The organism is Frigoribacterium sp. CFBP 8751 (assembly GCF_014841545.1).
In the GTDB taxonomy this organism is placed as follows: Bacteria; Actinomycetota; Actinomycetes; order Actinomycetales; family Microbacteriaceae; genus Frigoribacterium.
The window spans coordinates 1-114,329 of sequence record NZ_JACYUB010000008.1 but is presented as its reverse complement, the minus strand read 5'-3'; the positions used below and the strand labels follow the sequence as shown (position 1 = coordinate 114,329).

Genomic DNA, 114,329 nt, shown 5'->3' with positions numbered 1-114,329 from the left:
CTCGTTGCGGTCGAACGAGGCATGACGTTGTGTGGAGGGGTAGTGGTAGTCGAGGTGCTCGTCAGTCAGGTCGTCGGCGTAGGACGTGCCGGTGTGCTGCAGGGTGAGAGCGACGCGGCCGGGGGAGCCTTTGGTCCAGTCGCCGGTGCCGTCGAAGAAGATGCCGGCTTGGCCTTTGTAGAGGCCGAGGACGCGGATGGCGGCCGGGGTGAGGCCGTCGGCGTTGCCGGCTTGGGCGAGCTCGCTCCAGAGCGTGAGGCGTCGCTCGTACTCGCCACGCGTCCAGTCCGATATCCCCACGAAAGAGATCATGGCTCATGTATGCGGAATCCTGGGCGATCGTCACGTACCCAGTGCGAGGGGCCGGCTGCGGGTGGACTTTGGAGGCCGCTGGATCGGCTATGCTTATTGGGTTGCCTCGGTCGGGGCAACACCAAGAAGGCAGTTGCTCAGCAACCGTTTTCTCGGGCTGTGGCGCAGCTTGGTAGCGCACTTGACTGGGGGTCAAGGGGTCGCAGGTTCAAATCCTGTCAGCCCGACCAGAAAAGCCCTGTTCAGAATCCGGTTCTGGCAGGGCTTTACTTATGCCCACCGCAGATAACCCCACCAAAACCCCTCATCAAGCCATACTCGGTGCATGAAGACAAGGGGGCTTGCGCTGTGGTTAGTCGTGGTGTCTATCGGGCTCATCGTCGTGTCCGCTTGGTGGCTGTTCGCGCCGAACGACTATCGCATTGTCAGCGTGGAAGCTAATCCGTGGGAGGCTCTGAGCGGTGTCGGCACCGTTAGCGCCACCGCCGTTGCTGTTTGGCTAGCTGCCCGTTCCTTGCGGCAGGAACGCGGAGGCGTTGCTCGGCTCGTGTCTGCGTGGGTCACGGTCGTGTTCCAAGTGAACGAGGATCGGCGAACATACAGGCGCGTGACCACCCTGTACGTGGGCAACGAGAGCGACGAACCCGTGTTCGAGGCCTTGGTCAACGTCGTTCTCGGTTCAAAGCGTATTTCGATTGGAAACTTGAGCGCTCCCAGTCCAATAGCCGTCTTACCCGCGCGTTCCGTGAGGGAATTTGATGTCTCTAGTGCCATGGCTGCTCAGTCAGACCTTGATGATCCACGAGCGGAGTTGTCCTTCACTGCGCCCAACGGCACCAAGTGGCTGCGGACAGCGGACGGCAAGCTTCGCGATACTTCCCGCCAGAAGACGCAGTGGAAGCCCATGCCCGCAGCTAATGCGCTTCAGGTGGGCCGCAACGATCCGACTAACCCTCTCATCGTGGCCATCGCCTTCCTCAACGCCGTTTGGCAAGCAGCAGGCGCAGATGGGCAAGAACGCCCCGACCTAGACGATGGCGAGCCCGTGCAGGACCCTGGTGCCGTCGCATCCACCGTGGTGTCGAGTTTCGCCCCGGGATGGGTGGGGGCCGACTGGGCACAAATAGGTAGGCAATTGCACTCGCTCGCGCCCACCAACTATGTCGACTACCGGGCAGAGCACGTCGCATATGTCAAGTTAGTGGGAGACCAGTCCCTTCAGGGTTTCAGCGTCCAAGGGCCTGACCCTATCTGGATAAGGGACGTCTCATATGTGACCCTGGTCCTGGAATCGCCTGGCGGATGGCGAGTATTCGGAGTCGGAACTCGGGTAGAGCCAGAGACCATCCTTTTCCCGGAGGGCATGCTCGATTCGTCGGTCATATCCAGAGGCGGCTTCACCAGCTGAGGACACGTTGTCCCGTCTGAGGTTGCCACTTGCGTACGACCTTGCGTGCCTCCTGGCGAGTTAGGCAGTTAGACCAGTGCGCACGTCCGTGTCCTTTCCCGGGCCGTACAAGTGCTAGCCGACCCCAGACACGAATGCAGAGAACATGGCGCGCTGCGGCGAGTAGTCCTTCTTCCGCAGGTGTGCATAGACCTTGTCGGTGATCGAGACGGAAGCGTGACCCATGAGCCGGCTGAACTGGAACATGTCGAAGGCACCCGACTCCAGCACGAGCGTGGCGAACGTGTGTCGCAGCTCGTGCAGCTTCAGGTCGGGCATGCCTATCGCTCGTGCAGCAGGGTTGACGGTGCAGGCGGCGATGAACTCGTCGAGCTGGGACTGGCTGAAGAGAGTCCGTTTTCTTGAACGGGTGCAGCCGATCTTTTCTTTCGGGCTAGGCGATGAAGAGCGCGGACGCTGATGCCGAGGTAGATCGATCCGGACTCATAGTCGAGCCAGTTATGGCTGGCAGGCTACGTTGGGGCGGGGGTGTTGTACGGAATGGGATCGCCTTTCGCGATGACTCGAGCGTGGCACGGGCACAAAAAACCTCGTACAGCTCACAACGGTTAGTTGTGTGCCACACGAGGTAAGTGGACCTTGACGCGTCGGTGGGCCGGGCTGGATGCTCGACAGCTTTCGTTCGTTGTCAATGGCTTTGAGCCTCAGCCCTGGCGACCTCTTATGCCCTACTGGGCGCACGTCCGACACGTGATTAGGGTCTCCCAAATATCCCAAGGACATGTGCTAATTAATATTAGACCTAAAACGGGTCGTCTATCCCCGTTGAGATGGCGGGAGGCTGCTTCGAGATCGTCGCGTCCTGACCGGCCCATTCGCTCTTGACCGCGAGTATCACCTGACGATCTTTCCCGAGAGTCTTGAACACTTTCTTGAATGAAATGCTCTTCGACGAAGTGGTCCCTAACAGGCCTCGAGCCACGAGGTGGGTGAAAGCACCACGACCGATGTATTTTGCGTTGTCGTAGGTGAGCCGGAAGCCGCCCCGAGGCCCAGACCTCAGTTCGTCCCCTTCGATCGCGAGGCGGAGCCAGTCGGCAGGGACGTACATGCCCTTCAACACGCGGCTATCGGACTTCGCAGCGGCGTCCCCCCGCACAAACTTAAACCAGAACGGCGAATCGGTCATCCGCCAATCCCTACTGGTCGTGTCATCTTTGCTGGTTCTAGGCATTAGGCGTAGTTGCTTAATCAGCTCTGCTTTTCGTTTGTAGACCCATTCATACCGCCCGCCAATAGATGAGTTGGCCTGTTCGAGCCTTTTGTACTGTACGAATGTAAAAACATCATTAACTTTGTCCCAGTAGAAGAGGTCAACACCCATTTCTTCTTCTAGAGGCTTCTTGTTGACGCAAACGACGCTGAGGACGCGTTCCTTTGCGCGATCGGTAAAGACCGTCATGCTTGCAGCAACCTGTTCTACGCCAAGTTTGCGATTGAACCGACGCAAATCGAGCGGTAGCAATTCCTCCTCTAGATCCACCTTGTAAGCACTATTCATCACAGATTGAAGAAGATCTTCGTCGGTGTTGCCGACAGTGTCCGACGCAAGCGCATCGGCGGGAAGTTCGATGTCTGCGATTTGTGCAGCCAAAGTCACTGCATCCTTAGTTTCGATTCGTGCTTGCTCCACTCCCGGGCCGAACGAACGTGGGGGTGCAGTTAGGTTGCTGAACCAGAGACCAAATCCTGGGTCTATTTGTGTCAGCCGTTCCGAAAGAGCAACGGCGGCTTCCGTAGAAAGTGACTGTGGGAAGTAGGCCGCAGGAACGTCCAGATCGCCAGGGGCGGTCTCAATGCTCGCAGTGATTTTCGATAGGGGAATTGGCTCAGTTATTCGATATATGGGACGGAAAGATGCCCGAACGGTCCTACTGGCTATGCCGCTTATGCTGTAGACCAAAGCCGCACCGACCACTGTCGGTTCGTCGTGTTCGGTCTCGCCCGTTTGCAGAGCGATCCCGACGTCGCCAACTGACGGTGCCAACGTTTTTTCGAACGCTTCAGATAGGCGATCGACTGCTAAGTACTCAATTCGATTCGCGCCGAGGGCGTTCCAGATGAAGAGCTTTGGTGCCGTCGTAGTTTGGGGGACCGTCGTCACTGAGTCGCTTTCGTTTGAGAATCGCATGAATCGTGCGACGACAAGCGCCTCATTCGAAGTCGGCCATGAACGACTCGCTTGACATTGTCAATGGCTCCTGGGTCGCAGTGCGGTAGGGGGCGAAGTGTGGGGCTTACGGACGTGGCTGGTCACAGGTGCAAGTAGGACCCATCAAGTCTGGATAGCAGCGATAGCGGCCGAGCCCCCAATGGCAATGACCAAACACTCCGTCCAAGAAGCTTGAAAAGGGGACTTCGGTGGCGGTGTGCGCGAATGAGGTGCTTTGGCGTAGGTCGCCACCTTCCGTCTTGGCCGACAGTTCGCCTAAAGACCCAGAAGGTGAGCCCTCATATGACCGTAACCGAAACGGAAATTTCTTGACCTTTTGCCGCTTGCGGAAGCGAGGCGCGACGTACGGCCGGAACCGTACTAAATCATACCGATCTGGTGAGTACTACAGTCAAGGTGCTGCATTCCCTTAAGCAGCTTGAACCGCTCGAAGACCCCATGGCGGCGGAAGAAGACGCGACGTTCCCTGCGAGAATCGGGAAATGGAGTACGTCATCGGTCTGCTGAGCGTGATTGCTACGGTCGCCATACCTCTTTTCGTGCGACGGAGAGATCGACCCCGTCGTGAGGTGCGTTATGGCGTTGTCCAGGTCGTCCCCGGTATTCCGAGCCAAGGAGGTGTCCCCGTTACTCTTGGCTTGCAAATTTGGTCGAGTAGCCGGGCAGACATTCCGTCCGCAACCTTCGACCGCGGGCGGCCTATCGCTTTCCGGTTTTCAGCCCCGGTAGAACTCCTCCATGACGGTCTTGGCGATTGGGAACGCTCCGACCGAACTCCGCGCCTAGTCTCCCCAAGCGAGCTTCACATCGAGCCTCAAGTGATGCATCAAGACTTCTTCATCTCCCTTACTTTGAGAGCTTCGGAGCCGTTCTTTTTGCGGGTCGACAATCCCCTAATCGACGTGCGGGTAGTCCGAGACGTCAAGGTCGAGCGGCTAGCGCCTTCCCGTCAAGATCGGGGAATCCAGCAGTCTCGAGCTCGTGCGCGCGTCTCGGTCCTGGCAGTCGGAGTTTGGGCAGTCGCTGCATGTCTTCTCCTGATGGTGACCGGCTTCTTTTGGTTCCTGGCAGACCAAGAAGTCGGCGCCGGCATCACTACCGTTGGCGTCCTGCTCTTTCCTTTTGCAATCGTTCTACTGGTGAGTGCGGCTGTTCAGAAAATTGTCTCAAATCGCGAGACTTCTCGTCGTAACGAGCAGTCTCGCCTGCCAATCATGTGAGTAAGTAAGAGAGACTGCGTGCTTGCTCATCATGATTAGGTCCAGCACCGTCTCGCGCGGGTCTCAGCCGAGTCGCTCCTCATTCCTGTTGACGCTCGCGAGCGTCGTCGATGCCACGTTCTTTGGGAGTTCATGGATGGTCCACGCGAAGGGCTACATCTAGTTTGAGAGGGCCTTAGAGGCGGGCGCACGCCAGGCCTCCTCTGTTGGCCGTAGATGACTCAGCCCAGCGGGAAGACACCCTCGAACCTGCCCCAAGGGCATGGTCTCTACTTGGTCACACGCCGGCACCGCGCCGGCTTTTCCGAGAGGAGCCTCCTGTGGCCTGGAGCACACGCTAGCTGGGCGAGCTGGCCGGCACCACCGTCAAGTCGGTGCGGTATTACCACCAGCTCGGGCTGCTCGACGAGCCCGCACGGCTGGCCAACGGGTACAAGCAGTACAAGGTGCGGCACCTGGTGCGCCTCCTGCAGATCACCCGCCTGACCGACCTAGGCGTCCCGCTCGCTCAGATCGAATCCTTCCGCTCGTCCGTCGACGATCCCGCCGTCGCCCTCCGCACGATCGACGCCGAGTTCGCCGCCACCATCGAGCGGCTGCAACGCATTTGCGCCGAGTTGGCGGCGATCCTCGAGAACCGGACCAGCGCCTCCTTGCCTGCCGGGTTCGCCGCAGCGGGACGCGACCTCAGCGAAGCCGACCAGTCGCTGCTGCTGATCTGGTCGAAGGTGTTCGACGAACGTGCGATGGACGACCTGAAGCAGATGCTCATCGACTCGCCCAAGACGGCTGCCGACACCGAACTCGAAGAGCTCGCCGACGCCGACCGCGAGACGCGGCGACGGTTGCGCGAGCAGTACGCTCCCGTGCTGGCGGCGGTGACTCAGCGGTACGAGTGGTTGGTTGCCCCGTGCGAGCGGGCTGCGCGGGGTGCGGCGATCGCGCAGCAGACCGTGGCCGAGGCGGTCGCCGAGCTGTACAACGATGCTCAGCGCGAAGTGCTCTACCGGGCGTCACTGATCGGTGCCGGGAAGCTCGATGAGCTGGCCGCACTCGAGGCGGCACCCGATGGCGCCGACACGCCCGGCGGTGCCGAGGCGACCGGTGGCGAGGTGACCGGTGTCGGAGACGCGGGTTGCGGCTCAAGGCCGAGCCGCGCCTCCTCAGGTTCCGACTCGGAAGGAGGCCGGCGACGAGCGAAACGACACTCGCGCCCACACTGGCCGAGGACCTGCTGCTCGTGCTGTTCGACCGTCGGTCAAGATCGATCCACAGCGAGGGGTCTCCGCTGTTCCACGTCTGGGCCCGGCAGTGCTGACCGAGCTGGCGCGGGCCGGTGCGGTCGACATCGACCGGAAGACCACGCTGCGCGGTAGGCAGGTGCGGGTGACGTCCTCTGCGGCGCCGACCGACGAGCTGCTGCTCGGCACCTGGCAGCGGGTCGAGCGCAAGCCGACGGACGCCTATTCGCTCGTGCTCGAGATCATGCCTGCGTTGCGGGCGCTGACCCTCGACCGGCTGGTAGCGCGCGGTGCGCTGATCCGGGAGAAGACGACCAGCCTCGGCTTCATCCCCGGTACGCGGCTGCGCCTGGCCGAAGGGGCAGGAGGCGCGGGTCGGCGGGGCGAACTCGTCGCGTCGCTGAGGGGCGTCCTCGCAGAGGGTACTGAGCCGTCGGTGCGCACCGCAGCCCTCGCGGCGCTGGTGTCGGCGAGTGGGGCGCTGCCGGCGCTGCACCGAGACATCCCGTGGTCGGGCGACGTCTACACCCGCGGGCGCGAGCTGCAGCAGGGCAAGTGGGGCGCGCAGATCGCGGGGGACGCCATCGCGGTGGCGGCTGGGGTGATGCTCTCGACAGCGTTGTTCGTGACGGTCGGCCTGCCTGAGCTTCGGGACGACTGAGGTCGTTCTTCTTGCGGCGGTGTCGGACCGCGTCGTTGCTCCCTCTTCACCACGCCGGTATTCGGCGTGCCCTCGCATCTCAGAGACATCCATCGAAGGAGACCACCATGTCCATCGCGCTCACCCTCTCGGGCCCGTCGCGCCTGTCGGCCGCGGCCGCGGCGTCGGCGGCTGCGACCGATGCCTCGTCGGGCGACCCATTCGCCTGGCTGCAGGAGCTGGTGGGGCAGGTGCCCGAGCTCGCGCAGCCGCTGATCCTGGCGCTGGCGGGTGCGATCCCGTTTTTCGAAGGAGAGGGCGCCGCCGCGCTTGGCGTGCTGAGCGGGGTCAACCCGGTCGTCGCGGCGCTGGCGGCGATCGCGGGCCATGTGCTGTGCGTGGCCGCGGTGGTGTGGCTAAGGGCGTGGGTGCGGTCGGGGGTCGGGGAGCGACGCAGGAGGCGCGGGGTGGGTGGGGCGCCGGCTGGCGGGTCGGGTGCGGCTGGGTGTGAACCGGGTGCGGGTGAGGTCGTCGACGAGCGCGCGGGTGCGGCGTCCCGCGGTGCGGGTGCTGCTGCTGGTGCCGGCTTGAGTGCTGCCGGAATGCCCGTTGCGACACGGGTCGTGTTGCGTGACGGGGTGTCGGAGTCAAAGCCCGAGAGGAAGGGGCAACAGAGGCTCTAGCGTTGGCTCGTGAAGTTCGGCGTGCCCAGTGCGAGCCTGCTGGCACCGCTCGCACTGCCGACGATGTTCACCGCGGCGACCCTCGTCGGCACCGGGGTGTCAAGGAGCTGGGTGATTCTCTGGCAGGTCATCGCGATCGTGCTGTGGACGACGGTGGTGACGGTGGTTGCCACGGGGGTGTTGAGAGTTGTGGGTGGTTGAAGCCCGATCCAGGGTGACAAAGGGCGACGGATAAATCGCCTGCTCACCATTCCCCGCTTTCTTCCTGCTGGCGAATTGCGGCGCGCCAAGCTGAGACTATTTCTCTTATGCCGAAATCTGAGGTCGTAGCCCGGCTCCTTGGCGGAGACATGCTCGTGTGTACTGTCGCCACCAACAAGGGGCAATCCATCACGCTGACGGAGTCGTCCGACGGGCTCGAGCCGGTTGTCGAAGGGGCCGCAACTCTGGCAAGAAACAAGGCCCTGGTCGACAACGCCTGGGCTCATGCCAAGTTCACACGTCTCAAGGTGCAGCTTCCTTCCGAGGAGCAGCAGAAGGCCGCGGCGAAACGTGCCGAGGCTCATCGGGACATGGCGGAGTGGATCGCTGAGCTCACGGACGACCTGACGAGCGAGACCGAACACGCTTGGTGTTCCGACTGTTTCGCTCTTGCAGAACACGTCAAGACCGATCGACCGTTCAATCAGGTGCCAGCCTATCTCTGCAGCAATTGCGGTTCACCGACACTTCCCTGCGCCGGCCCCACCTGCGACAACATGGCGTCTCGCGGACGCGGACCTTTGACCATGCCGAGGTTCTGTGCCGAGCACCGGCACGAGATCTCTGGTTTCGAAAAGATCGATAACAAGATGGCGTCGCTGGGGGACTACGCAACTTTCCTCGAATACGACAAGGTCAAACTGAGCCGAGTCACGAAGATCATCGGTTTCAGCCTGGCTGGTGTTGCCTTGGCAGTACCTGCGACTCTTGTCGCTGCACCGGCTATCGGGGGTGCCATCGGCGTTCTCATCAGCGGCTACACCGGCGCCGCCGCGACCACTACCGGTCTCGCTTTCCTCGGGGGTGGCGCCATAGCTGCGGGCGGTCTCGGGATGGCGGGTGGGACTGTGGTGCTCACGGCCTTGGGCGGCGCGCTCGGAGGAGCGCTGAGCGCATCCGTCACCAACGCGTACGTCCAGGAGGACAAATCGTTCCATATCGAAATGCTTCAGGGAGGGACGGGCACTCCCGTCATCGTCTGCAACGGGTTCCTCTCCGAGACAGCGCGAGGTTGGGGCGAGTGGAAGAGCATCGTGACTGCCCGATACCCGGACTCCCCGGTCTATCGTGTGCACTGGGGCGCTCGTGAATTAAGGCACCTCGGACTCATGAGCGGGACCGGGGCAGCGAAGGTCATCGGTGGGGCAGCCCTCCAGCAGGCTGCTGCGAAAGCAGCTCGGGCCGCGGCCACGAAGATCGGACCGTTAGGTCCGTTGCTCGCCGTGGCCGACATCGTCAAGAACCCCTGGCACGTAGCGAAGAACCGAGCAGATAAAACTGGTGTCGTTCTTGCCGACTTGCTGGCTCGGACTGAGACCGAATCGTTAGTCCTCGTCGGCCACAGCCTGGGTGCCAGAGCCATGGTGGTCGCGGCGCAGGCGCTGGGGACCAAACCGGGTGGGCCTCGGGTCGAAGCGCTCCACCTGCTGGGCGTGGCGATCGGGGCCAAGGGCGACTGGTCTGGTCTTGCGGACGCGGTGGACAAGGGCGTCTACAACTACCACTCGACCGAGGATGGCATCCTCAAGTACGTTTACGCCGTCGCGCAAGCGGGAAAGACTGCCGCGGGACTCACGGGCTTCCGACCCGCACCTGAAAAAATCAACAACATCGACGTGACCGACACGGTCACTGCGCACTCCGGCTACCACGACAACGTCACGCTTCGATAGATGCGACCGGTCGACCCCCATGTCGCGCTCTTAGCGCAAGGGACAAGGTGGCGGGTGCGGGAGCCGCCCTCGGGCGATAGTTCTCAGGCCTAGAGGGGGCTATTGTCTTGCAGTGATGCGCCCCTGCCGACCGGTGACTCGCGGGCGTTGGTCGTTGTGGGCGTTCAGGCTGACAGTCTCGGTCGTGTAAATGTCGCGTCTTTTGCTGAGTTGTATGTCGTCAACCATCTGTGCCAGAAGCGAATCGTAGGCCTTGCGGTACGCGGCAAACCATTCTTCTGTGATCGCTTCGTCGTCCGACACGGTGAAGAACGAGTTCCAGGAATCTGCCCAGGGTGTCTGACTCTGTCTCTTCCAGGCCTGTCGCCGTCGGAAAGCACTCGTCCTCAGTCGTGCGTCATCGCCCCAATTGCCGTAGGTGGTGAACGTCAAATCCATCATGTTCTTGTACGCAGCGGCTGTTGCGGGGCTGAAGAGCGGAGCCGCTGTGTGGAAGGTCGTGTCGACATGGCGCTTTAAATGAATGACGTCTGCAGGCGAGTCATCACGCCAGGTGCCTATGAAAAGCATGTAGCACATGATGCGGTTCAAGCTGGGGGCCAAGGACTTGTAGTACTCGAGTCTCACTCTCGTCAGTTCTTCGCTACGAGATTGTCTTCTGCCGAGCATGAGCCCGACCAGGAGCACGACGGCCGGAACGATGGCTGCAGATACGGCGGTCAGGACCTCGGCCCAATTCGGTTCATTCATCGTTTGGACCTCGGGCCTGGCACGTGAAGGTCAATCACGCGTACGCCTTGACTGACTCGCGGATGGCCGAGGCATGTTCGTAGATGCCGTCGAGGGACTCGATGGCGTGCTTGGTCTCGATCTTCTCCGCATCGAAGACGCCGAGGTACTTCTGCTTCTTGCCGTTGAAGTGCAAGCGCGCGATCGGTTTGCGGTTGTTGTCGTCGAGCAGGACCGCGAAGTACGACTTCGCGTCGCGGTGCACGATGCGCTCGGGCTTGACCTCGCTGCAGGCGATCGCCTTGACGATCTGGTAGCCCTCGAGTTCTTCGAGGGTCGTCTCCGTCTCGGTGTCCCGATCGAGATCGGCCTCGACGACGGCCTCGCTGCTGACCGCACCCGAGGGCGCTTCGGCCGGCATCGAGGGGAAGTTGGGGGAGCCGAGCGCGGTCTTGAGGCGGTCGTTCACCTGATCGTTGAGGAACTGTTTTGAGGCCTTGACCACCAGCGGCGTGAACTGGTCGCGCACCTTCTGGGTGAACGAACCCTCGTAAACGCGGGTCGTGACGAACTTGATCCAATCGTCCGACGGCTCACGGAACTGGGCGGCGATTGCTCGCTTGAGCTGACCGACGTACTTCAGCTCTTCAGCAGCACTGATGACGGAGTCGAGGTCGAAGACGTCCTTCGTCAGCTTGCTGAGCTCTGGGAGGAGCGTCTCATCGATGTCGGACAGGTCGAGCACGAGGAACGGCTTGTCGTCCATGCGGTTCGGCTTGTCGAGGTCCGTGTAGAAGTGGTAGCTCTCGCCGTTCGTCAGCACGGCGATGCGGGCGTTCGTCACAGCGAAGTACCGGAAGAGCTGCGACGCGTGCTCGATGCGAAGCGGCTCGGTCGACTTCTTGCACTCGATCAGGATCTGGACCTCGCCGTCACGCATGATCGCGTAGTCAATCTTCTCGCCCTTCTTCACGCCGACGTCGGCCGTGAACTCAGGCACCACCTCGAGAGGATTAAAGACGTCATAGCCGAGGATCGTCGAGATAAACGGCATGATGAACGCGTTCTTCGTCGCCTCTTCCGTCTGGATGGCCTCGCGCTGGTTCTTGACCTTCAGTGCAAGTGCGGCAAGCCGCTCGGCAAACTCCATCATTGTCCCCTTTGTGACGGTTTCTCAAGAGACTAGATGACACGAAAAGGCAAGCGGACCACGTTTGTCTGCTGGCTGCCCCCAATTCGGGTACCGAGCGGCGGCGACCCGCGGACGGGAAGATGCGCCGCGCGACTGCTTGGGGGAAGACAACTACCCGGCTTAGGGCGGGTCGCCATATTTCCCTCGACCCGTAGACCACGTAGACCCGTGGACCCGTGGACCCTTAGACCCGTGGACCCGTCCGCGCGCTTACGTCGTAGTGAGCGGCGTCGATAGCTGACGCAAGTAGCGAGCGCTGAAGATAGGAGATACACATGCGATTAATTCGTCAGGTTCACCGCGATGCTGTCACGTGGGAGGACTTCATGCCCAAGAGGGGAAATGGCGGTGTTCCACAACACGAAGAAGTCGATCATTTTCGACGAGCGATCAAGGGAAACGATGAACTTCGTCAGAAGGTCATGGGCGAGTTGCGGGAACTTGCGGAGCTCCGAGCCACATACGAATTTGCTCTCCTCACCGCGACCCTGGCCTTGTATGCCGTCATGGCAAGTCTTGTCATCCGCCCCCTTGATGCCCTCGAGGGAGAATCCTGGTATACGGCATTTGCCACCGTCGTGCTCGGAATGGCTGGGGCAGGGATGGCGGCGTTCCTCTTCCTCTCCATTCGCGCCTCCCTCGTACTCTCAAAGGCCCGACATGCTTCGTCCTACCTCCAGGCCTATAGCGAGGTGCTTAGCCGCCCAAGGACAGCGACGCGACCTCGGTGGCTTCAATCACATGAGTTGCCGTGGTGATCTAGGGGGCTAAACGTCCGATGGGGTCTCCACGCTTGAAAGGTGTCATCGTCGTTAGATTGCGAGGTGCCCGGCGATCATCTCGAACGTGTGCTCTTGATGGGCGACTCGGCGTTGTCGCTCGACCGGGTCGGGGTGGAAGAGTGCCTGCCGCCCCGGGTGAATCGTGGCGTGAACTGACAAACGTTGATCGAGGAGGGGCTCGAACGCAACGGCCCGCCGCCAGGCTTTCTCCGCATCCCGGCCCTGGAGGAGCACGACATCGACGTCGGGTGTGAGCTCCAAGAGCTCGAGCAAGACCAGCGCTCCAGCCTTTGACTGCGCCGCGTTAGGCGCCGCGTTGATGTACCAGGGATATGCGTTCCACGGCAAGACGACCTTTGCAGGGATGCCGAAACGATCGAAGAGACGTGCCATACGCTCGGCAGTCGGGTCGTCGTTCTCGACACTGATGAATCCCGAGCCGACACCGAGCTGAGTAGCCGGGCCGGGGTCCCGCAAGACGCTGATCACTCGAGCATCGACGCCACCGTGGTGTGGCGGAACGTAGGGCGCCCAGCCACGCCCATCACGATCGCGGATGGAGTCCACGAACGCATTGATCGGGGCCACGTGGGGTGCAGTGAAGGCTCGTGCGGTCTGGTCGGCGTGAAACGCGGGATCGGCCATTTGTCGGGGCATGCCGTGAACCTACTAAGCCGCCGTCCGTTAGCGCGGACACCCGCGCCTCCTTGGGTTTGCGCCATTTGGTGAACTGAGTGAACCGAGGCGTCAGGCCCGCGGGTGGTACGCCGTCGCGACGGCGCCAGAGGCGAGGTCGTGGCGGGCGGTCGGGGTGAGGTCGAGGGGGTGGGGGAGGCCGGCGAGCAGGTAGGGGCCATGGCCGGCGACCCAGGGGTAGACGGTGAACTCGTACTCGTCGACCAGGCCCCAGCCGACGACGTCGGTGGCGAAGGTGGAACCTCCGAGGCGGAGCGGGCCCCCGGGACGGCTCTTCAGCTCGCGCACCGCCTCGCGCAGGTCTCCGCCGAGCAGCTCGGCGTTCCAATCGACGCTCTCGAGCGTCGTCGACGCCACGTACTTCGGGATCTCGTGGATGGTCCGCGCGAAGGGCTGCATCCAGTCGGGGAACGCGTCGGAGGCGGGCGGACGCCAGGACTGCTCCATCAGCTCGTAGGTGACCCGGCCCAGCAGCAGACCGTCGGCCTGGGCGAGAGCCTCCGCGGCGAGCTGGTGGATCTCGGCATCCGGCCGGCCCTCACGGTGGTCGATGCAGCCGTCGAGCGTGACGTTGATGGAGTACGTGAGCGTCCTCATGCCGGGGAGGCTAGCTGTGCGACGCAGGCGCCACCAGAGGCGCGGGTGCTACCGCCCGTCAGCCCAGTGCGTCGGCCGGGCGAAGCCCTCGGGCAGGCGCGTCGCCGCATCGCCCCGGGCGCTGTTCACCTGCATCTGCGTCAGGTAGATCGCCCCCGACAGGTCCGCCCCACCGAGGTCGGCGTCGCGCAGATCGACACCGAGCAGGTCGCAGCGGTCGAGGTCGGCCCCGCGCAAGTCCGCCGCGATCGCGATGCTGCCGCGGAGGGTCCGCCCGCTCAGATCCGCCCCGGCCAGGGCCGCACCCATCAGATCGCTCCCCGGCTCGAGCGCCTGCCCCTTGCCCCTCGACCGCCGAGGAGGCGCGGGCACGGACGCCCGGGCCACCTCACTCGCCTGCACCAACAACGCGCGCGCCGCGTCGTACTCGGCGTCGACGTCGAGGGCGGCCAGCTGGTCGGGGGTGCCGTCGGTGAGGTGCCGGACGCGCTCGAAGGCTGCGAGCCACGGGGCCGGGTCGGGGGTGGTTGCTCGGGTACGGCCCTGTTGGGCCGCGGCGGCGTGTGCGCGCTCGCGCTCGATCAGGGTGATCGCCTCGTCGAGGTGCCAGAGCAGCTCGTGCAGCCTCCGCACGAGCGGGAACGTCGAGAACATCGCCTCACGCGTCGCGGGGTCGTCACGCCACGATCGCCCGGCGAACGTCCGCCGGCTGACCTTCTGCCCCGCCCCGAAACAGTCGAACACCGTGCAGCCCTTGAACCCACGCTCACGCAACTGCGGGTGGATGCGGCAGCCGTCGTGCTCGTCGAGGTTCATACAGGGGTCGCCAGCCGGCTTGTCGAACGGGAAGTCCGCGCTCTTCGTGAACGCCAGCGCGACGCAGCACAGGCCGAAGCAGTTCGCACAGTCGGCTCCGAGGTCGGCGCGGCGGCCCAGCTCGATCCGTGTGCGGGTGCTCATCGCGTCAACGCTAACGGGCGCGGCGGGCTGGGGCGATCGAACAGGGGTCGATCACTTGTCCCACACCGGGGCCGCAGAGAGACCCCGAGCCGCTCGCTCATCGGTGACGAGGTCGGTGATGAGTGCGGTCTTGGCGGCTGTGTAGGCGCGTCCGTCGTCGAGGCCGGCCAGCGCCTCCTTCAGGGTCGCGTAGCGCTGTCGCGCGACCGGGTCGCGCAGCAGGCGGTCGCGGAACAGCCGCTGGTGGCAGGCATCCCACTGGTCGGGGCGGAAGACGTGGAGGATGTGCGTGCGTCGTGGTCCGTCCCGCCGGACGTAGACCGCGTGGGTCTTCGGGCCCGCTGCGTGTCGTTCGTAGCCGAGGTCGATCAAGGCGGCGCCCAGGACGAACGGGTCGGTGCCGGGAGACGTCCGGGCGGCGACGTCGATGATCGGCTTCGAGAGGAGGCCGGGGACGGCCGTGCTTCCGATGTGCTCGAGAGCGTCGACCCGGGTGCCGAGGGCGGTCGCCAGGCGCTCGGCCTCTCGGCGGTAGTCGTCGGCCCAGGCGGGGGAGTGCGGCTGCAGATCGACCATCGGGGCGATCGTACGGGGTGTCGCTCTCGGCGGCGCGGGGTCGAGTGGTCCCGGATCGTCGCTCGCGCGGAGGGGAAGGACGATTCGGGACCACTCGATGACCGGTGGGGCGGGCGTGGGCCGACCCGCGCCTCCTAGGGGGTCGTCGGGCGGAGGTCGGCGAGGGGGCGCGACCAGGCGACCTCGCGGGCGAGCTGGCCGGAGGCGCGGAAGAGCCGCACCTGGTGCGTGTCGGGGAGGGCCGCGGCGAGGGCGTCGCGGTCGGCGGGGGTGAAGCCGAGCGTCTGCCAGAACGGTCCGGAGCGGCGGGAGAAGAGCCAGACGTGGCGGGCTCCGTGCGCGGCGGCGTCGGTGAGGGCGTGGCGGGCGAGGCGGGAGCCCGCGCCGCGGGTGCGGACGGTGGGGGCGACGGCGACGCTGCGGATCAGGGCGTGCTCGCCGTCGGCGCTGAGCTCGTAGCCGGTGCTGCCGACGACCGTGCCGGTGGCGTCACGGTCGACCCAGAGCCGGAGGCGCGGCGTGGGGGAGACGAGACCGGCGAGGGTGAGGTCGGCGGCGGCGAGGAAGGCGCGGAGGTCGGCTCGGGCGTCGGCGTCGGCGTCGGCGTCGGTCGGGGCGATGCGGACGAGGGGCATGGGGCCATTCTTCCTGGGGCTCGTCGCGCTCGTCGCGCTCGTCGCGCTCGTCGGGCTCGCCGGGCTCGCCCGGTTCGAGTCTGCCCGGGTGGGCCCGGCAGGCTTGAGTGGGCAGAAAGTGTCCTTCGGGGGCGGCGGAAGGACACTTTCTGCCCACTCGATGCCGCCAGGGCCGACCGCGGCGGATACGAACGGGCCGCGCGGGGGAGTTGCGTCCGGAGGCGCCGACCTAGCCTGGAGGGATGCTCGTCGTCGTTCCGCTCATCGTGTTCGCCGGGTGCGCCGTCGTCTTCTGGACGACGCTCGCCGCCGCACGGGGACGGCTCGGGGTGAACCACCTCGCCGGCATCCGGTTCCGGCACGTGATGGCGTCGCCCGAGGCGTGGCAGGCCGGGCACCGGGCAGCACTCGTGCCGGTGACGGTGGGGTGCGCGCTCGCCGTGGGGTCGATCGTGGTGCCGCTCCTCATGGGCCCGTCGGAGGACGCGATAGCCATCTGGGCGATCGGGAGCATGGTGGCGCTGCTGTTCGGCACGCTCGTCGGGGCGTGGCGGGCGGATGAGGCGGCAACGGACGTGCTCGGTTCGCCGTAGGCGCTCGTGATCCGGTGCCGCTGCTGGTGATCGGGTCGTCGAGTGGTCAGAAAGTGTCCTTCCCGCGAGGCGGAAGGACGTTTTCTGACCACTCGATCGAGCCTGCCGACCCGGGGCGCGAGCTGGCCTCCCAACGGGGGCTCGTCTGCACATCACGTGTCGCCCTACCGTGTGGGCAAGGGGGAAGACATGAGCGAGACCGTGGTGCGCGGAAGCGTGGCGATGACGTTGAAGGCCCGGCGGCCGGCCTACTCGGTGATGCAGGAGTGCCTACGCGTCCAGGCCGAGGCGCCCGCACTGACCCGGCGGCAGCGCCTCTTCGGTCACTCGCCCCTGAGCGCCGGCGCCCAGAGTTGGTACCAGGGCGCCCTCGGTGAGATCGAGGTCGCGCGCGTGCTCGCCGAGCTCGGGCCCGAGTGGACCGTCCTGCACTCCGTCCCGGTCGGCTCGGGCGAGTCCGACATCGACCACGTCGTCATCGGACCGACGGGCGTCTTCACCGTCAACACCAAGCACCACGCCGGCAAGAAGGTCTGGGTCGGCGGCGGCTTGGTGACGGTCGGCGGACACCGGACCGACCACTCTCGCAACTCCCTTCACGAGGCGGCCCGCGCCTCCCGGTTGATGTCGAGGGCGGCCGACTTCGAGATCGTCGTCACGCCCGTCATCGTGCTCGTGGGCGAGGCCTCGCTGTCAGTCGGCAAGAGGGCGCCGACGGTCTCGGTGGTCGTCGCTGCACACCTGCGGAAGTGGCTGATGAACGGGCCGCGGGTGCACTCACCCGAGGCGCTGGCGTACCTGACCATGGTCGCCGAAGAACGCGGCACCTGGCACACGGAGGCGCTGGTGCTGACGGACACGCTCCGTCACGAACACCGCTTCGAACGCCTGCGCCGCGACATCGACGACGCGGCCCGACGTCGACGGCAGTGGCGTGTGGGCACGGCGCTCGGCATTCTCGGGGCGAGCGGGGGAGTCGCCATCGCGGTGGTGGCGACGGTCACGAGCACGGTCGTCTCGACCTTCGGGTAGGTGCCCTGCGCCGTGGGCCCTGAGCCGCGGGCCCTGAGGCCTCGGCCCAGAGACGGCAAGGCCGCTCGTGGTGATCCGGTACGTACCGGATCACCGCACGAGCGACGACACCACGCGGGCGGCCGCCGCGGTCACGGCGGCAAGAGCTGCAGCGATCAGTGCGAACGCCGACCAGACGGCGAGGTCGGCGTGCTGCAGGTGCAGGCCGACGAGGAACGCGGCGAGCGCGACCACGGCGACGGCTGCCCAGACCGCCAGAGCGCGGGCACTCCACCGGCGCGCCCGGGTCGTCGTTCCGCCCGATGCCGACCAGGCCACTGCGAGAGCGGCCACGGTGAGCAATGCCGGGACGAGGGCGACGAGGTTGATCACGGGAATCCGATCAGGAGGCGCGGGTCGGTCGCCTCGCGACGGCCCACCGCACCAGCACGACCAGTGCCAGCACGAGGGCTGTCGCCAGGACGACGAGTCCGAAGGTCCCGAGCACGGCGGCCGCGGTTCGACGGATGGTCAGCCAGTCGACGGGGGGCTCGGTCGAATACCGGACGCTGCCCGTCGGGCCGAACGGCGTCCAGACGAGCAGCACGGCCACGCTGTAGGCCACGGCACCGACGATCGCGGCGACGATGGCCAGACGGCCGAGGCGGGGAGTGGTCGGGGTGGCCATGCGCACAGACTAGGGCGCGGCACGGAGCCGGACGGAGTCCTGCTTCGAGGGTCACCTCGGTCACCCCGGTCGTCCGGCCCGAGCGAGGACCCCGAGTGGGCAGAAGATGCTGCTCGGGGGCTCGGGCCGAGCACCTTCTGCCCACTCGCGCGAGCACCGGGGTGACAGACGCGGGCGAACCGACCCGCGCCTCCTTCTCAGACGTCGATGCCGAAGAGGTGGGCGGCGTTGCCGCAGGCGAAGGCGTCGCGGTCGGCGTCCGTCGCGAACTCGCCGAGGAAAGCCTGCACCTCGTCGCCCGTCGGGTGCTGGAACGGGTAGTCCGTCGAGAAGAGCAGCCGGTCGATCGTCGTCACCTCGAGCGCGTGCCTCAGCAGCGCCGGCTCGAACATGCCCGACGCCGTGATGTGCACGTTCTGCCGCACGTACTCGCTCACCGTGCGATCGAGGCCCGCCAGCCCCGACAGCCCGTCGGCCCGGCTTAACCAGAACAGCAACAGCTCTCCCCAGTGCCCCAACACGATCTGCAGCTCGGGGTGCCGGTCGAACGCCCCGCTCGCGATCAACCGCAACGCCGCCGTCGCCGCCTCGAGGTGCCAGCCCCACGCGAACGTCGACAGGGCCAGCCCCGTCAGGTCGCCGAGGCCTCCGTACTGGGCCGCGCGCACTTCCTTCGTCGGGATCTGCGGGTGGATGAAAAGCGGCCTGCCGAGCCGAGCCGCCGTCGAGAACAGGTCGTCGTACCGCGGATCGTCGAGGGGCACGTCACCGGTCCGGCCGTAGACCATCGCCCCCACGAAACCGGCTGCGGACGCCCTCTCGAACTCTCCCGACACCGCCTGCGGGTCGGCCATCGGCAGGGTCGCCAACGCCAGGAGGCGCGTGGGATGCCGCGACACGGCCTCCGCCGCGAGGTCGTTCAGGTCTCGAGCGAGCCGACGCGCGTCGGCCGCCGGCAACGGCCCGTTCGCCGGGGGAGCCACCGACAACACCTGCACGTCGATGCCCTGCTCGTCCATTGCGGCGATCCGCCCGTCTCCGACGTCCTCGAGCCGGGTCAAGTGGTCACCCCGCTCGTTGAACGCGAGGCTGTCGTCCCGCAGCTCGGGTGGCAGCGACTCAAGCGCGGCCTTCAGCTCGGGGGTGGTCCAGTGCTCTTCGATGCCGATCAGGGACATGGGTGGCTCCGTTCGCGAGGACGGTTCGGTGGGTAGGCCGTCGCGAGCGCCAGTCAACGCCCGGGCGGGCCGGGGTGCCCCGGCGGACCGGTCGAGTGGTCCGAGAACGTCGTTCGTGGGGCGGGGAGGGACGTTTTGGGACCACCCGACCGAGACGGGGGGGCGAACCCGAGGAGGCGCGGGGCGCGTCGGCGGGGCGCGCCCGTGTAACGAGTGGGTGAAGACTGCAGCCCGTGCACGCTGCCGCACGAGCACGCCCGCATCCGCGGCGGGGCGCGGAGAACGGGGGCTGCGGGGGAGCGCGGAGCCGCGCCTCCGGGGCTCCGGCGAGCTGGCCGCCGCCGCGAACCTCCCTTATCGTTCACCCGAACGATAAACGGAAGGCCATCCCCGCATGACACCGATCGTCCCCGAACACCGACACGCGCTCCGCCCGGCGCGAGCCGCCGACGGCAGCGCAGGCCCGAGCCGCGCAGACCGCAGCGCCGACCGCAGCGCGGGCCCGAGCCGCCGCACCGTCCTCGCCGGCGCCGCAGGGCTCGCCGGCCTCGGTCTGCTCACCCTCGCCGGCTGCACCCCCGCCCGCAGCACCCCGACCATCCCCGAGGCCGCCGCCACCGGCACCCCGCGCCGCGGCGGACGCCTGCGCATCGCACGCCCGGCCGCCTCGGCCGCCGAGACCCTCGACTCCGCCAGCTCGCTCTCGGCCTACGAGTACCTCGGCGCCCTCTACAACCGGCTCGTCAAGCTCGACGACGCCGGCGTCACCGTGCCCGACCTCGCCGACGACTGGTCCGCGAACGCCGACGGCACGAGCTGGACCTTCCGCCTGCGCGAGGGCGTCCGCTTCCACGACGGCCGCCGCTTCACCGCCGCCGACGCCATCTACTCGATCGAGCACATCCTCGACCCCGACACCGCCTCGCCCCAGGGCGAGGTGCTCGCCGCCATGATCGGCCCCGGCGGCATGACCGCCGTCGACCCGCTCACCCTGCGCTTCGACCTGCTGACGCCGAACGCCGAGTTCCCCTCGCTGCTCACCGCGTACCAGTGCTACATCGTCCCCGAGGGCAGCGCCGACCCCAGCCAGGGCGGCGGCATCGGACGCACCGGCATCGGCACCGGCCCGTTCCGCCTGTCGAGCTTCGAGCCCGCGGGCACCGGCAGCGTCGAGGCCTTCGAGGACCACTTCGCCGGCCGCCCGGTGCTCGACGGCATCGACTTCTTCTCGATCCAGGACACCACCGCCCGCGTCAACGCCCTGCTCGCCGGCCAGATCGACCTGATCAGCCAGACCAACCTCGACTTCGCCACCGCCCAGGTCGTCAGCGCCTCGTCCGGCGCCACCGTCGCCCGCGCCCCCGACGCCCAGTGGTACACGATCCCGATGCTCGCCACGAGCGCCGAGTTCAGCGACCCGCTCGTCCGCCAGGCCATGAAGCTCGCCTACGACCCGCAGGCCATCGTCGCCACCGCCCTGCAGGGCACCGGTTCGCCCGGCTGGGACAACCCCGTGCCTCCGTCGCAGGCCGTCTGGCTCGACGACCAACGCACCTACGACCCCGACCAGGCCCGGGCCCTGCTCAAACAGGCCGGCCGCGAGGGGCTGAAGACCGAGATCTACACGTCCAGCTACGAGTCGGTCTTCACCCCGATGGCGGTCGCCTACCGCGACGCCGTCCGCGACGCGGGCATCGACCTGACCGTCCGCAACGCCTCGTCCGACTCGTACTACACGCAGATCTGGATGCAGAAGCCGCTCATGGTCAGCTACTGGTTCACCGGTCGCCCGATCGACCAGCTGCTCAACCAGATCTTCCGCACCGGCTCGTCGTACAACGAGAGCGCCTGGTCGAACCCGACCTTCGACGGCCTGCTCGACGACGCCCGCGCCGAGATGGACGACACTCGCCGCATGACGCTCTACCAGGACGCCCAGCGCATAGTCGTCGAGGACTCCGCCGACATGACCCCGATGTTCGGCGACCGCCTCGTCGGCCTGTCACGCGACGTCCTCAACTACCGCGAGTTCGGCTTCGAGTTCGACTACCTGCAGATCGGACTCCGCGCATGAGCCCCACACCGACCGGCGGCGGCACGAACGGCCGCGGCACGAACGACCCCCGCGCGAACGACGGCGGCGTCACCCGGCCCACCCCGCCGAGCGCGACCTCCGCCGAGGCCCGCGGACGGGCGGCCACGCGCGCCCTCGAGAAGGAACTCGGCGACGACGGCGCGACCCGCACCTCCTCATCCGGCGGCCGAGGCGCCAGCGGCCGGGGCGCCGGTGGCCCGCACACCACGTCCCCGGTCGCCGCGACCCTGATCGTCGTCGCCCGCCGCGTCGGCACCGCCCTGCTCACCGTGCTGCTCGCCTCGTTCTTCGTGTTCTTCGCGGTGCAGGCCCTGCCCGGCGACGTCGCGCAGCAACTGCTCGGTCAGGACGCCACCCCCGACGCCGTCGCCGCCCTGCGCGAGACGCTCGGCCTCGACCAGAACGTCTGGGTGCGCTACGGCCAGTGGCTGGCCGGCGCGGCGCACGGCGACTTCGGCGTCTCGCTCGTCAGCGGCCTGCCGGTCGGCCCCGACCTGCTGATCGCGTTCCGCAACAGCATGCTGATCGCGCTGCCCGCCATGATCGTCGGCGTCACCCTGTCGCTGACCCTCGGCGTCATCGCCGGCGTCCGCCGCGGCCGCCCGAGCGACCACGCGATCTCGCTGATCAGCCTGGTCGTCATGAGCGTGCCCGAGTTCATGGTCGCCACCGTGCTCGTGCTGCTGTTCGCCATCGCGCTGCCGATCTTCCCGGCGGTCGTGCTGCGCGGCCAGGACGCGACGGTCGCCGAACTGCTGCCGAGCATCTGGCTGCCCGTCATCGTGCTGACCCTCGCCATGGCCGCGTACATCGTGCGGACGGCGCGCTCGTCGACGATCGACGTGATGGCGAGCGAGTTCGTCACGACGGCCGAGCTCAAGGGCCTGTCGACGCGCCAGGTGGTCTGGCGCCACGCCGTGCCGAGCGCCCTGCTGCCGACGCTCAACGTCGTCGCGCTGAACGTCGCCTGGCTGCTCGGCGGCGTCGTGGTCGTCGAGAACGTCTTCAACTACCCGGGCATGGGCAAGCTCATGCTCGAGTCCGTCTTCAACCGCGACCTGCCGACGATCCAGGCGATCGCCGTCGTCAGCGCCCTCGTCTACGTGGTGTGCAACCTCGCCGCCGACCTCATCGCGCTCGCCCTCGACCCGAGGCTGCGCACCCGACGGAAGGCCCGCTCATGAGCCCCGCACGCGACCGGACCGATCACCGCAGCACCGGCCACGGCAGCACCGAGGAGGCGCGGGTCGCCACGACCGCGGACCCCGCCACCCCGGGCACGCAGGTCGGCGGCCCGGCATCGGCCGGCCCCGAGGCCGCGGGCGGCTGGCCGAGGCGACTGCGCGCGAGCGCGACGTCCCTCACCAGCAGCCTCAGCGCCTCCTCGGCCCTGAGCATCGGGCTCGGCCTGATCGCCCTGCACGTCCTGCTGGCGCTGCTCGCCCCGGTGCTGACCGGCCACGACCCGGTCGCCACCGACTCGGGAGCCGCCCTGACCGGCACCAGCTGGGCCCACTGGCTCGGCACCGACCAGTACGGCCGCGACATCCTGTCGCGCACGCTGAACGGCGGCCGGTACGCGCTCGTCGTCACCTTCCTCGCCACGACGATCGCGGTCGGCATCGGCACCGTGCTCGGTTGCGTCACCGCCTACGCCGACAACTGGTTCGACGAGGTCGTCATGCGCATCGTCGACGCGCTGCTCAGCGTGCCGTCGATCCTGGCGCTGCTCGTCGTCGTGACCGTGTTCGACTCGGGCCTCTGGGTGATCGTGCTCGCCGTCACCGTGATCTACGCGCCGGCCGTGACCCGCGTCGTCCGCGGTGCCGCCCGCACCGTGATCACGCAGGACTACGTGACCGCCGCCCGTGCCCGCGGCGAGAAGCCGCTGAGCATCGTGTTCCGCGATATCGTGCCCAACGTCACCGACGTGGTGCTCGTCGAGTACGCGATGCGCGCCTCCTGGATCGTGTTGCTCATCTCGACCCTGTCGTTCCTCGGGTTCGGCGCCAACCCGCCGACGCCCGACTGGGGGCTCATGGTGCAGGAGAACCGCACCGCCCTCACCGTCGTCCCGTGGGGCACGCTCGCCCCCGTCGTCGCCCTCGCCACGCTCGTCATCGGGCTCAACCTCAGCGCGGACGGACTCAGCAAGTCGCTGGGCGTCGACCGCGCACAGAAGGGGGCGGTCTCGTGAACGAGCCCCTCACCACCACCGGTACCACCACCGGCACCGCCACCACCGCAGTAGGCGCGGGTCGCCCCGTCGACGTCGCCCCCGATCCCGTCGTCCGCGTCGACGACCTCTCGATCTCGTACGCCGCCGGTCGCCGCGAGGTGCCGGTCGTGCGGGGCGTGAGCTTCGACGTCGCGGCCGGACGCGCGCTCGGCCTGGTCGGCGAGAGCGGCAGCGGCAAGTCCACCGTCGCCCGCACCCTGCTCGCGCACCTGCGGCGCGGGTCGCGGGTCGTGTCGGGCAGCGTCCGCGTCGCCGGGGACGACGTCTTCGCCCTCGACGAGCGGGCGCGACGGGCCCTGCGCGGTGGCACGGCGGCCCTGGTCGCCCAGAACGCCGGGCAGGCGCTCACCCCGTCGATGCGCGTCGGACGGCAGCTGCGCGAGGCGCTCGAGAGCCACGGCCTGCCCGGAGGCGACGACCGCGTGCTCGAACTCGTGCGCCACGTCCGCTTGCCCGACCCCGAGACGATCGTGCGGCGCTACCCGCACCAGCTGTCGGGTGGGCAACAGCAGCGCGTCGCCATCGCCATGGCCATCGCGGCCCGGCCGAAGCTGCTCGTGCTCGACGAGCCGACCACCGCCCTGGACGTCGTCACGCAGTCGGCCGTGCTCGAACTGATCCGCGACCTGGCGGTCGAGCTCGGCATGGCGATCGTGCTGGTCAGCCACGACCTCGGCGTCGTCTCGACCATGGCCGACGAGATCGCCGTGATGCACGAGGGCCGGATCGTCGAGCACGCGCCGACCGCGTCGCTCTTCGCGGACCCGCAGCACGAGTACACCCGCGAACTGCTCGCGAGCATCCCGCGCGTGCACGCCGACGCCACCGCACCGCGGTCCGTGGACGGCACCGCGACCGGTCACGGTGTGCAGCACGAGACGCGGCGCGACGAGGCCGACGACCCCGCCGCACCCGCAGGAGGCGCGGCGCCGGACCCGAGGACGGCACCCGCCGCGGGGTCGGTCGTCACGGCGAGCGACCTCGTCGTCCGGTACGGGCGCGGCCTGCCCGCCGCGGTCGACGGCGTCTCGTTCACCATCGGCCGCCGCGAGACCCTCGCCGTCGTGGGGGAGTCCGGCAGCGGCAAGTCCACGCTCGCCACGGCCCTCGCCGGGCTGATCCCCGCCGAGTCGGGTCGGTTCGCCTTCCACGGAGCCGACGGGGTCGAGAGCGACCTGACGCGGCCTGTCGCCGGGCGCACAGCGACGCTGCGCCGGTCGATCCAGCTGATCTTCCAGAACGCCGACACGTCGCTCAACCCCCGCCGCACCGTCGGCGCCGCGATCGCCCGGCCGCTGAAGCTCTTCACGGGCGAGTCGAGCCCCGAGCGCGTGGCCGAGCTGCTCGTCGAGGTCGGCCTGCCGCCCGAGTTCGCCTCACGCCTGCCGGCGCAGCTCTCGGGCGGCCAGCGTCAGCGCGTCGGCATCGCCCGGGCGCTCGCCGCCGGACCCGAGCTGATCATCGCCGACGAGATCACGACGGCGCTCGACGTCCGCGTGCAGGCCGGCGTGCTCGACCTGCTCGCGGGGCTCCGCGACGAGAAGGGGCTCAGCTGCCTCTTCATCAGCCACGACCTCGCGGTCGTCCGCGGCGTCGCCGACCGGGTCGCCGTCATGACCGGTGGCCGCATCGTCGAGGTGGGCCCGACCGAGCGTGTCTTCCAGGGGCCGAACCACCCGTACACGCGCACCCTGCTCGACGCCACCCTCGACCCGGGCACGACCGAGCTGCCCGACGTGGGCGACGCCCGGCCCCGCTGGCGGGACGCCGACGGCTGGGACGACCACGGCGACGGACACCACGTGAAGCGCTGGGAGGCGATGTGAGCACGAGCGGCACGACCGGCACGGCACCCGGGGGAGACGCGCGGGGGGACGGCGAGCGCGACCCGCGCCTCCTCGGCGACCCGCGCCTCCTGCAGGAGCCGGCCCGGGCCGGGGCGGGCCGCACCCTGGGCGCCCCGCGACCCGACCTCGCCGAGACCCGGCGGCCGGCGTCCGACCGGCCGCGGGGCAGCGGCCCGCTCGAGGTGCAGGTACGGGACGAGTGGGTGCCGATGCCCGACGGGACGCGGTTGCACGCCCGCATCTGGGCCCCGGTGGTCGACGAGCCCGTGCCGGTGCTGCTCGAGTACCTGCCCTACCGGCTCGACGACTGGACGGCTCCGCGCGACAGCGAGCGTCACCCCTGGTACGCCGCGCACGGCTACGCGTCGGTGCGGGTCGACATCCGCGGCACGGGGTCGAGCGACGGCCTGTTCGACGACGAGTACTCGGTGCAGGAGCTCGACGACGGCATCGCGCTGATCGAGTGGCTCGCCGCGCAACCCTGGTCGACGGGAGCCGTCGGGGCGTTCGGCATCTCGTGGGGCGGGTTCAACGCGCTGCAACTGGCCGGGCGGGCCCCGTCGGCGCTCAAGGCGATCGTCACCGTCTGCTCGACCGACGACCGGTACGACAACGACGTGCACTACACGGGCGGCGCCGTGCTCGGCATCGACATGGCGTCGTGGGGCGGCACGATGTTCGCCTTCAACTCACGCCCGCCGCGACCCGAGGTCGTCGGGGCCGACTGGGTCGCCCGCTGGCGCGAACGCCTCGAGCACAACCGACCGATGACGACGACCTGGCTCTCGCACCAGGAACGCGACGACTACTGGCGCCACGGCAGCGTCTGCGAGGACTACTCGTCGATCACGGCGGCCGTCCTCGCCGTGGGGGGCTGGGCCGACCCGTACCGCGACGCCGTGCTGCGGCTGGTCGAGAACGTCGACGCGCCGGTCAAGGGCATCATCGGGCCGTGGTCGCACCAGTACCCCGACCGCGGGCTGGCCCCCGGCCCGGGCATCGGGTTCTTGCAGGAGACCCTGCGCTGGTGGGACCGCTGGCTGCTCGACTGCCCCAACGGCGTCGACGCCGAGCCCGCGCTGCGCGCCTGGATCAACGACTCCGAGCCGCCGGCGACGTACTACGCCGAGCGGACCGGGCGGTGGATCGCCGCCTCGACCTGGCCGTCGCCCTCGACCGAGGCGCGCATCGTGCCGCTGGACTCGCTGCGCGGCGGGGCGGACGGCCGAGTCGTGGTGCGCTCGCCGCAGAGCACCGGGCTCGACGCGGGGCGGTTCTTCCCGTTCGGCAACGCGACCGATCTGCCGCCCGACCAGCGCGCCGAGGACGGCCGCTCGGTCTGCTTCGACCTGCCGGTCGACGCCACGCTCGACGTGCTGGGCAGCGTCGTGGCCGACCTCGCCCTGACGAGCGACGTGCCCGACGGCACCGTGATCGTGCGCCTGTGCGACGTCGCCCCCGACGGCTCGTCGACGCTCGTCACCCGCGGCGTGCTCAACCTCAACAAGCGGAACGGACGAGACCGCGCGGACGACCCGATGGAGGCGCGGGTCGAGCAGGTCGTGCGGGTCGCCCTGGTCTCGACCGGGCACTCCTTCCCGGACGGCCACCGCCTCCGGATCGCCGTGTCGAGCGCCTACTGGCCGTGGGTCTGGCCGCACCCGGTCGAGACGACCCTCACGCTCGACCCCACGCGCAGCAGCGTGACGCTGCCGGTGTGGACGCGGGGGCCCGGCGACGGGTCGGCGGAGCACCCGGTCGACGACGGCGTTACGTTCGAGGCTCCCGAGCGGGCCGAGCCCCTCGCCATCCGCGCCCTGCCACCCACCTCGGACCTGCCGCAGCGCAGCGTCTCGCACGACGTCGGCACGGGTGAGTGGGTGCTCGACGTCGACCCCGGCTACGGCGGTGGGCGCGAGTACCCCGACGGCCTGGTCTTCACCGAGGACAGCCGCGAGACCTACCGCATCGTCGACGGCGACCCGCTGTCGGCGTCGGCCGAGTCGCGCTGGGCGATCGGGCTCGAGAAGCCGACCTGGAAGGCCTGGCTCGAGACGACGTCCCGCGTGACGGCGTCGGCGGAGGCGTTCCGCGTCGAGAACACCGTGCGCGCCTGGGCCCGGGACGGCGGGCCCGAGGCCGAGACGGTGCTCGTCGCCGACCGGACCTTCGACGAGCTCGTGCCGCGGACGTCGGCGTGAGCGGCGCGGCCAACGGCGGCGCGGGCGGCGGCGCAGGCGGCCCGGGCACCGGCGGTGCGGCCACCGGCGGTGCGGGCGTGCGACAGAAGCCGGTCGTCCGGCGGGCATCGATCGTCGAGGCCGCCCGCGAGGTGATCGTCCGCGAGGGCATGGGCGCGACCCGTCTGCGCGACATCGCCGCCGCGGCCGGGGTCTCGGTCGGCACCGTGACATACCACTTCGACGGTGTCGCCGAGATCCTCAACGAGGTCGTCGTCCTCGAGACGGCACGGTTCTACTCGTCGATCATCGAGGCGGTCGACGCCGAATCCGACCCGGTCGTCGGGGTGCGGATGCTCGTCGAGCCCCTGTTCGCCGACACCGACGCGACCGACGAGCACTGGCGGCTCTGGTCGGACTACTGGACGGCCGTGGCACGCAAGCCCGCGGTCGCCGCCGAGTACGTCGAGCGCATCCGCGTGTGGGAGGCCTGCCTGACCCGCACCCTGCGGCGCGGGGTCGAGCAGGGGCGCTTCGCGACGGCCGACCCGTCGGCGCTCGCCCTCAAGCTCGCGGCCTACAGCGACGGCCTCGCGACCCAGCTCGCCCAGAAGGCCCCCGGTTTGACGTCCGCCCTCGCGCTCGACTGGATGTGGACGCTGCTGGAGAACGAGACCAGGGCGTCCTTCCGGGGCTGACCCGCGCCTCCTCGTCCGGAAACGGGCGGGTCCGGCGGAGCCGGGCGTCCGGAGATGCCCGCTTCCACCGAACCCGCCCGCTCCGGCGCACGCCTGCACCCTCGGGCCCGCCGCCCGCACCCGCCTCACTCGTAGCGGAGCGACTCCACCGGGTCGGCCTTGGCGGCGCGGGCGGCGGGCAGGGTCCCGGCCAGGAACGCGATCACCATCACCACGACGATGATCAGGGCGATCGAGACGGGGTCGAACGCGATCAGCGTCAGCCCGGGCAGGTTCGACAGCAACGACCCGGCCAGGGCCGCGCTGACCAGGCTGCCGGCGATCATCGCGACGCCGACGCCGATCGCACTGCCGAGGAACCCGATGAACGCCGCCTCGAGGCTGAACAGGCCGAACACCTTGCCGCTGCCCATGCCCATGGCCTTCATCAGGCCGATCTCGCGGGTGCGCTCCTGCACGCTCATCAGCAGCGTGTTGACGATGCCGAAGCTCGCCGCGAGCAGGGCGATGATCGCGAAGGCGTTGAGCACCAGCACGATGCCGTCGATCACCGTCGTGAAGGTGCCCAGCTGGTCGGCGACGGTGGTGCCGGTGTAGCCGGCGGAGGCGAGACGCTCCTTGAGGTCGCTCACCTGCCGGTCGGACGCGTCTGCGGCGAATCGCACCGTGGCCTGCGCGTAGCGGTCGACCTGGTCGGCGGGCAGCCCGACGTTCTGCGCGTCGAAGAGGGCCGTGCCGAGAGCGGCGTTCGGAGTGACCGACGCGCCGGCGGGCGAGGCGATGCTCTCTTCCGCGACGCCGACGACGGTCGCGGTGACCGTGTGCTGCGTGCGCGTGGCGTCGGTCACGGCCAGCGTGACGGGCTGACCGACGGCCGCCTCGTCGTCGCGGTACCCCAGGGGACCGACGTACGACGTCGGGACGACCACCTGCAGGTCGGTCGCGTCGTCGTCGGGCTGGTCACCCGCGGTCAGGGTGAGTTGCTGCCCGGGCACGAGGGCGCTCGCCGACACGACGTACTTCGTGCCGCTCTCGCCCTCGACGTAGTCGGTCGAGAGCGACTGGGTCGGCTGCACGTCCAGCACGCCGTCGATGCCCTGGAGGGTCGTCACGTCGTCCGGGGTCAGGGCCACGACGGTCGACCCGGGGGCACCGAACCCGCCGGCGGCGACGGTGTCGGGGTCGTACTCGGTCGGACCCGAGTCACCCACGCTCAGACCCTGCGCGTCGTCGGAGGCCTTCGTGACCGTCATCGTGTCGGACGAGCCGACGGCCGAGACCGTGTCGTCGATGTAGGCGTTGATGCCGGTGCCCAGTCCACTCGTCAGCGTCAGCGTGAACGCGCCGACGAAGATCGCCAGGATGGTCAGGATCGTCCGCGTCTTCGACCGGAACGTGTTCGAGACGGCGGTCAGCAGCAGGTCGGTGGTCTTCACGCGGCCACCTCGGCCTCGTCGTCGACGATCAGCCCGTCGCGGATCACGATGCGCCGGTCGCAGCGCGCCGCGAGCTCCTCGTCGTGGGTCACCACGATCAGCGTGATGCCGTTCTCGCGGTTCAACGAGAACAGGATGTCCTCGACGACCGCCCCGGTCGCCGTGTCGAGGTTGCCCGTGGGCTCGTCGGCGAAGATGATGCGCGGATCGTTCACCAACGCCCGCGCGATCACCGTGCGCTGCTTCTGACCCCCCGACAGGTTCAGGGCCTTGTTCTTCGCCTTGTCGGCCAGCTCGAGCTGTTCGAGAGCCGCCAGACCCCGGCGACGGCGCTCGCCGCGGGGCACGCCCGCGATCTTCATCGGCAGCACGACGTTCTCGAGCACCGACGAGCTCGACGTCAGGAAGAACTGCTGGAACACGAAGCCGAACGTCTTGTTGCGCGTGCGGTTCAGGCGCCCGCCCTTGAGCGTGCTCGTGTCGACGCCCTCGAGCTCGACGGTGCCGGTCGTCGGGGCGTCGAGCAGCGCGAGCACGTGCATCAGGGTCGACTTGCCCGAGCCGCTCTTGCCGACGATCGCCACGCTCTCGCCCTCGGCGATGTCGAAGCTCACCCCCTTCAGGGCCTCGAACCGGTTCGGGCCGCGCCCGTACGAACGGTGGACGTCTCGGACCGAGATGATCGGCGCCATGGTGCTCCTGTCGCTGACGGCCCGGTGTCTCCGGGGCCGAGACCCACACTCGCGGGCCGCGCCGCCCGGGGCGTCCCCCCACCGCGGACACCTGCCCGAGCGCCCGTACCGCGACCGCGGTACGCGACGTCGGGCCACAGGGGGACTCGGCCGTGGGCGTTCCAGGGCACGATGGGGTCATGACGACGACGGATGGCAGGAGGCGCGAGCCGCCCTACCCGCGACCTCGCGTCCCCTGGTGGCTGGGCGACACGCTCGCCGCGGTGCTCGTCGTCGGTGCGGCCTTCGCCCCCTTCCCCGTCGCGGGGTTCCGGCCGACCGGCGTGCTGGCCGTCGCGGTCGTCCTCGCCCCCGTCGTGCTGCTGCCGTTCCGTCGCCGATGCCCCGTCCCGGTGCTCGCCGCGATCGTCGGCCTGTTCGGCGTCGCCGCCCTGCTCGGCACGCTCGCACCGGGCGTCGTCCTGGCCACCGGCATCGCCGTCTTCGCCGTGGCCGCGCGGACCCCGCGCCGCCGCACCATCGTCGTGACGGTCGCCACGGTCCTGGCCGTCGCGCTGCTCGGCCTGCTGGGCGTGGGGGGACGCGTCGTCGACCTGCCCGTGGTCCAGTTCACGCTCCTGGTCGCCTTCGCCGCCGCGGCGGGCGACGCCAGCCGCTCCCGACGGGAGTACATCGAGGCCGTCACCGAGCGCGCCGAACGAGCCGAACGCACCCGCGAGGCCGAGGCCTCGCGCCGGGTGGCCGAGGAGCGGCTGCGCATCGCCCGCGACCTGCACGACGCCGTCGCCCACCAGATCTCGGTGATCAGCCTCAACGCGGGCGTGGCGTCGTCGGCGATCGAGACGCGACCCGAGAAGGCGGTGACGGCCCTCGCGACCATCCGCCGCGCCTCCCGGACGGTCCTCGGCGAGATCGGCGACCTGCTCGAGGTGCTGCGCGCCGGGGACTCGGACCGAGCCCCGTCGCCGCAACCGGGCCTCGCGCGACTCGACGAACTCGTGGCCGGGTTCGCCGACGCCGGGCTCGTCGTGGGCACCCGGGTCGAGGGGCCGCTCGCCTCGGTGACGGGCGCGGCCGACCTCGTGGCGTACCGGGTCGTGCAGGAGGGGCTGACGAACGCCGGCAAGCACGGTGCCGAACACCGTGCGCACGTGCTCATCGCGGTCGACGAGCACGAGGTGTCGATCGTCGTGACGAACCCGGTGCCGGTGGTGCGGGTCGAGCCCGACCCGGACGACGTGCGGGGTGGGCACGGGTTGCTCGGGCTGCGCGAACGCGTCGCCTCGGTGCGCGGGGTGGTCGAGACCGGGCCCACGCCGGGCGGCTTCCGGCTGGCGGCCGTGCTGCCGGTGACGCGTGCGGCCGACGGGGCCGGCTCGGCCGGCTCGTCCGGTGGGCTCGGGGGAGTCTCGTGACGACCGTGCTCGTCGTCGACGATCAACCGCTGATCCGTCAGGCCGTCACCGACATCCTCGACGGCGAGGACGGGGTCGACGTCGTGGGCGACGCCGTCAACGGTCGTGAGGCGGTGATGCGGGCCTCGTCCCTCAAACCGGACGTGGTCGTCATGGACATCCGCATGCCCGAACTCGACGGCATCGGCGCGACGGCCGAGATCTGCGCCGACCCGCTGCTCGCCGGGACGAAGGTGCTGATCCTCACCACGTTCGAGGAGGACGAGTACCTCGTCGCGGCCCTGCGCGCCGGCGCGAGCGGGTTCATCGGCAAGGGCGCGGAGCCCGACGAGATCGTCCGGTCGGTGCGGGCCGTGCACGCGGGGGAGTCGCTGCTGTCGCCCGTCGCGACGCGCAGCCTGATCGAGAAGTACGTGCTGCCGGGTGGTGGCGGGGCGGGATCGGTCTCGGGAACGCCGTCGTCAGGGGAGTCGTCGTCGGGAAGCACGTCCTCGCCGGCCGTGCCGCCCGAGCTCGCGCACCTGACCGACCGCGAGCGCGAGGTGCTGCTGCTCGTCGCCCGGGGGCGCGCCAACGCCGAGATCGCCACCGACCTGGTCATCTCGCCGCACACCGCCAAGACCCACGTCAACCGCATCATGACCAAGCTCGACGCCCACGACCGGGCGCAGCTCGTGATCCTGGCCTACGAGACGGGCTTCCTCGCACCCGGTGCCTGACCGGGGGCGCACAGCACGTGGCGGAGGTGCTCGGCGGCCTCGTGGCCGACACGGGCCATGGCCTCGCGGGTCTGGCCCCCGACGTGCGGGGTCAGCACGACGTCGGGTCGACCGCGCAGGGGGTGCTCGGCGGGCAACGGCTCGACCGTGGTGACGTCGAGACCGGCCCCCGCGAGGTGACCGGCGTCGAGCGAGGCGACCAGCGCCTCCTCGTCCACGACGCCGCCACGCGAGGTGTTGACGACCACCGAACCCGGGCGCAACAGGGCGAGCTCGCGCGCGCCGATCAGGCCGACGGTGGTGGGCGTCAGGGGCACGTGGACGCTCAGCGCGTCCGACGCCGCGAGCAGGGCGTCGAGGTCGTGGGGCTCGGCTCCGGCCGCCCGGACGGCGTCGTCCGAGAGGTGCGGGTCGTGGGCGACGACGCGCATGCCGAGGCCGTCACGGGCCGCGTCGGCCACGAGCCGCGCGATCCGCCCGAAGCCGAGCAGCCCGAGCGTCGCACCGTGCAGCTCGCGCCCCACGAAGGAGGCGCGGGTCGGCACGGTCGCGGAGCCGTCGGCACCCGGGGCCCCGGCCACCGAACCCCCGACCTGCGGGTGAGCGGCACCCGCGCCTCGGCCGCTCGACCACGCCGCTCCGAGCCCGCGCCTCGTCACCATCAGCAACGCGACCGCCAGCTCGGCGACCGACCGGCTGTTCGCGGCCGGGGTCGTGGTGACGGTGATGCCGAGCTCGGCCGCGGTGTGGACGTCGACCGTGTCGAGGCCGACACCGTGCCGCGCGACGATGCGGAGCCGCGGTGCCTCGCGCATCATCGCGCCGTCGACCCGGGCCGTGCGCAGCAGCACGCCCTCGACCTCGGCCGCGACGTCGGACCAGCCCGCGGCGTCGTCCCCCCAGCCGAGCCGCACGTCGGCCCAGGCGCGCAGAGACGTGACCACGTCGTCGTCGATCGGCCGCGGCACCCAGACGACGGGCGCGCGGTCCGCCGCGCCCGCGTCAGTCACGCGGCACCAGCTTCCGGTTCGCCGCTCGGCGGTCGCCTTCTCCGCGCAGCAGGTCGTGCGTCGCCGCCACGACCTCGTCGACCCGGGCGGCCGGCACGATCGCCACCCCGTCGTCGTCCCCGAGCACCCAGTCGCCCGGCGACACCGGCACGCCGCCGACCGCGATGGTCTCGCCGGTGCGGAACGGCCCGGTCTTCCACGGCCCGGCCGGTGTCACGGACCGCGCGAACACCGGCACACCGACGCGTTCGAGCTCGACCACGTCGCGGGCGGCGGCGTCGAGCACGATGCCACCGACGCCGAGGGCCTTGGCCTTCTCGGCCACCAGCTCGCCGATCAGGGCCCGGGACTCGTCACCGCCACCGTTCACCACGAGGATCTCGCCCCGACGGATGCGCTCGAACGCGGCGTGCAGGCCGGCGTTGTCGCCCGGCCGGGTCCACACGGTGAACGCCGGGCCCGACAGGGCGGCACCACGCCAGAGCGGGCGGACACCGTCTGCGACGCCGAAGCGTTCCATCGCATCCGAGACGGTGGCGACGGGGAGTTCACCGGCCGCGGGCAGCACCGGTCGGAGGGGCCGCGAGGCCGGGGAAGCGGAGGGGGTGCTCATGGTGCTCCTGTCGTTCGGGGTGCGGGGTCTCTCGGTCGGTGGCGGTGGCGGTGGCGGTGGTGCGGGTGCGGGTGCGGTCGGTCAGTCGAGGGCGGGCGGCAGCCCGGTGCGGGCGAGGTCCGAGGAGGCGCGGCGCAGCTCGTCCGCGAATCGCGCCACCGCGTCGTCGGAGAAGCGACTCGTCGGCCCACCCAGGGCGAGGGCGACGGGTCGGCCCGGCGGTCGTCCCGGGACCAGGACGGCGACGCCCGAGTTGCCCGGCTCCCGCGTGCCGTGCGACACCGACCAGCCGTCGTGGCGCGCCTGCTCGACCCGGGCCCGCACGGCGTCGCGGTCGACGGGCAGCACCGGCGCCGGCGAGAACGGCGTGGTCGGTCTCGAGCCACCCGTGCCCGGGAGCGCGGTGGCGTCGACGTCGGCGAGGGTGTCGTCGAGTGCCTCGGCGGGCTCGCCGCTCAGCAGCACGGCGCCCGCGGCGCCGATCCAGAGCGGCAGCTCGTCGCCCACCTGGACGACGTGACGGAGGCTGTGCGGGCTGGGCGACTGTGCCACGACGACCCGGGCCACGCCGCGGCGGACGTAGAGGCTGACGGTCTCGCCCGTCACCGCGGCGAGCGCGGCCATGCGGTCGGTGGTGGCGGCCGGCACGGCCCAGGCGCGGGCGGCGAAGGCCCCCCAGTGGATCATCCGCGTGCCCACGCCGACCCGCCCGTCGGGTCCGTGCTGCAGCATGCCCTCGGCGACGAGGGTGTCGACCAGGCGCAGCACGGTCGTGCGGGGCAGGCCCGAGGTCCGCACGAGTTCGGAGAGGGTCTGCGTGCTGCGTTCGGGCGTGAACGCCTGCAGGACGGCCAGGGCCCGGCTGACGGCCCGGACGCCGCCGGGGTCGGCACGGCCCGGCGTCGCGGGGGACACGGGCGTCGGGGACGGTGTCGCTTCAGCTGGTGTCATCGTGTCGACCTCTCGCCGGGGGAAGCGTGGGGCCCGGGTGGGGCCGCCCTTGCGGGGACTTCCACGGCGAGGCTACCATCAAGCGGACACAGACATCCACCAGGCGGACATCCTTCGAGGACGGGTCCACCGGTGCGAACCGCTGCAACCATCACAAGGGAGTGATCGTGTGGGCAATCTGATCGACAGGAACAGGCGCAGGGTCGTCACGGGGGCCGTCGGCGTCGTCGCGACCGCGGTGCTCGTCGGCTTCGCGGCCGTCGACGCCGGCGACGGCACCGCGGGCGCCGACCCCCGGGCCAAGCTGACGATGATGGCGCCCGCGGCGCCCGGCGGCGGGTGGGACCTCGCGGCTCGTGAGTCGCAGCAGGCCCTGCGCGCGGCGTCGATCGTCAACAACGTGCAGGTGGTCAACGTGCCCGGCGCCGGCGGCACCATCGGCCTGAGCCAGTTCGTCGGCCTGGGTGCCGACCCCACGAACCTCATGATGACCGGCACGGTGATGGAGGGGGCGATCACGGTCAACGGGTCGGACGTCGACCTCTCGGACACGACGCCCATCGCCAAGCTGGCCGAGGACTACGAGGTCTTCATCGTCCCGGCGGACTCGCCCTACGAGACGATCGACGACTTCGTCGCGGCCTGGAGCGAGGCCCCGCACACCCACCCGATCGGCGGCGGCGGACTCGGCGGGACCGACCACCTGCTCGCCGGCCTGTTCGCCCGCGAGGTCGGTGTCGACCCCGGCGAGATCAACTACGTCTCGTACGCGGGCGGTGGTGAGGTGCTGACCGCTCTGCTCTCGGGCACGGTCGAGATCGGCGTCAGCGGCTACAACGAGTTCAGCGACCAGATCGAGGCCGGCAACCTGCGGGCCCTCGCGCTCTCGGCCGAGGAACCCGTCGACGGCATCGACGCCCCGACCTTCATCGAGCAGGGAATCGACGTGCACCTGCCGAACTGGCGCGGTCTCGTGGCCCCGAAGGACATCACCGACGCCGAGCGCGACGAACTCGTCGCGATCGTCGACGAGATGGTCGCCTCCGACGAATGGCAGGACACCCTGAGGCGCAACTCCTGGGCCCCGGCGGTGGTCACCGGAGAGGACTTCGCCGACTTCATCGCCGAGGACCAGGCCCGGGTGAACACGATCATCGAGGAGCTGGGGCTGTGAGCGGCGTCATCCGGACCGTCTCGGTCACCCGTCGGGCCGTGGTCGTCGCGGACGGGTTCTGGCGCCGACGCACGGGCCTGATCGTGCCCGGGCTCATGCTGGTGATCGGGCTGGCCCTCGTGGTCGGCACGGTGACGATGCGCGTGCCCGACACCGCCACCTCGCCCGGACCCCAGGTCTTCCCGGCGATCGTGGCGGCCCTCGTGCTCGTCGTGGCCGTGCTGCTCGCGATCGACGTGCTGCGCAGGCCCGAGGCCGTCACGGTCGAGATCGCCCAGCCCGCCGCCCCCGGCGACGTGGACGACCTCGACCTCGACGGCGAACCCGTCGAGCGCCGCCCGACCAGCAACCACCGGGCCCTGCTCGGCGCCCTCGGCACGGTGGTGGTGTTCATCGCCGCCCTGACGCCGCTCGGCTGGCTGCTGGCCGGCGCCGTCCTGTTCTGGGGCATCGCCCGGGCGCTCGGCAGCCAGCGGCCCGTCTTCGACGTCTTCCTGGCACTGGCGATCTCGTCGATCGTGCAGCTCGCCTTCTCGGCCGGACTCGGCCTCAACCTGCCTCCCGGCATCCTCGAGGGGATCTTCTGATGGAATCGCTCGCCAACCTCGGGGACGGGTTCCTCACCGTCCTGACCCCGATCAACATGCTCTGGGTGCTGATCGGCGCCGTGCTCGGCACGGCCGTCGGCGTGCTGCCCGGCCTCGGCTCGGCCATGGCCGTCGCCCTGCTGCTGCCCGTGACCTTCTCGCTCGACCCGATCGGTGCGTTCATCATGTTCGCCGGCGTGCTCTTCGGCGGCCTGTTCGGTGACTCGATCTCGGGCATCCTGATGAACACGCCGGGCAACAGCACGGCGATCGCCGGCACGATCGAGGGCCACAAGATGGCCACGAGCGGGCGGGCCGCACAGGCCCTCGCGACCTCGGCGATCGGTGCCTTCATCGGCGGCATCATCGCGTCGGTGCTGGTCGTGTTCTTCGCTCCACGGCTCGCGGAGCTCGCGACGCTGTTCGGCCCGGCCGAGTACCTCGCCCTGGCGGTGTTCGCCTTCGTGGCGATCTCGGCCGTCGTCACCGAGTCGGTGCTGCGCGGTCTCGCGGCCCTCGGCATCGGGCTGGCGATCTCGGTCGTCGGCATCGACGGCATCTCGGGAGCCTCGCGCTTCACGGCCGGCGTGCCCGAGCTCTTCGACGGCATCGACATCGTCGTGATCACCGTCGGCCTGCTGGCGCTCGGCGAGGTCTTCAGCGTCGCGGCCAAGCGCGGCACCCCCGACGAGACGCCGCTCGTGCCCTCGCGCGGTCGACTGTGGCTGTCCCGCCGTGAGTTCCGCCTCGCGGCACCGGCCTGGCTGCGCGGCACGGCGATCGGCATCCCGTTCGGCATCATCCCGGTGGGCGGCGCCGAGGTGCCGACCTTCCTCGCCTACGGCACCGAACGCCGACTCGACGCGCGCCGCAAGGACTCGATGTTCGGTCGCGGTGCCATCCAGGGCGTCGCCGGCCCCGAGGCCGCCGGCAACGCCACGGCCGGCACGGCGATGGGCGCGCTGCTCGCGCTCGGCCTGCCGACCTCGGCCACGGCGGCGATCCTGCTCGCCGCGTTCCGCCAGTACGGCCTGCAGCCCGGGCCCCTGCTGTTCGAGCGCGCCCCCGACCTCGTCTGGGCACTGCTCGCCAGCTTCTTCGTGGGCATGGTCGTGCTGCTGATCCTCAACCTGCCGTTCGCGCCGCTCTGGGCCAAGCTGCTCAAGGTGCCGCGCCACTACCTGTACGCGGGCATCTCGGTCTTCGCCATGCTCGGCGTCTACGCGACGAGCGCGAAGATCCTCGACCTCGTGCTCGTCACGGTGATCGGGCTGATCGGGTTCCTCATGCGCCGCTACGGACTGCCGGTCGCACCGATGCTCATCGCGATCATCCTCGGACCGCTCGCCGAGACCGAGTTCCGGCGGGCGATGGCCGTCAGCGAGAGCGACCCCGCCATCCTCGTGTCGAGCCCGATCTCGGTGACCCTCTACGTCGTGCTCCTGCTCGCCGTCGCCGGCGCCGCCTTCCAGAAGATCCGCAGCCGCAGGACCGTCGCCCAGGCGATCGCCGACCGCCAGAGAGAGACCGTGTGACCCAGCCCCACGACCCCGCCCCCGACCGCCCTCGACCGCTCGACGGCGTCCGCGTCCTCGACATGACCAACGTGCTCGCCGGCCCCTACGCGGCGTACCAGCTCGCCCTGCTCGGGGCCGACGTGATCAAGGTCGAGACGCCGCACGGGGGTGACCTCGCCCGCCAACTGGGGGCGTCCGCAGAACTGAACCAGCGCCTCCTCGGCATCTCGTTCCTGGCGCAGAACGCGCAGAAGCGGTCGCTGACGGTCGATCTGAAGAAGCCGGGCGGGTCCGAGGTGCTGCGGCGGGCGGTGGCCGAGGCCGACGTGCTGCTCGAGAACTTCCGACCCGGGGTGCTCGAGCGGCTCGGCTTCGGCTGGGACGTGCTGCGGGGGATCAACCCGCGCCTCGTCTACGCGGCGATCTCGGGGTTCGGGCAGACCGGCCCGCTGCGCGGCAAGCCCGCGTACGACCAGATCATCCAGGGCAGCTCCGGCATGATGAGCGTCACCGGCACGCCCGAGACGGCCCCGCTGCGGGCCGGTTACCCGATCGCCGACACGCTCGGCGGGCTGGCGGCGGCGTTCGCGATCTCGTCGGCGCTGCTCGGTCGGGAGCGGACCGGGGTGGGCTCGGTCATCGACGTGTCCATGCTCGAGACCGCGGCGACCGCGATGGGCTGGGTCGTGTCGAACCACCTCGTCGCCGGCACCGACCCGCGGCCGCTCGGCAACGACAACGGCACGGCGGCCCCCTCGGGCACGTTCGCGACCGGTGACGGAGCGCTCAACATCGCGGCCAACAAGCAGGAGCAGTTCGAGTCGCTCTGCACGCTGATCGGCCGTGCCGACCTCGCCGTCGACGTCCGGTTCGCCGCCCGCGAGGACCGCAAGACCCACCGCGCCGCGCTCACCCGCGAGATCGAGGCGGCGCTGGCCAGCCGCGGTGCCGCCGAGTGGGAGGCGCTGCTCAGCGATGCCGGCGTGCCCGCCGCGGCGGTGCTGACCGTGGCCGAGATGCTCGACAGCCCGCAGGTGCGAGACCGCGAACTCGTGCACGAGCTGCCCTTCCCGGGCGGCGCGGAGGGCGACGACCCGTTGCGGGTGATGGGACACGGCATCCGCGTCGACGGCGTGCCCGGGGCGCCGACCCTGCCGCCACCGCTGCTCGGGCAGCACACCGACGAGATCCTCGCCGAGCTCGGGTTCGACGCCGGCGAGATCCACGACCTCAGGGAAGGAGGCGCGGTGTGAGCGCCGACGACAGAGCCGACCTCGAGGCCCGCCTCGCGGCGGCGCGGGCCGAGACCGCTCGGCTCGAGGCACAGATCGCCTCGACCACCGCCTGGTGGTCGACGGGCATCACCAAGATCGAACCCGGCGTCATCGAGCTGCGCGGTTATCCCGTGCAGCAGCTGATCGGCAACCTCGGCTTCGTCGAGACCGTCTGGTTGATGACGCGCGGCGAACGGCCCGAACCCGCTCAGGCCGCGCTGCTCGAGGCCGCCCTCGTCGCGAGCGTCGACCACGGCCCGCAGGCGCCCTCGATCGCCGGCGCGCGCATGGCGATCACCTGCGGGGTCGGCCTGAACTCGGCCGTCGCCAACGGCGTCAACGTGCTGGGCGACACCCACGGAGGCGCGGGTCAACAATGCGTCCAGCTGCTGAACCGTCTGGTCGCCTCGCACCGCGACACCGGTGCGCCGCTCGACGAGCTGGCCGCCGCCGAGGTCGCGGCCCACAAGGCCAGGGGCGAGTTCGTGCCCGGGTTCGGGCACCGCTTCCACCCGCGCGACCCGCGCCGCGACCCGCTTCTGGCTCTCGTCGAGCGGGCGCGCGACGAGGGCGTGGTCGAGGGGTCTCACCTCGACGCGGCCCTCGCCGTCGAAGGCGTGTTGGAGTCCCGGAACGTGCCGATGAACATCGACGGGGTGTCGGCCGTGGTCTACGGCGAACTCGGCGTCGAACCCGAACTGGCGCGCGGGCTGTTCGTGCTGTCGCGGTCGGTCGGCATCCTCGCCCACGCCTGGGAGGAACGCGGCTCGGGCCAGCGCATCAAGGGTCCACTGCCCAAGGGGTTCCTGGCCGACTACACGGGCCCCGCCACCCGCGACCTCTGAGTCCCGGCCGCGGGTGTGTCCGCCTCACCCCGCTCACCCCGCACGCCGAGTGGGCAGAAGATGTTCTTCGTCCGCGTGCGGAGGGCATCTTCTGCCCACTCGAGCGGAGGGAGGACGGGGCGGACGGTGAGGCGCGGGTCAGCCGAGCGCGGCGGGGTCGAGGCCGTGCTGCTCGACCTCGATCGCCTGGCGGATCGTCAGCGGGTAGATGCGCGACAGCTCGGGGTTCGACGGGTCGCTCGAGATGTAGGCCACGCTCTCGACGTGCTGCTCGAAGGCGTTGACCTTGTCGCGTGGTGCACCCACCACGAGCTGGAAGCCCAGTGAGGTCAGCGCCGCCAGGGCCCGGCCGGTGTACTCGGCGTCGGCCTTCACGAAGCCCTCGTCGAGCACGATCGGCGCGTAGGTCGGCACCCGGTCGGTGCCGTCGCCCAGCCGGAACCGCAGCGCGGCCCCGAGCACGAACGCGATGAGCTCCTGCCCCTCGCCTCCCGACTTGCCGGCGACGCCCTCGTGCACGATCTGCGTGCCGTCGGCCCGGGTCTCGATGGCCCGGAACTGGTAGTGCTCGCGGGCGTCCAGCACCCGGCGGCGCCAGGCGTCACCGACCTTCGACTTCTCCTCGAGGTGGGCGAGGTCGCGGCGGAGCCTCAGGAACCGGCGCTCGACCTCGGACGCGTCCCGCGCCTCCTGGGCTCGTCCGTCCGAGGACGGTGCTGCGGACGTGCCCCCGCCCCCGCCGGTGTGCTCCCGCAGGGTGCGCTTGAACTCGAGCAGGTCGCCGTTCGACACCGGCCGCGGCTCGATGTCGAGCGTCGAGCCCTGGCGGAACTCGATCGACCGCAACGCCTGCGAGATCGGGCGGACGCCGCGACGGATGACGTGACCGTCCTCCTCGATCTGGACCAGCAGCGCCCGGAGGCTGTCGCCCACGTCGCTGCCGGCCTTCTCGAGCCAGCGCTGCTTCGCGTGCGGCAGGTCGTCCTCGACGAGCTGCCGGTGGATCGCGCGGACCGACGGCAGGCTCTCGATCGTGGCGTCGATGCCCGCGGTGCGGTCGAGCTCGAGGTAGCGCTCGAAGACGACGACGAGCGTCGACTCGGCGTTCGCCCGGTCGCGGTCGTGCGCGTCGACCTGGGCCCGCAGCTGCGACGCGGCGTCCCGGTGGAGCCGGGCGACGTCGGTCGCCTCGCGCGGTGCGGCGAACGGCAGCGGGGCGAGCAGGGCCCGTTCGTCGTCGGTCAGGGGCTCGGCGTCGGCGGCGTCGGCGAACTCGTCCTCGATGTCGACGAGCGTCGCGTGTTTCTCGTCGAGCTGCGCGAGCACCTGGTCGATCTCGGCCAGGCGGCGCGTCGCGGCGGACCGCTCGTCGTCGTGCTGCGCCGCCTCGGCCTGCAACGTCGCGAGCTCGGGACGCTCGACCGCGATGCGGTCGAGCTGGGCGCGCAGGTCGTCGAGTCGCGTCTGGGCGGGGCCGGTGTCGAGCTCGTCCCAGGTGAATTCCTTCGCCCGGGCGACGGCGTCGGCGACCCGACGGCGGTCGGCCGCCTCGGCTTCGATCGCGTCGTATTCGCCGCGGACCCGGGCCAGCACGGCCTCGAGGTCGACGATCTCGTCGCCGAGCTCGGCGATGCGCGCGGCGTTGTCCAGGCCGATCCATGAGCGGGTCGTCCGGTCGTCCTTGATCACACGGTCGCGCGACCCGGTGCGGAGGCCCCGTCGCGTGACGGCGCCGCGGGTGCCGGTCGGACGCGGATCGTCGAGGTCGTCGGGACCCTCGACGCAGAGCACGCTGCGATCGGCGACGAGCTCGTCGTGCAGCCAGCCGCGGAACGGACTGGCCGGATCGAGCCGCACCATCGCGGGCACGGTGTGGTCGACGGGGGTGAGCGTCGGCTCGGCCCCGGCGGTCGCCGGCACGAGCGTGACGCGTCCGCGCACGTCGTTCTCGTTCACCCAGCGGCGCACGGCGTCGAAGTGCGAGCGGTCGACGAGGAGGTGCGTGGCGAGATCGCCGAGCACCCGCTCGATCGCGACGGCCCACCCGGTGTGCTCGGGCGCGACCTCGAACAGCTCGCCGGCGTACGGCAGGCTCGACACCGGCACGCCCGCCCCCTCGGCGATGCGGCGACGTCGCTCGATGGCGTCGTCGGGCACGTTGCTGCGGCGCTGCTCGAACGACCGTTTCTGCTTCTCGAGGGCGGCGAGGGCGCGCTTCGTCTCGCCGATGCGGGCGGCGAGGTCGCTGCGGGCGTCGGCGGTCGCGGCCCGGGCCGCGGCGTCGTCGGCCGCGAGGCGGTCGGCGCGCTGTCCGAGGGCGGCGAGCTGCTCGTCGTTCCGGGGGAGGGACTCGCCGGTGGACTCCAGGGCGGCGGCGAGCCGGCCACGGGTGCGCTCGACGGCTGCGAGCTCGGCCTCGGCGGCGGCCACGTGCTCGCGGAGCGACTGCGTGGGGTCGCCCCCGAGCTCGCCGATCCGCGCCAGGGCCTGCTCACGGGACCGGAAGGCGAGCTGCTCGTCCGCCTGGGCGCGCCTCCGGCGTTCGCCCTGCTCGCGTTTCTCGGTCGTGACGCGGTCGACCTCGCCGCTGACCCAGCTGCCGACGCGTTCGGCCAACCAGACGCGCAGGCGGCTGGGCCCGTCGGCGTCCGCGAGCAGGCGGCGCTTGGCCGTTCCGTCGCGGCCGGCCAGCTCGTAGCGATCGGCGAGCGTCGGCACGGACTCGAGCACGTCGAGCTTCTTGCGGGTCGTCTCGAACACGTCGTAGAGCGCCGAGGCCTCACGGTAGGTGGCGAGGGTGGTCTCCCACCGGCTCAGCGCCTGCGGCTGCACGAGCACGAACTGCTTGAACAGGTCGTCGATCGAGAACACGCCCTTCGACGCCTGCGCCCGACGCAGCAGGGTCAGGGCCTTGAGCTGCGACTCGTCGCTGCCGCCGATGCCGAGCTGACCGCAGAGCCGCACCCGCAGCTCGGGCTGCGACGAGGTCGCGAGGTCGCTGGTGGGGTCGAGCAGGCGGGCGAGCGAGCCGCGGGTCAGCGGGTTCTGGCTCGTGCCCTCGCGGGTCACCTCGGACAGGCGGCTGAGGTCGAAGCGGCCCTGCACGAGCAGGTAGACGCTCGCCTGGGTGACGTCGTCCTGGCTCGCGGTGTCCTCGCCGATCCAGGCGACGCGGACGGCCGTGACGGTCTGGCCGAGCTCGGTCGACCAGGTGATCGCCGCACCGCTCGGGAACGCCTGGCCGAGCGGTCGCAGGAACCGCGTCGTGGTGCGGTCGGAGGCGGCGTCGCGGACCTCGTCGGTCTTGCCGCGCGCGTAGCTGTAGACCGTGCGCTCGGACCGCTGGCGGCTGTCGTCGCGGGCGGCCCGGTTGAACTCTTGCGGGTTGGGCATGATGACCGCGGCCATCGCGTCGAGCACGGTCGACTTGCCGCGGCCGGTGGGCCCCAGGATGGCGATGCCGCCGCGCCCCACGGGCATGCGGTGCAGGCCGGCGTAGCTGCCCCAGTTCAGCAGCTGCACCTGCTCGATGCGGTACTGGCCCGAGTGGAACATGCCGAGGTCGGGCGGGGTGTCGGCGATGCTCATGCCTGGGGTGCTTCCGGGTCGGTGTCGGTGTCGGCGTCGTGTGGGGGCTCGAGGTCGAGGTCGAGCGGGACGGCGGTCGGGTCGGGGGCGGGGTCGGGCTCGGGGGCGTCGTCCGCCGGGGCGGCAGGGTCGTCGACGGTGTCGGGTTCGACCTCCGGGTCGGCGACGGTGACGACGTCGACGTCGACGTCGTCATCCGGGTCGGCCTCGGTGCTCGGGTCGCCGGTCGTGTCGACCGCGTCGTCGTCCTCGCCGGTCTCGTCCCCCTCGACCCCGGCGGCCTCGAGGTACACCCGCTCGAGGTGCGCGAGTCGGTCGGCGGTCATCAGCGGCACGATCGCGGGCGAGACGACGAACAGATCGGGGTCGTCGGGCTCGGCCGTCAGCAGGTCGCGGGCGACGAGCGCGGCGATCGCGGCGTCGACCCGGCGACGGGCGCGCACCTCGTCGGAGCCCGAGTCGTCGTGGTACCGACCGAGGAACTCGGCCACGGCGTCCTTCGAGATCACGACCGCCTCGTCGAGGCCGTCGGTGAAGGCGTGCTCGCGGCGCGCGAAGACCATCAGCAGCGAGGCGTCGCGCGACAGCGGTTTCTCGCGGCGCAGCAGCACGGGGACGTCGTCCTCGCCGCCCTGCCGCTTGAACGCGACCTCGTGGTCGTGGTCGACGACCAGCACCAGGAACAGCTCCTCGAGCCGCGCCCGGATCTCGGGTTCGTGGGCGAGCAGGCCGGCCCAGGCCTCCTGCTGTCGGGCGCGAGACACGAACCGGTGGGTCAGCAGCGTGACCAGTGCCTTGCGTCCGGCCAGCGGCAGCGCGTCCGGGACGTCGGTCGCCCCGTCGTCGGCGTCGCCGTCGTCGAAGGCGTCGCGGGAGGCGCGCGCCGACTCGTCGTCTGAAGGGAAGATCGCCTCGGCGAAGGAGGCGCGGGTCGCCTCGTCGGCGCCGGTCTCGTCCGAGGGGGCTGCGGGGCTCATGCGAGGTCCTTCGTGGAGGTCGTGCTGGTCGTGAGGGCGGGCTCGGCGGGGGCGGCGGGTGCGGCGTCGGGCGGGCCCGCGGGGTCGCGCCGGAAGACGAGGCGGGGCAGCGTGACCTGCCGACCCGCGCCTCCTGGACCCGCGTCCGACGACGCGCCGGGGCCGGTGGGATCGCCGACGAGCTCGACGGTCTCGGTGTCGTCGCCGACGACGCCGCGCTCGAGCGCCAGGTCGAGCATGCTGAGGACGAGCGCGAGGCGGCGGAACTCGGGCTCGGTGGCGCGGTAGACGTCGACGCTCGTGACCTCGTCGTGGTCGGCGAGCAGCCGGTCGATCGTCGCCGAGACGGCCGCCGTACTCGTGCCCGAGGTGAGGCGGAGGGCGGCCCGGTCCGCCTCGGGCAGGGTCGCGTCGCCGATCGTCACCTGCACGTCGACCGTCGGCCGTGCGCGATCGGTGTGCAGCTGCACCTGGCTGACGTCGCGGACGTCGAGAGCCCCCAGGCCGAGCCCGTCGCCGTGCTCGACCGGCAGCATGGCGTGGCCCGGCCGACGCTCGGCCCAGACGCCGCCCGCGTGCAGCGCCCGGTCGGCGAGGGTGAGCAGGCGCTGCTGCTGGTCGGAACCCGACCGGCTGAGGAAGCGCCGCAGCGAGGACGTCCAGCGACCGTAGGTCTCTTGCACGCTCTGCTCTTCGGCGAGCAGCGACGAGATGAGCGACTCGAGCTGTGTGCGCTGCCGCTCGGTGAGCTGTGCGGCGGCGTCGGGTTGCGCGAGGACCTTCTCGATGTCGGCCCGCATCACGTCGATGCCGCGCGACGACAACATCTGGGCGAAGCCGCGGTAGGCGCGTCCCTCGGGGGTCTGCTCGAGCAGGTCGTTGTCGCGCAGGTACTGGTCGACGAGCGCGCCCTTGCCGACGTGTTCGGAGGAGGCCCGGCGCGCGACCTCGCGGTGCCGCTGCTCGACCATGGCGCCGAGCTGCCGGAAGTCCTCGGGCAGCGACGCGGTCAGACGGACCACCTCGCGCACCTGTCGGCGCAGCACGTCGGGAGCGGTGGGTTCGGTGCCGTGCCGCTCGATCTCGGCCTTGCGGCGCTCGAGCTCGGCGATCTGCTCGTCGAGGCGCGCGAGTTGCGACTCGCGGCTGGGATCGGCGAGGCCCGCGAGCTGTCCGACGGCGTGGGCGATGCTGCCGAGGCGGGCCTCGCTGACGGCGTTGTCACGCTCGACGAGGTCGCGCACGAGACGCAGCGCCTTGAGCGCGTGCGGCGACAGGCGGTACTCGGCGCGAGCGTCCGGTCCGGAGGCGCGGGTGCGGACGAGCCAGCGGCTCTCGACCCAGCTGCGGCAGTACTCGGCCGGGGTGGTCTTCTGCTCGGTGGGGGCCGGGGAGGCGACGGGCGTCGTGGCCGCGGGCCGCGCCTCCTCGGGGGTCCGCTCGGTCGTCGCCCGCTCGGACGCCGGGTGCTCGGGGGTGGCCCGCTCGGACGCCGCCTGCTCGGCGGCGTTCTGCTCGAGGGCGTCGGCGACCTGCCGGTGGAACCAGTCGGCCGACACCGGACCCTCGGCGTGCTCGAGGTGGCGGGAGAAGAGCGGCAGCATCCACCGGGCGTTGTAGCCGCGGAGCAGGGCCCAGGTGGGGTCGTCTTCGTACGCCGCGCGCACGTCGTCGCGGCTCAGGGCGTCGTCGTGCCCCGACGGGTGGTTCACCAAGCAAGACCTCCGGCAATCGTCGGACGACGATACCAACTGGGGACGCTCCGCTCGGCGACGGTGTCGCTCGTCGTCCGCAGAGGCCAGGATGTGGGGATGGGGATGGGGATGGGGATGGGGATGGGGATGGGCATCAGGTCGAGGCGGGGCGTCGTGGCGACCGTCGTCGTGGCCGTCCTCGCGCTCGCCGCCGGATGTGCCAGCTCGAGTGACCTGCTCCAACGGTTCGAGTCGCTCATGGACGGTGTCGGCGGCGTGGTCGAGATCGAGACGGCCGGGACCGACTCTCCCCTCGGCGTCGCGGAGGCCCAGGCCACGGTCGTGGTCGAGGACGACCTCTCCGACGACGACCTCGAAGCCGTCGCCGAGCGCATCAGGCCGTTCGTGGCCCGCAACGTCGGTGACTCCTCCGGCTGGCGGTTCGTCGACGTCCGGCGAGGCGCCGTCTCGTTCGAGGTGCTCGCCGACGAGGGCGACACGGCGGCCCAGCTCGACCTCGCCCGGCGCGTCGCGGACGACCCGGTCTTCGCCGAGGTGTCCCTCACCACGCACGCGTTCGGCGAGGGCCGGGCGATCGGAACCGACTCGCCTCGGCAGGGGTTCGGGATCACGGTGGTCCCCTCGGACTCGTCGGACGTCGTCTCGGCCTGGCAGCGGGCACGGTCCCTGCGGGATGCCGCGGCTCAGCTGGCCGACGTCGACGTGACGGCCTGGAGCCCCGACTCCCGCCGGTTCGTCACCGAGAACGTCAGCGGGTTCCCCTCGGTCCTCGACGATCCCGCGACGTCCGACGTCGTCCTCGACGCCGCCGACCAGGCTCGGCTGCTCGACGCCGTGGGGGCTGCGGATCTCGGGGCCGGGCGGGTCGAGGTCCTGCCGGAGGGCATCCGGGTCGACCTCGACACACCGACCGTCACGGGGTACCACTCGCCGGACGAGGTGGCGGAGGCGTCCCCGCGAGCTGCCCGGATCGCCGGCGTCCTCGTCGCGATGTCGGAGGTGCCCGGCACGTCGATCGGCTTCGTCGACTCACCGGACGAACGGCGGGAGCTCGACGGCGACCTGTCCGCGGCCGAGTCGTTGGTGGACGTCGTGGCGCCCGGCACGGTCACCTACTCGGCGATCAGTGCCCGGTCGGTCGAGGTACGGACGTCGGGGCTCGAGGGCGCCGTGCCCGCGATGCAGGCCATCGGTGGTTCCGCGGCCGTGTCCGGGATGGACGAGATCCGCGTCTCGTCCGATGCAGCCGTCCGTCGGGGACTCTGGTTCTCGGGACGGCCCGAGGCGCTCCCGGTGCTCGCCACCGTCACGGGCGCCATCGTGGCCGCACCCCGGATCGAGGGCGTGGCCGTGACCGCCACGGAGGGTCGAGTCAGCATCGAGCTCGGTGACGACGACGACGACGCCGCCACCGACGCCGCCCTGGCGGACGTCGTCGGCGCGGTTCGGACGGCACCGGCCGGGACCGTCGTGACGTTCCGGCGAGACGGGCGCGGGGCGGCCGACCTCGCCACCGAGACGGTCGGGCAGGGGGCGACGGGTGACTGCTCGACGCTCGACACCGACGATCGTCGGCTGTGCGAGATCGTCGCCTCCACCTGGGGCGGGTAGTCGCCTGACGGCGAGGCCCCTCACCTCGTCACGCGCTGTCGAGAGGGCCGTCGAGCGCTGATCCTGAGATCGCCCTCACCACGTCCGTCGCGAGACACGGCGTCACGATGCGTCACCGAACGTCACGTCGTTCGTGTGGCCCGAGCGCCCGGGCAGAAGATGACGGGACGCGGGGTCGTCGCTCGCCGACGCTCCGCTCCGATCCGTCGTCGAGCGCAGGGGAGTCGTCGTGACCAGCAGGAACACCCGTCCGTCGGCGGCGTCCCGCCGGGCGCTGAGCGACCTCTGGCGAACGCTGCTGCACACCGCGGGCGCGGCGTCGTGAGCGGCGTCGGCGACACGGCATTCGACCCGGGGGGCTCGAGCGAGGTCGGCCCGACCCCGACCGTCGAGGTGCGCGGCACCGTGGTCGTCCTGCTCGGGGCGGGCGAGCGAGCGGGCGACTTCGCGAGGCTCACCGACCGTCTCGTCTTCGACGGGTACCGGGTCGAGCTGTTCGACGACGTCTCCACCGACGTCCGCGCCGTGCGGGCGGGCGTCGAGCGGCTCGTGCGTGACCGGGCACTGCCGAGACCCCTCGTGCTGCTCGGCTCCGACGTCGGGGCGACCCTCGCGGCATCCGTCGCGGCCGACTCGGTCGCGGCCGTGGACGCGGTCGTGCTGACGGGCGTGCTGACGCCGGCCTCGCGACGGGGACTCGGGCTCGACCGACGGGACGACCGGCACGGGAGAGCTCTGCCGACGGGGTTGTCCCTGCCGGCGGCACGGTCGGTGGTGCAGCCCACCCTGGTCTTCCACGGCGACGGGGACCGGGTCACCGAGGTCGCGGACGCCGTCGCCTGGGCGGCCCAGCTGCCGCGGGGTTCGGTCCGCCTCGTGGGCCAGGGTGGGCACGACGTGCTGCGGGGCTCCGGTCACCGCACGGTGACGGCCTCGATCGTGCTCTTCCTCGAACGTCAGCGCAGTGACGATCCTGTGCTCGTCGACGCGTTCGCGGCGCGCACGCCCCGGCCCGCCTGACGCGACGTGTCCGCGTGTGTCGGTCGGGCTGGCACCCCGGGCCCGAACGGTGCACGATCGAACGATGACCTCGCCGATCGACCACGCCGACCCGACACCCGTCGTGCACGTGCTGCACGACAATGCCGAGTGGCTGCCGCCGCTCGTCGCCGCGCTCGACGCCGCGGGGGTGCCCCACCGCGAGCACCTGCTCGACGGGACGTCCTTCGACCTCGCGGCCGCGCCTCCTGAGGGGGTGTTCTGGTCGCGGCTGAGCGGATCGGCCCATACGCGCGGCCGGGGGACCGCGAAAGAGGTCGCCCGGGCGACCCTGCGCTGGGCCGAACGGCACGGGCGGCGGACGATCAACGGCAGCGGTGTCGTCGAACTCGAGGTGAGCAAGGTGGCGCAGTACCTGGCGCTGGCGTCCGCCGGGTTCGACGTCCCCGCGACGACCGCCGTGTTCGGCACCGCCGACCTCAAGGCTCGGGCACGCGAGCAGACGCTGCCGTTCATCACGAAGCACAACCAGGGCGGCAAGGGCCTCGGGGTGCGCCGCTTCGACGACCTCGACTCGTTCGACGCGTACGTCGACGGGCCCGACTTCGAGGTGCCGGTCGACGGGATCACCCTGCTGCAGGAGTTCCTGCTTGCCGAGGAGCCCTTCAACACGCGCGTCGAGTTCGTCGGCGGGCGCTTCGTCTACGCGGTGCGCGTCGACACCTCGGCCGGCAGCTTCGAGTTGTGCCCCGCCGACGCGTGCGTCGTGCCCGACGGCGCCGACCCGGCCACCTTCGCCCCGTTCGCGGTGCGCCCCTCGGTCACCGCCGAGCACCCGCTCGTGAGGCGGCTCGAAGCCTTCGTCGCCGAACAGGGCATCGAGGTCGCGGGCATCGAGTTCATCGAGACCGTCGACGGTCGCTTCGTGCCCTACGACGTCAACACGAACACCAACTACAACCCCGACGTCGAGCGATCGTCGTCGGTGTCGGCCGCCGCGACGCTCGCCGCGTGGCTGGGCGAGGTGCTGGCGGCGGAGTACGCCGCGACACCGGCCTAGCGCCGGTCGCCTGGACACCGTCGAGTGGACGCCGCGCCACGTCGTGCCGCGGTTCGTCGTCCACTCGACGGCGTCCCGGGACGGGGTGTCTCGGGCGGCGGTTGTCAGGGGCCGGCGATCAGGACGACCAGCGCCCAGGCAGCGGGCAGCAGCGTCACGGCCATGACCACGTTGGCCACCAGGAGCCCGGTCACACGGGCCTCGCGCCTGGCGGGCGGTCGTCGCCACGTCGCGTCGACACCGGGTCCCTTCGATCGTACGGTCGAGCGTTGCAGGCGGACGCCGGGACGGGCTAGCGACGCGGAGGCGCGGGTGGCGCCGGCGAGGTCGCGAACGCCACGGCCGCGAGGCCGGTCAGCACGACCGCACCGATCGTCACGGGTGCGAGCGGCCCGGCGAACGCTGCGGCAAGGCCGACGGGTGTGCCGAGGCCCACGACGAGCTGGCCCACCACCAGCAGCACGAGGCCGAACGCGGAGCCCAGAAGGCTCACCCGGGCCAGGTCGTGCAGTCGCCGGGAGTCGTCGGCGAGGCGGCGCGTGCCCGGTGTTCCCGGCAGGCCGGCGGAGAGTCGGCGTCGCATCCGCACGAAGAGCACCAACGCGACGAACGACAGCAGCAGCGGGATGGCACTGCCGATCGTGAGTGCGGTCTGCACGACGCCGAACAAGGCGTCGGTGCCACCGGGGGAGGGCGGGGTGCTCATCGGACTCCGTTCGAACGAGGTGGTGGGTTCACGGGCGAGTTCGTGGTGGACGGGCGCCTCCGGCGGCCCGGGGACGACGAATTCGCCCGCCCACGACCGTCACGGGCCGAGTCGCCGACGAACCACCCGGACACGACGACGCCGACCAGGCGGGAGGCGAGGTCGGCGTCGTGGGCCGTGCGGCCGGGTGTCTAGTAACGGGGCTTGCGGGCGGGCCGCTCGCCACCCTGTGACCGGTCGGGGCGGTCGTCGCGGCGGGGCGCGCCTCCTCGGCGGTCGGGCTTGATCTCGATGAGCTTGCCGCTGATGCGGGTGTCGCTCAGACGGTCGAGCATGTCGGTCGAGACGTCCGAGGCGAGCTCGACGACCGAGAAGTCGGGGCGGATCTGGATGGCCCCGAAGTCGTCGCGGCTCAGGCCACCCTCGTTCGCCAGGGCGCCCACGATCTGACGCGGCTCGACACGGTGGCGACGACCGACCTCGATGCGGTACGCCGTCATCGGCTTCGACGTGCGCGGTCCGCGCTCGCGGCGCTCGCCCCGGTCGTCGTCACGGCCGCCGCGCGGCGCGCGGTCGTCGCGCTCGCGCAGCGGACGCTCGTCGCGCTGCGGTCGCTCGTCCTTCGGGTCGAGCAGCAGGGGAGTCTCGCCCTGGGCGACCACGGCGAGGGCGGCGGCGACGTCGGCTTCGGGCACGTCGTGGTGCTCGACGTAGTGGCTGATGATGTCGCGGAACGCCGAGATGCGGCTGTCCTGCGACAGGGCCTCGGTGATCGCGTCGTCGAACCGGGTGAGGCGGGTGCTGTTGACGTCCTCGACGGTCGGCAGCTGCATCTGCGTGAGCGGCTGGCGGGTGGCCTTCTCGATCGCACCCAGCAGACGACGCTCACGCGGGGTGACGAAGCTGATCGCGGCACCGCTGCGGCCGGCACGGCCGGTGCGGCCGATGCGGTGCACGTACGACTCGGTGTCGATCGGGATGTCGTAGTTGACGACGTGGCTGATGCGGTCGACGTCGAGACCACGGGCCGCGACGTCGGTCGCCACGAGGATGTCGAGCTTGCCGCTCTTCAACTGGTTGACCGTGCGCTCGCGCTGGGCCTGGGCGACGTCACCGCTGATGGCCGCGGCCGAGTAACCGCGGGCGCGCAGCTTCTCGGCGAGGGTCTCGGTCTCGCTCTTGGTGCGGACGAAGATGATCATGCCCTCGAAGTTCTCGACCTCGAGGATGCGCGTCAGGGCGTCGACCTTCTGCGGGTACGACACCATCAGGTAGCGCTGGGTCGTGTTGACCGAGGTGGTGGTCTTCGCCTTGACCGTGATCTCTTCGGCGTCGTTCAGGTACTGCTTCGAGATGCGACGGATCTGCGGCGGCATCGTGGCCGAGAACAGCGCCACCTGCTTGTCGTCGGGGGTGTCGGCGAGGATCGTCTCGACGTCCTCGGCGAAGCCCATCTTCAGCATCTCGTCGGCCTCGTCGAGCACGAGGTACTTGAGCTCGCTGAGGTCGAGGGTGCCCTTGGCGAGGTGGTCCATGATGCGACCGGGCGTGCCGACGACGACGTGCACGCCGCGGCGCAGGGCGCTCAACTGCACGCCGTAGGCCTGGCCACCGTAGACGGGCAGGACGTGGACGCCACGCATGCCGGAGGCGAACTGCTCGAACGCCTCGCAGACCTGCAGTGCGAGCTCGCGCGTCGGCGACAGCACGAGCGCCTGCGGCTTCTTGGCCGAGACGTCGAGGCGCGACAGGATGGGCAGGGCGAAGGCCGCGGTCTTGCCGGTGCCGGTCTGCGCGAGGCCGACGACGTCGCGGCCGTCGAGCAGGGTGGGGATCGTGGCGGCCTGGATGGCCGAAGGGGTCTCGTAGCCGATCTCACGGATGGCCTTCAGGACCTGGTCGCTCAAGCCCAGATCGGCGAACGTCGGCGTCGTGTCGGCTTGCTCTGTGGCGTCGCTCGGGGCTTGCTCGGTGGTGTCACTCATGGTGCAACGGTAGCTTGTCCGGGGCCTCTGCCGTTGCTCCCGCCCGCGAGGCGGGTCGAGTCATGTCGGTGCGGGGTGCAGCAGCGCCACGGCGAGCGTGGCCCCGACGATCGTCGTGGCCAGGACCGAGGTCGTGACGGCGACCCGGCGCAGGGTCCGCGACCGGCCCGGGCGTCGCCCGACGGTGGCCGACAGCAGGGCCGTCACGGCGAAGGCGGCCGAGGTCAGGCCGACCACGGGCGCCGAGGCCCGTCGCCCTCGAGCGAGGTCGAGCGGGAACTCGGCGGCTCCCTCGTGCAGTTCGGCCCAGCCCCACGCGACGTACCCGGCGGTGGCCACGGCCGACAGGGCGAGCGCGAGGGCCGGCCGGTGCGGGATCGGCTCGCGATGGACGTGGACCGCCGGGGGACCCCGCCGGGGGTGGCGCCTCGGCCGCAGGATCGGGTCGTCGGGGTCGAGCGTGTCGTCGAGCGGGAGCCGACCCTGCCGGCGGAGCACGATCACCTCGTCGACGGGCCGAGGACGCCTCGAGTACGGCATCTGCTTCTTCGCAGGGGGCGACACGGTCGTCAGCATACCGGTCGTCTGCACAACGGGCGGGCCTTGATGTCGGCGGCCCGAAGTAGTCTTCTCGACGACCGATCCCACCTCGCGACACCCCGAAGGACGACGTGCAACCGACGTATCGCACCGCCAGCGGTCGGCTCTTCCAGGCCGATTGCCTCGAGGTCCTCGCCGAGCTCGAGGACGAGTCGGTCGACCTCGTGTTCGCCGATCCGCCGTTCAACCTGGGCAAGGTCTACGGGGCGGGCATCGACGACTCGCTCGACGAGGACGCCTACCTGGCCTGGTGCAGCCGGTGGATCGCCGAGTGCGTCCGGGTGCTGAGGCCGGGCGGCTCCTTCTACCTCTTCAACCTCCCCCGCTGGAACATCGAGCTGGGCCACGTGCTCAACGGCGAGGGCATGACCTTCCGTCACTGGGTCGCCGTCGACATCAAGTACGGTCTGCCGATCCCCAACAAGCTCTACCCGTCGCACTACTCGCTGCTCTACTACAGCAAGGGCAAGCCGTCGCGCTTCGTCCGACCCCGCCTGCCGATCCAGGTCTGCCGTCACTGCGGCCGAGACATCAAGGACTACGGCGGCCACCGCAGCAAGCTGCACCCCGACGGCATCAACCTGACCGACGTCTGGCTCGACATCCCCCCGGTCCGACACCGGGCGACGAAGACCCGAGGGGCGAACGAGCTCAGCGAGAAGCTGCTCGAGCGAGTCCTGACCATCAGCTCCGAGCCCGGCGATCTCGTGCTCGACCCCTTCGGCGGGTCGGGCACGACCTACGCCGTGGCCGAGAAGATGCACCGGCACTGGGTCGGTGCCGAGATCGGCGACGTCCGGCCGATCATCCGTCGTCTCGAGGGCGAGGACGCCCAGGTCGAGCTGCCGGGGCGCGGAGACACGGGGCGCGGAGACACCGGCCGCGGCGACACCGGCCGTGGGGTGACTGCCGGGGCCGAGCGCTAGCCGCCCGAGGTCCCGGCGTCTGCCGGGGGCTCGGCGGACCGGACCGGAGTCGAGAGAGCGACCCCGGGGAGGTGCGGTGCCGTGGGGTCCGCGAAGCGCGGGCGCTCCGGGAAGGGTTTCGGCTCCGAGGCCGTCTCGGGGGCGGACGGGACCAGGGGGATCGGCGCGGTCACGGGCGTGGGCGCGGCGACCGGCGGCTCCGTGACGGGTGGTGCCGTGACGGGCGCCTCCGCGGCGACCGTCGGCACGATGACGCTGATCGGCGTCGTGTCCGTGTGCACCGACTGCACGCGCACGCGCTTGGCCCGGCGCAGCCACCGACGGGCGCCCGGGGTCGCGAGCAGGCTGCCGAGCACGAGTCCGGCGCCGATCGCCAGCGTCGTGAGCATCGAGAACACGAAGTCGACCTCGGCACCGTCGTTGCCGGCCATGAAGTTCAGCAGCGACGACGCCACGGCGAGCGACGGCAGCAACGACCCGCAGAAGGCCGGCACCGCGATGACCGTCGCGGCCGTCCGCAGACGTGCCGCGGCCACGGTCGAGAGCGCACCCAACAGGGTCGCCGCGACGAAGGTCGCCCCCATCAACGGCAGCCCGAGGTGGCGCAGGGTGAAGAGCGAGACGTTGCCGACCAGGGCGACCCCGATCGTGATCGGGATCATGCGGGCGGTCGACCCCTGGGCGATCGAGTTGGCCGACGCCGCGGCGAAGCTCGAGATGAGCGAGAGCCAGAGGGGCAGCGCCTGCAGCGTGATGTTCGTCGGGTCGACCTCGATGTCCGCGAACCGTGCGGTCACGGCGAGTCCGGCCGGGATGCCGCACACGACCCCGGCGACGATCAGCCCGATCACCAGGGCGCGGCCGACCGCCATCGACCGGAAGCCCGAGATCGCGTCCTGGGCCCAGGTGACGATCGTGGGGTGCGGCAGGACGAGGACGACCACGGCCGCGACCAACGCCGCCGCGCCTCCCGGGGTCAGCAGCCCCGCCCAGATGCCGAGCGTTCCGAGTGCGGCGGTGGACGCGGCCTGCAGGCCGATGACGAAGAACTGGGGGATGCCGCGGGCGCTGAGCCCTCGACCGGACGTCATGATGCCGATCATCACCACGAAGGCGCCGACGGCGGCCTGCCACGTGCCGCCGGCCTGCAGCGTCACGGAGACGCCCAGCAGACCCATCGCCAGGTCGGTCAGCCACGACGGCCACCGGGGCGGGGACTTCAACACCTCGACGAGGCCGGCCACCGCCTCGGTCATGTCGCGGTCGTCGTGCAGCAGGTCGTCGACGATCTGGTAGACCCTCGACAGCCGGTGCAGGTTCGAGCCCTCGGCGTAGATGACCCGGGTCTTGACCAACGGGTTGACGCCGGCCGGGGCGTACTGGATGGTGATCGCCGTGCCCGTGATGTCGAGTTCGAGCGGGGCCAGGTTCCATTTGGTGCTGACGGCCACGATCGCGACCTCGGTGCTGCGGACGTCGGCACCCGACGACAGCATGACGTCGCCCAGGTCGAGGCAGAAGTCGACGATCTGGCGGGGCGAGTAGAGGTCGCCGCCGATGCCGTGCTCGGGCGTCGTGCCCTCGTAGATGGTGCCGCGCAGTCGTGCCCGGACGTCGCGCAGTTCGTGCTGGTTGACCAGTCGTGACTGGGCGGGCCCCTTCGGCCTGGCCTTCGGGGCCTTGGGCACCCGAGGAGGCCGAGGCCTCACCGGAGTGGGCCGCTCAGGGCGCCTGGCGTCCGACACGCTGACCTCTTCCTCGCTCATGACCGGTCGGGCCGGGGCACCGCCGAGGCGGTCCCGCGGACCCGTCCGTCGAGTCTAGGAGGCGCGGCGCCGGGCGTCCGGGCCCGTCGCGTCGAGCAGGTCGTCGGCCCTAGGACGCGTGGTCGGCGTCGTCGTCGTCGCCACGTTCGACCCGCGGCTCGCCCGCGTCGCCCCGCTCGCGTCCGGCGTCGGCCATGTCGTGGTGATCGAGGTCGGCTCGCGTGGGCGCATCGTCCCCGTCGCGCTCGGCGGCGTGGGCCCGGGCGTCGCGTTCGGCCTGCGCGACGAGCTCGGGGTCGTCGTCCATCTCGCCCTGTCCGCCGGCGAAGGGCGACTGCGTCTGGGCCACGATGGCCTGCGAGGTCGAGCCGAGGATCACCCCCGGGTCGACTCCCTTCTCGTGGGCGAGGGCGGCGGTGAGGCCGGCCGCGAGGCTGCCTCCGGCGGTGCCGAGGGTCGCCATGACGTCCTCCTGTCGAGGCGTCAGCGGTTCGTCGGTCAGCTCGGCGACGACCTCGCGGAGGTTCTCGTCGCTGGCCTCGACGGCCTCGGGGTCGCCCTGCGTGATGGCCGCGGCCTGGGACACGATGGCGAGCGCGAGAGCGGCCGCCTCGTCCTCGGGCGTTCGACCGGTGGGCTCGTTCGTGTCCTGATCCATGGGCCGACCGTACGCCCGCGCCTCGGGGGTCCTGTCAGACGGGAGGGGCGGGGTACGTCGCGTGGACACGCCGACCGGGAATGCCGGGAGGCGCGAAGGGCTTGGACCACGGATGAGCACCACCGAGACCCCCCAGACCGACAGCACGCAGCCCGCCGCCGGAACCGATCCCGGCACCGCCCTCGTCGTGGGCGCCAGCGGCATCACCGGCACCGCCCTCGTCGAGCAGTTGACGCGCGACGGGTGGGACGTCCTCGCCCTCTCGCGCCGCGCCTCCTCGTCCGCCGGGGTGACGGGCATCGCCGCCGACCTGACGAGCGCCGAGAGCCTGCGCACCGCGCTGGCCGACGCGAAGCCGACGCACGTGTTCTTCGCCGCGTGGCAGAAGCGCGACACCGAGGCCGAGAACATCGCGGTGAACGGCGCGATGGTCCGTGACCTGCTGGCCGCTCTCGACCACGCCCCGGTGCGGCACGTCTCGCTCGTCACGGGGCTGAAGCACTACCTCGGCCCGTTCGAGGCCTACGGCACGGGGAACATGCCCGACACGCCCTTCCACGAGGACGAGGAGCGCCTGCCCTACCCGAACTTCTACTACGCACAAGAGGACGAACTCTTCGCCGCCGCCGAGCGCCAGGGCTTCACGTGGTCGGTGCACCGCTCGCACACCGTGATCGGGTTCGCCGTCGGCAACGCCATGAACATGGGGCTGACCATCGCCGTGCAGGCCGCGCTGAGCAAGCGCCTCGGCCGGCCGTTCGTCTTCCCCGGCAGCGAGACACAGTGGAACTCGCTCGTCGACGTCACCGACGCGGGCGTCCTCGCCGAGCAGATGATCTGGGCCGCGACCGACCCGGCGGGTGCCGACGAGCCGTTCAACGTCGTCAACGGGGACGTCTTCCGGTGGCGTTGGCTGTGGCCCCGTCTCGCCGGCCACCTCGGCATCGACCCGGCCCTCGTCGAGGGCTTCGAGGGCGAGCCCCGACCGCTCGAGCAGCAGATGGTCGGCCTCGAGCAGGAGTGGCGGGACCTCGTCGCCGAGCACGACCTCGCCGAGCCCGAGCTGTCGCGGGTCGCCTCGTGGTGGCACACCGACGGCGACCTCGGCCGTGACATCGAGGTCGTCACCGACATGGGCAAGGCCCGCGACGCCGGCTTCACCCGGTACCGCCGCACCGAGCAGGCGTTCGTCGACCTGTTCGAGCGCTACCGCGCCGCCCGCCTCATCCCGTAGGCCGAGGCGCCGAGGAGGCGCGGTGCCGGTGACGAGACCGGCGTCGCGCCTCCTGCGTCCTCGACCCGCGCCTCCCGCACTCCCCTCGAGGTCGCGGGCCCTCTACGCCCCGGGGTCGGCTCGCTCAGCGTCCGCGATCGCGTCGCTCGGCACCGGCCGGCCCCGACGTGACAGGAACGTCACGAGCCAGAGCACCACCCCGATCGCGAGCAGGCCGCCGGCGATCGTGTACTGCTCGGCGCCGCGTCCGGAGGACACCGGCAGCACGAGCCAGAGGCAGGCCACGATGCCGACGATCGGCAGCACCCTTCCCGCCCGGAAGTGATCGTGCGTCACCGTGTCACGCCGCAACACGAGCACGACGACGTTGACCAGGGCGAACACCGTCAGCAGCAACAGGGACGTCGTGCCGCCGAGCACGGCCACGATCGGGGACTCGGGCGACAGCGAGACGTAGCCGATCAGCACCAGGCTGAGCGCCGTCGTGAAGACGATCGCCGCCCACGGCGTCTGCCGCTTCCGGTGCACCTTGCCGAGGAAGCCCGGCAGCACGCCCTGCTTGCTCATGCCGTAGAGCAGTCGGCTGGCCATCATCATGTTGATCAGGGCGCTGTTCGCGACGGCGAACATCGAGATGAACGGCAGCAGCTTCCCGATCGGGAAGTCAGGTGCGGCGGTGTTCACCACCGTGACCAACGGAGTCTCGTTGTCGGCCAGCTCGCCGATCGGGACGATCGCCACGGCGCAGATCGAGACGAGCACGTAGATCACCGCAGTGATGCCGAGCCCGGTCAGCATCACCTTCGGGAAGATGCGGCTCGGGTCCTTCGTCTCCTCCGCCATGTTGACCGAGTCCTCGAAGCCGACCATGGCGAAGAACGCCAGCGACGTCGCCGTGCTGACGCTCAGGAGCAGCGACTTGTCGCCGGGCGTCTCGAACAGCACGACCTGGCCCCAGTCGGCGTTGCCGCCGGCGATGAACCAGAACCCGATCAGGATCACCATGACGAGGCCCGAGAGCTCGATCAGGGTGAGCACGACGTTCGCCTTGACGCTCTCGCTGACCCCGCGGAAGTTCACGGCCATCACGAGCAGCATGAACGCCATCGCGATCAGCATCACGGCCGAGTTCGACAGCTCGACGCCGATGCCCGCCGCCAGGTTGGCCGCGAACGCCCGGGACGCCGTCGACGCGCTCGTGATGCCCGAACACATCACCACGAAGCAGACGATGAACGTCACGAAGTGGATGCCGAACGCCTTGTGCACGTAGAGGGCCGCGCCCGCGGTCTGCGGGTACTTCGTCACGAGCTCGAGGTACGAGAACGCCGTCACCAGCGCCACGGCGAACGCGATCAGGAACGGCAGCCAGGCCGCACCGCCGACCTCGGCCGCGACCTGCCCGGTCAGGGCGTAGACCCCCGTGCCCAGGATGTCGCCGACGATGAAGAGCAGCAGCAGCTTCGGGCCGATGGCCCGCTTCAGCTCGGTGGGACTCTCACCCGTGTCGGTCGTGGGGGGCTGGGCCTGGTTCGCGGACCGTGGGTTCGGGGGCTGCTGGTTCGTCGTCGACATGCTGACCTCCGGGGCGCATCGGTGTGTCTCGGGCGTTCCGGTCATCCTGCTCCGGTCGTCGTGGCGACGGAAGAGGCGGCCGCACATCGTCACGGCCCCGAAACGTGGGAGGGCGTCCACACGACGGCGAGGAGGCGCGGCCGACAGCCGGGGACGCAGGCCGTTCCCGAGCCACGCGTCGTACCCTGAGCCCATGTCGGTCCGCCTGTCCCCACCCGAGTCGGCGACGCCCGGCCCCGTCCCCTCGCCCGGGCCCGGCGACCCGATGACCCCCCGCGCCGCCGGACTGTGGGCCGCACTCGCCGGAGTCGTGTCGATGGCCGCGTTCCTCGCCGCCGCCGAGGTCGTCGCCCTCGTCACCGGACCCACCGGCAGCCCGCTCTTCGCCGTCGGCTCCGCCGTCATCGACCTCGCCCCCGCCGGCGTCAAGGACACGATGGTGTCGCTGTTCGGCACCGGCGACAAGGTCGCCCTCTTCGTGCTGATGGGCGTGCTGCTCGTCGTCATCACCGGCGCGGCCGGCTACGGCGAGTACCGCCGCCAGCCGATCGGCAAGATCGCCTTCGTGGCGGGCGGGGCGCTCGCCGTGATCGCGGTCCTGACCCGCTCGGATGCCGGCCAGGTGGACGCCATCCCGAGCCTCGTCGGCACCTTCGCGGCCGTGCTGCTCGTCGACAAGCTCGCCTCGCGCCTCCGTCGGTGGGTCCGTTCGACGTCGCCCGGGTGGGCCGAGCAGACGCAGCCCGTCCCGCCGCTGCGCGGGCCCGGACTCGAGCGCCGGTCGTTCCTGACCTACACGGTGGTGGCCGGCGTGGCCGCGGTCGTCGTCGGCACGGGGGCGCGCGTGGTGAACGCGGGCCGCGCGAACGCGGCGGCGCTGCGGCGTGCCCTGACGCTGCCGCGCGCGAGCGTGACCGAGGCCGCGGTGCCGGCCGGCGCCTCCTTGGACGTCGACGGCATCACCCCGTACGTGACGCCCAACGCCGACTTCTACCGCATCGACACGGCCCTGCAGGTGCCCTCGATCGACCCGGCCGACTGGAGCCTGCGCATCCACGGCCTGGTCGACCGCGAGGTGTCGATCACGTTCGACGAGCTGCTCGCCCTGCCGCTCGAGGAGCACATGGCGACCCTCAGCTGCGTCTCGAACGACGTCGGCGGCGACCTCATCGGCAACGCGCTCTGGCTCGGCTACCCGATCCGCTCGCTGCTCGAGCGCGCGGGCCCGAACGGCGGCGCCGACATGGTGCTCTCGCGCAGCATCGACGGCTTCTCGGCGGGCACCCCGCTCGACGTACTGCAGGACGAGGGCACCGACGCGCTGCTCGCGGTCGGCATGAACGGGCAGCCGCTGCCGATCGAGCACGGCTTCCCGGTGCGGATGGTCGTGCCCGGCCTGTTCGGCTACGTGTCGGCGACCAAGTGGGTCGTCGAGATGGAGGTCACCCGTTTCGCGGACGCCGAGGGCTACTGGACGCCCCGCGGTTGGGACGCCCTGGGGCCCGTCAAGCTCGAGTCGCGCATCGACGTGCCCCGCGACGGGGGATCGGTGGACGCGGGGACGGTGTCGATCGCGGGCGTGGCCTGGCAGCCGCACACCGGGGTCGAGGCGGTCCAGGTGCGCGTCGACGGCGGCTCGTGGCTCGACGCGACGCTGGCCGACTCGGTGTCGGCCGACACCTGGCGCCAGTGGGTCTACCGCTGGGACGCCGGGTCGGCCGGATCGGGGTCGCACACCATCGACGTGCGGGCGCAGGGCGCGGACGGCACCTGGCAGCCCGAGGCGTACGTCCAGCCGGCTCCGAACGGGGCCGAGGGGTGGCACCGCGTGACCGTCGACGTCGCCTGACCCGGCGGACGAGGAGGCGCGGGTGCCAGGGTGGGAGGTCGCGGCCCGTCCGCCGCGCGGCCCGCTCCCGGGGTCGCCGCCCGATCGAAGGAACCACCATGCCCACCACCGTCCACCTCGAGATCCATGTCGACCCCGCCCGGCTCGACCTCGCCCACGAGATCGCTCGCGAGACCCTCGTCGCCACGCGCGCCTGGCCCGGCTGCGAAGGCCTCGAGGTGCTGATCGACGACGCCGACCCGTCGGTCATGATCGTCGTCGAGACCTGGGCGTCGTCGGCCGACCACGACGCCTACGTCGCGTGGCGGGCCACTCCCGAGGGGGCCAACCGCCTGCCCGAGGTGCTGCTCGCCCCGCCGACCACCCGCACGTTCGCCGAGACGGTGCCCCTGGCCTGACGCCCGTCCGCCCGCGACGACGGGCGGGTTCGACGGGCGCGGTCGTCCGGGGACGACCGAGGTCGACGAACTCGCCCGTCCCCGTCGGGCGACACGACACCGACCCGCGTCAGGCGTCGAGCAGGCCGCGGATGTCGTCGGCGGTGAGCGCCGCGCTGAACACGGCGTCGTCGTCCATCACGGCGTCGAACAGCTGCGACTTCTGGGCCTGGAGGGCCAGCACCTTCTCTTCGATGGTGTCGTTGGCGATCATCCGGTAGACCATCACGTTGTCGGTCTGGCCGATGCGGTGCGTGCGGTCGACCGCCTGGGCCTCGGTGGCCGGGTTCCACCACGGGTCGAGGATGAACACGTAGTCCGCCTCGGTCAGGTTGAGCCCGAACCCGCCCGCCTTGAGGCTGATGAGGAATGCGGGTGCGGTGCCGGTCTTGAACCGGTCGATCACCTCGGCCCGACGTCGGGTCGACCCGTCGAGGTACTCGAACGCGACTCCACGCTGTTCGAGCCGGGCGGCGACCTTGTGCAAGAACGTCGTGAACTGGCTGAAGATCAAGGCGCGGTGCCCCTCGGCGACCACGTCCTCGAGTTCGTCGAGCAGCTGGTCGAGCTTCGCCGAGGGGATGTCGGCGTAGGCCTCGTCGACGAGCGAGGCGTCGAGCGACAGCAGGCGCAGCAGGGTGAGCGACCGGAAGACGATGAACCGGTTGCGGTCGAGGTCGTCCATCAGGCCGAGCAGCTTCTGCCGCTCACGCTGCAGGAAGGCGTCGTAGAGGTCGCGGTGCGCGGGGTCGAGGTCGACGCGCAACACCTGCTCTTGCTTGGCCGGCAGGTCGGAGGCGACCTGCTCTTTCGTTCGGCGCATCATCAACGGTCGGATGCGCTTGCGGAGCTTCTGCAGGAGCTCGGGTGCCTCACCCGTCGCGATCGGCTTGACGTAGTCGTCGGCGAACCGGACTCCGCTGCCGAGCAGGCCGGGCGCCACCACGTGCAGCAGCGACCACAGGTCGGTGAGGCTGTTCTCGAGCGGCGTGCCGGTGATCGCGAGCTTGAACGGCACGTCGAGGTCGACCGCGCACCGGTGGGCCTGCGACGCACGGTTCTTGACGAACTGCGCCTCGTCGAGGATCAACCCGGCCCAGCCCTCGGCCTGGTACGCGGCGAAGTCGAGGCGGAAGAGCGCGTACGAGGTCACGACGACGTCGGCACCCTGCGCGAAGTCGTGCACCGACCCGCGCCCGCCCTTCGCCTGGGTGGCGGTCACGGCCCGGACGGCCAGCCCCGGGGTGAAACGAGCGGCCTCGGCCACCCAGTTCGACACGACCGACGTCGGGGCGACGACGAGGAAGGGCGCGGGCGGGGTGCTCGGAGCGTCCGGCGTCGCGGCGGCGGCGGCGGCGGCGGCCCTGGCTCGTTCGGTCTCGCGAACGTGCGCGACGAGCGCGAGCGTCTGCAGCGTCTTGCCGAGCCCCATGTCGTCGGCCAGGACGCCGCCGAGCCCCTGGTCGTGGAGGAAGGCGAGCCAGGCGAACCCCTCGTGCTGGTACGGGCGCAGGGTCGCGTCGACCGCGGCCGGCACGGGAATCGCCGTGGCGGCCTCGAGCCCACCGGCGTCGGCGAGGGCCAGCAGCCCGCCGACCGCCTGCTGCCACTCGGCGGCGGGGAGGGTCTCGTCCGCGAGTTCGTCGAGCTCGGACCAGAGGCTCGCCTGGTAACGATTGATGCGCGGAGCCACCTGCCATTCGTCGAGCGCCGACGCCTCGTCGATCAGCCTCTTGAGCTCGTCGAAGGCCGGGTGGTCGAGGGACAGGTACGAGTGGTCGACCAGCAGCAGCTTCTTCCGCCCCTTCGCGAGGGCGGTGATGAGCGGCGTGAAGGGGACGGTCCGTCCCTCGACGGTCACCAGCACGCCGAGGTCGAACCAGTCGCGCTTGTCGGTCGGCATCGTGGTGATGGTCAGGCGTGGCTCGTCGGTCAGCTCGCGATAGTCGGGCCGGGTGCCGACGAGGTCGACCTGCAGGTCGGTTCGCGCCTCGAGGGCGGGCAGCGTGCCGGTCGCGAACTCGGCTGCGGTCACCCCCTTGAGCACCTGATCGCGCGGGACGACGTCGAGCTCGCCCAGGTCGGGGACGGGGGAGTGCGCCGTCAGCGGCCGGAGCGTGCCGTCGCTGGTCCACCCCCACGTCAGGCGGATCGCCTGCCCCTTCTCGAAGGCGACCGTGAGGGTCAGCACGGGCGGCACGATCGTCGGGAACTCGATCGAGGCGTCCGAGCTGACGACGTCGACGCGTCGGCGAAGGGTGGGGTAGTAGTCGCGCAGGAACTCGGCTGAGTCGGCGGCCGGCACGACCACCTCGGGCGTGACGGTCAACAGTCGGCGCTGCTCGTCGTCGAGCGGAGCCGCGGTCGGCGCGAGGGTGAAGGTCAGCGCGGGTTCGTGGGCGACGCACCACACCCCGTGGTCGGCGATGACGCCGGTCGACTCCGCGCGACGGGCCACTCCGTCGACGGTGACCCCGGCGGTCAGCAGCATCGAGCCGTCGTCGCCGAGCACGGCGTCGACGGTCACCCGGGCCTCGTCGCCGACGACGACGTCGGTCGAACGCTTGCCCGTCACGAGAGCGATGCCGAGGCGCCCGGCCTCGGCCAACAAGGGCCAGAGCAGGGGGCTGCCGAAGTCGTCGACGAACAGCCAGTCGGCGTCGCCCGGCGTGTAGGTCGAGACGGCCGACCGGTGCAGCGCCGCGAACTGGCCGAACCAGGCGTGCTGCTCGGGCTCGATGGCGAGCCGGTTCAGTTGGTACGGCAACGACGACCACGTGAGGTTGCCCCGCACCCAGTTGCCCGTGCCGCTCAGGGTGACGGGCCGCACGCCGAGTCGCTGCACCGTCGGTCCGCCTCGTCGCCGGGCGGAGGGCGCGACCGCGCGTCCTCGGGTCGAGTGAGCCCGGTCGCGCAGTTCGAACAGCAGACCCATGCGCGTCGTCCGGACCGAGGAGGCGCGGGTCGGCTGCCCGATCGCCCCCACCGTCGACCGCCAGTCGCTCCCGCCCGTGCCGGGCCGTGCAGCACCCAGCGCGGTCACGCCCCCGGTCGTCAGGTCGTCGACGGTGGGTGTCGCAGCGCTGCGATCGGCCACGGCTCGGGAGTTGCTCTGCAACAGCGTCGCCGCGACGTGCTTGCAGTCGCTGCCGATCGGGCAGGTGCAGCGGCTGCGGACAGGTCGGCTGTACTCGCCGCGGGTCGCCCGCAGGTCGACGACGACCCGGTAGGGCGTCGACTCGGCACCTCGGACGGTGCCCTCGAGGCGCTCGTCCGCGGGGTGCCAGGCGGTGTCGAGTACGGCACCGTCGCGGACGTATTCTTTCGCCCGGTTGAAGGCGCGGGGCCCGACGAGCCGGATGACGTCGACGGCGTCGACCAGCGGCACGGCCGCGGAGTGGACGGGGCCGTCGGCGTCGCCGTCGCCGGCCGGGAAGCCGCCGTGCACGTCGAACTCGTCGCCCAGGTCCATGCCGCCCATGATGTCAGCCGCCGCCGACACCTCGGGCTCCTTCCCCAGGTGGTGGCGCCGTCCACAGGGCCGGGTGACCCGTCCCGTCGTCCCGTCCCCAGGGCTCGGCTGCTCCACACCCCGGTCGGGTGGCTAGGTGTCCGGGCGGAGCGGTGCCACACTTGAGCCGTGCGGTACTTCCCGCACCACATCGTCGGCGCAGCAGCTGGCTCGCATCACCCCCGCTCGTCCCGTTGCCCCGCACCATCGCCCTGCCCCGAAACGTTCCCGCCTCACCGGCACCGGGCCGTCGTCGCCCCGGTGCCGCTCACCCTGCCCCCACGCTCGAAGGGATCGGCACCCCGTGTCCTCCGCCATGCCCCGCGACGCCTCGCGCCTCTCGCACCTCCGCGCCCTGCTCTTCGACCTGGACGGCGTCCTGACGCCGACCGCCGAGGTCCACATGCGCGCGTGGGCCCGCCTCTTCGGCGACTACTTCGCCGCGCACGACCTCGCGCCCTACACCGAGGCCGACTACTTCGAGCACGTCGACGGTCGGCCCCGTTACGACGGTGTCCGGGCGATGCTCGCCGCCCGCGACGTCGTCCTGCCCGAGGGGTCACCCGACGACGACCCCGAGGCCGAGACCGTCTGCGGACTCGGCAACCGCAAGAACGCGGCCTTCGCCGCCGAGCTCGCCGAGAACGGCGTCACGCCGTACCCGGGGTCGGTGGCCTTCCTCGACCGGGCCGTCGCCGAGGGAGTCCGCGTCGCCGTGGTCTCCAGCTCGCGCAACGCCGTGCCCGTGCTCGAGGCCGCCGGTCTCCGTGACCGGTTCGACGTGATCGTCGACGGCGTCGTGGCCGCGGACGAGGGCATCGCCGGCAAACCGGCCCCCGACACGTACCTCGAGGGCGCCCGCCGCCTCGGCTTCACCGCCGACGACTGCGTGGTCGTCGAAGACGCGCAGTCCGGTGTCGAAGCCGGTCGTCGTGGTGCCTTCGGCCTCGTGCTCGGGGTCGACCGCGGCACGGGCGCGCAGACCCTGCTCGACTTCGGCGCCGACCTCGTCGTGGACGACCTCGGCACGCTGGTCGGTGCGCTCGACCGAACCCGCGCCTCCTCGGCTCCGAATCCCGACCAGGCGACACCGGACACCCCCTCGACCAGCAGCAGCACCACCGGCACCACGGAGGCACAGTCGTGAACCACATCACGTCCGACCCGCTCGACCGTTCGAGGTTCCCCGTCGACGAATGGGCCTTCGTCGAGGACGAGTACGTCCAGGGCGACGAGGGCCTCACCGAGACCGTGTTCGCGGTCGGCAACGGCTACCTCGGCCTCCGCGGCAACCCCGACGAGGGTCGCGGCGGACACGCGTTCGGCACCTTCGTCAACGGGTTCCACGAGACCTGGCCCATCCGGCACGCCGAAGAGGCCTTCGGGTTCGCCCGGGTCGGCCAGACGATCGTCAACGTGCCCGACGCGAAGGTCATCCGCCTCTACGTCGACGACGAGCCGTTCGTGCTCTTCGAGGCCGACATCCTCCGCCACACGCGACGCCTCGACTTCCGCGACGGCGTCCTCACCCGCGAGATCGACTGGCGCACCCCCTCGGGCAAGCGGGTCCTGGTCACCAGTCGTCGCCTGGTCAGCTTCGAGGACCGCCACCTCGTCGTCATCGAGTACGAGGTCACGATGCTCGACTCGTCGGCGTCGCTGCTGATCTCGAGCCAGATCCTCAACCGTCAGGACATGGGCGACCAGTACCACGCCGGCATGCGCGCCGCGGCCGAGGCGTTCGACCCGCGCAAGGCCGAGTCGTTCGACGACCGGGTCCTTCAGCCCGTGCTCAACCGCAACGGCGGCGCGCGGGCCGTGCTCGGCTACCGCACGACGAACTCGGGCATGACGATCGCGGTCGGTGCCGAGCACCGCATCGAGACCGACGCCGAGTGGGACCAGTCGTCGCAGATCGACGACGACATCGCCAAGCACGTCTACCGCGTCAAGGCGCAGGCCGGCCAGAAGGTCCGCCTGACCAAGACGATCACCTACCACACGAGTCGGGGCGTGCCGCCTCGCGAACTGGCCGACCGGTGTGACCGCACCCTCGACCGGGCGGCCGAGACGCCCACGGCCGAGATCTTCGAGCACCAGCGCGCCTGGCTCGACGACTTCTGGCAGCGCAGCGACGTCCAGGTCGCCGGCCAACCCGAGATCCAGCAGGCCATCCGCTGGAACCTCTTCCAGCTCGCCCAGGCCACGGCCCGCACCGACGGCCAGGGCGTCGCGGCCAAGGGCGTGACGGGGTCGGGCTACGGTGGGCACTACTTCTGGGACACCGAGATCTACGTCCTGCCGTTCCTCACCTACACGTCGCCGAACGTGGCCCGCAACGCCCTGCGCTTCCGTCTCGGCATGCTGGACGCCGCTCGCGACCGGGCCGTCGAGTTGAACCAGCGAGGTGCCCTCTTCCCGTGGCGCACCATCAACGGGCTCGAGTCGAGCGCCTACTACGCGGCCGGAACGGCTCAGTACCACATCGACGCCGACATCAGCCATGCCCTGAGCCAGTACGTCCAGGCGACGGGCGACGAGGACTTCCTGCAGCGGGGTGCCGTCGACATCCTCGTCGAGACCGCGCGCCTGTGGGCCGACCTCGGCTTCTGGCGCTCGAACGGCGACCAGCGGTTCCACATCGACGGCGTCACCGGGCCGGACGAGTACACGACGGTCGTCGACGACAACCTCTACACGAACGTCATGGCGCGGGCGAACCTGCGGGCGGCCGTCCGGGCGGTCACCCGTCTGAAGGACGACGCTCCCGTCGCGTTCGACCGGATGGTCGACCGCCTCGGCCTCGAAGAGCACGAGATCACGGGCTGGCAGCTCGCCGCCGAGGCGATGCACATCCCGTACGACGACCACCGGGGCATCCACCCGCAGGACGCCCAGTTCCTCGACAAAGAGCTGTGGGACCTCGAGGCCACCCCGGCGAACAAGCGTCCGCTGCTGTTGCACTACCACCCGCTGGTCATCTACCGCTTCCAGGTGCTCAAGCAAGCCGACGTCGTGCTCGCGCTGTACCTGCAGGGCGACGAGTTCACGCCCGAGCAGAAGCTGCGCAACTTCGAGTACTACGACGCGCTGACGACGGGCGACTCGACCCTGTCCGGCGTCGTGCAGTCGATCATCGCGGCCGAGGTCGGCCACCACCAGCTGTCGCAGCAGTACTTCCTGTCGTCCCTGTACGTCGACCTGGCCGACCTGCACAAGAACACCTCGGACGGCGTGCACGTCGCGTCGACCGGTGGCATCTGGAGCGCACTCGTCAACGGCTACGGCGGCATGCGCGACTGGCTCGGCTCGATCACCTTCGACCCGCGCCTGCCGGCCGACTGGGAAGAACTCTCGTTCCGCGTCGCGATCAAGGGCAGCCGGGTGCGCGTCGACCTCGCCCAGCACGAGATCGTCTTCACCGTCGAGACGGGCGACGCCGTGACGTTGTCCGTCCGCGGCGACGAGTTCCGGGTCACCCCCGAGGCTCCGGTGCGGGTGGCCCTCGAGGGCCAGGGGCCGCGCATCACGACCCGCGTCCCCACGACGAGTGACCTGCGTGGGCTCATGCGAGCCGACGGCTCGGTCATCACGGCGTCGATCCCGACGATCAGCGTCGACCGCTACGACGAGGACGAAGCCGCGTCCTGACCGACGCGACGTCCGTCGCGCAGACGACCCGCGCCTCCCCGGCCCCCGAGGGCTGAGGAGGCGCGGGTCGTCCGCGCGAGGGGGTCGCGTCAGTGCACGGGGACCGGTGCGTCGACGGCGGGCGAGGTCGTCGCGTCCACGTCGTCCGACTGCGGGACGCGGCGACGGAACAGCAGGGCCGCGATGACCGCGCCGACGGCGAAGAACCCGGCTCCCCACCAGTACGCCGTGGCGTAGCCGGTGACGGCGGCCTCGGCCGCGACGGCTCCGGTCGCCGGCAGGTGATCGGCGACGTAGTTCGCCGCGGCGGTCGCCGCCAGCGTGTTGAGCAGTGCCGTGCCGATCGACCCGCCGACCTGCTGGCTCGTGTTGACCATGGCCGAGGCGACGCCCGCGTGGCCGCGGTCGACGCCGAGCGTGGCGGTCTGGATCGACGCGGGCATGATCGAACCCATGCCGAAGCCGAGCACCATCAAGGCCGGCAGCACGTTGGCGGCGTACAGGCTCTCGAGGTCGAGCCGGGTGAGCAGCAGCATGCCGATCACGCCGAGGGTCATGCCGAACGGCACCATGATCTTGGGGCCGAAGCGCGGCACGAAGATGTTCGTCGACAGCTGGGCCGCGAGCACGAGCATCGCGATCATCGGCAGGAAGGCCAGGCCGGTCTTCGTCGGCGTGTAGCCGAGCGAGGTCTGCAGGTAGTACGTCACGAACAGGAAGATGCCGAACATGCCGGCGCCCGCGATCGTCACCGAGGCGTAGGCGGCCCCGCGGTTGCGGTCGAGCACGATGGACAGGGGCAGCAGCGGGTGCTCGGCACGGCGCTGCCACGCGACGAACGAGGTCAGCAGCACGACGGCCGCCGCCAGGAAGCCCCAGGTCAAGGGCGAGTCCCAGCCCTGGGTCTCGGCGTTCGAGAAGCCGTAGACGAGCGAGAAGAGCGCACCCGAGACCAGCAGCGTGCCGGGCACGTCGAGCTTCGGGCGCGGGCCGGTGCGGGTGACGTGCGACACGAAGATCGCGGCGCCGACGATCGCCACGGCGGCGATGACGACGTTGATGTAGAGGTTCCAGCGCCACGAGGCGTACTGGGTGAGGAACCCGCCGAGCAGCAGGCCGATGGCCCCGCCGGCGCCGGCGATCGCGCCGAAGACGCCGAAGGCGCGGGCGCGCTCCTTCGGGATCGTGAAGGTCGTGGTCAGCACGGCCAGGGCGGTCGGAGCGAGCAGCGCGCCGAACGCACCCTGCAGGGCGCGCGCGAAGACGAGCAGCCCGAAGGTGCCGGCCGCGCCGCCCAGGGCCGAGGCCAGGGCGAAGCCGATCAGGCCGATGACGAACGTGCGCTTTCGGCCGATCAGGTCGCTGACGCGGCCGCCGACGAGCAGCAGGCTGCCGAAGGCGAGCGAGTAGGCGGTGATGATCCACTGCCGGTCGCCGTCCGAGAAGCCGAGGTCGGTCTGGGCGGCGGGCAGGGCGATGTTCACGACCGTGGAGTCGAGCACGACCATCAGTTGGGCGAGGGCCACGGTGGTGAGGGTCCACCAGCGCCGGGACGGCGGCGGGGTGGGGGAGGACGAGGAGGCGCGGGTCGCGCCGTCAGGGGAGGTGGAGGCCTGAGACATGAGCGCGAGCATATACGAGTCCCGCTAGTTTCGGATACAGGCAGTTTCGTAAACATCCGATGTAGAGTCACCCCATGACCGACAGGGAAGGCGCGGCGACGACGCCCGCCGAGACCGGCCCCGCGACCCCCTCGCGACCGGGTCGCAAGCGCGACCACAGTCGCGACCCCGAGATCCTCCGCTGCACCATCGACGTGCTCGCCGAGACCGGCTTCGAGGGCATGACCATCGAGATGGTCGCCGCCCGTGCCAAGGCCGGCAAGGCCACGCTCTACCGCCGCTGGGCGTCCAAGGGTGAGCTCGTCGTCGACGCGGTGGCCTGCCTGAAGCAGGGTGCCGTCGACCTCGACGGACTGCCCGACACGGGCACGCTGCGCGGTGACCTCGTGGCGATGATCAAGCCGCACAGCATCGACGACGCCGAGAAGAAGATGCGGGTCATGGCGGGTGTCGTCACGATGCTCTCGACCACGCCCGAGCTCGCCGAGGCCGTGGACGCCGCGATCGTCCAGCCCCGCGCCGAGGCCAACCGGCTGCTGCTGCGCCGGGCCCTCGAGCGAGGCGAGATCGCGGCCGACACCGACATCGAGGCGCTCGCCCTCGTCACCCCGTCGATGGTGTCGTACCGCGTGCTCGTCCTGCGGAAGCCCGTCGACCGCGACTACCTCGTCGGGCTCATCGACGGTGTGCTGCTGCCCGCTGCGGGGGTGCGCCAGACCACCCGGGTCTGATTCCGCGGCCGACCGGGGCCGCGCCTCCTCGTTTTTCGTTCATGTGAAATCCTCATGAAGAGGCGGGCAGAACCGGGCCGCGCCCGTACTGTGCAGGCATGAGCGCAGAGCTGACGCTGGGGGCCGAAGAAGAGCTGCACCTGATCGCCCTCGAGACGGGGCGTCTGTCGGCTCGGGCACCGCACCTCCTGACCCGGCTGCCCGCCGACCGTTACGGGGCGGAGCTGCAGCGCACCACGATCGAGACCAACGTGCCCGTCGTGACCACGCTCGACGACCTGCGGCGCGAGATCCTCACCCTCCGCCGCGACCTGGTCGAGGTGACCACCGCCGAGGGGCTCGCCATCGGCGCCGTCGGCACGGCCCCGCGCAGCGAGTTCGCCGACTTCGAACTGACGACGACCGGACGCTACGGACGCATGCACGAGCAGTACCGCCTGCTCGTCGACGAGCAGCTGATCTGCGGACTGCAGATCCACGTGGGGGTGTCCGACCGCGACCTCGCCGTGCAGATCGCCGGGCGGATCGCCCCCGTGCTGCCGGCTCTGCTCGCCCTGAGCGCCAGCTCGCCCTACTGGAACGGGCAGGACACCGGCTACGCGAGCATCCGTTCGCTCATCTGGCAGCGGTGGCCGAGCGCCGGGGCGACCGGGCCGCTGGCCGACGCCGCCGAGTACGACCGGCTGCTCGCCGACCTGATCGGATCGGGCGTGATCGCCGACAGCGGGATGGCCTACTTCGACGTCCGACCGTCGAGCCACGCGCCCACCCTCGAGCTGCGCACCTGCGACGCCTGCCCCCTGGTCGACGACGCCGTGCTGATCGCCGGCCTCTACCGTGCCGCGGTGCGTCGGGCCGAGACGGACGTCGAGGCCGGTCGCCCCGCCGAGCACCGGGCGGCCCCGCTGCACCGCGCCGCGATGTGGCAGGCGGCGCGCAGCGGGCTCGGCGGCGAGTTGCTCGACCTCGAACCGCATCCGTCGCGGCTGCCGGCGGCCGAGGCCGTCCGGCAGCTCGTGACCCGGTTGCGTCCCCAGCTCGAGGAGTTCGGCGACTGGCAGACCGTGAGCGACCTCGCCGAGGCCACGCTCGCCCGCGGCAACTCCGCCGACCGGCAGCGCGCCGCCTTCGCCGAGCGGGGACGGCTCGACGACGTGGTCGACCTGGTCGTCCGCGAGACGCACGGCCCCGCCGCCGGGCTCGACGCCCCCACGCCGACCCTCGTGGGGTACCGGTTCCGCGCCGGCGACGAGGCGATCGGCCCGGGACTGCACCCGCGCCCGGCCTACCGCGACGTCGCCGGGTTCTTCCAGGAGCTCGGAGCGACCGAGGCGCACGCCCGATCCGTCGCGCGAGACGCCTGGTGCGAGCGGGCCGGTCTCGGGTTCGGCGTGGGCGGCGACCACCGGGCGTTCCACTGCGACCTCGTGCCCCGCATCGTCACACGGCACGAGTGGAGCCGGCTCGAGGCGGGTCTGACACAGCGGGCCCGGGCGATCGAGGCGTTCCTGCGCGACGCCTACGGCGAGCGTCGGGTCGTGGCGGACGGCGTGCTGACCCACGTGCAGGTCGTCGGGGCGGCGGGCTGGCGGGACGAGGCCACCCGGCTGCCCGCGGACGCCGTCAGGGCGGCGGTGCAGGGCTTCGACCTGGTGCGCGACGAGCTGGGTGGCTGGCGGGTGCTCGAGGACAACGTCCGGGCGCCGAGCGGGGCCGCGTTCTCGCTCGCGGTGCGGCGGCTGCTCGACGAGGTGGTGCCGGACGCTCCGCGGCCGGCGGGGCTGCTCGACCCGACGAGCGTGTTCGCGGTGCTGCGGGCGACGCTCCTGGCGCACGCCGCGCCTCCTCGGGGCGGAGGCGACCCGGTCGGCGCGGTCCTCAGCGAGGGCCCGACGAGCCCCGCCTGGTACGAGCACCGCACCCTCGCCGAGGGCGCGGGACTGCTGCTGCTGCGGGCCGACGACGTCGAGGTGCAGGAGGCGCGGGTCGTCGACCGCAGGACCGGCACCGTCGTCGACGCCCTCTACCTGCGGCTCGACCGCGAGTTGGTCGACGTCCACGCGCCGCACGACCCGTTGCTCGGCGAACACCTGATGGACGTGGCGGCGGCGGGCGGCGTCGTGCTGGCCAACGCCCCCGGCAACGGGCTCGCCGACGACAAGGCGATGTACTGCGCCGTGCCCGACCTCATCTGGTACTACCTGGGCGAGCGTCCGCTGCTCGAGTCGGTCCCGACCTACCGGACGGGTGATCCGGCCGAGCGGCTCGCGGTGCTCGACCGGGTGGGCGAGCTCGTCACGAAGCCGGTCGACGGCGAGGGCGGCCGGGGCGTCCTGATCGGGCCCTCGGCGAGTGCGGCGGTCGTGGCCGAGCGGCGGGCCGAGATCGCCCGCGATCCGTCCGGCTGGGTCGCGCAGGAGGTGGTGAGGCTGTCGTCGCATCCGACCCTGACGGCGACCGGGCTGCAGCCCCGGCACGTCGACCTGCGCTGCTTCGTCTACCTCACCGGCACCGGGGCGGGCGAGAGCGTGCTGGCCGACCTGGGGCTCACCCGCGTCGCACCCGAGGGCAGCATGATCGTCAACTCGTCGCAGGGCGGGGGCGCGAAAGACACCTGGATCGTCGGCGGCTGACACGCCGGGACGACGTCGGGAGGCGCGGTGCCGGTCCGTGCCCGGTCACCGGTCAGAAGGGTCCGGCGGCCTTCGCGATGGCCTCGAACAGGGCGGTCGCGTCGTCGTCACGGCGCTTGACCGACGTGCCGATCGTGCCGCCGGGGGAGTGGACCTCGGCCGAGACCCGGCTGCCCTTCTCGGACGCGGTGAAGTCGAGGCGGACGGCGTCCGCGCCACCCGCCGAGGCCGACCGGCGCAGGAGCGTGGCCCCCGTCTCGTCGGCGTCGCCCAACGAGAACGTCGGGCTCGCCTGCAGTGCCCGGCGCACGAGACCGGGCAGCATCGCCACCGGCAGCTTGAGGTCGAGCGTCGCCCGGGTCACCTCGGGGTCGCCTCGCACGATCTGGGGTCCACGCGTGTCGGCCATGGTCGGAGCGTAACGCCGACTCGCGGCTCCGTCGATCACCCGGGGCGGTAGGCCATGAGGATCTCTCGCCCACCTGCGTCGTTCCCCTACGCTGGGCCCGTGAGTGAACAGACCCTTCCGCCTGACTCGAGCGGCGTCCCGATGACCCCGCCACCCTCGGCAGACGAGATGCGGGTGACGAGCGAATGGATCGACGAGCTGACCCGCGTGTCCGAACTCCGGGGCATCGACGACACCGACGCCCAGGCCGACCTCTGGGACGCGCTCTTCGCCCTCGACCGCTGGTGGTTCATCGCCCGGGGCGAACTGCCCGACGTGCAGCCCCTGGTGACCGACGTCGACGGACGTCCGATGGTCCTGGCCTTCACGTCGCCCGAGCGGGCGCGGCAGCACGGCCTCGCGCGAGGCCTGTCGGACGAGGAGGCGGGCAGGCTCCTCGCGCTGCCGTCGGGCGGATTCGTCGACGATGCCGTCGTGCGGGAGCGCACCGGCGTGTTCGGCGTCCTCTTCGACGTCGAGGGGAAGGGGCCCTACGCACCCCTGGGTGCACTCGACGCCATGCGGAGGTTCGGCGCGGATCGGCGGGCGCGGCGCGCCGCGGACGCGAACGGCTCGACAGCCACGCCGCCGGCCGGTCCGGACCGCTTCGCCCGCCCGACGGACGCGCCGGTGCTCGTCGTCGCCCACGACGGCCGGCGGCTCCGGCGTCAGCTGGTCGGTTCGGGCATCGGGGTCCTCCTCGCCCTCGCCCTGCTCGCCGTGCTCGTGACGTGGGCCGTCACCAGCACCGCGCTGCTCTGGTTCGTGGTCGCCCTCTGGGTCCTGCCGACGCTGTTGCCGATCGCGACGTTCTCCGAGTACGTCGGAGCCCTGCGTCGCCGTCGTCGGCCGTCCTTGTCGGTCCACGCGTCCGCCGTCGTCATCGACGGCAGCGTCGTCGTGCCGTGGGACTCGGTCACCCGGGTGAGCTGGGTCGACGGGCCGGCGGGCCCCCTGGCCGGTGCAGGCGGGAGGTCGGTTCGGCGGCTGTCGATCGTCGCCCGTCTGTTCGCGATCGGCGACGGGAAGCGGCTCGTCAACTTCCACCTGCGCGACCACGACGAGGTGCGTCGTCACGCCGGCAGCGAGGGGACGACCCGCCTGGTCGACCCGACCCGCGCGACGCCGTCGTCGCCGGCGGACGCCGCGCACGCCTACGTGGTCCTCACCGACGCCCTCGGGTCGAAGGACTTCGCCGCCATGACCGTGGTGCTGCGCCGCCTGGTCGAGGACCGCGGACTCGGCTGGTCCCGCGCCGCCGAGTGAACGGGAGGCCACCGCGGAGCCGGGGCGGGGTCGCATCGGGCACCGCCGCCGCACCCGGGCCTCACCCGGTCGGCCGCCCTACGCTGGGGCGATGCCGAGCTCCGACCCGTCCGACCCCCGCCGTCCGTCGAGCCGTCGCGGCCCGTCGGGCACCGCAGCACTCACCTGGGGAGTCGTGCTGCTCGCGATCGCCGTCGTCGGGTCGCCGATCGGGGCGTCGGTGCTGCTCGTCGGGCTCGTGGCGCCCGGCCGGCAGTCGTCTGTCGACGTCGTGGTCGCCCTCACCGTCGTCGCCGTCCTGGTCGCCGGCGGCGTCGTGCTCGTGAGGATCGGGCTGGGGCAGCGCCGTCGAGCCCGGCTCGAGAAGGTCGTCGACCGGGCCGCCCCGCCGGCGGCACCGATGCCGGTGACGCGGCCCGCGCCTCCTCGGGTGGCTCCCGGCAGCACGGCACCGCTCGTCGTCCCGCCTCCCGTGGTCGACGCGACGCCGGAGCGGACCACGGCCGTCGTGGTCGACGACCCGGTCGCCCTGTGGCGCTCGGCGTTCCGGCTCGAGGCCTGGTGGTTCGTGGACCGCGGCACGGCCGGGGCCTCGAGGCCCTTCGCCGTCGTGGACGAGGGCACACCCACCCTGCTCGCCTTCACCTCGCCCGACCGCGCCCGGGACGCGGCCCTCGCCCGGGGCCTCGACGCGTCGTCCGCCGACCGGCTGGTCTGGCGCGCGCCCGCGGACTTCGTGGCCGACGTCGGCACGTACACCCGAGCCGGGCTGAAGCGGCTCGCACTCGACCCCGACCAGCACGGCGCATCGGGCACCCTCGCGGCGTTGCCCGAGATCGCACGGCTCGTCCGGCGCTGAGCTCAGGGCGTCGGCCCGTCGAGACCGTCGGGCATCCCGGGCGAGTTCGGCGAGAACGGTCCGTGACGACCGCCCGGTTCCCCCCAACCCGCCCGGTGTCGCCGAACCCTCTCGTCCTCGGGCGACCCGCACGGCATCCGGTCAGTTCCAGCGGTAGCCGTGTTCGGGTCGGCCGGGGCTGCCGTACCGGGGTTCGCGGGTCGCCGCCCCCGTGTCGGCGAGGTGTTCGAGGTACCGGCGCGCGGTCACCCGCGACACCCCGGCGACGTCGGCCACCTCGCCCGCCGACGGTGACCCGCCTCGACGCAGCACCGATACGACCTGCTCGAGCGTGGCCGGGGCGAGGCCCTTGGCCAACGCCGGTGCCGGTGCCTGCCGCAGGGTGGCGAACCCCGAGTCGACGTCCGACTGGGTCACCTGACCCTGCCCGGCCGCGAGCGACTCGCGGAACGAACGGTAGGCCCCGAGCCGGTCGGCGAAGGTCGCGAAGGTGAACGGCTTGATGAGGTACTGGACGATGCCGAGCGACACCGCCGTCCGCACGACGGCGGCGTCGCGCACGGCCGTGATCGCGATGACGTCCACCGTCGACCCCGCCGCGCGCAGGGCCCGGCAGAGCTGCAGGCCGTGCGTGTCGGGCAGGTTCATGTCGAGGAGGACCAGGTCGAGACCGCGCTCGTGAGGACCGCCGAGCGTGCGGACCGCGTCGAGGGTCTCGCGTCCGTCCCGCGCCCGCCCGACCACCTCGAAGCCGTCCAGCCGATCGAGGTACGCGACGTGCGCCTCCGCGGTCAGGGGCTCGTCCTCGACGACGAGCACGCGAACCCGGTCGACGGACGAGGAGGCGCCGGTCACGACCGCACCCCACCACGACGTCGGGCGGCGGTGTCGACGTCGTCCGGCCGCCGGTCGGGCAGCAGCACCGAGAAGGTGGTCCCGTCGGTTCCCGTGGCGACGTCGAGTCGACCTCCGACCCGACCCACGGCCTGACGGACGAGCGCGAGGCCGATGCCTCGTCCGCCCGGCGCCGCGGGCTTCGTGCTGAACCCCCGGCGGAAGGCGAGCTCGACGTCGTCCAGCCCCGGACCGTCGTCCTCGACGTCGAACTGGACGCCGCCCTCGACCCGGGCGACGGTCACCTCGACCCGCGGCGGCCGGGCCGGGCGGCCGGTGGGGTCGAGAGCGGCGGCGTCGAGCGTCGGCGCGACCGCGTCGAACGCGTTGTCGACGAGGTTGCCCAGGATCGTGACGAGGTCCCCGGGCTCGACGTCGATCGTCCCGAGGTCGGGCTCGACGTCGACGCGCAGCTCGATCGACCGTTCGCGGGCCTGCGCCGCCTTGCCGAGCAGGAGGGCGGCGAGCGTCGGCTCGTCGATCGAGGCGACGACCCGGTCGACGAGGCGCTGACCGAGCTCGAGCTCGTCGGCCGCGAAGCGGAGGGCCTCGTCGCCGCGCCCGAGCTCGATCAGCGAGACGATCGTGTGCAACCGGTTCGAGAACTCGTGGGTCTGCGAGCGGAGCGCGTCCGAGAGGGTGCGCATGGTCTCGACCTCGCCCGTCAGGTGGGTGAGCTCGGTGTGGTCGCGCAGCGTCGTCACCGTCCCGAGCGTGCGGCGGGAGCGCGGGCGGGCCGCGCCGGTCACCGGCACCGCGCCTCCTGACGGCACCGCGCCTCCTGACGGCACCGCGCCTCCTCGGGGGACGACGCGTCCTCGTCCGGTCGCCGGGGACGGGCGGGGCGGGCCGTCGGTGGGCTCGGTGAGCTCCTGGTTGACGACCAGCACTCGGTCGTCGGTCACGTGCACCTCGTCGGAGGCGCGGCGTCCGGAGGCGAGCAGCTCGCCCAGCGAGGAGGGCAGCTGCAGTTCGGTGAGCGGGACGGGAGCGGCGATGCCCCCGGTGGGCAGGTCGAGCAGTTCGGCCGCCTGGTCGTTGTAGAGCGTCAGGCGGCCTCGATCGTCGACGAGCACGAGCCCCTCACGCACCGAGTGCAGCACCCCCTCGTAGTAGGAGAACATCCGCGCGAGCTCCTCGGGGCCGCGGCCCCAGGTCACCCGCCGCAGGTACCGGCTGAGCAGCCACGAGACGACGCCGCCGAGCAGCACGGTCGCCCCCGCGGCGGCGAACACGAGGGGCAGGCGCTCACCGACGGACTGCGTGATGGTGTCGACCGTGACCCCGGCCGAGACGAGGGCGACGACCTCGCCGTCGCTCTCGATCGGCACGACCGCGCGCACCGACGGGCCGAGGGTGCCGGCGTAGGTCTCGGTGAACGACTGGCCGCGGAGGGCCGGGGCGATGGTGCCGACGAACGGGCGGCCGATCTCGTCGGGGTCGGGGTGCGTCAGACGGGTGCGGTCGGGTCGCATGATCGTGACGAAGTCGGTCGACGTGTCGCTCATCAGGGCCACGGCGTAGGGCTGCAGACGGGCGCTCGGGTCGGACGTCCCGAGCGCGTCGACGACGTAGGGGTTGTCGGCGATCGAGGTGGCGAGCGCCAGGCAGGCCCGCGCGGCCGAGCGGTCGGCGTCGTCGCGGGCCGACCGGATCGTCCAGGCCGTCGCCAGCAGGGTCACGGCGACGACGAAGACCACGAGAAGGGCGAAGAGCCGCGTGGCGATGCTCCACCGGGTGGGGTCGACGGTCATCTCGGGCGGGCTCCTCGCTGCGCTGCGGCCGGGGTCCATCATGACGCACCATCGGCGCGACCAGTATGACCACAACGTCGACGCCCACCCGGCGACCCGCGAGAGTCGCGGCGACGAACCCCGCACGACCGTCGACGACGACGCCGCCGGTCACGAGCTCGAGGAAGACCCCCATGGCAAAGACGCACAAGGGCCCGCAGACCCCCACCCCCGGCGGAACGACGACGACGGGCGGCGTCCGCGCCCGGCGCCGGATCGACCGCTCGCACTGGCTCTACATCGCGGTGATCGTGGCCGTCGCGGCCGGCATCGTCGTCGGCCTCACGGCACCCGAGGTCGCCGTGCAGCTGAAACCGATCGGCACCGCCTTCGTGTCGCTCATCTCGATGATGATCGCGCCGGTGATCTTCTGCACGATCGTGCTCGGCGTCGGCTCCATCGCCAAGGCGGCGACCGTCGGCAAGGTCGGCGGGCTCGCGCTCGGCTACTTCATCGCGATGTCGACCTTCGCCCTGGCCATCGGCCTCGTGGTCGGCAACCTGATCCACCCGGGCGAGGGCCTGATGATCGGCTCGACCGGATACGAGGCCCCCGCCGCCGAGGAGGCCGGTGGCACGGCAGGGTTCCTGCTCGGCATCATCCCCGAGACGCTCGTGTCGTCGCTGACCAGCGGCTCCATCTTGCAGACGCTGTTCGTGGCGCTGCTCGTCGGCTTCGCCCTGCAGCGCATGGGCGATCGCGGCACGACGATCCTCGAGGGGGTCCGCAACCTGCAGGTGCTGGTGTTCCGCATCCTCGCGATGATCATGTGGGTCGCCCCGATCGGTGCCTTCGGTGCCATCGCGGCGGTCGTCGGCGAGACGGGCGTCGCCGCCATCGTCGCGCTCGGCACCCTGATGGTCGCCTTCTACATCACCTGCATTCTGTTCGTCGCCGTCGTGCTCGGCACGATCCTCAAGCTCGTCACGGGCGTCAACATCTTCCGGGTGATGAAGTACCTCGGCCGCGAGTACCTGCTCATCGTCTCGACCTCGTCGAGCGAGGTCGCGCTGCCCCGGCTCATCGCCAAGATGGAGCACCTCGGCGTCTCGAAGCCGGTCGTCGGCATCACCGTGCCCACCGGCTACTCGTTCAACCTCGACGGCACGGCGATCTACCTGACCATGGCGTCGCTGTTCATTGCCAACGCCATGGGCACGCCGCTCAACGTCGGCGAGCAGGTCTCGCTGTTGCTGTTCATGATGATCGCCTCGAAGGGCGCCGCCGGCGTCACCGGAGCCGGCATCGCCACCCTGGCCGGAGGCCTGCAGGCACACCGCCCCGACCTGGTCGACGGCGTCGGCGTCATCGTCGGCATCGACCGGTTCATGTCCGAGGCGCGCGCCCTGACCAACTTCACCGGCAACGCCGTCGCCACGATCCTCGTGGGCACCTGGACGAAGCAGATCGACAAGGACCGCGTCGAGACCGTGCTGTCGGGCCGCGCGCCCTTCGACGAGGCGACCATGAACGCGGACGGTCACGGCGCCTCCTCGGGCTCGGGCTCGGACACGAGCGCCGGCTCGGCCGACCCGGCCGCCGCGCGTCTGCTCGACGGCCGCACGGGTGGGCTGGGCTCGCTCGAGGGCACCTCGCCCGACCGCATCTCGACCGGCTCGCTGCACGCCATGGTCGGCACCGACGGTCGCCGCGCCGACGAGCACCTCGCCGACGCCGCCGCGGACGACGAGCCCCGTCGGGGTTAGCACCTCCGTCGGACCCCAGGAAGTCTCCGAGACCCCCGTACGCGTGTGGGGGTCTCGGCGACTTCCGAGGGTCTCGCCGCCCGCCCACCGACCCGCGGCGGGTGCAGCGTGCAACATCCGCGTCGGAGGCGTACCGTCGCACTCGATGTGCGGTCACGCCCCACGGTCAGAGCCGACCGACCGGGCCCCGCAGGACGGAGCCACCATGCTCGCCGGACGCCTCGACGTCAGCACCCGCCACTTCTCGGTCACCGAGGTGCCCACTCCCGACGCCGGCCCGGGGCAGGTGCGCATCGCCGTCGCCGCCGCCGGCGTGTGCCTCAGCGACGTGCACCTGATCCAGGGCTCGCTCACGCCGCTCAACCTGCCCGGTGACACCGTCACCCTCGGCCACGAGGTCGCGGGCACCGTCGACCAGGTGGGCGAGGGCGTCACGCACGTCGCTGTCGGTGACCGCGTGCTGTTGCAGGCCGGTGAGGAGCGCGACGGACAGGTCTTCACCCGCGGCGTCGACTACGACGGCGGCTGGGCCGAGTTCGCCGTGGCCCGCGCCGACACGGTCGTGCCGATCCCCGACTCCCTGCCGTTCGATCAGGCCTGCTTCATCCCGGACGCGGTGTCGACACCGTGGGCGGCGCTCACCACGACGGCCGACACCCGGCCCGGCACCGCGGTCGGCGTCTGGGGCATCGGCGGACTCGGTGCCCACGCCGTGCAGTTGCTCGCCCTGCTCGGGGCCGCACCGATCATCGCGGTCGACCCCTTGCCGGGGGCCCGGGACCGGGCCCTCGACTTCGGTGCCGACCTCGCGCTCGATCCCGCCGACCCGGACTTCGCCACGGCGCTCGGCCGCGCGACCGGTGGCCGAGGGCTCGCCCGGGCCTTCGACTTCGCGGGCGTGCCCGCCGTGCGCGAGCAGGCGATCGCCTGCCTCGGCTATCGGGGACGGTTGACGCTCGTCGGCCTGTCGGACCAGCCGATCACGATCACGGACGGCACGAAGTTCAGCTTCCTGCAGCAGCAGGTCCTCGGCCACTACGGTTCCGAGCCCGCCGACGTCACCACGCTCGTCGCGCTGGCGGCCCGGGGGAGGCTCGACTTCGCGAAGTCGGTCAGCGCGACCGTGCCACTGGCCGAGGCCGAGCGGGCGGTTCAGATGCTCGAGCGCAAGGAGGGCGACCCGATCCGGATCGTGCTGGTCCCGTGAGCGACGCGACCCGCGCCTCCTCGGCTCCGCGCGAGGGCGACGACCGCCCCGCGGGGGTCCACGACCGCCCCGCCGGGGCCGACGACCGCCCCGCCGGGGGAGACGTCGAGCACGTCGACCTGCTCGTCGTCGGCGCCGGCCTGTCCGGAGTCGGCGTGGCGGCCCGGCTCCGCCGCGACTTCCCCGGTCGCAGCCTGGCCGTCGTCGAGGCACGGGCGGCGATCGGCGGCACCTGGGACCTCTTCCGGTACCCGGGGGTCCGCTCGGACAGCGACATGTTCACCCTCGGCTACGGGTTCCGGCCCTGGCGGGACGCCCGTGCGATCGCCCCGGGTGCGGCGATCCGGGACTACGTCCGCGACACGGCCGACGAGACGGGCATCACGGGGCTGATCCGGTTCGGGCACCGGGTCGTCGCCGCCGACTGGTCGTCGGCCGACGCCCGGTGGACCGTGACGATCGAGGTCGCGAGCTCGCCCGGGCCGGGCGGGTCGCCCGCCGCCACCGACGCGTCGAGCGAAAAAGGCGCGGGTGCCACCCCGGCGACGCGTCGCGTCACGATCACGTGCGCGTTCTTGTTCGTCTGCTCGGGCTACTACCGCTACGACGAGGGCTGGTCACCCGCGTTCCCGGCGCAGGACTCGTTCGCCGGACGCGTCGTGCACCCCCAGCACTGGCCCGAGGACCTCGACGTGAGCGGGAAGCGCGTCGTCGTGATCGGATCCGGGGCGACGGCGGTGACCCTGGTGCCCGCCCTCGCCGAGAGCGCCGAGCAGGTCACCATGCTGCAGCGCTCGCCGACCTACGTGCTGTCGCTTCCCTCGCGTCGGAAGGAGCCCCGCGCCTGGCGTCGGCTGCTGCCGCAGGCCGTCGACGACCGGCTGATCAGGTGGCGCAGCATCGGCATGGCGCTGCTCAGCTTCCAGACGAGCCGGCGCTCTCCCGAGAAGATGAAGGCGTTCCTCCGGGCGCAGGTGGCCCGGCGCCTGCCGGACGACTTCGACGTCGACCGGCACTTCCAGCCGAGCTACGACCCGTGGGACCAGCGTCTCTGCATCACCCCGGACGGCGCGCTCTTCCGGGCGTTGCGCTCGGGGTCGGCGTCGATCGTGACCGACGACATCCACTCGTTCACGGCCGACGGCGTCCGGGTCGCGGGTCGCGACGGCCAGCGGGCGCACGAGCTGCCCGCGGACGTCGTCGTCACGGCGACCGGTCTCAACCTGCTGCTGTTCGGCGGCATGCGGTTGTCGGTCGACGGTGTGGAGGTCGACCCGGCGACCCGGCTGACCTACAAGGGGTTCATGCTCTCAGGGGTGCCGAACCTGGCCTTCGCGATCGGGTACACCAACGCCTCGTGGACGCTGAAGATCGACCTCGTCGTGCACTACGTCGCCCGGCTGCTCCGTCACGCCGATCGTCACGGGTACCGATCGGCCGTGCCGGTCGCGCCGGAGCGGCCGGGGCCGACGAGCCCGCTGATCGACCTGACGAGCGGCTACGTGTCGCGCGGGGTGCACCTGATGCCCCGGCAGGGAGCGCGGTCACCGTGGCGGATGCACCAGAACTACCCGCGCGACCTCTGGCTGATGCGGCACAGCACGCTGACCCGGGACGGCATGCGGTTCGAGCGCTGAGCGAGCCCCGCCGGTCTCGGGTCGGACGACGCGGTGGCCCGCCGTGGACGACTCAGCCGACCACCGCGAGGGCGAAGGGCAGCACGGCGGGGGCCCCGGCGCGGCGCAGTTCGCGTCCGGCCACCGTGATCGTCCAGCGGCTGTCGACCAGGTCGTCGACGAGCAGCACCGGCCCGGACACCTCGGAGAGGGCCGTGGCCAGCTCGGGGCCGACCTCGAAGGACTGCCAGACGTCGGCCAGGCGGTAGACGCTGTTGCCGCCCTGGCCGCGGCCGGCCGAAGGGCGGGCGCTGCCGAGCGTGCCGAGCAGCGGCAGTCGCCCGACGGTGCTGATCGCCTCGGCGAGCGACCCGACGAGCTGCGGCCGCGACGTGGACGGCATCGCGACGACGCCCACGGGCCGTTCGGCCCACGGCCACTCCTTCAGGACGCGCACGACCCCGTCGAGCAGGTGCTTCGACAGGGGGGCGTCGGGGGCGTTCGCCGCGAAGACCTCGCGCAGCGTGTTGCCCCATCCGAGGTCGGTCAGTCGGGCGAGCGCCCGACCCGGCTCGACCCGTTCACCCTCGGGAATCTTGCCCTTGACGGCGACCCCGGCCCGGTCGGCCCCCGTGGGCCACTGGGCCCGGGGGTCGATCTCGACGCCGACCCGGTCGAGGGTGCTCGCGGCCGAGGTCGCCGCCTCGCCGGCGATGTCGGTCGGGTACCAGGTGCCCGCGCAGACGTCGCACCGCCCGCAGGGCTCGGCGGCCGGGTCGTCGAGGTCGACCTGCAGCATCTGCATGCGACAGGTCTCGCCGCGCTCGAACGCGAGCATGGACTCCTGCTCGGCGACCCGGGCCGCGGCGATGCGGTCGTAGCGTTCGGCGTCGTAGACCCAGGGCTCGCCCGTGCTGACCCAGCCGCCCTGCACCCGGCGGACGGCACCGTCGACGTCGAGCACCTTGAGCATGAGCTCGAGCGGAGTGCGCTTGACGTCGACCCGCGCCTCGAGGGCGGGCGTCGACAGCGGCGTCTCGCCCAGCTCGGCCAGCACGGCCGCCGCCCGCGCCTCGGACGGCATCGAGGCCGTGGCGAAGTACTGCCAGATCTCGGCGTCCTCGGTGCCGGGCAGCAGCAGCACGTCGGCGTTGTCGGTGGCGCGACCCGCGCGGCCGATCTGCTGGTAGTACGCGACGGGCGACGACGGCGCACCGAGGTGGATCACGAAGCCGAGGTCGGGTTTGTCGAAGCCCATGCCGAGGGCGCTCGTGGCGACCAGGGCCTTGAGGTCGTTGCCCTTGAGGCGCTGTTCGAGCTGTTCGCGTTCTTCGGGGTCGGTGCGGCCCGAGTACGACCGCACGTCGTGGCCGGCCTCGCGGAGCAGCCGGGCGGTGTCGTCGGCCGCCGAGATGGTGAGCGTGTAGATGATGCCGCTGCCGGGCAGGTCGGCGAGGTGGCTGAGCAGCCAGCCGAGTCGGTCGCGCGAGGTCGGCAGCTGCAACACCCCGAGACGCAGGGAGGCGCGCGCCAGCGACCCCCGGATCGTCAGCACCTCGTCGCCCGGCCCCACGGCGAGTTGCTCTGCGACGTCGGCCACGACGCGGGCGTTGGCCGTGGCGGTGGTGGCGAGGACGGGGACGCCCGTGGGCAGGGTGCGGATGAGGTCGGCGAGGCGACGGTAGTCGGGTCGGAAGTCGTGGCCCCAGTCGGAGATGCAGTGCGCCTCGTCGACGACGAGCATGCCGAGCCGGGCGATGAGGACGGGCAGCTGCTCGTCGCGGAAGCGCGGGTTGTTGAGTCGTTCGGGGGAGACGAGCAGCACGTCGATCTCGTCGTCGACGAGCTGCTGCTGGACGTCGGACCACTCGTGGGCGTTCGCCGAGTTGACCGCGACGGCCCGCACCCCGGCCCGGGCGGCTGCGGCGACCTGGTCGCGCATCAGGGCGAGCAGGGGGGAGACGAGCAGCGTCGGGCCGGTGCCCCGTCGACGCAGCAGCAGGGTGGCGATGAAGTACACCGCCGACTTGCCCCAGCCGGTGCGCTGGACGACGAGGGCTCGACGACGATCGGCGACGAGCGCCCGGATGGCCTCGAGCTGGCCGTCGTGGAAGACGGCGTCGTCGCGCCCGGTGAGCGCCCGCAGCAGGTCGAGTGCCTCGGCGTCGATGTCGGTCGCGGTGCTCGTCGGTGTCATGGCCCCATGCTCGCAGAGGCCACCGTCACCCGCCGGACGGACGAAGGGCGCGACCGCCCGTCACCGGGTGGTCGCGCCCCGGGGACGAGACGAGGGAGGTGGGTCAGCCCGCCGAGGAGTCCGAGCCCGGCTCGGCCGGGGGAGTGGCACGCTTGCCCAGTTCGACCGCGACGAACGAGGCGACGACGCCGGCGACGAGCGCGAAGACCGTTCCGCCGGCGCCCCACGACTTCTTGCCGAAGAGCTGGTCGACCGACGGGCCGCCGGGGCCGGAGGCCAGGGCTGCGGCCGCGGCGATCAGGACGGCGTTGTACTCGTAGCCACCCTCGGTCACCCACGGGCCCTTGGCGAGGTGGACCTTGCGGACGGCCGTGACCATCGTGCCGACGATGCCGGCGGCGGCGAGCGGGGTCGCCGCGCCCAAGGCGAGGGCGGCGCCGCCGGCGGTCTCGGTGACGGCGACGAGACGGGCGTTGCGGCTGGCGGGGTGCATGCCCGTGCCGGCCATCATCTGCTCGGTGCCGGCCAGGCCCGGGCCGTCGAAGGCGCCGGTCAGCTTCTGGAGTCCGTGGCCGACGAAGAAACCGCCGACGGTCAGGCGGAGGAGGGTGGATGCGAGGCTCATGCACCGTTCCTACCCGGTGTGGGCCGTCGCCGTCCGCGGCGGGGCGCGTCCGGTCCGCCGCTCGTGTCAGGATCGGGGGATGCGCGCCGTCCAGTACGACCAGTTCGGGTCGATTCCGACCATCGTCGACCTCGCGGCACCCGTGCCGCCCGACCACGGCGTCGTGGTCCGCGTCGCGGCCACCGGGGTGTGCCGGAGCGACTGGCACGCCTGGAAGGGCCACGACGACTCGGTGCGCCTTCCCCACGTGCCGGGTCACGAGTTCGCGGGCGTGGTGACGGCGGTGGGCGCCGACGTCACCCGGGTCGTCGTCGGCACCCGCGTGACCGCCCCGTTCGTCTTCGCCTGTGGCACGTGCGACGAGTGCCGTGCCGGTGCCACCCAGGTGTGCTCCCGTCAGCAGCAGCCCGGGTTCACCCTTCCCGGCTCGTACGCCGAGTCGCTGGTCGTCCCGCACGCCGACGTGAACGTCATCGCCCTGCCGGACGAGGTCGGCTTCGTCGAGGCGGCGGCGCTCGGCTGCCGCTTCGGCACGGCGTACCACGCCCTGCACGCCCGGGCCCGCGTCCGGGCGGGTGAGTGGGTCGCCGTCTTCGGCTGCGGCGGAGTGGGTCTCTCGGCGGTCGCCGTGGCGGTGGCCGCCGGTGCTCACGTCGTCGCGTCGGACATCTCGCCCGCCGCCCTCGAACGGGCCGCCGACCTGGGTGCCGAGACCGTCCCCATGGACCACCTCGCCGTCGACCGGGTCCGAGCCCTCACCGGCGGAGGCGCCGACGTCGCCCTCGACGCGTTCGGCAGCCGGGTGACGTCCGCGGCGTCCGTCGCGTCCCTCCGTCCGCGGGGTCGACACGTCCAGGTGGGCCTGCTGCTCGACGACGAGGCCGCCCCGGTGATCCCGATGGGGCGGGTGATCGCCGACGAACTCGAACTGTTGGGCAGTCACGGCATCTCGGTGGGCGAGTACGCCGCGATGCTCGACGACGTCGTCGCGGGCCGACTGCGTCCGCAGGAGTCCATCGGTCGGATCATCGCCTTCGACGACCTGCCCGACGCCGTGGCCGCCATGGACCGACCGGCGACCTCCGCCGGCATGACGGTGGCCGTGTTCTGACCCGGCCTACCTCAGTCGTCGAAGGTTGGTGACGCTCAGCCAGATCAGGCAGAGCATGCCGATCAGCGTGAAGTACGACCCCGACTTCCCGGGATCGAGGACGATCAGGACGATCGAGGCCGCCGCGAGCGTCACGGCGACGGCGAGGAGGACGGACCAGGTCGTGCGACCCGTCTTGGGCGGGGGGTTCGAGGTCATGCTCCATGCTGTCATCCCCGCACGGCGTCCGCAGGTGTCCGACGCGGGAGGATGGCCCCATGACTGCACTCCAGGGAATCGACGTCGCGGCCGAACTCCGACAGGTGACCGAGCACTGGACGCCGCGGGTCGTCGGGCGGGTGAACGACCAGTACGTGAAGGTCGCGAAGCTGCTCGGCGAGCTCGTCTGGCATGCGCACGACGCCGAGGACGAGATGTTCCTCGTCGTCTCGGGCACCTTGCGCATCCAGCTCCCCGACGACCGCGAGGTGGTGCTCACCCCCGGGCAGTTCCACGTCGTGCCGCGGGGGGTGCCGCACAACCCCGTGGCCGACGACGAGGTCGAGATCGTGCTGATCGAGACCACCACGACGGCCCACACCGGTGACGTCGTCGTCGACCGCACCGTGCCCGTCGACCGTCAGGTCGGCGACTTCCGCTGACGACGCCGCCCAGGAGGCGCGGGGCGCGTTCCCGGGGGCCGGGCAGGTCAGCCGCCGCGGGTCCACTCCGCGACGAGCGAGACGGTGTGGGCGTACGCGGCGAGCCGGGGCCGGTTCAAGAAGGCGTGGTGGGTGCCCGGCAGGACGTGGTGCCGCACGTCGACCCCCGCGTCGGCGAGCTCGGCGGCGAAGAGGTCGCCCGAGGCGCGCATGTTGTCGCGCTCGGCGTTCACCACGAGGGTGCGGGGGAAGCCCGAGAGGACGTGGCCGCCGGGGAAGGCGAGACGGTCGGCCAGGGAGCCCCGCGAGCCGGCGTAGTTACGGTTCATCGCGTCGAGGGCCCACCTCGCGTGGCTGAGGCCACGGTGACCGCCGGACCGGTGGTGCGCCTCCACCACCCGGGGGTGTGCGGCGTGGAAGAAGCCGTAGGCGAAGACGGCGCCGACCGGAGGGCGACCGTCGTCGATCGTGCGGAGGGTGGCCGCCGCGGCGAGGCACGCTCCCGCGCTCGCGCCTCCCACGATGACGCCCTCGGGGGACCGGTCGCCCACCTCGCCGTAGGCCGTCACCACGTCGTCGAGTGCCCCCGGGTACCGGCTGCGCGACGGCATCAGCCGCCCGGCCAAGAGACCGAGGCCCGGGGGAGGCGCGAGACGGTAGTCCACCGTGGCGACCCTCACCCCGCGTGCGGCGAGCGACCGCGCGACGTCGTGCGCCTCCGGCTGGTCGAGTCCACCGCGGAAGAATCCGCCGCCGTGCAGCCAGAGCAGCGTCGGGCCTGCCGGGGCCGACGTCCCCGGCCAGGGCTCGTACCAGCGGACGGTGACGTCGGGGCGGACGGGCACGGTACCGCTCACGTCCGATCCACCGCGTCGTCGGGCAGGACCAGCAGGTCGAGGTGGTCCTGCAACTGCTGCACCACGTCGATGCGGTCCGGGTCGAGGAGCCACTGCAGCTGGATGCCGTCCCACAGGGCCACGAGCCCGGACGCCGCCCGGTCGGGGTCGACCCCGGGGCGCAACCGACCCCGCGCCTCCAGCGCTCGCAGGGCGTCGCCGTACTCGGCACGCAGGCGCTCGAAGCGCTCCCGCACGTAGTCGCTGCCGGGGTTGCCGGTCGTGACCGCCTCGCCCGCCAGCACCGCATAGAGCGCGATGAGCCCGGGGACCGTCTCGTTGTGTCGCGCCTGCCCGAGGACGGTCCCGATCAGGTCACCCCGGTCGGGAGGCTCGGCCGAGCGGTCCGAGACCGTGTCGCGACGTTCGAGCACCGCGAGCAGCAGCGCGCTCTTCGACGGGAAGTAGTGCAGCAGGCTCGTCTGACTCATGCCGACGACGTCCGCCACGTCTCGGAGCGACCCGCCGACGTAGCCCTTGGTCGAGAACACCTCGAAGGCCGCCTCGACGATCGCGAGCCGGCGTTCGGCCGACTTCGCGTACGGGCCGCGACGCGCGGGACGAGAACCGTCGGCGGCACCGGTGGGCACGCCGCCTGGGTCGCTCGTCGTCGAGCCGATCGTCGTCATGATCGGCCACTCTACGACCTCCCGAACACCTCGCCCGTGAAATTCGAGCGACCATTCGAATTTGTGTTAGCGTCGCTGACGCCACGGCCCCACGACGAAGTGAGATGAACATGAGCCCGATGTCCCGACGGCAGTTGCTCGGCCTGGGGGTGACCGCCGGCGCCACTGCCATGCTCGCCGGCTGCGCCACACCCGGGACGGCCTCGGTCAACACCCTGCCGACCATCCCCGCGGCCGACGGCCCGGTCAAGCTCCAGTACTGGGCCTGGCTCAAGGGCCTCGACCAGGTCACCGCGCTCTACAACGAGAGCCAGTCGCGAGTGCAGGTCGAGACCGTCTTCATCCCCGGCGGCAACGCGGGCGGCTACCAGAAGCTGTACTCGGCGCTCGCCGCGGGTGCCGGCCCCGACATCGCCCAGGTCGAGCTGCGCTCGCTGCCCGAGTTCCTGCTCGCCAACGGCGTCGTCGACCTCAAGCGCTACGGCGCCGACCAGTACGCCGACCTCTACGACCCCACGCTCTGGAACCAGGTCAGCTACACCGACGGCATCTACGCGATCCCGCAGGACAGCGGCCCGATGGGCATGTTCTACCAGCCCGCCGTCTTCGACACGGTCGGCGCCGCCGTCCCCACCACGTGGGACGAGTGGGCCGCGGTCGGCACCGAGCTGAAGGGGGCCGGCGTGCTGATGGACTCCTTCCCGCTCGCCGACGCCTCGCTCTTCGCCGCCTACGCCACCCAGGCCGGTGCGTCGTGGTTGCGCGCCGAGGACGACGGCTGGGTCATCGACATGACCGACGAGGCGACGCTCACCGTCGCCCGCTTCTTCGACAAGGCGATCGACGACGGCATCGTCACGACCGCCTACGGCGCCTACACGCCGGCCTGGTTCTCGGCCGCCAGCGCGGGCACCATCGCGTCGGTCGCGACCGGCTCGTGGGGCGACGCCCTGATCGAGGGCGTCAGCGGCGCCGAGGGCAAGTGGAAGTGCGCCCCGCTGCCCACCTGGCAGACCGGCTACGCCTCGAGCTTCCTCGGCGGCTCGACCGCCGCCATCCTCGCGAACAGCAAGCACCCCCGAGAGGCGCTCGACTTCGCCGTCTGGATGACCACGACCCCCGAGGGCATCAACGCCCTCATCGAGTTCTGCGGCATCGGTTGGTCGCCGGCGCGCGACGTCGTCGGCTCGCTGCGCGAGCAGCCCAGCCCGTTCTTCAGCGGTCAGAACTACAACCAGGAGGTCTTCGTGCCCGCCACGAAGGAGTCCTCGCAGAACCAGGACTGGAGCTGGTGGCCCATCACCCAGCAGTCCTTCAACATCTTGAGCGACGGCTTCCGGGGCAAGGCGTCGGGCGGCACGCTCGTCGACGCCGTGGCGCAGGCCGAGAAGGACATCATGGCCGTCTTCCAGAACAAGGGCCTCACCATCCGGAAGGCGAACGCATGAGCGCCGCGACCGACACGCGGCCCGAGGCCGTGACCGACTCGACCCGCGCCTCCTCGGGTCCCCGTCGCAGCAGCTCGAAGGGCGCCGTCAAGCGGGCGCCCTGGGTGCTGCTCGCGCCGTTCCTGGCGCTCTTCGCGCTGACCTTCGTGATCCCGATCGTCATCGCGGTGTTCTCGAGCTTCACGAAGGTCACCCGGAGCGGCCTGTTCGGCGAGGGCGGCGTGACCAGCGGGTTCGCCGGCTTCGACAACTACGCGCAGGTGCTCGGCGACCCCAACTTCGTCGCCTCGATCGGCCGCATGTTCCTGTTCGGCATCGTGCAGGTGCCGGTCATGCTGATCCTCTGCACGGTGCTCGCGCTGCTGCTCGAGTCGGCGTCGGCGAAGTGGCCGGGCGTGTTCCGTGCCGCGTACTTCCTGCCGTACGGCGTGCCCGGCGTCATCGCGACCATCCTCTGGTCGTTCCTGTACGTGCCCGGTCTCAGCCCGATCATCGACATCGGCGAGGTCTTCGGCGTCACCCCCGACTTCCTCGGGGCGAACACCGTGCTGTGGTCGATCGCGAACATCGTGACCTGGAGCTACACCGGCTACAACATGCTGATCATCATCGCCCAGCTGAAGTCGATCCCGGTCGAGCTGTACGAGGCCGCCAAGGTCGACGGTGCGTCGTCGTTGCGCGTCGCGTTCAGCATCCAGCTGCCGCTGATCCGTCCGGCCCTGCTGCTCACGGCCGTGTTCTCGATCATCGGCACCCTGCAGCTGTTCGCCGAGGCCCAGGTGCTGCAACGCGTCTCGCCGGCGATCGACAGCCAGTACACGCCCAACCTCAGCGCGTACACCACGGCCTTCGCCTACAACGACTACAACGTCGCGGCCGCCCAGTCGGTCCTGATCGCCCTCGTCGCGTTCGCGCTGTCGATCACGTTCCTCAGCATCACGAACAGGAAGCAGAAATGAGCCTCTCGACGAAGGGCGCCGAGCACGCCACCGAGACCGAGTCCATCGTGACGGCACAGGGTCGTGGCCGCGGTGCCGAGAAGCCCGCCCGGCGCCGTGCCCGCAGCGCGGGCCCCGACCGCACGGCCGGACGCTCGAAGGCGTCCACCATCATCGTCACGGCGATCCTGGTCGTCGTCGCGCTGTACTTCCTCGTGCCGGTCTACTGGGTCGTCGTCGCGGCGACCAAGACCACGCCCGACCTGTTCGGCACCTTCGGCTTCTGGTTCGCCCCGACGTTCTCGCTCTGGGACAACCTCGGCCAGGTGCTGACCTACGGCGACGGCATCTTCGTGCGCTGGGTGCTCAACTCGGTGCTCTACGCCGGCGTCGGAGCCCTGATCGCGACGTACTTCGCCGCGGCCGGCGGTTACGCGCTCGCCAAGTACGAGTTCCGCGGCCGCAACGTCGTCTTCGGCACGATCCTCGGCGGCGTGCTCGTGCCCGGCACCGCCACGGCCCTGCCCCTCTTCCTGCTGTTCAGCCAGATGGGCATCGCCAACACCTACTGGAGCGTGCTGCTGCCGTCGCTCGTGTCGCCGTTCGGCCTGTTCCTCTGCCGCATCTACGCGCAGGCCACGGTCGACACGTCGCTGATGGAGGCCGCCCGCCTCGACGGCGCCGGCGAGCTGCGCATCTTCCACACGCTGGGACTGCGCATCCTCACCCCGGCGCTCGTCACGGTGTTCCTGTTCCAGCTCGTGGGCATCTGGAACAACTACTTCCTGCCCCTGGTCATGCTGAGCGACGTCGACAAGTTCCCCGTCACGCTCGGCCTCAACAACTGGCTCAGCCAGACCGACCGCCTGCCCGAGTTCTACCAGCTGACGACCGGCGGCGTGCTGCTGTCGATCATCCCGCTGGTCATCGCCATGGTCGTCCTCCAGCGCTTCTGGCGCGGCGGCCTCACCGAAGGAAGCGTCAAGTGACCCACAGCACCACACCGTCCACCGTGTCCGCCGACTACCTCACCGACACCGGCCCCGGGCAGGGCGCCCGCACGCCGGCGCGCTCCTGGCTGCACACGGACGCCCCGACCCTCTCGCTCGACGGCACGTGGTCGTTCCGGCTGCTGCCCGGTGCCCCCGGCACGCTCGGCGGTCGCGGCGTCCTGCCCGAGGGCGAGCCCGTCGACGGCGTCGGCGCGGTCGACCTCGACGACTCGTCCTGGGGAGAGATCGAGGTGCCGTCGCACTGGGTCCTCGGCGGCGACGGCTCGCGCGGCGCCCCGATCTACACCAACGTGCAGTTCCCGTTCCCGACCGAGCCGCCCTTCGTGCCCGACGCGAACCCGACCGGCGACCACCGCCGGACGTTCGGGCTGCCGTCGTCCTTCGACGGCGCCGAGCGCGTGCTGCTGCGGTTCGACGGCGTCGAGTCTCGCTACGTGGTGTGGCTGAACGGCGTCGAGATCGGCATGGGCGTCGGCAGCCGCCTCGCCCAGGAGTTCGACGTCACCGACGCCCTGCACCCGGGCGAGAACGTCATCGCGGTGCGCGTGCACCAGTGGTCGGCGTCGAGCTACGTCGAAGATCAAGACCAGTGGTGGCTGCCCGGCATCTTCCGCAGCGTCACGCTGCAGGCCCGCCCGGTCGGCGGCCTCGACGACGTCTGGCTTCGGACGCCGTTCCACGGCACGGCCGGTCAGGGCGAAGGAGGCGCGGCGATCGTCCCCGAGATCACCGCCGGCGAGGCCGCCTACCCGGTCACCCTCTCGGTGCCCGAGCTCGGCGTCGAGGTCACCTGGGCCACACCGGCCGACGTCGCGCCCGTCGCGCTCGACGCGGTCGAGCCGTGGTCCGCCGAGACCCCGCGGCTCTACGACGCGACCGTCTCGAGCGCGGGCGGCGCCGAGACCGTCTCGCTGCGCCTCGGCTTCCGCACGGTCCGCATCGTGGGCGACCAGTTCGAGGTCAACGGCCGCCGCGTCGTGTTCCACGGCGTCAACCGCCACGAGACCCACCCCGACCGTGGCCGCGTCTTCGACGAGGAGTGGTCGCGCCGCGACCTCGCCCAGATGAAGCGGTTCAACGTGAACGCGATCCGCACGTCGCACTACCCGCCGCACCCGCGCCTCCTCGACCTCGCCGACGAGCTGGGCTTCTGGGTCGTCCTCGAGTGCGACCTCGAGACCCACGCCTTCGAACGCCAGGAGTGGATCGGCAACCCCAGCGACGACCCGGACTGGCACGACGCCTACGTCGACCGCATGGTGCGCACCGTCGAGCGCGACAAGAACCACCCGAGCATCGTCCTCTGGTCGCTCGGCAACGAGGCGGGCACGGGCCACAACCTCGCGGCCATGGCGGCGTGGACCCACGCCCGGGACGGCGGCCGTCCCGTGCACTACGAGGGCGACTACACGGGCGCCTACACCGACGTCTACTCGCGCATGTACTCGTGGATCGACGAGACGCGCGCCATCGGCTCGGGCGACGAGTCCGTCCCGCTGCTGGGCTGCACGCCGGCCGAGGCCGCGCGTCAGCGCTCGAAGCCGTTCCTGCTCTGCGAGTACGTCCACGCGATGGGCAACGGCCCCGGCGCGATCGACGAGTACGAGGACCTGGTCGACGCCTACCCGCGCCTGCACGGCGGCTTCGTCTGGGAGTGGCGCGACCACGGTCTGCGCACGCACACGGCCGACGGCGTCGAGTACTTCGGTTACGGCGGCGACTTCGGCGAGGTCGTCCACGACGGCAACTTCGTCATGGACGGCATGGTGCTGAGCGACGACACCCCGTCGCCCGGCCTGTACGAGTGGGCCCAGGTCGTGGCCCCGATCCGCCTGCGCTTCGAGACGCCCACCGTCGACGGACGGCCGGTGCTCGTCGTGTCGAACCTCCGGCACTCGGCCGACGCCTCCGACGTGGTCTTCCGCTGGGTCGTCTCGCACGACGGCGAGGAGGCGCGCTCGGGCACCCTCGACGTGGTCGGCCTCGAGGGCGGCGCCCTGGCCGCCCACGAGACGGTGTTCGTCTCACTGCCCGAGGTGCCCGTGTCGGGCACCGGCGAGACCTGGCTCACGGTCACGGTCGAGCTCGCCGACGCCACCGTGTGGGCGGATGCGGGTCACGTGATCTCGACCCAGCAGCTCGACCTCACGCCGACACCGGTGCAGGTCGCGACACCCCGCCCCGCGGTCGTGCGCGACTCGCGCGACCGCACGGCCCGCGCCTCCTCGGGGCGGATCGAGCTCGGCCCGGCCGTGTTCGACGACGGGCGACTGGTCTCGCTGGCCGGACGCCCGGTCGACGGTGCCCGCCTCGAGCTGTGGCGTGCACCGACCGACAACGACCGCGGCGAGTGGTTGACGCCGAAGGACCGCGACCGCGACGTGATGCGCAACCGCCACCGCGTCGACCTGTACGAGGTCGGCGTGCTGCCGAGCTCGCAGGACACCTGGCTGCTCGCCGGGCTCGACCGGCTGACCGCGCGCGTCGAGTCGGTGAGCGTCACGCCGGACTCGGTCCGGGTGCGCACCCGCTACGCCGCGGCCGACACACGCAACGCCGTGACGACCGACGAGCAGTGGCAGCTCGTCGGTGACGACCTCTGGCTGTCGGTCGACATCGTCCCCACGGGGTGGTGGGACATGGTCTGGCCCCGCGTCGGCGTGCGCTTCGACCTGCCGGGCGACGTCGACCACGCCTCGTGGTTCGGCACCGGGCCGCGCGAGTCGTACCCCGACAGCCGCCACTCGGCGTTCGTCGGACGCTACGAGTCGGGCATCGACGACCTGTCGGCCGGGTACGCCCGCCCGCAAGAGACCGGGCACCGCAGCGACCTGCGCACGCTCGACCTCGGCCCCGCCGGTCAGCCGTGGCTGCGCGTCGAGGCGGTGCCGAGCGCCACGGGTGAACGTCCCGGCTTCACGATGACCCGCCACACGGCCCAGGAGATCGGCGTGGCCGAGCACCCGCACGAGCTGCCCGCGAGTGACCGCACCCACCTGTACCTCGACGCCGCCCAGCACGGCGTCGGGTCGCGGGCGTGCGGGCCGGACGTCGCGTCGCGGCACGTGCTGCGCCCGGGTGCTCACCAGCTGCGCCTGAAGTTCCGCGCCCTGTAGGCGGCTGCCCCCGCCGAGAACGGGCGGGTCCGTGTCGGGCGGGCGTCTCAGGACGCCCGTGCAGGACGGACCCGCCCGTCCTGCGTGCGGCCGTGTCGTGCGTGCGGCCACGTCGGCGTGCGGCCGCGTCGTGCGTGCCGTCCGGGCGCCGCCCTCAGCCGGCCCGGCGGGTGGCGCGGACGACCACGTCGGCGACGTGCCAGACGTCTCCGTCGGGGCCCGTCATGTCACGCGGCCGCACCTCGGCGACCTCGACCCGCCACGCGTCGGGGGAGAGCCTGCCGACCACCTCGTCGACGGTGAACAGCATGCCCGGATCGCCGTGCCTCCCGGCGCCGCCCGGCAGGGCGTCGACGTCGTGGCCGACGATCAGCAGGGTGCCGCCCGGTGCCACGCCGTCGGCCAGTGCCGGGAACAGCCGCTCGCGGTCGGTGGGCGGCAGGTGCATGAAGTGCGCCGTGACCAGATCGAAGGAGGTGCGGGTCGGGCTCCACCCCGTCAGATCCGCCTGCTGCCAGGTGAGGCGGGCCGGGTCGACGTCCTCCCGCTCGCGAGCGAGGGCGGCCGCCTTGTCGAGGGCGTTCTGCGAGATGTCGACGCCGGTGACCTGCCAGCCCCGCGCGGCGAGCCAGAGGGCGTCGCCGCCTTCTCCGCTGCCGACGTCGAGCGCCCGGCCGGGGGTCAGGGCCGCGACCTCGGCGACGAGGGCGGCGTTGGGGCGCCCGCTCCAGGCGCGGCCGGGCTGCCCGTAGCGGTCCTCCCAGTAGGCGCGGTCGAAGACGGGGTGGGCGTGCCCGTGTCGCTCCTGCTCCCGGTGGTCCTGGTGCTGCTGCCCTCGCTCCGCCTCGCTCATGCGTCGATCCTCTCTCCGGTGCGCAGGGTGGCGACGGCCGCCGCGACCTCCTCCGTGACCAGGTCCATGTTGATCGCCGCGCCGGCCATCGTGCCCGCCGCGGCCGCCGCGACGACCTGGGCCATCGGCTCGGTGACGTTGCCCGCGAGCCAGACCCCCGGCACGGCCGATCGGCCGGTGAGCGGCTCGATCGTGGCCAGGTGGGTGCCGACGCCGGCGGGGTGCTCGGTCGCCTCGAGTCCGAGGTCGACGAGGAAGTCCGCCCGCGAGCGCACCCGGGCCATGACGGCCAGGGCGCCGACGTCGACCGTGCGACCGTCGTCGAGCGTCACGCCGGTGAGGACGTCGTCCTCGACCCGCAGGCGCGCGACCGGGCCGTCGACCACCGTGACCCCACGGGCCCGCAGTTGCTCGGCCTGCTCGTCGTCGGGCGTGAACGAGTCGTTCGTGAACAGCACGATGTCGCGGCTCCACTGCCCGAAGAGCAGGGCCTGGTGCATCGCGAACGGGCTCGTGGCCAGCACGCCGATCACGCGGTCCTGCACCTCCCAGCCGTGGCAGTACGGGCAGTGCACGGCGTCGCGGCCCCAGCGCTCGGCGAGGCCGTCGACGGCGGGCAGCTCGTCGACGAGCCCTGAAGTGACGAGGAGGCGGCGGGCACGCACCTCGGACGCGTCACCACCCGGGGTGGTGACGGTCACGACGAAGGGCGCGGCGGGGTCGTCGTCGCGGCGGACGCCGGTCACGGTGCCCGACGTGATCGCGCCTCCGTACGCCCCGACCTCGGTGCGGCCGAGGCGGGTGAGCTCGCGCGGGGCGACGCCGTCGCGGGTGAGGAACGCGTGGACGCCCTCGGCGGGGGCGTTGCGGGGCCGGTCGTCGTCGACGACGAGCACGTCTCGGCGGGCGCGGGCCAGCGAGAGCCCCCCGCTGAGTCCGGCGGCGCCGCCGCCGATCACGACGACGTCGTGGACGGTGTCGAGCGGGTGGGTGTTCTGGTTCATGGTGTGACCTCCTGACCCGATCCTGCGACGTCGAGCGTCAGTCTGGCAATCTGCGTTGCCGGAATGGCAAGATGACGGACATGAGCCATCCGACGAACACCCCCGGTGCCGACACCGCGAGCACCGACGACGTCCTCGCCGCGGTCGGCCCGCGCCTCCGTGCCCTGCGCGCGCGGCGGGGCGTGACCCTCGCCGAGCTGGGGGAGCGCACCGGCATCTCGGTCAGCACCCTGTCCCGGCTCGAGTCCGGGCTCCGGCGGCCGACCCTCGAACAGCTGTTGCCGCTCGCCCGCGAGCACGGGGTGCCGCTCGACGACCTGGTCGGGGCGCCCGAGACCGGTGACCCCCGCGTGCACCTCAAGCCGCGGCAGCAGCACGGCATGACGGTCGTGCCGCTCTCGCGCGGCGGCGGCGCGATCCAGGCCTTCAAGATGGTCATTCCCGCGGACTCGCCTCGGAGCGAACCCGTGCTCCGCACCCACGAGGGCTACGACTGGCTGTACGTGCTGCGGGGACGCGTCCGGCTCGTGCTGGGCGACCTCGACCTCGTCCTGCCGGCCGGCGAGGCGGCCGAGTTCGACACGCGCACGCCGCACTGGTTCGGTCGCGCCGACGACCGGGCCGTCGAGGTGCTCAGCCTGTTCGGCCGCCAGGGCGAGCGGCTGCACCTGCGCACCGCGCCCGCCTCGCCCGGGACCGACTGACGTCACCGGTGCCGGTGCCGGTGCCGGTGCCGTTCCCGGGCGGGTTCGCCGGAGCAGGGCGTCCCCGACGGCCCGGGTCCGCCGAACACGCCCGCCGGTCGGATGACGGCGCCCGGTTCGCCCGGCTCGTGAGGTGTGCCGAACCCGACTCCCGAGCCGCCGCGGGGCGTGCCGAACCCGACTCCCGAGCCGCCGCGGGGCGTGCCGAACCCGACTCCCCAGCCGCCGCGGGGCGTGCCGAACCCGACAACGGGCGGCGCCGACGACGCTTCCGACCGGAGATGAGTGGCGTGTCGGCCGTCGGGTGTCGCGAAGTGCACAGCGGGGGGGCGCCCGCCTCGCCCGGGTGAGGCGTCCCGGGGTGTCGGTGGCGCCTCCTAGGCTCGGGGCAGGCGTCCAGGCCGCGTCCCGACAGAAGGAGTCCGCGTGTACCTCGACGACGACCGGGTGGTCACCAGCCCGTCCGACCTGACGACCTGGGCCGCGTGCGAGTGGTCGTTCCTCCGACGGCTCGACGCGAAGCTCGGCCGGGTCGACGCCGTCGCCGACGCGTCCGACGACATGCTCGACCGCACGGCCCGGCTCGGCGACGCCCACGAGCTGCGGTACCTCGAGGCGCTGCGGGCGACCCGCGACGTCGTCGAGTTCGAGCGGCCGGCGCCCTCGGGCTACGCGGCGGCCGCCGAGGAGGCACGGCTCGCCATGGCCTCCGGGGCCGACGTGCTGTTCCAGGCGACGTTCTTCGACGGATCGTTCATCGGCTTCAGCGACTTCGTGGTGCGCACCGACGACGGCACCTACGAGGTCTACGACACCAAGCTCGCCCGCCACGCGAAGATCCCCGCCCTGCTGCAGGTGGCCGCCTACACCGACCAGATCTGTGCGCTCGGGCTGCCCTCGGCCGACACCGTGCGTCTGGTGCTCGGCGACGGCAGCGAGAGCGTGCACGACGTCGCCGACGTGTTGCCGGTCTACCGCGTCCAGCGCGACCGGCTGCGGGCCGCCCTCGCCGAGCGGCTGGCCGCCGACGGGCCGCTCGCCTGGGGCGACCCGGGCGTCACGGCCTGCGGGCGCTGCGCGGCCTGCCAGGCCCAGGTCGACGAGCACCGCGACCTCGTGCTCGTCTCAGGCCTGCGCGGCGAGCAACGTCAGCGGCTGCACCTGGCCGGGGTCGCCACGATCGACGAGCTCGCCGGGTCGGACGGGCCCGTCGCCGGCATCGGGGCGACGGCTCTCGCCCGGCTGCGGGGGCAGGCCCGGGTGCAGCTCGCCACCGAGCGCGACCACACCGGTGTGCCCGCGGTCGAGGTCGTCGACGCCGACGCCCTGCGGACGATCCCTCGGCCCGACGCCGGAGACGTCTTCTTCGACTTCGAGGGCGACCCGCTCTACACCGAGGGCGACGGGCGGGCCTGGGGCCTCGACTACCTCTTCGGGCTGGTCGAGGCCGACGGCACCTTCCGGGCCTTCTGGGCGCACGACTTCGCGGGCGAGCGGCAGGCGCTGATCGACTTCCTCGACTACCTCGCCGAGCGCCGCCGACGCTTCCCCGACCTGCACGTGTACCACTACGCCTCGTACGAGCGCAGCCACCTGCTCTCGCTCGCGGCGCGCCACGGCGTCGGCGAGGACGCGGTCGACGACCTCCTCCGCGACGGCCTGCTCGTCGACCTCTACCCGGTCGTGCGGCAGGCGTTGCTGGTCGGCTCGCACAGCTACTCGCTCAAGAAGCTCGAGCCGCTCTACATGGGCGACGACCTGCGACAGAGCGACGTCAAGACGGCCACCGCCAGCATCACGATGTACGTCGACGCCATCGCCGAACGCACCACGGGCGACGCGGCGCGGGGTGACCTGATGCTCGACGAGGTCCGCGACTACAACGAGTACGACTGCCGGTCGACCCTGCGGCTGCGCGACTGGTTGCTCGAGCTGGCCGACCGGCACGGCACCCGGGGCGACGACCCCGAGGGCCCGACCGCGCCCGACCCGCTCGAACTCGCCCGCGTGCCCCGCGAGCCGAACCCGGTCGCCGTGGGCCTCGCGGCGCACGTGGCCGACGTCGACCCGCTCGACCGCACCCCCGACCAGACCGCGATCGCCCTCGCGGCGTCGGCCATCGACTACCACCGCCGCGAGGCCAAGACGTTCTGGCAAGAGCACTTCGACCGCCTCCGCAACCCGGTCGACGACTGGGCCGACACCCGCGACGTGTTCGTCGTCGAGACGGCCTCGGTCGAGCGCGAGTGGCAGAAGCTGCCCCGGGCCCGCAAGCTCAGCCGCGAGGTGCGGCTGCGCGGTCGCCTCGCGCCCGGTAGCCGCCTCACCGAAGGAGGCGCGCCCTACGCGGTCTACGACGCCCCCGTCCCGCCCGGGGTCGCCTCGCTCGGCCCCGGACTGCGTGGTGCCGTCGGGTCGACGGTGGTCGAGGCCGGCCCGAACGGCGACCGGCACGAGGTCGTGTTGCTCGAGCGCGTCACCGGCGACGACGACCGGCACGACGTGTTCCCGGTCGCGCTGACGCCCGCCGCGCCTCCCCGGGCCACCCCGCAGCCCGAGGCGATCGCCGAATGGGGTGGGCACGTGCTCGACGCCCTGCCCGAGATGCTGCCCGACCCGGCGTTCGACCTGCTGCGGCGGCAGCCACCGCGTCGGCGGTCGGGCGGCGGGCCCGCACCCGTGGTCGGCAACGACACCGTCTCGGCCGTCGTCGAGACCCTGCTCGATCTGGACCGGTCGTACCTCGCCGTCCAGGGCCCTCCCGGCACGGGCAAGACCTACGTCGGTTCGCGAGTCATCGCCCGGCTGGTGCGTGAGCACGGCTGGCGCGTCGGCGTCGTGGGGCAGTCGCACGCCGTGGTCGAGAACGTGTTGCGTGCGGCGATCACGGCCGGGATCGATCCCGAGCGGGTGGGCAAGGTCCCGAAGTCGGGCACGACCGCCGAACAGGCCGACGAGCAGCCCTGGCGCACCCTGAAGTCCGGCGGCGAGGCCGCGTTCCTCGCCGAGGCCGACGGTGGGGCGGGCGGTGCCGGGGTCGACGGCGGCGGGCAGGCCGTGGGGGCCGTGTTCGGGGCCACCGCCTGGGGATTCGCCAACGCCGACAAGGTGGCCCGCGCCTCCCTCGACCTGCTGGTCGTCGACGAGGCCGGGCAGTTCTCGCTCGCCTCGACCGTGGCGGCCTCGGTCGCCGCGACGCGATTGCTGCTGCTCGGCGACCCGCAGCAGCTACCTCAGGTCAGCCAGGGCAGCCACCCCGAGCCGGTCGACGAGTCGGCCCTGGGCTGGCTGGCCGACGGCCACGACGTGCTGCCGGCCGAGTACGGCTACTTCCTCGCCACGACCTGGCGCATGCATCCGGCCTTGTGCGCCCCGGTCAGCGAGCTGTCCTACGGCGGGGCCCTGACCGCCCATGCGTCCGACCGCCGACTCGACGGCGTGAGGCCCGGGCTCCACGTCGAACCGGTGACGCACGTCGGCAACACGACCTCGTCGGTCGAGGAGGCCCGGGCGGTCGTCGAGATCGTGCGGTCGGTCGTCGGGCTCGACTGGTCGGACGCCGATGGAACCCGACCCCTGACCGCGGCCGACGTCATCGTCGTCGCGCCGTACAACGCCCACGGGGCCGTGCTGCGCGAGCACCTCGATGCGGCCGGCTTCGACGAGACGCCCGTCGGCACGGTCGACCTGTTCCAGGGTCAAGAGGCCGTCGTGGCCGTCGTCTCGCTGGCGGCGTCGAGTGCCGCCGACATCCCGCGCGGGCTGGACTTCCTGCTGATGCCGAACCGGTTGAACGTGGCCTTGTCGCGGGCGAAGTGGGCGGCGTTCCTGGTGCACTCCCCGCTGCTCGCGACGGGGTTGCCCACCTCGATCGCGGGGCTCGGGCTGCTGAGCGGATTCTTGCGGCTGACCGGGCAGGGCCAACCGGCCGTCGAGGGCTGAGCCGGTCCGTGCGGTCGAGCTAGCGGTCGAGCTAGCGGACGGGGCGCCGCGTCAACACCTCGGCGCCGTCCTCGGTGATGGCGATCGTGTGCTCGCTGTGGGCCGTGCGGCAGCCCGTCGCGCTGCGCAGCGTCCACCCGTCGGCGTCCGTGACGAGCTCGTCGGTGTCGGTCATCACCCACGGTTCGAGCGCGAGCAACAACCCGGGCCGCAGCCGGTAGCCCCGCCCCGGGCGCCCGGTGTTCGACACGTGCGGGTCCTGGTGCATGGTCGAGCCGATGCCGTGGCCGCCGAACTCGACGTTGATCGGGTAGCCCGCGTCCGACAGCACCGAGCCGATCGCGTGCGACAGGTCGCCGATGCGCGCCCCGGGCCCGGCCGCCGCGATGCCGGCCTCGAGCGCCCGCTCGGTCGTCTCGATCAGGCGGACGCTCTCGGCCGGACGGGAGTCGCCCACGACGAAGCTCACGGCCGAGTCGGCGGCCACCCCGTCGAGCACGACGGCGAGGTCGAGCGTCAGCAGGTCGCCGTCGACGAGTCGTCGGTCGTGCGGCAGCCCGTGCAGCACCGCGTCGTTCACGGCCGTGCAGACGTAGTGGCCGAACGGGCCTCGGCCGAAGGACGGTGCGTAGTCGACGTAGCACGAGACCGCCCCGGCCTCGTCGATCATCGTCTTGGTCCACGAGTCGACGTCGAGCAGGTTCGTGCCCACCGTCACCCGGTCGCGCAGCGTCTGCAGGATGGTGCCGACGAGTGCGCCGGTCGCCCGGGCCCGCTCGATCTCGGAGGGGTTCAAGATCTCGATCATGGGTGTCCTGCCGTTCGCGTGCCGAAGATCATCCCGGTAAAGGTATCCCACTCGGGCCTCCGGCGCACTACGCTCGGGGCATGGTCCGTCTGCCGCTCACGCCCGCCGAGATCGAACGCGGTCGCCGCCTCGGGGTGCTGCTGAGGCGGGCCCGTGGCTCCCGGCCGATGCTGCAGGTCGCCCTGGACGCCGGGCTGTCGCCCGAGACCCTGCGCAAGATCGAGACCGGTCGAGTCGCGACGCCGGCCTTCTCGACCATCGCCGCGATCGCCGCCGTCGTCGGCGTCTCGCTCGACGACGTCTGGGCCGAGATCACGCGCGACGGGGCCCAGGGAGCGGCGGACGCACCGTCCGTCGTCGACGCGGCCCGCGCCTCCTGACCCCGTCGAGGTGTCGCTCACGTGTCGGGGCGACAGGCACGTCGTGACGCCTCGGTCACCCGAGGAGGCGCGGTGTCAGCCCTGCGGACGCGCCAGCGACCCGAGGTCGAGCCGGGTCGACACCTCGTGCCAGACGGCCTCGGCGAGTTCGTCGGTCGACCGGTCGGCGTCGACCGTGACGACGACCTCGTCGGCCCGCTCGATGGCCTCGGCGTAGCGTTCGCTGGCTGCCCGGAGCCGCTCGTCGACCTCGAACCGGTCGGTCGTCGTGCGTCCGCTCGCGAGGCGCTCGAGGGCGACCTCGGGCGAGACGTCGAGGTAGATCGTCAGGTCGGGAAGCATCAGGTCGGTGCTGATGGAGTTCGACGAGGCGATCCACTCGCTGCCCACGTCGGACGCCTGGTAGGCCTGTGACGACAGGTGGTACCGGTCGCAGAGGACGGTCGTGCCCCGCTCGACGATGCCGAGCATGCCGTCGTGGGCGTTGGTGATGTGGTCGAGGCGGTCGGCGACGAAGAGCGACGCGATGACGCGGTCGTCGAGGTCGACCCGGCGGTTGAAGCCGTTGCGGATCAACGTGCCGACGGGGCCGTTGGTCGGCTCGGCCGTCTGGTGCACGGGCACCCCGGCGTCCTGGAGGCGGGCGGCGAGCAGGCGTGCCTGCGTCGACTTGCCCGACCCGTCGATGCCCTCGAACACGATGAACGCCCCACGGGCTGCCTGTTCCGTCACCCGACGAGCCTACCGAGCGCCGGACCGGCCGAGGCGACGGCCGCGTCGCACGACGAGGTCGTGCTGCGGTTCGGTGCGTCCGCCCGACGGGCGACACCCCAGGAGGCGCGGTGAGGTCCCCGATCCCGCCCTCGACGTCTCCGGTCAGCACACGGTGGTGAACGATGCAGGGTGCGCGGTGACCGGTGATCGGTGCGGGGCTGAGTAGTGACGACGTGAGTCGTGGCGCTGCCCTCCGCGCCTGCAGGGTGACCGGGATGACCGCCGGTCTCGGTTCGTGCTCGCCCCGGTGACGTCTACCGACTCACCGCGCAGGTCAGTTCTGCAGCTCGGCCTCCCAGTTGGTCTTCTGGATCTCGACGTCGAGCTCGCGGAGGTCCTTGGCGACGGCGTCGGCACGGTCCCGCAGCTCGGCGACCGGAAGGGCCGAGAACATCCGCAGCTCGCTGCGCAGCTGGCGGTAGCCGCCGGAGGCGCCGCGGGCCGCGTCGGAGGCGTTCGCGAGCAGGGCGTGGGTGGCGCGCAGGGTCTCGCGGCGGGCCAGGGCGGCGGTCATCGTGCTGCCGTCGGCGAGGGTCGTGCGCGCGTTGGTGAGGTTGATGCGCACGACGAGCGACTCGAGGGCGGCGAGGGTGTCGACCGCCTGGCGCAGCAGCTCGGCGGCGTCCTCGGTGGGCTCTTCGCCCTCCTGGTAGCGGGCGTTCGCGGTGACGCGATCACGCAGCTGGTCGACCCGGCGCTGGGCGTCGGACCGTTGCAGGAGGGCTTCGGCGAGCTTCATGGTGAGAAATCCTACGCAGGTCGGATGCGCCGCGCGTCGTCCGTGTCGCCGGCGCCCGGTCGCCGGTCGTTCATCGGACACCTGCTTGGGCCCGTTTTATCCGACTGGGATCAAGTGGCGCCTGGCCTGCGGATTCGCGTATGCCTGTCCCGCAAAAATGCCCGGTGACGGGGGTATGAACGCTACAGTCGTCGGATGCTCATCGGATACGCCCGCGTCTCGACCTCGGGACAGGATCTCGCAGCACAGCGTGACGGTCTCGCAGCGCTCGGTGTTGACGATCAACACGTGCATGTTGACCACGGCCTCTCGGGCACGACTCGAGCCCGCCCGGGCCTCCGCGAAGCACTCGCTGCGTGCCGTGCCGGCGACGTCCTGGTCGTCACGAAGCTCGATCGTCTGGCCCGGTCACTGCGCGACGCGACCGACATCGCGGACGAGCTGACGAAGCAGGGCGTCGCCCTGAACATCGGGGGAGCGGTCTACGACCCCACCGACCCCGTCGGCCGGCTCCTCTTCGATGTCCTCGGCATGGTGGCCGAGTTCGAGGCCGACCTCATCCGTGCCCGCACCCGCGAGGGCATGGCGATCGCCAAGGCCGCCGGCAAGCTCCGAGGCCGCAAGCCCAAGCTCACCGCCTCGCAGGAGAAGCACCTCGTGCAGCTGCACCGCACGGGCGCCCACACTACGAGCGAGATCGCCGAGATCTTCGGTGTCGCCCGGTCGACTGTCTATCGCGCGATCCAGAGGGCTAGTCAGTAGCTACGAACCCCAGGGTCCGCCCAGGAAGACCACGGAAGTTGTCGAATGGGAGTTCGGGCTCGAAAATGTCTGGCATGCCATCCATTTACGAGTTTGCCCACTTTTCAGATGCAGATTGGTGGAATTTCTGGATTGGGCTCGCAACGGCCGTGGGGACAGTCGGGGCAGTCGTGGTGGCAGTCGTTGACAGCGTGAGGTCGGACAGGCGGGCCGCTAAGGCTGCGCGGCGGGCGGACAACGCTGAAGCCGTTCAGCTCGCTCAGGATCGACTGTTGATGCGTCAGGCGCGGGGCAAAGACGCCGCACGGGTTGCGCGCATTGATGCGGATATCGCGAAGAACGCCGGATGGCTCACGGTTGCTGAAAACTATGAGGATGAACCTAGGGTCTTGCAGTTAAGGGCAACTCTTGCGGAGTTGAAGGCCGAACGCGAGGAGCTCGTCGGTGACGATGAGCCGTAAAGATCGGATGCAAGTCGCCGCCGTGAATCTAGCGTTTACTCAGCCGCGTGCCTCCGGGGGCCACTGACATCCAACGCTTTTGGCTCCAAACTAATGGCCGGTCCAAGGCAGATCAGGTGTCAAGGAAGTCCCATTCGCTGCCCAATACCCAGCGCAGTGCGCTCATCTTCCCGTGCAGCATTCCGAGCTCGAAGTCCGTGTACGGACCGAGTTGCCCTGGCTTGGTGTAAACCGCCTCGACGCGCGCACGGCCGGGGGCCGCCATGAGCTGGTGGCGTTCAAGCTCTTCTGCGTCGGACTCTCGTTCGGCACGGCAGTCGTGTTGAAGAGAGCGGTGGTACCAGATGCGGTCGAATATCTCTGATTCTGCTGCCATGATCTCATCCAGCCGGCGCGGTTCTTCTTGGAAGTCGGTCTCCTCGAAGAGCTCCTCGATGTCCTCTTTGCAGTGTTCACGCAGGACTGTATCCAGGCCCTCGACCCCGAGGGCGTATCGGCTACCGGTCCCATCGAACAAGTTCGCGATGTCGTCGTGCGGCTCTCGCCTGTCGCCATTGGAACGGGAGAAATCGGTGTGGTTGGTGGTCACAAAGGCGTGGGGATGCTTTGCGAGGTCCGCCCTCTCTCTGACGGTCCGATACAGCTCGAGAATCACGGCGTCGGCGACACTGTTCTTTCCGCTGTAGAACGGCGCCGCTTTTTGCAAGCCGCGTTCGACAACGCGATGTACTTCGGCGTCCGAATGCTGGATCAGCTCGCCGACGACAAGAAGCTCACGGATCTCCTCGAAGTTCCGGGTCGTCATCGCGCCAACTAGCGGGAGGTGCCGGCTCAGGTCTTCGATGACCTCAACGGCGTGAGCATCATCGTCGCTGCCATAGGTCACGAGATCCTGGCGAATCTGCTTGAACCGAGACGCGATGCTCGCCGTCATGGACGCCTGCACGCGGGCCTCGTTACGGTCGACTTCATCAATGACCACGGGAGGGACGAGCAGCTTCACTTGTTGCTGGTGGATGAGCGCCCGCAGGGCGACGATCCATCGCTGCCCGTCCCGGCGCTGCGCAAGATCGAGCCACGAGGACGTGTCGACGAGAAGGTGCAGCACGAGGCCAGCCTACGGAGAGGGCGAAGAGGTGCGTGTCGATGTGATGACGAAATGGGCTTTCGTCGGTCAAAGGTCAAAGGCGTCTCTTCCGCTTGTTTAGGAGGCCGTCATGCCGTTTGCCTCGATCTGTCCTCACGCGTTCTCGTCCCCATAGTCGATCGGTCACTGGATGCAAGTCCCAGCATGGCTAAATCTTGCGCTCAGACGAACCACGATCGACGAATGTCGGTGGCAGATGTGAGAATCAGTCCACTACCGCTCCCCGACGAGAGGACTCACATGACGAAGGCAAATTTGTCGCAGCTTTTAGACGACATCCAGGTCGACGTCGCCGAGGAATTGGCTACGACGCCCGAAGTTGTCGTCAAGGGCCCCGAGTCGTTCGACGTCGCGAAACTCGCGATTGAGAAGCGCGAGTGGCATCAGCTTGAAGACGTGGTCGCCGTTGTCGTGGACCTCAAGGGCTCCTCCCGGTTAGGGACGGGGAAGCACGCATCCTCTACCGCGAGCATCTACGAGGCATCGACCGACAACGCGGTGAGGGTACTCAAGCACTTCGGTGCGGACTTCATCCAAATCCAGGGCGATGGCGCCTTCGGCCTTTTCTGGGGCGAAGGCCGCTACGAGCAGGCCGTCTGTGCGGGTATCACGGTCAAGACGTTCAGCATCGGCCTGTCCGAAAAAATTCTTGAGAAATGGCCCGAGGCGCCGGAGACCGGTTACAAAGTCGGGATCGCAAGCGGGCGAGTGTTGGCCAAGCGGATCGGCACCCCTCGCAATCCCAGCGAGCAAGAGCCAATCTGGTCCGGAAAGCCTGTGAACTATGCGGCAAAGGCGGCTCAGACCGCCGAACTCGGAGAACTGATAGTTTCCGCCGACGTCTGGGCGAGCATCGAGGACAATGACTACCTGACTACGACTTGCGCCCATGAGCCGGGAACGAAGCCCGGGGTGCTGTGGCAAAACAAGACAATCGACAACGTCCCTGAGGGCGACGACAGTCGTTACGGTCGCGTCCTCACGTCATCATGGTGCCCGAACTGTGGGGAAGCGTTCTGCGACGCCATTCTGACCGGCGAAACAGCGAGGACGGAGTCGCAGGAGGCGCGCGAGGAATCTATGCGATCGGCGCGAGCGGGCAACCTCCGTAAGGTGACGGCCAAGAAGACAGCCTCTGCGCGGAACCGGCGCGCCGGGCTGACAAATCGATGAGCAGGAAGAAGTCAGAACGGCTGGAATCGGCCGCATGGCTACAGCTCGAGTTGGTGAACAGCTGGATCAGGCATAGCGATGCAAAAATGACCGCCCTGCTCGCTCTTATCGGCATCGCTGGCGGCGGCGTGTATGCCGTGGCTCAAGGCAATTGCGGTCGTCCTGCGATCCTGATCTCAGCCGCTGCTGCTGGAGCCTTCCTCGCTGGTGCGGCCCTATTCGTCTTCCTTGGACTCCTACCCAGACGTCGATTCGTCGCGTCCGACCGCTCCGAAGTGGTGTTCTACCGCGCAATTGCGTCGCTCTACGCAACTGCGGATGACTATGCGGCAGCTTTCGCTAACGCGGTCCGCCACGAGACGCTTAGCGCAAACCTCCTCCGCCAAACACGAATCAACGCCGGTATCGCCGACCGCAAGTTCGTCATGACGTCCTGGTCGATGGTCATGCTCATTCTTGGCCTGGCAGCACTGGCTACGTGCGCGTCTATAAGGGTGTTCGCATAGTCGAGTGCAGCCGCATGCGGGTCGCTAGACGTAGAAAGAAGCGCAGACCAGCAAGTATGTGTACACATCCCTGCAAGCGATGAAGCTGGCGGATTAGCTGTGTCGGCGTCCGATAGCCGATCGGCTGACGGACGGATGAGTGCTTCGGCACGGTAGGCCGAGCGCGGGTCCGTTGGACACGCTGCAAGTACCGATTCGGCCGCGCAGGTCGCGAGTCAGCGGCCTAGGAATCTTCTGAGGAACGACTTGCCCGCCTGCCCTTCGGCGGGAGCTACGGACCGCGTCTGTTCCGCCGCCGGGACGGGGGGTTTGTGTTGTCTCGGCGGCTGCGGTTCCGAGCGAATGTTCCACTGAGCCGGGTCGTGCCCGTCAGGCACGACGTAGCCACCACAGTCGACGACGTCGCCGTCGTCGTCGTCGATGGTTACGGTCTGCACGTGCAGGACGCCATTGTCGAAGTCGTAGGGGTTTCGGGCATTAGCGGGGAGGTTCGCGACCTGGTCTCGCATGCTCTTGAACCAGGAGAGCCGGCCGATGACGCCAGCGTCGGAGGATGCCCACCAGTGTTTACTGCCGTCCCAGTCGACGCGGAGCTAGTCTCCAATGCGGACGCCGCTGATGAGCGGGGTGACGGCCTGCCTGTGCAGGCTGGAAAGCTTCGGGGTGCCGCGGGCAGCGAGGTCTCGTGAATACGGTCCAGCGATGCCGAACATTCGGTCGCCGTTCTTGTGGAGGCTGCCCACCTGTGGGTGTCCGGCGGCGGCAGCTGGTGCGCTCATCAGCAGAAGTCGCAGACGTTCGTCAGCGGCATCAGTCCGCCGCAGTTCGGACACTGTTGCTGTTCGAGGCGACGTCGGCTGGTGCTGCTGCCGTCGCGTGCGCTGTTCTCTGGCATCCACACACCCCACAACGGAGCACGCTCGTGGCTGGCCCAATATTCGAGCCCAGGACCGCCGACTACAACTGCTTCATCTCGGTTGGTGAATCCGTTGACCCAACCGGACGCAATGCGCAGCGGCGGTTTCCCATCAGCGCGGTCTGCTCGGACGTAGGACCCAGCGAGAGTAAAAGCGGCAATGGGGATGCCCTCGAGGATGCGGGACACCGTCGGGCGGTTCGCGACGGGGGTCCGGCGCAGCAAGTCCTGCACGGTCATCGGCTCATCGCTGTCCTTCATGGTCGCTCCCTACTGAAACGGCGGTCCGTCGGTCCCCGTCGTCAGCAGCATCCTGCCATGAGCGTCCTTCGCCCCTCGAAGACCGCCATGTCCGACATGGGCTCATACCGAGACTTCGAGCACGAGCGCCTGGACGCCCTGGTCGTGCACCAGGCGACAACGTATGCCGCGAGGCATCTAGACGAGTTGATTCGGCGCCCGGTAGGGGATCGGCTACCGACACTCATCGCCCGCAGACCTAGCGGGCTTCAGGACGCAGCCTCGATCTACGGCGTCCAACGAGCTCGGACGACTCCGTCTGGGTCCGGCAGGACCGCGGTCACCAAGGGGTGATGCTCGTCCACTGTGACCGGCATGACCATTGCGGCACGGACGCCGGTCAGCGCGGCCTTCACCTCGCGCCGCCGGAAGAGGTGGCGGTCTGTGAGTACCCCGTCTTGACCCTGTGACACGACGTGTGCGAATCCATCCCGAAGCGCTCGGCGGAGATCCTTGCGGACGGCGCGCAAGTCGGTCGACGGAGCAGGCCAGATCAGAAGCCGCGCCCGCGGCGTCAGACCCGCACGGACCTGTTCGATGCGGTCCAGGGTCAGATGGTGCCAGCGGGAGGCATTCTGGACGAAGGTCTCCTCGAGCATGAGCGGACCACGCGATATGACGAGCGCCCTCACCTCATCCCAGAACGTGCTGTCCGCTGCCCTGGCGGGCGGGTCGTCGGATTGCCACAGGTAGGGAGACTCGTCGATGCGCTCGGCGAACAGCCCCGATGACTCGATACACGAGAGCGCACGGTCGGGCGGTGCGCTGCTCGCGAGATAAAGGTACTGGTCGTAGCCGACGTGGGCGGTGAAACGGCCCTCCACCTCGAGACAGCACCAGGCGCCGTGGTCGCGGAGCATCCCCCGGAGCAACTCGCGTGCGACGTCCAGCGAGACGGCGGCGCCGTCGTGGTAACCGGACAGATCTTCCGGGAACAGCCCTCGAAGGCCGTGCCCGTCGATGTTCGGCTCTAGTCCGAAGTTGAAGAAGGCTGCGACGGCGGGCTCGCGGAGGAGGACGTGATCGACGCCTGCGTCCTCGGCGAAGGCGGTGAACGCCGCGAGATACGCCGTCTCGACCTGGCCGTGGTCGCTCACCGAGTCCTCGCTGCCGGTGTATGCCCCGTTCTCGTCCCGATCCGCCGGGTCGTACTTCGTGACGCGGTACGTGTGCGGCAACGGCTCGGCGCTCCGGGTCTCTAGGCCAGTGTCGGTCACAGCAGAGGGGCAGAGGACGCGTCGAGGGGCTGCACAGACTGATCGTAGAGCCAGGAAGCACCCCGACCACGTGGGACACCATGCCCGTGGTGCAGCTGGCGGGTCAGGCCGCGCCGACGCTGTGGGCGTCCCAATAGGCGATCGTTCACCGGGGGCCGAGCCGACGTGAAGTCCTGCTCTCCACGCGGAGGTTTCCTCAATTGCCCTCGCCGTCTCGATCGGAGGATCGGCATACTGAGGTCGTGCCGATCCCGCCCCATCACGAAGCCATATTCCGGCGGCTAACCGACGCGGCCAGGAAGGCCTTCGGGAAAGACCACGTCTCCTTGACCCTGCTCGATCCCGACACAGATCGCGTGCCGTCTCTGGAAGTCCCCGGCCTGTCATTCATCGGCGAACAATGGATCGTCGTCACATTCGCTGGCGGCCGACGACTAGAACTCGAGTGGAACGAACCCGGTGTCGACCGAGCATTCAGTCTGCTCGAACGACGGCAGCGGAGGATGACCATCGACAAGACCGCCCCAGAGGGCCCGGCAGGCTGGATCGAGGCGCTCGTCGGCACTTACGGCCGGGTGACGGTCCACGCTCCGGTCGCTGAGTTCGACCTGGAGGTACGGGTGGTTCCCGATCGGAGTTCCGCTTTGCCATTCCATGTTCACGTGCGGTATGACGGCAATGTTGTGGTCGAGGGCTCGCAGCTTCGCTGGTGGACGTTCGGCGCCGGGCGCAGCGACGATGAAGGCATGGCAGCAGCGAAGGATCTGATCGAACAGGTCGTGCTCTACGGCGGCAGCATCAGACGCACATGGCGAGGCGTCACCCTGCTCGACGAACACGGTGACCACTTCTCAGGGCCGATTCCGGGGCCGAGGCTGCCATTCCGGCCCCAACGTCTCCACTTCCGCGCCTACAGCTAGTCTCATCCCGCCCCCACAGAACGGAACAACGTGCAATTCAGATGTTCCGCATTTTCGACGGCCGCCCGATAGGCGATCGGGAACCGAGACGCTTGGCCAAGGCGCGGGGCAAGAGCACACTGAGGCGGTGATCTACTACATCGCGCCTCTAGTGCTCGGGGCATCGTTCGTGGGGCTTGTCTTGTTCTCCGAGCAGAGCAGCGGGCTCGCCGACGCAAGTAGCCCGTGGCGGAGCGCCCGATAGACGATGGGCCACAGGGCGCGGCTCGCCTCGGGGGCGTCGTGACGGCTGAAGCGGGCCAGCTAGTTCGATAGTCACGACCATCCCGTCGACGAGGCACATCCGCGGCTCGGCTTCGGTAGATGATTACGCGTGGCGTGATGGGCGCAGGGTCAGCTCCGCTTGGATGCTTGAGACCTGCCCGTTGAACGGGTGCGGAGAGAGGTGCTGGGGGCATGTGGAAATGGCGTGTGTCAGGTGGCTGCGTCGTCGTTCTGGGGATCGCCACGCTGGTGGTGGGCCTTTGGCTTACGGATACTTGGCTCTCAGGTGATCTCGTAACCACCGGCCGAGGTCACCCACTCTTTGTCGTCACGACTGGTGGGCTGTTCGCGTGGTTAGGTGTCGGTCTTTTCACTCACCCGACGCGGGCAGCAGCACGGCTGACTCGTGGCGATGAAATCATGGCTCGAGCTCGACGAGCTCATGCAACGGCACAGCAGGACGCGGCTCGACGCGCGCGGCGGAGGTCTCGCTCAACTCGCTGGCCATTCAGGTGGTTCCTTCGCCATTGAGGCGTGCTGCCCGGCCAGGGATCGGCTGCCGGGCGGGGCGTCCTTGCGGCCGAGCACCAGGCAGAGGCGGCGGATGCCGCAACGTTCATTC

99 protein-coding genes and 1 tRNA gene (1 of these 100 running past the window's edge) are annotated in these 114,329 nt (G+C 70.9%); 55 read left to right on the top strand and 45 right to left on the bottom strand.

All coding sequences use genetic code 11. The features are described 5' to 3' along the window. Nucleotides 1-312, bottom strand: partial view of an HNH endonuclease gene (locus IFT88_RS16100; RefSeq protein ID WP_192121807.1) — the 5' portion only. It extends 618 nt beyond the left edge of the window; 312 of the gene's 930 nt are visible here — the first part of the coding sequence; its start codon is at nt 310-312; its stop codon lies off the left edge, out of view. 153 nt (nt 313-465) lie between these two features. On the opposite strand from IFT88_RS16100, the gene IFT88_RS16095 reads away from it, so the two are divergent. Further along, nucleotides 466-542, top strand: a tRNA-Pro gene (locus tag IFT88_RS16095). Between the two features lie 95 nt (nt 543-637). After that, entirely contained in the window at nt 638-1,720 is a 1,083-nt protein-coding gene (locus tag IFT88_RS16090) for a hypothetical protein (RefSeq protein WP_192121805.1), read from the top strand. Between the two features lie 114 nt (nt 1,721-1,834). On the opposite strand, the gene IFT88_RS16085 is transcribed toward IFT88_RS16090, so the two are convergent. Both IFT88_RS16085 and IFT88_RS16080 read right to left on the bottom strand, forming a co-directional pair. After that, nucleotides 1,835-2,080, bottom strand: coding sequence for a tyrosine-type recombinase/integrase (locus tag IFT88_RS16085; RefSeq protein ID WP_446718839.1), 246 nt, complete (start codon nt 2,078-2,080; stop codon nt 1,835-1,837). A 442-nt stretch (nt 2,081-2,522) separates the two neighbouring features. Further along, nucleotides 2,523-3,884, bottom strand: coding sequence for a hypothetical protein (locus IFT88_RS16080; protein ID WP_192121801.1), 1,362 nt, complete (start codon nt 3,882-3,884; stop codon nt 2,523-2,525). Between the two features lie 551 nt (nt 3,885-4,435). Here IFT88_RS16080 and IFT88_RS16075 point away from each other — a divergent pair. The 6 genes from IFT88_RS16075 to IFT88_RS16055 all read left to right on the top strand — a co-directional run bounded on the left by IFT88_RS16075 (nt 4,436) and on the right by IFT88_RS16055 (nt 9,671). Then, nucleotides 4,436-5,173: a hypothetical protein gene (locus IFT88_RS16075; protein ID WP_192121799.1), complete on the top strand. Its 738-nt coding sequence runs from the start codon at nt 4,436-4,438 to the stop codon at nt 5,171-5,173. 374 nt (nt 5,174-5,547) lie between these two features. Beyond that, nucleotides 5,548-6,549, top strand: coding sequence for a MerR family transcriptional regulator (locus tag IFT88_RS16070; RefSeq protein WP_199859336.1), 1,002 nt, complete (start codon nt 5,548-5,550; stop codon nt 6,547-6,549). Then, complete coding sequence (locus IFT88_RS16065) at nt 6,485-7,075, top strand: GPP34 family phosphoprotein (RefSeq protein WP_192121797.1); 591 nt, start codon at nt 6,485-6,487, stop codon at nt 7,073-7,075. The genes IFT88_RS16070 and IFT88_RS16065 overlap by 65 nt, the downstream gene beginning before the upstream one ends. A 107-nt stretch (nt 7,076-7,182) precedes the next feature. Next, nucleotides 7,183-7,737 (top strand): hypothetical protein, encoded by a 555-nt coding sequence (locus IFT88_RS17295; protein ID WP_249409103.1) that lies wholly within the window; start codon nt 7,183-7,185, stop codon nt 7,735-7,737. Between the two features lie 9 nt (nt 7,738-7,746). Beyond that, the gene (locus IFT88_RS17290) at nt 7,747-7,938 is read left to right on the top strand and encodes a hypothetical protein (protein ID WP_249409102.1); all 192 of its coding nucleotides are present in this window, start codon (nt 7,747-7,749) and stop codon (nt 7,936-7,938) included. A gap of 107 nt (nt 7,939-8,045) precedes the next feature. Continuing rightward, the gene (locus IFT88_RS16055) at nt 8,046-9,671 is read left to right on the top strand and encodes a DUF726 domain-containing protein (protein WP_192121795.1); all 1,626 of its coding nucleotides are present in this window, start codon (nt 8,046-8,048) and stop codon (nt 9,669-9,671) included. A 99-nt stretch (nt 9,672-9,770) separates the two neighbouring features. Here IFT88_RS16055 and IFT88_RS16050 read toward each other — a convergent pair whose 3' ends face one another. Together IFT88_RS16050 and IFT88_RS16045 are read right to left on the bottom strand one after the other, a co-directional pair. Beyond that, nucleotides 9,771-10,421: a hypothetical protein gene (locus IFT88_RS16050; protein ID WP_192121793.1), complete on the bottom strand. Its 651-nt coding sequence runs from the start codon at nt 10,419-10,421 to the stop codon at nt 9,771-9,773. A gap of 34 nt (nt 10,422-10,455) precedes the next feature. After that, nucleotides 10,456-11,550: a type I restriction endonuclease gene (locus IFT88_RS16045; protein ID WP_192121856.1), complete on the bottom strand. Its 1,095-nt coding sequence runs from the start codon at nt 11,548-11,550 to the stop codon at nt 10,456-10,458. Nucleotides 11,551-11,867: 317 nt separating this feature from the next. Here IFT88_RS16045 and IFT88_RS16040 point away from each other — a divergent pair, with 317 nt between their 5' ends. Then, nucleotides 11,868-12,350, top strand: coding sequence for a hypothetical protein (locus IFT88_RS16040; RefSeq protein WP_192121791.1), 483 nt, complete (start codon nt 11,868-11,870; stop codon nt 12,348-12,350). A gap of 54 nt (nt 12,351-12,404) precedes the next feature. Here the strand turns inward: IFT88_RS16040 and IFT88_RS16035 are convergent, their stop codons facing one another. From IFT88_RS16035 to IFT88_RS16015, 5 genes are all read right to left on the bottom strand, one after another. Next, nucleotides 12,405-13,031 carry a uracil-DNA glycosylase gene (locus IFT88_RS16035; RefSeq protein WP_199859335.1) on the bottom strand — a complete coding sequence of 209 codons (627 nt, stop codon included), beginning with the start codon at nt 13,029-13,031 and terminating at the stop codon, nt 12,405-12,407. 90 nt (nt 13,032-13,121) lie between these two features. Continuing rightward, nucleotides 13,122-13,667 (bottom strand): dihydrofolate reductase family protein, encoded by a 546-nt coding sequence (locus IFT88_RS16030; protein WP_192121789.1) that lies wholly within the window; start codon nt 13,665-13,667, stop codon nt 13,122-13,124. Nucleotides 13,668-13,715: 48 nt separating this feature from the next. Then, the gene (locus tag IFT88_RS16025; protein ID WP_192121787.1) at nt 13,716-14,627 is read right to left on the bottom strand and encodes a pentapeptide repeat-containing protein; all 912 of its coding nucleotides are present in this window, start codon (nt 14,625-14,627) and stop codon (nt 13,716-13,718) included. Between the two features lie 51 nt (nt 14,628-14,678). After that, nucleotides 14,679-15,203 carry a GrpB family protein gene (locus IFT88_RS16020; protein WP_192121785.1) on the bottom strand — a complete coding sequence of 175 codons (525 nt, stop codon included), beginning with the start codon at nt 15,201-15,203 and terminating at the stop codon, nt 14,679-14,681. A 134-nt stretch (nt 15,204-15,337) separates the two neighbouring features. Next, on the bottom strand, nt 15,338-15,838 hold the full coding sequence (locus IFT88_RS16015; protein WP_192121783.1) for a GNAT family N-acetyltransferase: 501 nt from the start codon (nt 15,836-15,838) through the stop codon (nt 15,338-15,340). 242 nt (nt 15,839-16,080) lie between these two features. Here IFT88_RS16015 and IFT88_RS16010 point away from each other — a divergent pair, with 242 nt between their 5' ends. Next, nucleotides 16,081-16,431: an SdpI family protein gene (locus IFT88_RS16010; RefSeq protein ID WP_192121781.1), complete on the top strand. Its 351-nt coding sequence runs from the start codon at nt 16,081-16,083 to the stop codon at nt 16,429-16,431. A gap of 189 nt (nt 16,432-16,620) precedes the next feature. Then, nucleotides 16,621-17,463, top strand: coding sequence for a nuclease-related domain-containing protein (locus tag IFT88_RS16005; protein ID WP_192121779.1), 843 nt, complete (start codon nt 16,621-16,623; stop codon nt 17,461-17,463). Nucleotides 17,464-17,553: 90 nt separating this feature from the next. Here IFT88_RS16005 and IFT88_RS16000 read toward each other — a convergent pair whose 3' ends face one another. The 3 genes from IFT88_RS16000 to IFT88_RS15990 form a co-directional block, all read right to left on the bottom strand. After that, nucleotides 17,554-17,835, bottom strand: a complete 282-nt coding sequence (locus IFT88_RS16000) for a hypothetical protein (protein ID WP_192121776.1) — start codon at nt 17,833-17,835, stop codon at nt 17,554-17,556. A 10-nt stretch (nt 17,836-17,845) separates the two neighbouring features. Next, nucleotides 17,846-18,130, bottom strand: a complete 285-nt coding sequence (locus IFT88_RS15995) for a hypothetical protein (protein ID WP_192121774.1) — start codon at nt 18,128-18,130, stop codon at nt 17,846-17,848. A 197-nt stretch (nt 18,131-18,327) separates the two neighbouring features. Then, nucleotides 18,328-19,308, bottom strand: coding sequence for an amidohydrolase family protein (locus tag IFT88_RS15990; protein ID WP_192121771.1), 981 nt, complete (start codon nt 19,306-19,308; stop codon nt 18,328-18,330). A 394-nt stretch (nt 19,309-19,702) separates the two neighbouring features. Between IFT88_RS15990 and IFT88_RS15985 the strand changes: the two genes are divergently transcribed. The 6 genes from IFT88_RS15985 to IFT88_RS15960 are packed head-to-tail and all read left to right on the top strand — an operon-like array spanning nt 19,703 to nt 28,367. Continuing rightward, nucleotides 19,703-21,382: an ABC transporter substrate-binding protein gene (locus IFT88_RS15985; RefSeq protein ID WP_192121769.1), complete on the top strand. Its 1,680-nt coding sequence runs from the start codon at nt 19,703-19,705 to the stop codon at nt 21,380-21,382. Further along, nucleotides 21,379-22,587 (top strand): ABC transporter permease, encoded by a 1,209-nt coding sequence (locus tag IFT88_RS15980; protein ID WP_249409101.1) that lies wholly within the window; start codon nt 21,379-21,381, stop codon nt 22,585-22,587. Before IFT88_RS15985 ends, IFT88_RS15980 begins: the two co-directional genes overlap by 4 nt. Then, nucleotides 22,584-23,600 carry an ABC transporter permease gene (locus tag IFT88_RS15975; protein WP_249409100.1) on the top strand — a complete coding sequence of 339 codons (1,017 nt, stop codon included), beginning with the start codon at nt 22,584-22,586 and terminating at the stop codon, nt 23,598-23,600. The genes IFT88_RS15980 and IFT88_RS15975 overlap by 4 nt, the downstream gene beginning before the upstream one ends. Then, nucleotides 23,597-25,468, top strand: coding sequence for a dipeptide ABC transporter ATP-binding protein (locus tag IFT88_RS17745; protein WP_192121767.1), 1,872 nt, complete (start codon nt 23,597-23,599; stop codon nt 25,466-25,468). Before IFT88_RS15975 ends, IFT88_RS17745 begins: the two co-directional genes overlap by 4 nt. Then, nucleotides 25,465-27,690 carry a CocE/NonD family hydrolase gene (locus IFT88_RS15965; protein WP_342212184.1) on the top strand — a complete coding sequence of 742 codons (2,226 nt, stop codon included), beginning with the start codon at nt 25,465-25,467 and terminating at the stop codon, nt 27,688-27,690. The genes IFT88_RS17745 and IFT88_RS15965 overlap by 4 nt, the downstream gene beginning before the upstream one ends. Continuing rightward, nucleotides 27,687-28,367: a TetR/AcrR family transcriptional regulator gene (locus IFT88_RS15960; protein ID WP_342212183.1), complete on the top strand. Its 681-nt coding sequence runs from the start codon at nt 27,687-27,689 to the stop codon at nt 28,365-28,367. The genes IFT88_RS15965 and IFT88_RS15960 overlap by 4 nt, the downstream gene beginning before the upstream one ends. A gap of 125 nt (nt 28,368-28,492) precedes the next feature. Here IFT88_RS15960 and IFT88_RS15955 read toward each other — a convergent pair whose 3' ends face one another. Continuing rightward, nucleotides 28,493-29,803 carry an FtsX-like permease family protein gene (locus tag IFT88_RS15955; protein ID WP_192121765.1) on the bottom strand — a complete coding sequence of 437 codons (1,311 nt, stop codon included), beginning with the start codon at nt 29,801-29,803 and terminating at the stop codon, nt 28,493-28,495. Then, nucleotides 29,800-30,495 (bottom strand): ABC transporter ATP-binding protein, encoded by a 696-nt coding sequence (locus IFT88_RS15950; RefSeq protein ID WP_043595759.1) that lies wholly within the window; start codon nt 30,493-30,495, stop codon nt 29,800-29,802. Before IFT88_RS15950 ends, IFT88_RS15955 begins: the two co-directional genes overlap by 4 nt. Before the next feature lie 179 nt (nt 30,496-30,674). Between IFT88_RS15950 and IFT88_RS15945 the strand changes: the two genes are divergently transcribed. Then, nucleotides 30,675-31,910, top strand: a complete 1,236-nt coding sequence (locus IFT88_RS15945) for a sensor histidine kinase (protein ID WP_192121763.1) — start codon at nt 30,675-30,677, stop codon at nt 31,908-31,910. Continuing rightward, nucleotides 31,907-32,629 (top strand): response regulator, encoded by a 723-nt coding sequence (locus IFT88_RS15940; RefSeq protein WP_192121761.1) that lies wholly within the window; start codon nt 31,907-31,909, stop codon nt 32,627-32,629. The genes IFT88_RS15945 and IFT88_RS15940 overlap by 4 nt, the downstream gene beginning before the upstream one ends. Here the strand turns inward: IFT88_RS15940 and IFT88_RS15935 are convergent. The 3 genes from IFT88_RS15935 to IFT88_RS15925 all read right to left on the bottom strand — a co-directional run bounded on the left by IFT88_RS15935 (nt 32,596) and on the right by IFT88_RS15925 (nt 35,203). Then, nucleotides 32,596-33,639, bottom strand: a complete 1,044-nt coding sequence (locus tag IFT88_RS15935; RefSeq protein ID WP_192121758.1) for an NAD(P)-dependent oxidoreductase — start codon at nt 33,637-33,639, stop codon at nt 32,596-32,598. The genes IFT88_RS15940 and IFT88_RS15935 overlap by 34 nt on opposite strands. Continuing rightward, on the bottom strand, nt 33,632-34,252 hold the full coding sequence (locus IFT88_RS15930) for an RraA family protein (protein WP_192121756.1): 621 nt from the start codon (nt 34,250-34,252) through the stop codon (nt 33,632-33,634). The genes IFT88_RS15935 and IFT88_RS15930 overlap by 8 nt, the downstream gene beginning before the upstream one ends. Before the next feature lie 81 nt (nt 34,253-34,333). Further along, entirely contained in the window at nt 34,334-35,203 is an 870-nt protein-coding gene (locus IFT88_RS15925; RefSeq protein ID WP_192121754.1) for an IclR family transcriptional regulator, read from the bottom strand. 169 nt (nt 35,204-35,372) lie between these two features. On the opposite strand from IFT88_RS15925, the gene IFT88_RS15920 reads away from it, so the two are divergent. The 5 genes from IFT88_RS15920 to IFT88_RS15900 are packed head-to-tail and all read left to right on the top strand — an operon-like array spanning nt 35,373 to nt 40,600. Further along, nucleotides 35,373-36,377, top strand: a complete 1,005-nt coding sequence (locus tag IFT88_RS15920) for a Bug family tripartite tricarboxylate transporter substrate binding protein (protein ID WP_342212182.1) — start codon at nt 35,373-35,375, stop codon at nt 36,375-36,377. Further along, nucleotides 36,374-36,964 carry a tripartite tricarboxylate transporter TctB family protein gene (locus IFT88_RS15915; RefSeq protein WP_199859334.1) on the top strand — a complete coding sequence of 197 codons (591 nt, stop codon included), beginning with the start codon at nt 36,374-36,376 and terminating at the stop codon, nt 36,962-36,964. Before IFT88_RS15920 ends, IFT88_RS15915 begins: the two co-directional genes overlap by 4 nt. Then, on the top strand, nt 36,964-38,499 hold the full coding sequence (locus tag IFT88_RS15910) for a tripartite tricarboxylate transporter permease (RefSeq protein ID WP_043595766.1): 1,536 nt from the start codon (nt 36,964-36,966) through the stop codon (nt 38,497-38,499). The genes IFT88_RS15915 and IFT88_RS15910 overlap by 1 nt, the downstream gene beginning before the upstream one ends. After that, nucleotides 38,496-39,734, top strand: a complete 1,239-nt coding sequence (locus IFT88_RS15905; protein WP_342212181.1) for a CaiB/BaiF CoA transferase family protein — start codon at nt 38,496-38,498, stop codon at nt 39,732-39,734. Before IFT88_RS15910 ends, IFT88_RS15905 begins: the two co-directional genes overlap by 4 nt. Further along, the gene (locus IFT88_RS15900; RefSeq protein WP_192121752.1) at nt 39,731-40,600 is read left to right on the top strand and encodes a citryl-CoA lyase; all 870 of its coding nucleotides are present in this window, start codon (nt 39,731-39,733) and stop codon (nt 40,598-40,600) included. The genes IFT88_RS15905 and IFT88_RS15900 overlap by 4 nt, the downstream gene beginning before the upstream one ends. A gap of 138 nt (nt 40,601-40,738) precedes the next feature. Here IFT88_RS15900 and IFT88_RS15895 read toward each other — a convergent pair whose 3' ends face one another. Genes IFT88_RS15895 through IFT88_RS15885 form a run of 3 tightly spaced genes read right to left on the bottom strand, consistent with a single transcriptional unit; the run spans nt 40,739 to nt 46,877 of the window. Continuing rightward, complete coding sequence (locus IFT88_RS15895; protein WP_192121750.1) at nt 40,739-44,188, bottom strand: ATP-binding protein; 3,450 nt, start codon at nt 44,186-44,188, stop codon at nt 40,739-40,741. Further along, on the bottom strand, nt 44,185-45,165 hold the full coding sequence (locus IFT88_RS15890) for a DUF4194 domain-containing protein (protein WP_192121748.1): 981 nt from the start codon (nt 45,163-45,165) through the stop codon (nt 44,185-44,187). The genes IFT88_RS15895 and IFT88_RS15890 overlap by 4 nt, the downstream gene beginning before the upstream one ends. Next, a complete protein-coding gene (locus IFT88_RS15885) occupies nt 45,162-46,877 on the bottom strand; it encodes a DUF3375 family protein (RefSeq protein WP_192121746.1) in 1,716 nt (571 codons plus the stop codon). Before IFT88_RS15885 ends, IFT88_RS15890 begins: the two co-directional genes overlap by 4 nt. A 156-nt stretch (nt 46,878-47,033) precedes the next feature. Between IFT88_RS15885 and IFT88_RS15880 the strand changes: the two genes are divergently transcribed. The 3 genes from IFT88_RS15880 (at nt 47,034) to IFT88_RS15870 (ending at nt 50,550) form a co-directional block, all read left to right on the top strand. After that, on the top strand, nt 47,034-48,491 hold the full coding sequence (locus IFT88_RS15880; RefSeq protein ID WP_192121744.1) for a hypothetical protein: 1,458 nt from the start codon (nt 47,034-47,036) through the stop codon (nt 48,489-48,491). Nucleotides 48,492-48,812: 321 nt separating this feature from the next. After that, complete coding sequence (locus tag IFT88_RS15875; protein ID WP_192121742.1) at nt 48,813-49,511, top strand: alpha/beta hydrolase; 699 nt, start codon at nt 48,813-48,815, stop codon at nt 49,509-49,511. A gap of 64 nt (nt 49,512-49,575) precedes the next feature. Continuing rightward, complete coding sequence (locus IFT88_RS15870) at nt 49,576-50,550, top strand: ATP-grasp domain-containing protein (RefSeq protein ID WP_192121740.1); 975 nt, start codon at nt 49,576-49,578, stop codon at nt 50,548-50,550. A 292-nt stretch (nt 50,551-50,842) separates the two neighbouring features. Here IFT88_RS15870 and IFT88_RS15865 read toward each other — a convergent pair whose 3' ends face one another. The 3 genes from IFT88_RS15865 to IFT88_RS15855 form a co-directional block, all read right to left on the bottom strand. Next, nucleotides 50,843-51,256: a hypothetical protein gene (locus tag IFT88_RS15865; RefSeq protein WP_192121738.1), complete on the bottom strand. Its 414-nt coding sequence runs from the start codon at nt 51,254-51,256 to the stop codon at nt 50,843-50,845. 191 nt (nt 51,257-51,447) lie between these two features. After that, nucleotides 51,448-53,241 (bottom strand): DEAD/DEAH box helicase, encoded by a 1,794-nt coding sequence (locus IFT88_RS15860; RefSeq protein WP_043594821.1) that lies wholly within the window; start codon nt 53,239-53,241, stop codon nt 51,448-51,450. Nucleotides 53,242-53,301: 60 nt separating this feature from the next. Next, entirely contained in the window at nt 53,302-53,805 is a 504-nt protein-coding gene (locus IFT88_RS15855) for a hypothetical protein (protein WP_192121736.1), read from the bottom strand. A 107-nt stretch (nt 53,806-53,912) separates the two neighbouring features. On the opposite strand from IFT88_RS15855, the gene IFT88_RS15850 reads away from it, so the two are divergent. Further along, entirely contained in the window at nt 53,913-54,767 is an 855-nt protein-coding gene (locus IFT88_RS15850) for a DNA methyltransferase (RefSeq protein WP_192121734.1), read from the top strand. Here IFT88_RS15850 and IFT88_RS15845 read toward each other — a convergent pair. Both IFT88_RS15845 and IFT88_RS15840 read right to left on the bottom strand, forming a co-directional pair. Beyond that, the gene (locus tag IFT88_RS15845) at nt 54,764-56,455 is read right to left on the bottom strand and encodes a threonine/serine exporter family protein (RefSeq protein ID WP_231567069.1); all 1,692 of its coding nucleotides are present in this window, start codon (nt 56,453-56,455) and stop codon (nt 54,764-54,766) included. The genes IFT88_RS15850 and IFT88_RS15845 overlap by 4 nt on opposite strands. A 187-nt stretch (nt 56,456-56,642) precedes the next feature. Then, nucleotides 56,643-57,191 carry a hypothetical protein gene (locus IFT88_RS15840; protein WP_192121732.1) on the bottom strand — a complete coding sequence of 183 codons (549 nt, stop codon included), beginning with the start codon at nt 57,189-57,191 and terminating at the stop codon, nt 56,643-56,645. 112 nt (nt 57,192-57,303) lie between these two features. Here IFT88_RS15840 and IFT88_RS15835 point away from each other — a divergent pair, with 112 nt between their 5' ends. Continuing rightward, on the top strand, nt 57,304-58,425 hold the full coding sequence (locus IFT88_RS15835; RefSeq protein WP_192121730.1) for an SDR family oxidoreductase: 1,122 nt from the start codon (nt 57,304-57,306) through the stop codon (nt 58,423-58,425). Nucleotides 58,426-58,527: 102 nt separating this feature from the next. Here IFT88_RS15835 and IFT88_RS15830 read toward each other — a convergent pair whose 3' ends face one another. Then, nucleotides 58,528-60,000 (bottom strand): APC family permease, encoded by a 1,473-nt coding sequence (locus tag IFT88_RS15830; RefSeq protein WP_192121728.1) that lies wholly within the window; start codon nt 59,998-60,000, stop codon nt 58,528-58,530. Nucleotides 60,001-60,193: 193 nt separating this feature from the next. Between IFT88_RS15830 and IFT88_RS15825 the strand changes: the two genes are divergently transcribed. After that, entirely contained in the window at nt 60,194-61,849 is a 1,656-nt protein-coding gene (locus tag IFT88_RS15825) for a molybdopterin-dependent oxidoreductase (RefSeq protein ID WP_342212180.1), read from the top strand. Nucleotides 61,850-61,947: 98 nt separating this feature from the next. Continuing rightward, complete coding sequence (locus tag IFT88_RS15820; protein ID WP_043594826.1) at nt 61,948-62,247, top strand: putative quinol monooxygenase; 300 nt, start codon at nt 61,948-61,950, stop codon at nt 62,245-62,247. Nucleotides 62,248-62,356: 109 nt separating this feature from the next. Here the strand turns inward: IFT88_RS15820 and IFT88_RS15815 are convergent, their stop codons facing one another. Beyond that, a complete protein-coding gene (locus IFT88_RS15815; protein ID WP_192121727.1) occupies nt 62,357-65,788 on the bottom strand; it encodes an SNF2-related protein in 3,432 nt (1,143 codons plus the stop codon). 325 nt (nt 65,789-66,113) lie between these two features. Here IFT88_RS15815 and IFT88_RS15810 point away from each other — a divergent pair, with 325 nt between their 5' ends. Together IFT88_RS15810 and IFT88_RS15805 are read left to right on the top strand one after the other, a co-directional pair. Then, nucleotides 66,114-66,944 carry an HAD family hydrolase gene (locus IFT88_RS15810; protein WP_192121837.1) on the top strand — a complete coding sequence of 277 codons (831 nt, stop codon included), beginning with the start codon at nt 66,114-66,116 and terminating at the stop codon, nt 66,942-66,944. Further along, nucleotides 66,941-69,448, top strand: coding sequence for a glycoside hydrolase family 65 protein (locus IFT88_RS15805; RefSeq protein ID WP_043594827.1), 2,508 nt, complete (start codon nt 66,941-66,943; stop codon nt 69,446-69,448). Before IFT88_RS15810 ends, IFT88_RS15805 begins: the two co-directional genes overlap by 4 nt. Before the next feature lie 89 nt (nt 69,449-69,537). Here the strand turns inward: IFT88_RS15805 and IFT88_RS15800 are convergent, their stop codons facing one another. Further along, nucleotides 69,538-71,070 carry an MFS transporter gene (locus IFT88_RS15800; RefSeq protein ID WP_192121725.1) on the bottom strand — a complete coding sequence of 511 codons (1,533 nt, stop codon included), beginning with the start codon at nt 71,068-71,070 and terminating at the stop codon, nt 69,538-69,540. A 74-nt stretch (nt 71,071-71,144) separates the two neighbouring features. Here IFT88_RS15800 and IFT88_RS15795 point away from each other — a divergent pair, with 74 nt between their 5' ends. Both IFT88_RS15795 and IFT88_RS15790 read left to right on the top strand, forming a co-directional pair. After that, nucleotides 71,145-71,801 carry a TetR/AcrR family transcriptional regulator gene (locus tag IFT88_RS15795; RefSeq protein WP_043594828.1) on the top strand — a complete coding sequence of 219 codons (657 nt, stop codon included), beginning with the start codon at nt 71,145-71,147 and terminating at the stop codon, nt 71,799-71,801. A 98-nt stretch (nt 71,802-71,899) separates the two neighbouring features. Further along, the gene (locus tag IFT88_RS15790; protein WP_192121723.1) at nt 71,900-74,434 is read left to right on the top strand and encodes a carboxylate--amine ligase/circularly permuted type 2 ATP-grasp protein; all 2,535 of its coding nucleotides are present in this window, start codon (nt 71,900-71,902) and stop codon (nt 74,432-74,434) included. A 52-nt stretch (nt 74,435-74,486) separates the two neighbouring features. On the opposite strand, the gene IFT88_RS15785 is transcribed toward IFT88_RS15790, so the two are convergent. Beyond that, nucleotides 74,487-74,843, bottom strand: a complete 357-nt coding sequence (locus IFT88_RS15785) for a hypothetical protein (RefSeq protein ID WP_056230266.1) — start codon at nt 74,841-74,843, stop codon at nt 74,487-74,489. 99 nt (nt 74,844-74,942) lie between these two features. Between IFT88_RS15785 and IFT88_RS15780 the strand changes: the two genes are divergently transcribed. Together IFT88_RS15780 and IFT88_RS15775 are read left to right on the top strand one after the other, a co-directional pair. Next, entirely contained in the window at nt 74,943-76,148 is a 1,206-nt protein-coding gene (locus IFT88_RS15780) for a hypothetical protein (RefSeq protein ID WP_192121721.1), read from the top strand. A 91-nt stretch (nt 76,149-76,239) separates the two neighbouring features. Continuing rightward, the gene (locus IFT88_RS15775) at nt 76,240-77,007 is read left to right on the top strand and encodes a hypothetical protein (protein WP_192121719.1); all 768 of its coding nucleotides are present in this window, start codon (nt 76,240-76,242) and stop codon (nt 77,005-77,007) included. Nucleotides 77,008-77,148: 141 nt separating this feature from the next. Here the strand turns inward: IFT88_RS15775 and IFT88_RS15770 are convergent, their stop codons facing one another. Both IFT88_RS15770 and IFT88_RS15765 read right to left on the bottom strand, forming a co-directional pair. Beyond that, a complete protein-coding gene (locus IFT88_RS15770; RefSeq protein WP_192121717.1) occupies nt 77,149-77,862 on the bottom strand; it encodes a response regulator in 714 nt (237 codons plus the stop codon). Next, nucleotides 77,859-79,655 (bottom strand): sensor histidine kinase, encoded by a 1,797-nt coding sequence (locus IFT88_RS15765; RefSeq protein ID WP_192121715.1) that lies wholly within the window; start codon nt 79,653-79,655, stop codon nt 77,859-77,861. The genes IFT88_RS15770 and IFT88_RS15765 overlap by 4 nt, the downstream gene beginning before the upstream one ends. A 173-nt stretch (nt 79,656-79,828) precedes the next feature. On the opposite strand from IFT88_RS15765, the gene IFT88_RS15760 reads away from it, so the two are divergent. The 3 genes from IFT88_RS15760 to IFT88_RS15750 all read left to right on the top strand — a co-directional run bounded on the left by IFT88_RS15760 (nt 79,829) and on the right by IFT88_RS15750 (nt 84,244). Then, nucleotides 79,829-81,400 (top strand): cation:dicarboxylate symporter family transporter, encoded by a 1,572-nt coding sequence (locus IFT88_RS15760; RefSeq protein WP_137847043.1) that lies wholly within the window; start codon nt 79,829-79,831, stop codon nt 81,398-81,400. 205 nt (nt 81,401-81,605) lie between these two features. Further along, a complete protein-coding gene (locus IFT88_RS15755; RefSeq protein ID WP_192121713.1) occupies nt 81,606-82,607 on the top strand; it encodes a zinc-binding dehydrogenase in 1,002 nt (333 codons plus the stop codon). After that, nucleotides 82,604-84,244: an NAD(P)-binding protein gene (locus IFT88_RS15750; protein WP_192121711.1), complete on the top strand. Its 1,641-nt coding sequence runs from the start codon at nt 82,604-82,606 to the stop codon at nt 84,242-84,244. Before IFT88_RS15755 ends, IFT88_RS15750 begins: the two co-directional genes overlap by 4 nt. Nucleotides 84,245-84,296: 52 nt before the next feature. Here IFT88_RS15750 and IFT88_RS15745 read toward each other — a convergent pair whose 3' ends face one another. Next, nucleotides 84,297-86,420: a RecQ family ATP-dependent DNA helicase gene (locus IFT88_RS15745; RefSeq protein WP_192121709.1), complete on the bottom strand. Its 2,124-nt coding sequence runs from the start codon at nt 86,418-86,420 to the stop codon at nt 84,297-84,299. Nucleotides 86,421-86,523: 103 nt separating this feature from the next. Next, nucleotides 86,524-87,045 (bottom strand): DoxX family protein, encoded by a 522-nt coding sequence (locus IFT88_RS15740; RefSeq protein WP_192121707.1) that lies wholly within the window; start codon nt 87,043-87,045, stop codon nt 86,524-86,526. Nucleotides 87,046-87,124: 79 nt separating this feature from the next. Here IFT88_RS15740 and IFT88_RS15735 point away from each other — a divergent pair, with 79 nt between their 5' ends. Continuing rightward, complete coding sequence (locus tag IFT88_RS15735) at nt 87,125-88,156, top strand: alcohol dehydrogenase catalytic domain-containing protein (RefSeq protein ID WP_192121705.1); 1,032 nt, start codon at nt 87,125-87,127, stop codon at nt 88,154-88,156. A 6-nt stretch (nt 88,157-88,162) separates the two neighbouring features. Here IFT88_RS15735 and IFT88_RS15730 read toward each other — a convergent pair whose 3' ends face one another. Then, nucleotides 88,163-88,354, bottom strand: a complete 192-nt coding sequence (locus IFT88_RS15730) for a hypothetical protein (RefSeq protein ID WP_192121703.1) — start codon at nt 88,352-88,354, stop codon at nt 88,163-88,165. 59 nt (nt 88,355-88,413) lie between these two features. Between IFT88_RS15730 and IFT88_RS15725 the strand changes: the two genes are divergently transcribed. Next, a complete protein-coding gene (locus IFT88_RS15725) occupies nt 88,414-88,797 on the top strand; it encodes a cupin domain-containing protein (RefSeq protein WP_192121701.1) in 384 nt (127 codons plus the stop codon). 47 nt (nt 88,798-88,844) lie between these two features. Here IFT88_RS15725 and IFT88_RS15720 read toward each other — a convergent pair whose 3' ends face one another. Beyond that, complete coding sequence (locus tag IFT88_RS15720; RefSeq protein WP_192121700.1) at nt 88,845-89,654, bottom strand: alpha/beta hydrolase fold domain-containing protein; 810 nt, start codon at nt 89,652-89,654, stop codon at nt 88,845-88,847. Further along, nucleotides 89,651-90,322: a TetR/AcrR family transcriptional regulator gene (locus IFT88_RS15715; protein ID WP_056230294.1), complete on the bottom strand. Its 672-nt coding sequence runs from the start codon at nt 90,320-90,322 to the stop codon at nt 89,651-89,653. Before IFT88_RS15715 ends, IFT88_RS15720 begins: the two co-directional genes overlap by 4 nt. Before the next feature lie 110 nt (nt 90,323-90,432). Here IFT88_RS15715 and IFT88_RS15710 point away from each other — a divergent pair, with 110 nt between their 5' ends. From IFT88_RS15710 to IFT88_RS15695, 4 genes are read left to right on the top strand one after another with little or no spacing between them, the layout of a single operon-like run. Next, a complete protein-coding gene (locus IFT88_RS15710) occupies nt 90,433-91,770 on the top strand; it encodes an ABC transporter substrate-binding protein (RefSeq protein WP_192121698.1) in 1,338 nt (445 codons plus the stop codon). Then, the gene (locus IFT88_RS15705) at nt 91,767-92,729 is read left to right on the top strand and encodes a carbohydrate ABC transporter permease (protein ID WP_054146539.1); all 963 of its coding nucleotides are present in this window, start codon (nt 91,767-91,769) and stop codon (nt 92,727-92,729) included. The genes IFT88_RS15710 and IFT88_RS15705 overlap by 4 nt, the downstream gene beginning before the upstream one ends. Further along, complete coding sequence (locus IFT88_RS15700; protein ID WP_082383434.1) at nt 92,726-93,697, top strand: carbohydrate ABC transporter permease; 972 nt, start codon at nt 92,726-92,728, stop codon at nt 93,695-93,697. Before IFT88_RS15705 ends, IFT88_RS15700 begins: the two co-directional genes overlap by 4 nt. Then, nucleotides 93,694-96,837 carry a glycoside hydrolase family 2 TIM barrel-domain containing protein gene (locus IFT88_RS15695; RefSeq protein ID WP_192121695.1) on the top strand — a complete coding sequence of 1,048 codons (3,144 nt, stop codon included), beginning with the start codon at nt 93,694-93,696 and terminating at the stop codon, nt 96,835-96,837. The genes IFT88_RS15700 and IFT88_RS15695 overlap by 4 nt, the downstream gene beginning before the upstream one ends. 154 nt (nt 96,838-96,991) lie before the next feature. On the opposite strand, the gene IFT88_RS15690 is transcribed toward IFT88_RS15695, so the two are convergent. Together IFT88_RS15690 and IFT88_RS15685 are read right to left on the bottom strand one after the other, a co-directional pair. Then, entirely contained in the window at nt 96,992-97,690 is a 699-nt protein-coding gene (locus tag IFT88_RS15690) for a class I SAM-dependent methyltransferase (RefSeq protein WP_192121693.1), read from the bottom strand. Next, nucleotides 97,687-98,694 (bottom strand): NAD(P)/FAD-dependent oxidoreductase, encoded by a 1,008-nt coding sequence (locus tag IFT88_RS15685; protein ID WP_192121691.1) that lies wholly within the window; start codon nt 98,692-98,694, stop codon nt 97,687-97,689. The genes IFT88_RS15690 and IFT88_RS15685 overlap by 4 nt, the downstream gene beginning before the upstream one ends. An 80-nt stretch (nt 98,695-98,774) precedes the next feature. Here IFT88_RS15685 and IFT88_RS15680 point away from each other — a divergent pair, with 80 nt between their 5' ends. Next, complete coding sequence (locus IFT88_RS15680) at nt 98,775-99,398, top strand: helix-turn-helix domain-containing protein (RefSeq protein ID WP_043595034.1); 624 nt, start codon at nt 98,775-98,777, stop codon at nt 99,396-99,398. A gap of 426 nt (nt 99,399-99,824) precedes the next feature. Beyond that, nucleotides 99,825-103,340 carry a TM0106 family RecB-like putative nuclease gene (locus IFT88_RS15675; RefSeq protein WP_192121689.1) on the top strand — a complete coding sequence of 1,172 codons (3,516 nt, stop codon included), beginning with the start codon at nt 99,825-99,827 and terminating at the stop codon, nt 103,338-103,340. A 31-nt stretch (nt 103,341-103,371) separates the two neighbouring features. Here IFT88_RS15675 and map read toward each other — a convergent pair whose 3' ends face one another. Then, entirely contained in the window at nt 103,372-104,148 is a 777-nt protein-coding gene (map, locus tag IFT88_RS15670) for a type I methionyl aminopeptidase (RefSeq protein ID WP_043594844.1), read from the bottom strand. Nucleotides 104,149-104,228: 80 nt separating this feature from the next. On the opposite strand from map, the gene IFT88_RS15665 reads away from it, so the two are divergent. Beyond that, nucleotides 104,229-104,528 (top strand): helix-turn-helix transcriptional regulator, encoded by a 300-nt coding sequence (locus IFT88_RS15665; RefSeq protein ID WP_192121687.1) that lies wholly within the window; start codon nt 104,229-104,231, stop codon nt 104,526-104,528. A gap of 75 nt (nt 104,529-104,603) precedes the next feature. Here the strand turns inward: IFT88_RS15665 and tmk are convergent, their stop codons facing one another. Together tmk and IFT88_RS15655 are read right to left on the bottom strand one after the other, a co-directional pair. Continuing rightward, nucleotides 104,604-105,260: a dTMP kinase gene (gene tmk / locus IFT88_RS15660; RefSeq protein WP_192121685.1), complete on the bottom strand. Its 657-nt coding sequence runs from the start codon at nt 105,258-105,260 to the stop codon at nt 104,604-104,606. A gap of 316 nt (nt 105,261-105,576) precedes the next feature. Continuing rightward, nucleotides 105,577-106,041, bottom strand: a complete 465-nt coding sequence (locus IFT88_RS15655) for a DIP1984 family protein (RefSeq protein WP_043594847.1) — start codon at nt 106,039-106,041, stop codon at nt 105,577-105,579. A 195-nt stretch (nt 106,042-106,236) separates the two neighbouring features. Here IFT88_RS15655 and IFT88_RS15650 point away from each other — a divergent pair, with 195 nt between their 5' ends. Together IFT88_RS15650 and IFT88_RS15645 are read left to right on the top strand one after the other, a co-directional pair. Next, nucleotides 106,237-106,803 carry a recombinase family protein gene (locus tag IFT88_RS15650; protein ID WP_192121683.1) on the top strand — a complete coding sequence of 189 codons (567 nt, stop codon included), beginning with the start codon at nt 106,237-106,239 and terminating at the stop codon, nt 106,801-106,803. A 74-nt stretch (nt 106,804-106,877) separates the two neighbouring features. Beyond that, nucleotides 106,878-107,264 (top strand): hypothetical protein, encoded by a 387-nt coding sequence (locus tag IFT88_RS15645; RefSeq protein ID WP_192121681.1) that lies wholly within the window; start codon nt 106,878-106,880, stop codon nt 107,262-107,264. A 112-nt stretch (nt 107,265-107,376) separates the two neighbouring features. Here the strand turns inward: IFT88_RS15645 and IFT88_RS15640 are convergent, their stop codons facing one another. Continuing rightward, nucleotides 107,377-108,372 (bottom strand): PIN domain-containing protein, encoded by a 996-nt coding sequence (locus IFT88_RS15640; protein WP_192121679.1) that lies wholly within the window; start codon nt 108,370-108,372, stop codon nt 107,377-107,379. A 279-nt stretch (nt 108,373-108,651) separates the two neighbouring features. On the opposite strand from IFT88_RS15640, the gene IFT88_RS15635 reads away from it, so the two are divergent. The 3 genes from IFT88_RS15635 to IFT88_RS15625 all read left to right on the top strand — a co-directional run bounded on the left by IFT88_RS15635 (nt 108,652) and on the right by IFT88_RS15625 (nt 110,779). Beyond that, entirely contained in the window at nt 108,652-109,584 is a 933-nt protein-coding gene (locus tag IFT88_RS15635) for a hypothetical protein (protein ID WP_192121677.1), read from the top strand. Next, nucleotides 109,581-110,090, top strand: coding sequence for a Pycsar system effector family protein (locus tag IFT88_RS15630; protein ID WP_192121675.1), 510 nt, complete (start codon nt 109,581-109,583; stop codon nt 110,088-110,090). Before IFT88_RS15635 ends, IFT88_RS15630 begins: the two co-directional genes overlap by 4 nt. A 362-nt stretch (nt 110,091-110,452) precedes the next feature. Continuing rightward, nucleotides 110,453-110,779 carry a hypothetical protein gene (locus IFT88_RS15625; protein WP_192121673.1) on the top strand — a complete coding sequence of 109 codons (327 nt, stop codon included), beginning with the start codon at nt 110,453-110,455 and terminating at the stop codon, nt 110,777-110,779. An 89-nt stretch (nt 110,780-110,868) separates the two neighbouring features. Here IFT88_RS15625 and IFT88_RS15620 read toward each other — a convergent pair whose 3' ends face one another. Together IFT88_RS15620 and IFT88_RS15615 are read right to left on the bottom strand one after the other, a co-directional pair. Continuing rightward, on the bottom strand, nt 110,869-111,267 hold the full coding sequence (locus IFT88_RS15620) for a hypothetical protein (protein WP_192121671.1): 399 nt from the start codon (nt 111,265-111,267) through the stop codon (nt 110,869-110,871). A gap of 266 nt (nt 111,268-111,533) precedes the next feature. Further along, complete coding sequence (locus IFT88_RS15615) at nt 111,534-112,523, bottom strand: hypothetical protein (RefSeq protein WP_199859332.1); 990 nt, start codon at nt 112,521-112,523, stop codon at nt 111,534-111,536. Nucleotides 112,524-112,765: 242 nt separating this feature from the next. Here IFT88_RS15615 and IFT88_RS15610 point away from each other — a divergent pair, with 242 nt between their 5' ends. Beyond that, a complete protein-coding gene (locus IFT88_RS15610; protein ID WP_192121669.1) occupies nt 112,766-113,443 on the top strand; it encodes a hypothetical protein in 678 nt (225 codons plus the stop codon). Nucleotides 113,444-114,329: the final 886 nt, after the last annotated feature.

What these genes read in the sequence shown, in the direction of transcription:
- IFT88_RS15710 (WP_192121698.1), top strand. Translation starts at nt 90,433, where the DNA reads ATGAGCCCGATGTCCCGACGGCAGTTGCTCGGCCTGGGGGTGACCGCC.
- IFT88_RS15820 (WP_043594826.1), top strand. Translation starts at nt 61,948, where the DNA reads ATGCCCACCACCGTCCACCTCGAGATCCATGTCGACCCCGCCCGGCTC.
- IFT88_RS16055 (WP_192121795.1), top strand. Translation starts at nt 8,046, where the DNA reads ATGCCGAAATCTGAGGTCGTAGCCCGGCTCCTTGGCGGAGACATGCTC.
- IFT88_RS15990 (WP_192121771.1), bottom strand. Translation starts at nt 19,308, where the DNA reads ATGTCCCTGATCGGCATCGAAGAGCACTGGACCACCCCCGAGCTGAAG.
- IFT88_RS16015 (WP_192121783.1), bottom strand. Translation starts at nt 15,838, where the DNA reads ATGCCCCTCGTCCGCATCGCCCCGACCGACGCCGACGCCGACGCCGAC.
- IFT88_RS15755 (WP_192121713.1), top strand. Translation starts at nt 81,606, where the DNA reads ATGCTCGCCGGACGCCTCGACGTCAGCACCCGCCACTTCTCGGTCACC.
- map (WP_043594844.1), bottom strand. Translation starts at nt 104,148, where the DNA reads ATGATCGAGATCTTGAACCCCTCCGAGATCGAGCGGGCCCGGGCGACC.
- IFT88_RS15630 (WP_192121675.1), top strand. Translation starts at nt 109,581, where the DNA reads ATGAGCAGGAAGAAGTCAGAACGGCTGGAATCGGCCGCATGGCTACAG.
- IFT88_RS15830 (WP_192121728.1), bottom strand. Translation starts at nt 60,000, where the DNA reads ATGTCGACGACGAACCAGCAGCCCCCGAACCCACGGTCCGCGAACCAG.
- IFT88_RS15890 (WP_192121748.1), bottom strand. Translation starts at nt 45,165, where the DNA reads ATGAGCCCCGCAGCCCCCTCGGACGAGACCGGCGCCGACGAGGCGACC.
- IFT88_RS15730 (WP_192121703.1), bottom strand. Translation starts at nt 88,354, where the DNA reads ATGACCTCGAACCCCCCGCCCAAGACGGGTCGCACGACCTGGTCCGTC.
- IFT88_RS15690 (WP_192121693.1), bottom strand. Translation starts at nt 97,690, where the DNA reads ATGAGCGAGGCGGAGCGAGGGCAGCAGCACCAGGACCACCGGGAGCAG.
- IFT88_RS16025 (WP_192121787.1), bottom strand. Translation starts at nt 14,627, where the DNA reads ATGAGCACCCGCACACGGATCGAGCTGGGCCGCCGCGCCGACCTCGGA.
- IFT88_RS15760 (WP_137847043.1), top strand. Translation starts at nt 79,829, where the DNA reads ATGGCAAAGACGCACAAGGGCCCGCAGACCCCCACCCCCGGCGGAACG.
- IFT88_RS15790 (WP_192121723.1), top strand. Translation starts at nt 71,900, where the DNA reads ATGAGCGCAGAGCTGACGCTGGGGGCCGAAGAAGAGCTGCACCTGATC.
- IFT88_RS15735 (WP_192121705.1), top strand. Translation starts at nt 87,125, where the DNA reads ATGCGCGCCGTCCAGTACGACCAGTTCGGGTCGATTCCGACCATCGTC.
- IFT88_RS15620 (WP_192121671.1), bottom strand. Translation starts at nt 111,267, where the DNA reads ATGAAGGACAGCGATGAGCCGATGACCGTGCAGGACTTGCTGCGCCGG.
- IFT88_RS16030 (WP_192121789.1), bottom strand. Translation starts at nt 13,667, where the DNA reads ATGAGGACGCTCACGTACTCCATCAACGTCACGCTCGACGGCTGCATC.
- IFT88_RS15700 (WP_082383434.1), top strand. Translation starts at nt 92,726, where the DNA reads ATGAGCCTCTCGACGAAGGGCGCCGAGCACGCCACCGAGACCGAGTCC.
- IFT88_RS15715 (WP_056230294.1), bottom strand. Translation starts at nt 90,322, where the DNA reads ATGACGACGATCGGCTCGACGACGAGCGACCCAGGCGGCGTGCCCACC.
- IFT88_RS15930 (WP_192121756.1), bottom strand. Translation starts at nt 34,252, where the DNA reads ATGAGCACCCCCTCCGCTTCCCCGGCCTCGCGGCCCCTCCGACCGGTG.
- IFT88_RS15705 (WP_054146539.1), top strand. Translation starts at nt 91,767, where the DNA reads ATGAGCGCCGCGACCGACACGCGGCCCGAGGCCGTGACCGACTCGACC.
- IFT88_RS16035 (WP_199859335.1), bottom strand. Translation starts at nt 13,031, where the DNA reads ATGCCCCGACAAATGGCCGATCCCGCGTTTCACGCCGACCAGACCGCA.
- IFT88_RS15975 (WP_249409100.1), top strand. Translation starts at nt 22,584, where the DNA reads ATGAGCCCCGCACGCGACCGGACCGATCACCGCAGCACCGGCCACGGC.
- IFT88_RS16005 (WP_192121779.1), top strand. Translation starts at nt 16,621, where the DNA reads ATGAGCGAGACCGTGGTGCGCGGAAGCGTGGCGATGACGTTGAAGGCC.
- IFT88_RS15865 (WP_192121738.1), bottom strand. Translation starts at nt 51,256, where the DNA reads ATGAGCACCCCGCCCTCCCCCGGTGGCACCGACGCCTTGTTCGGCGTC.
- IFT88_RS15800 (WP_192121725.1), bottom strand. Translation starts at nt 71,070, where the DNA reads ATGTCTCAGGCCTCCACCTCCCCTGACGGCGCGACCCGCGCCTCCTCG.
- IFT88_RS15655 (WP_043594847.1), bottom strand. Translation starts at nt 106,041, where the DNA reads ATGAAGCTCGCCGAAGCCCTCCTGCAACGGTCCGACGCCCAGCGCCGG.
- IFT88_RS15950 (WP_043595759.1), bottom strand. Translation starts at nt 30,495, where the DNA reads ATGGCGCCGATCATCTCGGTCCGAGACGTCCACCGTTCGTACGGGCGC.
- IFT88_RS15740 (WP_192121707.1), bottom strand. Translation starts at nt 87,045, where the DNA reads ATGAGCCTCGCATCCACCCTCCTCCGCCTGACCGTCGGCGGTTTCTTC.
- IFT88_RS15810 (WP_192121837.1), top strand. Translation starts at nt 66,114, where the DNA reads ATGCCCCGCGACGCCTCGCGCCTCTCGCACCTCCGCGCCCTGCTCTTC.
- IFT88_RS16075 (WP_192121799.1), top strand. Translation starts at nt 4,436, where the DNA reads ATGGAGTACGTCATCGGTCTGCTGAGCGTGATTGCTACGGTCGCCATA.
- IFT88_RS15635 (WP_192121677.1), top strand. Translation starts at nt 108,652, where the DNA reads ATGACGAAGGCAAATTTGTCGCAGCTTTTAGACGACATCCAGGTCGAC.
- IFT88_RS15775 (WP_192121719.1), top strand. Translation starts at nt 76,240, where the DNA reads ATGCCGAGCTCCGACCCGTCCGACCCCCGCCGTCCGTCGAGCCGTCGC.
- IFT88_RS16090 (WP_192121805.1), top strand. Translation starts at nt 638, where the DNA reads ATGAAGACAAGGGGGCTTGCGCTGTGGTTAGTCGTGGTGTCTATCGGG.
- IFT88_RS16010 (WP_192121781.1), top strand. Translation starts at nt 16,081, where the DNA reads ATGCTCGTCGTCGTTCCGCTCATCGTGTTCGCCGGGTGCGCCGTCGTC.
- IFT88_RS15925 (WP_192121754.1), bottom strand. Translation starts at nt 35,203, where the DNA reads ATGACACCAGCTGAAGCGACACCGTCCCCGACGCCCGTGTCCCCCGCG.
- IFT88_RS16050 (WP_192121793.1), bottom strand. Translation starts at nt 10,421, where the DNA reads ATGAATGAACCGAATTGGGCCGAGGTCCTGACCGCCGTATCTGCAGCC.
- IFT88_RS16020 (WP_192121785.1), bottom strand. Translation starts at nt 15,203, where the DNA reads ATGGTCGATCTGCAGCCGCACTCCCCCGCCTGGGCCGACGACTACCGC.
- IFT88_RS15785 (WP_056230266.1), bottom strand. Translation starts at nt 74,843, where the DNA reads ATGGCCGACACGCGTGGACCCCAGATCGTGCGAGGCGACCCCGAGGTG.
- IFT88_RS15910 (WP_043595766.1), top strand. Translation starts at nt 36,964, where the DNA reads ATGGAATCGCTCGCCAACCTCGGGGACGGGTTCCTCACCGTCCTGACC.
- IFT88_RS16045 (WP_192121856.1), bottom strand. Translation starts at nt 11,550, where the DNA reads ATGGAGTTTGCCGAGCGGCTTGCCGCACTTGCACTGAAGGTCAAGAAC.
- IFT88_RS15835 (WP_192121730.1), top strand. Translation starts at nt 57,304, where the DNA reads ATGAGCACCACCGAGACCCCCCAGACCGACAGCACGCAGCCCGCCGCC.
- IFT88_RS15650 (WP_192121683.1), top strand. Translation starts at nt 106,237, where the DNA reads ATGCTCATCGGATACGCCCGCGTCTCGACCTCGGGACAGGATCTCGCA.
- IFT88_RS15840 (WP_192121732.1), bottom strand. Translation starts at nt 57,191, where the DNA reads ATGGATCAGGACACGAACGAGCCCACCGGTCGAACGCCCGAGGACGAG.
- IFT88_RS16040 (WP_192121791.1), top strand. Translation starts at nt 11,868, where the DNA reads ATGCGATTAATTCGTCAGGTTCACCGCGATGCTGTCACGTGGGAGGAC.
- IFT88_RS15795 (WP_043594828.1), top strand. Translation starts at nt 71,145, where the DNA reads ATGACCGACAGGGAAGGCGCGGCGACGACGCCCGCCGAGACCGGCCCC.
- IFT88_RS15765 (WP_192121715.1), bottom strand. Translation starts at nt 79,655, where the DNA reads ATGACCGTCGACCCCACCCGGTGGAGCATCGCCACGCGGCTCTTCGCC.
- IFT88_RS15945 (WP_192121763.1), top strand. Translation starts at nt 30,675, where the DNA reads ATGACGACGACGGATGGCAGGAGGCGCGAGCCGCCCTACCCGCGACCT.
- IFT88_RS15995 (WP_192121774.1), bottom strand. Translation starts at nt 18,130, where the DNA reads ATGGCCACCCCGACCACTCCCCGCCTCGGCCGTCTGGCCATCGTCGCC.
- IFT88_RS15725 (WP_192121701.1), top strand. Translation starts at nt 88,414, where the DNA reads ATGACTGCACTCCAGGGAATCGACGTCGCGGCCGAACTCCGACAGGTG.
- IFT88_RS15985 (WP_192121769.1), top strand. Translation starts at nt 19,703, where the DNA reads ATGACACCGATCGTCCCCGAACACCGACACGCGCTCCGCCCGGCGCGA.
- IFT88_RS15745 (WP_192121709.1), bottom strand. Translation starts at nt 86,420, where the DNA reads ATGACACCGACGAGCACCGCGACCGACATCGACGCCGAGGCACTCGAC.
- IFT88_RS15860 (WP_043594821.1), bottom strand. Translation starts at nt 53,241, where the DNA reads ATGAGTGACACCACCGAGCAAGCCCCGAGCGACGCCACAGAGCAAGCC.
- IFT88_RS15680 (WP_043595034.1), top strand. Translation starts at nt 98,775, where the DNA reads ATGAGCCATCCGACGAACACCCCCGGTGCCGACACCGCGAGCACCGAC.
- IFT88_RS15895 (WP_192121750.1), bottom strand. Translation starts at nt 44,188, where the DNA reads ATGAGCATCGCCGACACCCCGCCCGACCTCGGCATGTTCCACTCGGGC.
- IFT88_RS15870 (WP_192121740.1), top strand. Translation starts at nt 49,576, where the DNA reads ATGACCTCGCCGATCGACCACGCCGACCCGACACCCGTCGTGCACGTG.
- IFT88_RS15665 (WP_192121687.1), top strand. Translation starts at nt 104,229, where the DNA reads ATGGTCCGTCTGCCGCTCACGCCCGCCGAGATCGAACGCGGTCGCCGC.
- IFT88_RS15645 (WP_192121681.1), top strand. Translation starts at nt 106,878, where the DNA reads ATGCCATCCATTTACGAGTTTGCCCACTTTTCAGATGCAGATTGGTGG.
- IFT88_RS15685 (WP_192121691.1), bottom strand. Translation starts at nt 98,694, where the DNA reads ATGAACCAGAACACCCACCCGCTCGACACCGTCCACGACGTCGTCGTG.
- IFT88_RS15980 (WP_249409101.1), top strand. Translation starts at nt 21,379, where the DNA reads ATGAGCCCCACACCGACCGGCGGCGGCACGAACGGCCGCGGCACGAAC.
- IFT88_RS17295 (WP_249409103.1), top strand. Translation starts at nt 7,183, where the DNA reads ATGTCCATCGCGCTCACCCTCTCGGGCCCGTCGCGCCTGTCGGCCGCG.
- IFT88_RS15825 (WP_342212180.1), top strand. Translation starts at nt 60,194, where the DNA reads ATGTCGGTCCGCCTGTCCCCACCCGAGTCGGCGACGCCCGGCCCCGTC.